Annotated in this window: 92 protein-coding genes, 3 tRNA genes and 1 rRNA gene (1 of these 96 cut by a window edge); 67 read left to right on the top strand and 29 right to left on the bottom strand. The window is 39.4% G+C overall.

Annotation, left to right across the window (positions count from 1 at the left end; translation table 11 throughout):
* The 7 genes from ileS to DR017_RS10655 form a co-directional block, all read right to left on the bottom strand.
* Positions 1-2,344: the 5' portion of an isoleucine--tRNA ligase gene (gene ileS, locus DR017_RS10685; RefSeq protein WP_002678536.1), read on the bottom strand. Its footprint begins 1,064 nt before the window's first position; the window shows 2,344 of its 3,408 coding nt (coding positions 1-2,344); the start codon lies at positions 2,342-2,344; its stop codon lies off the left edge, out of view.
* Positions 2,345-2,406: 62 nt separating this feature from the next.
* Positions 2,407-2,880 (bottom strand): PIN domain-containing protein, encoded by a 474-nt coding sequence (locus DR017_RS10680; protein WP_002678387.1) that lies wholly within the window; start codon positions 2,878-2,880, stop codon positions 2,407-2,409.
* Positions 2,881-2,896: 16 nt separating this feature from the next.
* Positions 2,897-3,160, bottom strand: a complete 264-nt coding sequence (locus DR017_RS10675) for a hypothetical protein (RefSeq protein WP_040360916.1) — start codon at positions 3,158-3,160, stop codon at positions 2,897-2,899.
* 150 nt (positions 3,161-3,310) lie between these two features.
* Positions 3,311-4,402, bottom strand: coding sequence for a hypothetical protein (locus DR017_RS10670; RefSeq protein WP_040360919.1), 1,092 nt, complete (start codon positions 4,400-4,402; stop codon positions 3,311-3,313).
* Positions 4,403-5,039: 637 nt separating this feature from the next.
* On the bottom strand, positions 5,040-5,666 hold the full coding sequence (locus tag DR017_RS10665) for a GNAT family N-acetyltransferase (RefSeq protein WP_002678483.1): 627 nt from the start codon (positions 5,664-5,666) through the stop codon (positions 5,040-5,042).
* Positions 5,667-5,685: 19 nt separating this feature from the next.
* The gene (locus tag DR017_RS10660; protein WP_002678482.1) at positions 5,686-6,264 is read right to left on the bottom strand and encodes a Crp/Fnr family transcriptional regulator; all 579 of its coding nucleotides are present in this window, start codon (positions 6,262-6,264) and stop codon (positions 5,686-5,688) included.
* 4 nt (positions 6,265-6,268) lie between these two features.
* On the bottom strand, positions 6,269-6,649 hold the full coding sequence (locus DR017_RS10655; protein ID WP_002678619.1) for a TraR/DksA family transcriptional regulator: 381 nt from the start codon (positions 6,647-6,649) through the stop codon (positions 6,269-6,271).
* A gap of 212 nt (positions 6,650-6,861) precedes the next feature.
* On the opposite strand from DR017_RS10655, the gene dusB reads away from it, so the two are divergent.
* A complete protein-coding gene (gene dusB, locus DR017_RS10650; RefSeq protein ID WP_002678425.1) occupies positions 6,862-7,842 on the top strand; it encodes a tRNA dihydrouridine synthase DusB in 981 nt (326 codons plus the stop codon).
* A 59-nt stretch (positions 7,843-7,901) separates the two neighbouring features.
* Here dusB and gldB read toward each other — a convergent pair whose 3' ends face one another.
* The 5 genes from gldB to DR017_RS10625 form a co-directional block, all read right to left on the bottom strand.
* Complete coding sequence (gldB, locus tag DR017_RS10645; protein WP_002678635.1) at positions 7,902-8,891, bottom strand: gliding motility lipoprotein GldB; 990 nt, start codon at positions 8,889-8,891, stop codon at positions 7,902-7,904.
* Positions 8,892-8,904: 13 nt separating this feature from the next.
* Positions 8,905-9,579, bottom strand: coding sequence for a hypothetical protein (locus DR017_RS10640; protein ID WP_002678533.1), 675 nt, complete (start codon positions 9,577-9,579; stop codon positions 8,905-8,907).
* Entirely contained in the window at positions 9,560-10,696 is a 1,137-nt protein-coding gene (locus DR017_RS10635; protein WP_002678308.1) for an AAA family ATPase, read from the bottom strand. Before DR017_RS10635 ends, DR017_RS10640 begins: the two co-directional genes overlap by 20 nt.
* A 311-nt stretch (positions 10,697-11,007) precedes the next feature.
* Positions 11,008-12,090: an OmpA family protein gene (locus tag DR017_RS10630; RefSeq protein ID WP_002678480.1), complete on the bottom strand. Its 1,083-nt coding sequence runs from the start codon at positions 12,088-12,090 to the stop codon at positions 11,008-11,010.
* A 134-nt stretch (positions 12,091-12,224) separates the two neighbouring features.
* Positions 12,225-13,604, bottom strand: coding sequence for a leucine-rich repeat protein (locus DR017_RS10625; RefSeq protein ID WP_002678323.1), 1,380 nt, complete (start codon positions 13,602-13,604; stop codon positions 12,225-12,227).
* A 428-nt stretch (positions 13,605-14,032) separates the two neighbouring features.
* Between DR017_RS10625 and DR017_RS10620 the strand changes: the two genes are divergently transcribed.
* The 10 genes from DR017_RS10620 (at position 14,033) to DR017_RS10570 (ending at position 28,326) form a co-directional block, all read left to right on the top strand.
* Positions 14,033-19,513, top strand: coding sequence for an alpha-2-macroglobulin family protein (locus DR017_RS10620; protein ID WP_002678364.1), 5,481 nt, complete (start codon positions 14,033-14,035; stop codon positions 19,511-19,513).
* Between the two features lie 197 nt (positions 19,514-19,710).
* Entirely contained in the window at positions 19,711-20,694 is a 984-nt protein-coding gene (locus tag DR017_RS10615; RefSeq protein ID WP_002678341.1) for a hypothetical protein, read from the top strand.
* A 278-nt stretch (positions 20,695-20,972) separates the two neighbouring features.
* Positions 20,973-21,905: a membrane lipoprotein lipid attachment site-containing protein gene (locus DR017_RS10610; protein WP_002678494.1), complete on the top strand. Its 933-nt coding sequence runs from the start codon at positions 20,973-20,975 to the stop codon at positions 21,903-21,905.
* Positions 21,906-22,232: 327 nt separating this feature from the next.
* A complete protein-coding gene (locus tag DR017_RS10605; protein WP_002678409.1) occupies positions 22,233-22,637 on the top strand; it encodes a DoxX family protein in 405 nt (134 codons plus the stop codon).
* Between the two features lie 3 nt (positions 22,638-22,640).
* On the top strand, positions 22,641-23,846 hold the full coding sequence (gene hflX / locus DR017_RS10600) for a GTPase HflX (protein WP_002678623.1): 1,206 nt from the start codon (positions 22,641-22,643) through the stop codon (positions 23,844-23,846).
* On the top strand, positions 23,827-24,531 hold the full coding sequence (locus DR017_RS10595) for a transporter (protein WP_002678523.1): 705 nt from the start codon (positions 23,827-23,829) through the stop codon (positions 24,529-24,531). Before hflX ends, DR017_RS10595 begins: the two co-directional genes overlap by 20 nt.
* Positions 24,532-24,750: 219 nt before the next feature.
* On the top strand, positions 24,751-26,214 hold the full coding sequence (locus DR017_RS10590; protein ID WP_002678370.1) for a bifunctional ADP-dependent NAD(P)H-hydrate dehydratase/NAD(P)H-hydrate epimerase: 1,464 nt from the start codon (positions 24,751-24,753) through the stop codon (positions 26,212-26,214).
* A gap of 85 nt (positions 26,215-26,299) precedes the next feature.
* Positions 26,300-26,962, top strand: coding sequence for a carbonic anhydrase (locus tag DR017_RS10585; protein WP_002678508.1), 663 nt, complete (start codon positions 26,300-26,302; stop codon positions 26,960-26,962).
* A gap of 69 nt (positions 26,963-27,031) precedes the next feature.
* Positions 27,032-27,943 (top strand): SPFH domain-containing protein, encoded by a 912-nt coding sequence (locus DR017_RS10580; protein ID WP_002678543.1) that lies wholly within the window; start codon positions 27,032-27,034, stop codon positions 27,941-27,943.
* Positions 27,944-28,252: 309 nt separating this feature from the next.
* Positions 28,253-28,326: transfer RNA gene (locus tag DR017_RS10570), tRNA-Ile, on the top strand.
* Positions 28,327-28,494: 168 nt separating this feature from the next.
* On the opposite strand, the gene DR017_RS10565 is transcribed toward DR017_RS10570, so the two are convergent.
* The gene (locus DR017_RS10565; protein WP_146741537.1) at positions 28,495-28,719 is read right to left on the bottom strand and encodes a hypothetical protein; all 225 of its coding nucleotides are present in this window, start codon (positions 28,717-28,719) and stop codon (positions 28,495-28,497) included.
* 320 nt (positions 28,720-29,039) lie between these two features.
* Here DR017_RS10565 and DR017_RS10560 point away from each other — a divergent pair, with 320 nt between their 5' ends.
* From DR017_RS10560 to DR017_RS10455, 22 genes are all read left to right on the top strand, one after another.
* Entirely contained in the window at positions 29,040-29,816 is a 777-nt protein-coding gene (locus DR017_RS10560; protein WP_002678371.1) for a type III pantothenate kinase, read from the top strand.
* Entirely contained in the window at positions 29,809-31,083 is a 1,275-nt protein-coding gene (gene bamG / locus DR017_RS10555) for a BamG family beta-barrel-assembly machinery protein (protein ID WP_002678443.1), read from the top strand. Before DR017_RS10560 ends, bamG begins: the two co-directional genes overlap by 8 nt.
* A gap of 12 nt (positions 31,084-31,095) precedes the next feature.
* A complete protein-coding gene (locus DR017_RS10550; protein ID WP_002678380.1) occupies positions 31,096-32,436 on the top strand; it encodes a hypothetical protein in 1,341 nt (446 codons plus the stop codon).
* A gap of 6 nt (positions 32,437-32,442) precedes the next feature.
* The gene (gene lptC, locus DR017_RS10545; protein ID WP_002678398.1) at positions 32,443-33,012 is read left to right on the top strand and encodes an LPS export ABC transporter periplasmic protein LptC; all 570 of its coding nucleotides are present in this window, start codon (positions 32,443-32,445) and stop codon (positions 33,010-33,012) included.
* Between the two features lie 2 nt (positions 33,013-33,014).
* Positions 33,015-33,200 carry a hypothetical protein gene (locus tag DR017_RS10540; RefSeq protein WP_002678359.1) on the top strand — a complete coding sequence of 62 codons (186 nt, stop codon included), beginning with the start codon at positions 33,015-33,017 and terminating at the stop codon, positions 33,198-33,200.
* A 5-nt stretch (positions 33,201-33,205) separates the two neighbouring features.
* Positions 33,206-33,424, top strand: coding sequence for a uroporphyrinogen decarboxylase (locus DR017_RS10535; RefSeq protein ID WP_081450860.1), 219 nt, complete (start codon positions 33,206-33,208; stop codon positions 33,422-33,424).
* A gap of 21 nt (positions 33,425-33,445) precedes the next feature.
* Positions 33,446-35,575, top strand: coding sequence for a S9 family peptidase (locus tag DR017_RS10530; protein WP_002678384.1), 2,130 nt, complete (start codon positions 33,446-33,448; stop codon positions 35,573-35,575).
* A gap of 11 nt (positions 35,576-35,586) precedes the next feature.
* Positions 35,587-36,153 (top strand): aminoacyl-tRNA hydrolase, encoded by a 567-nt coding sequence (gene pth, locus DR017_RS10525; protein ID WP_002678437.1) that lies wholly within the window; start codon positions 35,587-35,589, stop codon positions 36,151-36,153.
* Between the two features lie 78 nt (positions 36,154-36,231).
* The gene (locus DR017_RS10520; RefSeq protein WP_002678534.1) at positions 36,232-36,690 is read left to right on the top strand and encodes a CopD family protein; all 459 of its coding nucleotides are present in this window, start codon (positions 36,232-36,234) and stop codon (positions 36,688-36,690) included.
* A 16-nt stretch (positions 36,691-36,706) separates the two neighbouring features.
* Entirely contained in the window at positions 36,707-37,447 is a 741-nt protein-coding gene (locus DR017_RS10515) for a hypothetical protein (protein ID WP_111944746.1), read from the top strand.
* A 297-nt stretch (positions 37,448-37,744) separates the two neighbouring features.
* Positions 37,745-41,029 (top strand): SusC/RagA family TonB-linked outer membrane protein, encoded by a 3,285-nt coding sequence (locus tag DR017_RS10510; protein WP_002678360.1) that lies wholly within the window; start codon positions 37,745-37,747, stop codon positions 41,027-41,029.
* Between the two features lie 12 nt (positions 41,030-41,041).
* Entirely contained in the window at positions 41,042-42,790 is a 1,749-nt protein-coding gene (locus DR017_RS10505; protein WP_002678469.1) for a RagB/SusD family nutrient uptake outer membrane protein, read from the top strand.
* 24 nt (positions 42,791-42,814) lie between these two features.
* Entirely contained in the window at positions 42,815-45,568 is a 2,754-nt protein-coding gene (locus DR017_RS10500; RefSeq protein ID WP_002678600.1) for a SusC/RagA family TonB-linked outer membrane protein, read from the top strand.
* 4 nt (positions 45,569-45,572) lie between these two features.
* Entirely contained in the window at positions 45,573-47,273 is a 1,701-nt protein-coding gene (locus DR017_RS10495; protein ID WP_002678454.1) for a RagB/SusD family nutrient uptake outer membrane protein, read from the top strand.
* 138 nt (positions 47,274-47,411) lie between these two features.
* The gene (locus tag DR017_RS10490; RefSeq protein ID WP_002678331.1) at positions 47,412-48,968 is read left to right on the top strand and encodes a DUF1735 domain-containing protein; all 1,557 of its coding nucleotides are present in this window, start codon (positions 47,412-47,414) and stop codon (positions 48,966-48,968) included.
* Positions 48,969-49,098: 130 nt separating this feature from the next.
* A complete protein-coding gene (locus DR017_RS10485) occupies positions 49,099-49,884 on the top strand; it encodes a glycoside hydrolase family 16 protein (protein ID WP_002678502.1) in 786 nt (261 codons plus the stop codon).
* Positions 49,885-52,350, top strand: a complete 2,466-nt coding sequence (gene galA, locus DR017_RS10480; RefSeq protein WP_002678608.1) for a beta-galactosidase GalA — start codon at positions 49,885-49,887, stop codon at positions 52,348-52,350.
* Between the two features lie 233 nt (positions 52,351-52,583).
* A complete protein-coding gene (locus DR017_RS10475) occupies positions 52,584-53,984 on the top strand; it encodes a cellulase family glycosylhydrolase (protein WP_002678377.1) in 1,401 nt (466 codons plus the stop codon).
* Positions 53,985-54,008: 24 nt separating this feature from the next.
* Positions 54,009-57,065 (top strand): beta-galactosidase, LacZ type, encoded by a 3,057-nt coding sequence (lacZ, locus tag DR017_RS10470; protein ID WP_002678473.1) that lies wholly within the window; start codon positions 54,009-54,011, stop codon positions 57,063-57,065.
* Positions 57,066-57,086: 21 nt separating this feature from the next.
* On the top strand, positions 57,087-61,130 hold the full coding sequence (locus DR017_RS10465; protein ID WP_002678415.1) for a hybrid sensor histidine kinase/response regulator transcription factor: 4,044 nt from the start codon (positions 57,087-57,089) through the stop codon (positions 61,128-61,130).
* 43 nt (positions 61,131-61,173) lie between these two features.
* Positions 61,174-63,240, top strand: a complete 2,067-nt coding sequence (locus DR017_RS10460) for a beta-galactosidase (RefSeq protein WP_002678547.1) — start codon at positions 61,174-61,176, stop codon at positions 63,238-63,240.
* Between the two features lie 324 nt (positions 63,241-63,564).
* Positions 63,565-65,634, top strand: a complete 2,070-nt coding sequence (locus DR017_RS10455; RefSeq protein WP_002678445.1) for a GDSL-type esterase/lipase family protein — start codon at positions 63,565-63,567, stop codon at positions 65,632-65,634.
* On the opposite strand, the gene DR017_RS10450 is transcribed toward DR017_RS10455, so the two are convergent.
* Positions 65,618-66,769, bottom strand: a complete 1,152-nt coding sequence (locus DR017_RS10450; protein WP_002678351.1) for a glycosyltransferase family 4 protein — start codon at positions 66,767-66,769, stop codon at positions 65,618-65,620. The genes DR017_RS10455 and DR017_RS10450 overlap by 17 nt on opposite strands.
* Positions 66,770-67,328: 559 nt before the next feature.
* Here DR017_RS10450 and rimO point away from each other — a divergent pair.
* The 27 genes from rimO to DR017_RS10320 all read left to right on the top strand — a co-directional run bounded on the left by rimO (position 67,329) and on the right by DR017_RS10320 (position 95,419).
* Entirely contained in the window at positions 67,329-68,639 is a 1,311-nt protein-coding gene (gene rimO / locus DR017_RS10445) for a 30S ribosomal protein S12 methylthiotransferase RimO (RefSeq protein WP_002678510.1), read from the top strand.
* Positions 68,640-68,717: 78 nt separating this feature from the next.
* On the top strand, positions 68,718-70,037 hold the full coding sequence (locus DR017_RS10440) for a UDP-glucose dehydrogenase family protein (protein WP_002678394.1): 1,320 nt from the start codon (positions 68,718-68,720) through the stop codon (positions 70,035-70,037).
* Positions 70,038-70,220: 183 nt separating this feature from the next.
* Positions 70,221-71,075 (top strand): NAD-dependent epimerase/dehydratase family protein, encoded by an 855-nt coding sequence (locus DR017_RS10435; RefSeq protein WP_002678373.1) that lies wholly within the window; start codon positions 70,221-70,223, stop codon positions 71,073-71,075.
* 6 nt (positions 71,076-71,081) lie between these two features.
* Positions 71,082-72,071: a 2Fe-2S iron-sulfur cluster-binding protein gene (locus DR017_RS10430; RefSeq protein ID WP_002678611.1), complete on the top strand. Its 990-nt coding sequence runs from the start codon at positions 71,082-71,084 to the stop codon at positions 72,069-72,071.
* Positions 72,072-72,107: 36 nt separating this feature from the next.
* Positions 72,108-72,881: a glucose-1-phosphate cytidylyltransferase gene (rfbF, locus tag DR017_RS10425; RefSeq protein ID WP_002678539.1), complete on the top strand. Its 774-nt coding sequence runs from the start codon at positions 72,108-72,110 to the stop codon at positions 72,879-72,881.
* Positions 72,872-73,942, top strand: a complete 1,071-nt coding sequence (gene rfbG, locus DR017_RS10420) for a CDP-glucose 4,6-dehydratase (RefSeq protein WP_040360930.1) — start codon at positions 72,872-72,874, stop codon at positions 73,940-73,942. The genes rfbF and rfbG overlap by 10 nt, the downstream gene beginning before the upstream one ends.
* Before the next feature lie 45 nt (positions 73,943-73,987).
* Positions 73,988-75,301: a lipopolysaccharide biosynthesis protein RfbH gene (gene rfbH, locus DR017_RS10415; protein ID WP_002678521.1), complete on the top strand. Its 1,314-nt coding sequence runs from the start codon at positions 73,988-73,990 to the stop codon at positions 75,299-75,301.
* A 3-nt stretch (positions 75,302-75,304) separates the two neighbouring features.
* Positions 75,305-75,850: a dTDP-4-dehydrorhamnose 3,5-epimerase family protein gene (locus DR017_RS10410; protein ID WP_002678310.1), complete on the top strand. Its 546-nt coding sequence runs from the start codon at positions 75,305-75,307 to the stop codon at positions 75,848-75,850.
* A gap of 1 nt (position 75,851) precedes the next feature.
* On the top strand, positions 75,852-76,730 hold the full coding sequence (locus DR017_RS10405; protein ID WP_002678528.1) for an NAD-dependent epimerase/dehydratase family protein: 879 nt from the start codon (positions 75,852-75,854) through the stop codon (positions 76,728-76,730).
* The gene (gene wzx, locus DR017_RS10400; protein ID WP_002678344.1) at positions 76,727-78,136 is read left to right on the top strand and encodes an O-unit flippase-like protein; all 1,410 of its coding nucleotides are present in this window, start codon (positions 76,727-76,729) and stop codon (positions 78,134-78,136) included. The genes DR017_RS10405 and wzx overlap by 4 nt, the downstream gene beginning before the upstream one ends.
* Complete coding sequence (locus tag DR017_RS10395) at positions 78,136-79,146, top strand: glycosyltransferase family 2 protein (RefSeq protein ID WP_002678490.1); 1,011 nt, start codon at positions 78,136-78,138, stop codon at positions 79,144-79,146. Before wzx ends, DR017_RS10395 begins: the two co-directional genes overlap by 1 nt.
* Complete coding sequence (locus tag DR017_RS10390) at positions 79,146-80,396, top strand: glycosyltransferase family 4 protein (RefSeq protein ID WP_002678427.1); 1,251 nt, start codon at positions 79,146-79,148, stop codon at positions 80,394-80,396. Before DR017_RS10395 ends, DR017_RS10390 begins: the two co-directional genes overlap by 1 nt.
* On the top strand, positions 80,393-81,106 hold the full coding sequence (locus DR017_RS10385; RefSeq protein ID WP_002678514.1) for a glycosyltransferase family 2 protein: 714 nt from the start codon (positions 80,393-80,395) through the stop codon (positions 81,104-81,106). The genes DR017_RS10390 and DR017_RS10385 overlap by 4 nt, the downstream gene beginning before the upstream one ends.
* Complete coding sequence (wecB, locus tag DR017_RS10380; protein ID WP_002678433.1) at positions 81,106-82,233, top strand: non-hydrolyzing UDP-N-acetylglucosamine 2-epimerase; 1,128 nt, start codon at positions 81,106-81,108, stop codon at positions 82,231-82,233. Before DR017_RS10385 ends, wecB begins: the two co-directional genes overlap by 1 nt.
* On the top strand, positions 82,223-83,239 hold the full coding sequence (locus DR017_RS10375; RefSeq protein WP_002678407.1) for a glycosyltransferase family protein: 1,017 nt from the start codon (positions 82,223-82,225) through the stop codon (positions 83,237-83,239). The genes wecB and DR017_RS10375 overlap by 11 nt, the downstream gene beginning before the upstream one ends.
* Positions 83,236-84,048, top strand: coding sequence for a glycosyltransferase family 2 protein (locus tag DR017_RS10370; protein ID WP_002678345.1), 813 nt, complete (start codon positions 83,236-83,238; stop codon positions 84,046-84,048). The genes DR017_RS10375 and DR017_RS10370 overlap by 4 nt, the downstream gene beginning before the upstream one ends.
* The gene (locus DR017_RS10365) at positions 84,049-85,125 is read left to right on the top strand and encodes an EpsG family protein (RefSeq protein WP_002678531.1); all 1,077 of its coding nucleotides are present in this window, start codon (positions 84,049-84,051) and stop codon (positions 85,123-85,125) included. It abuts the gene before it with no gap.
* A 5-nt stretch (positions 85,126-85,130) separates the two neighbouring features.
* Positions 85,131-86,165 carry a glycosyltransferase family 4 protein gene (locus DR017_RS10360; protein WP_002678610.1) on the top strand — a complete coding sequence of 345 codons (1,035 nt, stop codon included), beginning with the start codon at positions 85,131-85,133 and terminating at the stop codon, positions 86,163-86,165.
* Positions 86,162-87,277 (top strand): glycosyltransferase, encoded by a 1,116-nt coding sequence (locus tag DR017_RS10355; protein ID WP_002678605.1) that lies wholly within the window; start codon positions 86,162-86,164, stop codon positions 87,275-87,277. The genes DR017_RS10360 and DR017_RS10355 overlap by 4 nt, the downstream gene beginning before the upstream one ends.
* Before the next feature lie 519 nt (positions 87,278-87,796).
* The gene (locus tag DR017_RS10350; RefSeq protein WP_002678527.1) at positions 87,797-88,360 is read left to right on the top strand and encodes a hypothetical protein; all 564 of its coding nucleotides are present in this window, start codon (positions 87,797-87,799) and stop codon (positions 88,358-88,360) included.
* A gap of 183 nt (positions 88,361-88,543) precedes the next feature.
* The gene (locus tag DR017_RS10345; protein WP_002678366.1) at positions 88,544-89,245 is read left to right on the top strand and encodes a glycosyltransferase; all 702 of its coding nucleotides are present in this window, start codon (positions 88,544-88,546) and stop codon (positions 89,243-89,245) included.
* Positions 89,242-90,348, top strand: coding sequence for a glycosyltransferase WbsX family protein (locus DR017_RS10340; RefSeq protein ID WP_002678471.1), 1,107 nt, complete (start codon positions 89,242-89,244; stop codon positions 90,346-90,348). Before DR017_RS10345 ends, DR017_RS10340 begins: the two co-directional genes overlap by 4 nt.
* Positions 90,345-91,178, top strand: a complete 834-nt coding sequence (locus tag DR017_RS10335; RefSeq protein WP_002678402.1) for a glycosyltransferase family 2 protein — start codon at positions 90,345-90,347, stop codon at positions 91,176-91,178. Before DR017_RS10340 ends, DR017_RS10335 begins: the two co-directional genes overlap by 4 nt.
* 11 nt (positions 91,179-91,189) lie before the next feature.
* Positions 91,190-92,773 (top strand): acyltransferase family protein, encoded by a 1,584-nt coding sequence (locus tag DR017_RS10330; protein WP_050772791.1) that lies wholly within the window; start codon positions 91,190-91,192, stop codon positions 92,771-92,773.
* Positions 92,754-93,071: an SGNH hydrolase domain-containing protein gene (locus DR017_RS14400; RefSeq protein WP_040360932.1), complete on the top strand. Its 318-nt coding sequence runs from the start codon at positions 92,754-92,756 to the stop codon at positions 93,069-93,071. The genes DR017_RS10330 and DR017_RS14400 overlap by 20 nt, the downstream gene beginning before the upstream one ends.
* A 114-nt stretch (positions 93,072-93,185) precedes the next feature.
* The gene (gmd, locus tag DR017_RS10325; RefSeq protein WP_002678503.1) at positions 93,186-94,343 is read left to right on the top strand and encodes a GDP-mannose 4,6-dehydratase; all 1,158 of its coding nucleotides are present in this window, start codon (positions 93,186-93,188) and stop codon (positions 94,341-94,343) included.
* Positions 94,344-94,345: 2 nt separating this feature from the next.
* Positions 94,346-95,419 carry a GDP-L-fucose synthase family protein gene (locus tag DR017_RS10320; RefSeq protein ID WP_002678602.1) on the top strand — a complete coding sequence of 358 codons (1,074 nt, stop codon included), beginning with the start codon at positions 94,346-94,348 and terminating at the stop codon, positions 95,417-95,419.
* 73 nt (positions 95,420-95,492) lie between these two features.
* Here DR017_RS10320 and DR017_RS10315 read toward each other — a convergent pair whose 3' ends face one another.
* The 6 genes from DR017_RS10315 to DR017_RS10290 all read right to left on the bottom strand — a co-directional run bounded on the left by DR017_RS10315 (position 95,493) and on the right by DR017_RS10290 (position 100,553).
* The gene (locus tag DR017_RS10315; RefSeq protein WP_050772792.1) at positions 95,493-96,203 is read right to left on the bottom strand and encodes a hypothetical protein; all 711 of its coding nucleotides are present in this window, start codon (positions 96,201-96,203) and stop codon (positions 95,493-95,495) included.
* A 27-nt stretch (positions 96,204-96,230) separates the two neighbouring features.
* On the bottom strand, positions 96,231-96,914 hold the full coding sequence (locus DR017_RS10310; RefSeq protein ID WP_232501547.1) for a hypothetical protein: 684 nt from the start codon (positions 96,912-96,914) through the stop codon (positions 96,231-96,233).
* Between the two features lie 499 nt (positions 96,915-97,413).
* A tRNA-His gene (locus DR017_RS10305) sits at positions 97,414-97,490 on the bottom strand.
* Between the two features lie 118 nt (positions 97,491-97,608).
* The gene (gene rfbC / locus DR017_RS10300) at positions 97,609-98,157 is read right to left on the bottom strand and encodes a dTDP-4-dehydrorhamnose 3,5-epimerase (protein ID WP_002678424.1); all 549 of its coding nucleotides are present in this window, start codon (positions 98,155-98,157) and stop codon (positions 97,609-97,611) included.
* Entirely contained in the window at positions 98,138-99,382 is a 1,245-nt protein-coding gene (locus tag DR017_RS10295) for an alpha/beta hydrolase-fold protein (protein ID WP_040360937.1), read from the bottom strand. Before DR017_RS10295 ends, rfbC begins: the two co-directional genes overlap by 20 nt.
* Positions 99,383-99,728: 346 nt before the next feature.
* Positions 99,729-100,553 carry a thymidylate synthase gene (locus DR017_RS10290; RefSeq protein ID WP_002678581.1) on the bottom strand — a complete coding sequence of 275 codons (825 nt, stop codon included), beginning with the start codon at positions 100,551-100,553 and terminating at the stop codon, positions 99,729-99,731.
* Positions 100,554-100,865: 312 nt separating this feature from the next.
* On the opposite strand from DR017_RS10290, the gene DR017_RS10285 reads away from it, so the two are divergent.
* A tRNA-Gln gene (locus DR017_RS10285) sits at positions 100,866-100,936 on the top strand.
* A 29-nt stretch (positions 100,937-100,965) separates the two neighbouring features.
* On the opposite strand, the gene DR017_RS10280 is transcribed toward DR017_RS10285, so the two are convergent.
* The 6 genes from DR017_RS10280 to DR017_RS10250 form a co-directional block, all read right to left on the bottom strand.
* A complete protein-coding gene (locus DR017_RS10280; protein WP_002678429.1) occupies positions 100,966-102,147 on the bottom strand; it encodes a toxin-antitoxin system YwqK family antitoxin in 1,182 nt (393 codons plus the stop codon).
* Between the two features lie 25 nt (positions 102,148-102,172).
* Positions 102,173-102,886, bottom strand: a complete 714-nt coding sequence (locus DR017_RS10275; protein ID WP_002678413.1) for a ZIP family metal transporter — start codon at positions 102,884-102,886, stop codon at positions 102,173-102,175.
* Positions 102,883-103,923: a threonine aldolase family protein gene (locus DR017_RS10270; protein WP_002678553.1), complete on the bottom strand. Its 1,041-nt coding sequence runs from the start codon at positions 103,921-103,923 to the stop codon at positions 102,883-102,885. The genes DR017_RS10275 and DR017_RS10270 overlap by 4 nt, the downstream gene beginning before the upstream one ends.
* A gap of 928 nt (positions 103,924-104,851) precedes the next feature.
* Positions 104,852-105,481, bottom strand: a complete 630-nt coding sequence (locus DR017_RS10260) for a hypothetical protein (RefSeq protein ID WP_002678372.1) — start codon at positions 105,479-105,481, stop codon at positions 104,852-104,854.
* 86 nt (positions 105,482-105,567) lie between these two features.
* Positions 105,568-106,206 (bottom strand): leucyl/phenylalanyl-tRNA--protein transferase, encoded by a 639-nt coding sequence (gene aat / locus DR017_RS10255; RefSeq protein ID WP_002678339.1) that lies wholly within the window; start codon positions 106,204-106,206, stop codon positions 105,568-105,570.
* A 2-nt stretch (positions 106,207-106,208) separates the two neighbouring features.
* The gene (locus DR017_RS10250) at positions 106,209-106,760 is read right to left on the bottom strand and encodes a DUF3127 domain-containing protein (protein ID WP_002678487.1); all 552 of its coding nucleotides are present in this window, start codon (positions 106,758-106,760) and stop codon (positions 106,209-106,211) included.
* Positions 106,761-107,136: 376 nt separating this feature from the next.
* Here DR017_RS10250 and DR017_RS10245 point away from each other — a divergent pair, with 376 nt between their 5' ends.
* From DR017_RS10245 to DR017_RS10230, 4 genes are all read left to right on the top strand, one after another.
* Positions 107,137-107,463: a YtxH domain-containing protein gene (locus tag DR017_RS10245; protein ID WP_002678349.1), complete on the top strand. Its 327-nt coding sequence runs from the start codon at positions 107,137-107,139 to the stop codon at positions 107,461-107,463.
* 4 nt (positions 107,464-107,467) lie between these two features.
* Positions 107,468-107,845 carry a hypothetical protein gene (locus DR017_RS10240; protein WP_002678524.1) on the top strand — a complete coding sequence of 126 codons (378 nt, stop codon included), beginning with the start codon at positions 107,468-107,470 and terminating at the stop codon, positions 107,843-107,845.
* Positions 107,835-108,083, top strand: coding sequence for a DUF6327 family protein (locus DR017_RS10235; protein WP_002678554.1), 249 nt, complete (start codon positions 107,835-107,837; stop codon positions 108,081-108,083). Before DR017_RS10240 ends, DR017_RS10235 begins: the two co-directional genes overlap by 11 nt.
* Before the next feature lie 117 nt (positions 108,084-108,200).
* Positions 108,201-108,578, top strand: a complete 378-nt coding sequence (locus DR017_RS10230; protein ID WP_002678420.1) for a hypothetical protein — start codon at positions 108,201-108,203, stop codon at positions 108,576-108,578.
* A gap of 72 nt (positions 108,579-108,650) precedes the next feature.
* Here DR017_RS10230 and DR017_RS10225 read toward each other — a convergent pair whose 3' ends face one another.
* Positions 108,651-108,902 (bottom strand): GlsB/YeaQ/YmgE family stress response membrane protein, encoded by a 252-nt coding sequence (locus DR017_RS10225; protein WP_002678556.1) that lies wholly within the window; start codon positions 108,900-108,902, stop codon positions 108,651-108,653.
* A gap of 104 nt (positions 108,903-109,006) precedes the next feature.
* Between DR017_RS10225 and DR017_RS14525 the strand changes: the two genes are divergently transcribed.
* Positions 109,007-109,549, top strand: coding sequence for a sulfatase-like hydrolase/transferase (locus DR017_RS14525; RefSeq protein WP_002678609.1), 543 nt, complete (start codon positions 109,007-109,009; stop codon positions 109,547-109,549).
* Positions 109,550-109,709: 160 nt separating this feature from the next.
* The gene (locus tag DR017_RS10215) at positions 109,710-110,147 is read left to right on the top strand and encodes a hypothetical protein (RefSeq protein WP_002678419.1); all 438 of its coding nucleotides are present in this window, start codon (positions 109,710-109,712) and stop codon (positions 110,145-110,147) included.
* A 414-nt stretch (positions 110,148-110,561) separates the two neighbouring features.
* On the opposite strand, the gene cas9 is transcribed toward DR017_RS10215, so the two are convergent.
* Together cas9 and rrf are read right to left on the bottom strand one after the other, a co-directional pair.
* Positions 110,562-114,842 (bottom strand): type II CRISPR RNA-guided endonuclease Cas9, encoded by a 4,281-nt coding sequence (gene cas9 / locus DR017_RS10210; RefSeq protein WP_002678519.1) that lies wholly within the window; start codon positions 114,840-114,842, stop codon positions 110,562-110,564.
* 338 nt (positions 114,843-115,180) lie between these two features.
* Positions 115,181-115,290 (bottom strand): 5S ribosomal RNA (gene rrf, locus DR017_RS10205).
* Positions 115,291-115,343 lie beyond the last annotated feature (53 nt).

Genomic DNA, 115,343 nt, shown 5'->3' with positions numbered 1-115,343 from the left:
TGATGAGGGTATTGAGTTCCGAAAGTATCCAGCGGTCTATTTCAGGGCGTTCAGCCAGTGGTATATCGGCTTCTGCATAAGTGAAGCTGTCGGTATTGGCATAGAGCGCAAAGAATGAATAGGTGTTGTAGAGCGTACCGAAGAATTTACGGCGCACTTCGGCTACCCCTTCCAAATCGAATTTGAGGTTATCCCAAGGGTTCGCGTTGGAAATCATATACCAGCGAGTAGCATCGGCACCATACTCGGCTATAGTAGTGAAGGGGTCCACCGCATTGCCCAAGCGTTTGGACATCTTTTGTCCGTTCTTGTCAAGCACTAGTCCGTTAGACACTACATTTTTGTATGCCACACTGTTGAATACCGAAGTAGCAATGGCGTGAAGTGTATAGAACCAACCGCGTGTTTGGTCTACCCCTTCTGCTATAAAGTCAGCAGGGTAAGCGGTATGATTTTCTATATAGTCCTTGTTTTCAAAAGGATAGTGCCATTGCGCATACGGCATAGACCCAGAGTCGAACCACACGTCAATAAGGTCGGTTTCGCGGTGCATTGGCTTGCCTGATGGCGATACGAGCACTATGTTATCTACGATATTTTTGTGTAAATCTACCTTGTCGTAATTGCTTTCGGAGTTGTCGCCCACTACAAAATCTTTATAAGGGTCGGCAGTCATTACGCCCGCTGCAATAGCTTTTTGTATTTCGGCTTTTAGTTCTTCTACCGAACCGATGCAGATTTCCTCTTGCTTATCGGATGTACGCCAAATAGGTAACGGGATACCCCAATAGCGCGAACGCGAAAGGTTCCAGTCGTTAGCATTTTTGAGCCAGTTGCCAAAACGCCCTTCACCGGTAGCCTTAGGTTTCCAGTTGATGGTTTCATTGAGGTCGAACATACGTTCTTTGAAATCAGTTACACGTACAAACCAAGAGTCGAGCGGGTAGTACAACACGGGTTTATCAGTACGCCAGCAGTGCGGATAGCTGTGTACGTATTTTTCTACTTTAAAGGCTTTGTTTTCTTCTTTGAGGAGAATTGCCAAGCTCACATCCCACGATTTTTCAGGCGCTTGCCCTGCATCGTAATACTCATTTTTGATGTATTTACCGGCAAAAGCCTCTGGAATATTGTGCCCTTCAATGAATTTTCCTTGCAAATCTACGAGCGGAATCAAATTGCCGTGTGCGTCTTTCACAAGCATTGGGGGGATACCATATTCTTTGGCTACACGGGCGTCGTCCGCACCAAAAGTAGGCGCAATATGTACGATACCTGTACCGTCATCGGTCGTAACAAAGTCACCTGCAATCACGCGGAAAGCCTCAGTAGGATTTTCGGCAGGAGTGCACCAAGGAATGAGTTGCTCGTAGGTAGTACCCACAAGGTCTGCACCTTTGCATTCTCCTATAATTTGATAAGGAATTGTCTTACTTTCAGGCGTATAAGCCGCCAAAGCAGCTGCATCGCCCTCTACGAACTTTTTGCCGAATTGTTTTGTCAAAAGCGGTTTGCCGATGATGATTGTTATCGGCTCAAAAGTATATTGATTGAATGTTTTTACGAGTACATACTCAATCTCTTTGCCCACGGCAAGTGCGGTGTTAGAAGGCAATGTCCAAGGGGTGGTTGTCCAAGCGAGGATATGGATAGGTGCTGTAGGGTTACCCAATGCTTTACTTGCCGCTGCTGCTAACGCTTTTACTTTGAACTGCGCCACAACCGTAGTATCGCTCACATCGCGATAGCACCCTGGTTGGTTCAGCTCGTGCGATGACAAGCCTGTACCTGCCTTAGGCGAGTATGGCTGAATGGTGTATCCTTTGTATAGCAACTGTTTATTGTAGAGTTGTTTCAAAAGCCACCACACGCTTTCCATATACTTAGGTTTATAGGTGATATAAGGGTCTTCCATATCCACCCAGTAGCCTATTTTCTCGGTAAGGTCATTCCAGATGTCAGTATAGCGCATCACGGCTTCTTTACAAGCCTTGTTATAGTCCTCTACGCTTATTTTTTTGCCTATATCTTCTTTGGTAATGCCGAGTTCTTTCTCTACTCCCAATTCTACAGGCAAGCCGTGGGTATCCCAACCTGCTTTGCGTTTTACTTGAAATCCTTTCTGAGTTTTATAGCGACAGAAAATATCCTTAATAGAGCGCGCCATCACGTGGTGAATACCAGGCACTCCATTGGCAGATGGCGGTCCTTCAAAAAACACGAACGGAATAGCACCCTCACGTGAGGTGATACTCTGCTCAAAGATGTTGGCGGCTTTCCAGAAAGCCAATATTTCTTCTGCTATCTTAGTAAGATCTAAGTGTTTGTACTCGTTGAATTTCATATATTGGTTATTATTAATCGTTAAGTGTGAGCCACAAGGGCAATGGTGGTTTGTTTGTTCTTTTAGATATTCTTTTTATATGTTTGTGCTATTACTTCTTTTGTTGAAATAAAGAAATGCGCGTAACCCTTTTGAGTAAGTCCCTCTTTCAGACGGTCATCAGAAGTCCATATTTTATGCTTTATCTCTAAGTGTAGTGCGATGAAAGGCAAATCATTCACATCTACATCATTAACTATTTCTAGAGCTTTTGCTACATTCTCTTTCCTAACTTCGCTATCCACATCTACTATTTTTACTCCTTTCAATAACTTTTCAAAATCATCTACTAATTTTTGTTTTATCTTCTTATATGAAAGATTACTTTTAGACTCAAGACGTTTTGCTAAATTTGGAATATGTTCGTTTACTTCTTTTATAAGATAATCAGGCACTACAAATTGCAGTCTCTTCCTTTCTGTTAAAATAGTGGAGATACCTCCTTTAGGAGCTAATAAGGCACTTATAAAAATATTACTATCTGCAATAATAATCATAATTTGATTGGCATTTTTAAATATTAAAATGTTTCCTCATTCGGTCAGTCATTTTCTTATTGATTTTCCTCGAGAGGTCTAAAATAAAATCTTTATGCTCTAAAGGAATACCATTCTCGTCCTCCTCCAATATTTCATCTGAAGCTACATACTGGGTAGGCGTTGCCAAGACCTTTGCTTTTTTGGGTTCTTTGAACGTTACAAAATCAAAAGCTCTCAACATCTCTATAATAGCATTGGCTTGCGGACTGGTTTGCTCTATGGTTACTGTTACTGACATAGTCGTAATTATTAGTCGTTAGACGTTTGTTTGGCGCAAAAGTAGAAAATAATCAGGAATTTAGCAAATTTGAAGGTTTAGAGCATAAAAAAACTTTGCCAAAGCTACGAAAAGTTTGGCAAAGTCTAATAGTTATTTACTACAAAGAAACTACTGAATAGGTTTGATTCCTGCTTCACGAGCTTTTCTAATACTTATAAAATTTTGTTTAGCATTAATTCCCTTATCTTTCATAATTTTAACCATATCACCTGTACTTATAAGAGTTGTTTCAACAAAGTTTAAATCATTTAAAGAAATTTCTGTTTTTCCTGTTGAACTATATGCTAAGTACATATGCCCTGGTTCTAACACGAGAAAACATCTTATACCAATTTTCTCCAAAATACTTGCTAATAGAACAGTACCATCAACACAATTAGCATTCTGCAAAAGCAAAGACTCATTAATAAATCGTACATTTTGACTATAGATCTTTGTAGCTGCATTACTTGTGTCTGTAATACTACTATATTGCATTCCAAGCTTATACAATTGGTAAATGATAGCTTCTACTTGAGTGTCAAGATAATCTTCGCCTGCTTGATAACCAGCCCAACCATAAGCCAAATTTAATAAAGGATCACTACCAAACTCTTCATTATTTCTTTTCAATGCTGCGCTAAGGAACATATCTATTAATTTGCTATCTTCATTTACATAAGATGCAAATAAAAAGCGAAGATCAACAATGCTACCATCTTCTTTTTTAGTAGCAAAAACACACTCATTAATGCTTCTATAAGATAATTGTACATTTTTAGTAGCAATTACCTTATTTGATTTATCCATTAACTCTACTTTGAAGTGAGTATATCCTGACGTTGTTATATTTACAAAGTCATCAAACTTCCATAAAACATTTAAAGGAATTACATTTTTACCAGCTTTAATAGTTTTATCAACTACTGTTTCTCTGATGAATTTGTCATTTGTAATTTTGATTCTTCCATCAAATTCTTTATCTGAATTGATAGTAACATCAAAATAAGTAAGTTTTTCTTGATTTAGTATTTTCAAGGAAGCAAAACTAAAAATTGTTGAAGGGTAAAGTGTTCCTTCAAAAGCATCGTCAAATTTGACATCTAAAGATACTTTAACATCCATATTAGTTGGATTAGGTGTATCATTATCACTTTTACTACACCCCACAATTGTGATAGCGAATGCTATCAAAATACCAAAAATTGCTTTGTAATTCATAAAAACTGAAAAATTATAGCCTTTCAGTCCCTAAAAGCGGTTAGTATACTCAATAAAAAAAGCGTGGGACTGCATAACTAATACTTATTTGTTTCGGGTATCTCCAAACACCCACCTCCTAATAAGTACAACAGAACCCACGCCGAAGCGTGAGCGTTTTACTTATTATCTTGTAGGAGGTCTGAAAATTTGGAGATTTTGAAACCAACAAAATAATAGCTAAACGCTAATATATTTTTATGTTATTTTCTTTTTATACTAATACATCTTATTTTAAATTCGCAACAAAATTACATCATTTTTTGGAATATACAATTTTTTCACACCTTTTTATAGGTAAAATCTACAAAATTATCAATTAAATTATTGATAATAAGAGACATTACATTTCTTTTAAAAGAAGAATTTCTACAAAATACCCTATAAATATGGTGTAAACAGATTACTTATGAGTCAATTCTAAGAGACTGTCTGAAAAGTTTTATTTATGTGGGCGTTTGCAAAACGCCCCTACAAAACATACTACAAAAGTTGTTGATAATCAAAGTGATCAACTTTTCCAAAGTCTGAAACTTTGGCAAAGTGTAGCGACGCAAAAGTGATTTTGAGACTTTTTGGACACCCTCTATGCGATTTTTCATTCTTCACTCTTCACCTCCGCCAGCATCGTCCAAACGTCTACACCTCCTATTTTGGTTTGGTGAATTTGCTCAAAACCGTGTTTTTGGTAGAAAAATACATTCATTGCGGTATTGGTGACCAAACTGAGTTGGCTACCTCCTTCACGTGCTACTAAAGGCAAAACGGCTTCGTCTAAAAACTTACCTCCTATGTGTTTGCCTTGCCACGCGGGACTCACTACAAAACTCTCTAAATACCATCTGTTTTCAGAAGTTTGTTTTTTGGCGTACTCGCTGCTCTTGTCTAAAAATGGCAGGAAGCATTGAGTAGGTTTGGCATAACGCCAAAGCGCAAAAGCTCCTGAGCGCAGGTAGTCCCAAAGGGTAATACGGGTGTGGCGCAGTGATTGCATCACGGCAACAGCTATAATTTCGCCATTTTCTTCGGCTATCAGGCAATACCCCTTGCGGATATTGCTCATCACTTGCACATAATGCAATTTGTTCAGATAGTCGATATACTTGCTATCGGTAGTGAAAAAAGAGTTGAGCACCGTGCGATACATATTGTAATTAGCAAAAGCATCGGTGAGCACAGTAGCTACTTTGCGGGCATCGGCGAGAGAGGCAAGACGGTAGGTCATAGGATTTTAGGGTTAGTGGTTAGGGAACAAGAGTTAGGAGGTTTGCTCTGATAACGCTGAGGGTTTGCTGGGTAATGCCTAACAACGAGGCAATATGCCCTAAGGGAGCGCGGAGGAGTATTTGGGGGTAGTTGTTTAGCAGCCATTGGTAACGCTCTTGGGCGGTTTGGAACTTTACAAGGTACAGCCGCTCGGTGAGTGATTTGATGGCTGAGACCAACAGCAGGCGCATCAGGCGTTCCAGTTCCTGATGTTCATTTACTACAAGTTCTACTTCCGAAAAGTTAGCCACCCACACCACACTATCCTCTAAGGCTTCTAAGCATAAAGGGGAAGATTGATTGAAATAGATGCTTTCTACTGGAAAATAAAACATCTTTTCAAGAAAAAAATTGTGGGTAATATCTTTCTTTTTATTGTAGTAATAACAGCGCAACAAACCTTCTTCCACATAAAACAACTCTTTTGAAGTAGTGCCTGCTTTGAGCAAAGTGCTATACTTCTTTACCTCCCTGCGCTCAAATAGGTGAGCCGTTAGGGAGGTAAGGGTTGTGATGGGAATTTGAGTTTCTTGGTGTAGATACTCGGTAAGTGTCATCAGGCTATTGCATATTTTTAGCCTCGATGCTAAGGGTAGCGTGAGGCACTGCCATCAATCTGCGTTTATCTATAAGTTTACCTGTTACGCGGCAGATGCCATAAGTTTTATTCTCAATGCGAATCAGTGCATTTTTAAGGTCGCGAATAAACTTCTCTTGGCGGATAGCCAAAGCAGTGTTTTCCTCTTTGCTGGTTACCTTAGAGCCCTCTTCAAAAGCCTTGAAGGTAGGGGCAGTGTCGTCGGTACCATTAGTGGCACTATTCATATAGGAACTTTTGATAAGTTCCAAATCGGCTTGAGCTTTTTTGATTTTTTCTTCTATAAGTGCCTTAAATTCTTCCAATTCCTTATCGGAATAGCGTACTCTGATATTTTCTTCCATAGTATAATAGGGTTTAGGGTTAGTAATTTGGAGGTAGGAGAAGGATTAAAACCTAAAACCTACAACTCCTCTCTAAATTTGGGGCGTAAAAATACAATTATTTTTTAAAGTAGCAAAAATTTTAAAGGTTTTTTTTATTTGCTAATCCCCAAATTTGCTAATTTGCTAATTACACACTACCTTTGCGCCTTTGAAAATAAATTTATTACAACGTGCCTACAATAGGAAATATAGACTTGGGAGAATTCCCGCTACTGCTCGCTCCTATGGAAGATGTGAGCGACCCTCCTTTTCGCCGATTGTGCAAAATGCACGGCGCTGATATGCTCTACAGCGAGTTTATCTCATCGGAAGGTTTGATACGCGACGCGATTAAAAGCCGACAAAAATTGGATATTTTTGACTATGAACGCCCCGTAGGAATACAGATTTTTGGAGGTGATGAGGAGGCTATGGCGCTCTCGGCTAAAATTGTAGCTACTGTAAACCCCGATTTGGTGGATATCAACTTTGGTTGTCCGGTGAAAAAAGTGGTGAGCAAAGGAGCTGGCGCTGGGGTACTCAAGGATATCGACCTGATGGTTCGCCTTACCAAAGCTGTGGTAAACAGTACCACCCTACCGGTAACAGTGAAAACGCGCTTAGGCTGGGACGAACAGAGTATCAACATAGAGGAAGTAGCTGAACGCCTGCAAGATGTGGGCATTAGCGCACTCACTATTCACGCGCGCACCCGCAGCCAGATGTACAAAGGGCATTCGGACTGGAGTTATATTGCCAAAGTGAAGAACAACCCGCGTATGCACATTCCTATTTTTGGCAATGGCGATATCGATAGCCCCGAAAAGGCTTTAGAATACCGCAATACTTACGGGATAGACGGCATTATGATAGGGCGCGCGGCTATTGGCTATCCGTGGATTTTCAATGAAATCAAACACTATTTTGCCACAGGTGAACTCCTCCCCTCGCCTACTATTGCCGACCGTGTGGAAGCGGCTAAAAACCACTTGTTATGGTCGGTAGAATGGAAAGGCGAACGCCAAGGGGTGGTGGAAATGCGCCGCCACTATGCTAATTATTTTAAAGGAATCCCTAATTTTAAGGAACACCGACACAAATTAGTAACCTTAGACGCTTCACAAGAGGTGGTGAAGGCTTTAGATAATGTTTTAGAGGTTTTAGGGAGGTAAGAGGTAAGAGGTAATTTTTATAGGGGCGTTTTGCAAACGCCCCTATAAAAATCTCATTATTACTTATTAGGTTTGTACTGTGATTGTTTGAAGAGAGTATCGGGGTTCATTGCCAAAATCTTTACTAATGGTTCTTCTTTGTGATTTTCGGCATACGCCTGAACGATGCGCAACCCTATAAATTTTGCTATTTGCCCTGGCGATTCATTATCTAATTCCAAATAGAATTTAGAGAAAGGCGCAGGATAAAGAAAACGCGTAAGGAGTTTCTTATCAGTTTGATAAAGGAGCTCTTTTTCTATAAAATAACGCCATATTTCGGGTTCATTGGCTTCTGCCCACGCGTACTGCTGGTCGGTATAACGCAACAAATCAGCAGCTGATTTTTTGGGGAGTAACAGTTGCTCTAAATAGAGTTTTTTGCCTTCGTAAATCATATTGTCCAAAAAGGTGAGATGCACCGCACGAGGCACTAATTTATCGGCAAAAGCATCGGCAACATCTACTGCTAAGTATTTTTTGTCTAACTCGGCAGCGATATACTGTTCCATATCTTGATAGAAAGGGTGTTTGGTTCCCAAATAGTTATCGGTGCCTATGAGCAAGAGGCTATCGGCATAGATCACACGCGACTCGTAGTCTACCCTACTGAGGAGGGTTACCACTTTAGGCGCTTGAAACTTAGGAAAATAGTATTTGATATGTTGGAACAAGCCGTTGAGTTCTTTCTTCTCGGCTGATAAATCTCCTAATTGTTTTTCTACTTCGCCATATAGCGTGTGGTAGTAGATATTTGCAAATTCTGGCAAATCGGGAAAAATAGGTTTATGCTTGATTTCCACCCACTCGCTATCGCTAATGCTGGGAGTGAAAAAATAAGGATACTGGTGGCGCAAGGCAGGGAATTGGGCATCGGGAGTTTTTACAAATAATGAATCTAATCGCACGGTCTCGAACGACATTGGTATGGCGGCAATTTCTTTTTCTTTTTTGTCACCACAAGCTACTATTAGCAGCAAAGAGGCGAAAAGGAGGAGTTTTTTTGTCATTTTCTTAGTATTATTAAATTTTAAATGGTATATAACCTATTCTTCTGTACTGAAATCCCAAAGATTCTATTTCTTTGTGAGCATATTGTATTCCTTTTTCATTTGAAATATTGTTTTCTATCATCAAAGCACGATTAAAAGCTACTTGTGCAGGAGGCATTGAAGTATGAATCTTATATGAACAAAGACAGATTTTTTCTTCAAAAGATAAAAGTAGTTTTGAAATTTCATCTGATAGATATAGGGTTTGTAATGAGTGAAGTAATTGTTGTTGCACTTTTTCAAATTTACCACCTGAAAATTCTACTTCATTTCCTTTTTTTATCTCTTTTTGAAGATTTTGAAAACTACTTCCTGAGGTAATTTCATTAAGTATACACACTGTTTGTGTAGTGTCAAAAATAAGATAATCACATTGTCGGGTTAGTTTGTTCTGTTGCAATACAGCACAATTATTAAGTTGTTTTTTGTAATCTTCAAAGTCTATAATGTACAATTCTTTTCTTTGAAGATTTGTATAAGTTGCTTTTCCAAGCCCTTTTTCTAAAACTATTTTTGTTTCTCTCTCATCATCTGTCAAATCAAAAGAAGTAGTTTGGGTAATTTCTTTTCTTATACGCACATTCCTTTGTAAATTTAAGGCTTGAGGCAAGGTTTGCTGTAACAGATTATCTATTGATAGCTTCATAATTATCGTATATTTCATTGATATCTTCAGAGAGATCCATTACATCAATAAAGCGGTTGTCTATAGCTTTGAGATCTTTCAACACACCTTCTTCAACTTTCCAGACCCCTATATTTTCATAAGAAAGTGCTGCTCCTTCCGTATAATGAGTGTTATGTTTGTCATAAGCATTGATAAGTAAGTTCAAATGATTGATAATGTAAGGACTATGGGTAGCAAAAGCCAAGTGAACAGTTGTGTTGTGTAATTTATTAAAAGAAAAACAATCATTGATAAGTTTATTTACCAATCGACGTTGCGCTGAAGGGTACAAGGAAAGTTCTGGTTCTTCTATAAAAATAGATAATTTTTTATTCCCGTTCCACTCTTTCACCTCAAAGCGCCCCATCCCTAATCTTTTGTACTGATTTTCTAACACTTCAGTAAAATCATAGTTTTTAGTGTGATATGCTACTATCAACTCTACAAAACTGGCTGTTTTGGTACCACTGGAGGCATTTTCAAATTTAAGTTTGTATTCCTTAGTATTCCTACCTTTACCTAATACAAAATACGGATTTCCTTCTAATACCTCATCTTCTAATAATGTTAGTTTTGTACTCTGAATTTCAAATCCTTTGCGATAAGCTCTCATCGCTTTACTAAAATTTGTATAGGTATCTTCTAAATAATAGGGTAAATCTACATCTCTATTGAAGTTTTTAGCAAAAATATCGGGTAAAACTCCTCTGTTCTCACTCAAAAACAAGACTTTATCTAACGAAAAAGGTTCTTTTAAGATAGGTTCTTTCAGTTGGTATCCTTTACCTTCATATTTATATTCTCCTATTGCGAAAGAGAAGAAAGTATTTTCATTAATAAATTCATTCAACCCACTGATTTCTAAAAGTTGTTGAAATGAAAGCGATTTTGCAAAATCTTGTGGAGAGGCAAGATTGTTTTTGATAAAATAAGAACGCAGATTATTGCGCTTGTGTACCCAACGCAATAAAGACATCAGTTTTAGAATAGCACTTTTGCCACTCCCCGATTCACCTATGAAAACCATCAAAGGTTTTATTGTAAGTTCAGCTTTGAGGATTGGTCCAAAATCTTCGATATATAATGTCTCTTCCATATTTTTTAATATACAATGTGCAAAAGTACAAATTATTAATTAATTAGCAAATAAAAGAAAGGCTCACGATTCCCATCGCGAGCCTTTTGGTTATTGTATAATTAAAATGAGATTCGTGGTGAATAAGCCACCTAATGAAAAAAACTTTTCTGTTAATTATCGATGTTAATAAAAAAAGCCCTCCCATAGTTCTCCAAAAAGCAAATATGATTACCTTATTAAAAACATTTATGATGATTGCATCGTGAAGAACCCTCTTATTTTAACAAGTATTCAAAAAAGAGAATATGGGAGGTACTTTTCACTACTAACTATTGTTGGTCTTTGATAACATTGATTTCTACACGGCGGTTGATTTCTTTACCGCGTTCAGTATCATTGCTCTCAATAGGTCGTGTTTGTCCGTAACCTTTAGCCTCGAGGCGTTTTTTGCTCACACCGTGGCGTGAAAGGTATTGCTTGATAGCATCAGCGCGATCTTGAGAGAGTTTGAGGTTGTGCTCAGGGGTACCAGTATTATCAGTATGTCCTTCTACCACGAAGTTGAAATCGGGGTTTTCATTCATAATGATAGCGATATTGTCCAAGATAAACTCAGCTTGTGGTTTCACTACCGATTTATCGGTATCAAACAAGATAGTTTTTGCATACAAGTTGATTTGTTTTACCACGCGTTGGGTACGTTCTTCGCGTTCTTCAGGAGTTTCTACACGAGTAATCGCTTTGTTTGCTGATACGCGTTTGCGGTCTTTTTTCTCTTTTACTTTAGGTTCTTTGGTGCGTTCTACGTGGTCTACGATAGGATTTTCACGAGCGGTAAGTGGCAATTTAAGCACTACACCAGCGCCCCATTGGTAGTAGTCGTGACCGGTGCCACCCCCTACATTGTAGGCAGTGTTCACATTGGCGCCCACTACATCTGTAAACCAGAAGTTTATACCAAGTCCTGCGATAAGTTTGAATTTGGTTTCACTATCTACTGAAGCAAAGCCTACCCCCACTTGTGGATAAGGGTCGAGCCAAGGAAGCGCATCCCACAAACGGTTGAGGTGATAACGACCACGTACATCAAACGCCCAGTAAGTTTTGGCATTTTCGAGTTTAGTTTCCTCTACATCAGGGAAGTAATTTTGGTCTTTCTTGATGCTTGCGTAGGCAAAACCCGCTTCGGCAGTAATACCTTTTTTGATGTAGCGAGCGGCGTTGAGGCGGAAGCCGATATTCATATCGGGGTAGCCAAACCAGTCTTTCATTACACTTCTTTCGGGCACCTTAAAGTCTACGGTGCTCACGCCCGCCCCTACGAGCCAAGGGCGATAGTTATCTTGTGCTGTTACAGCACTCGCGCTGAGCGCTGTAATGGCAGCAATGGTATATATTTTAATTTTGTTCATTTCTTGTGATTTTTTTTTGATTATTTTTTTCTCAGAGTTTCTCAGAGCCTTTCTGAGTTCCTCAGGGTTTCTCAGAGTTTTTCCAAGATTCTCAGAGTTTTTCTGAGATTCTCAGAGTTCCTTAAAAACAGCTATTAATAGCCTCTTACACCACCTGTAAATACAGTAGTAATCCAAGGGTGTACAGTTTTCCACTCAGCAAGTGATCTGTTAGGCACATACAAGGCAGCATTATTAACTTTTCCTATAGGTCCTTGAGGTACGGGGTTACCATAATAATTATGACCTTCTGGAGTATACTTAAAAGTATTTTTGTCTATTTGAGTAGGAGCCTCTACCCCTATACGCAATTCCGCCAATGAGTTTTCAGTACCATTGAAAGCATAGTATCCTATTTTTTTAATGTTTTTCCCTATGATTATAGAACGTATGGTAGCAGGGAAAATATTATAACGAACATCATAACTACCATAATTACCATTCAATTGACTAGAATGCTCTGTGTAAAGTTCTTCTAAAGCAGGTAATTCTATTTTAGCAAGTTTAGTGTTATAGAAAGCACCGTAATAAATCCTTTTTACTTTAGGAGCGATAACAGTCTCTAAATTAGCTGAATTAGAAAAAGCGTAAGAATGTACTGTTTCCACATTATTGAGGTCTATTCTGGTAATGATAGGGTTTCCATAGAGTGTAGTAGCATCTCCTGTACTAAAATTACCACTATTTACATAAGTTACACTATAAGGCACTTTAGGTACTCTTGGTGCATTGGTAAAGCTGTATTGGGTTACATAGTCCTTATTAGAAATACCATAAAGATAAGTACCACTGTAATTCCAGAACTTGGTCACGCGTTTTACTTTTACAGTAAGGGGTGTTTTTGAAGCATCGGTTTTGTGTTTGAGTTTGAACTCTAAAGGAGCAGAAGAATCATAGTGGTTCTTAGCGGTTACCCTTACAATATTACCTGCTTGTGAACTAACTGTAATACGAGTAGAAGCCTCAGAAGAAAGTGAAGAGCTATCGTACTGATAACCATCAGGGTATTCTACATCCACATAGTCGTTAGAGTTGGCTTCAGTTTTATCGCCATCAATATCTTCAATAGTGTATACACCATCTCTCCAACCAGTATCACGTGGAGCTACTTCTACAACAAGGGTAGCCTTGCGTTCAGCACCCTCTTTGGTATCGGCAATTACAATTTCGTAAGTACCTTGAGTATTAGCACGGATATTTAAGGTGGTTGACACAGTACCTTGTACAATAGTGAGACCTGTTCCTGCATTATCAGTGAAGGTAAAGTTATCCGAAACACCCTCTAAAAATACAACACGATCTTCTCGTTCTGTCATATGAATAGTGTGTTTAGCCCCATTTCTAAAATAGAAGCTGTCTTCAGTACTTGGGCGTGGTTTTTCACCTACCCCGTCATCGGCATCCGATTTACAGCCTACAACGCAGGCAAGACTTAAAGATACAAATGCCATTAAAGCAAAAATTCTTTTTCTCATATTATTTCTTTTTGTTTATATACGCACTATGGCGTGGGTTATTGATTGGGGCAAAATTACAAACTGAAAAATATAACTTCCAAATCAATTTAAGATATTATTAACTTTTTTACACCAATAACGTAGTTAAATAGTAGTGTTTTTAACATTTTTAACAATTAAAGAATAGGATTTAAGGGTGTTTTATACACTTTTTGCAGCTAATGAGGAAGATTAGAAATTTAACGTGTAAAAAGTAGTCAATTACACACTTCTGCAATTTGTTGTAAATCAGAAAGCTAAAAGGCATTGACGTAGTAATGACGTAGTGAAATTTCAAGTGGCAAACTGCCGAAAAAAGATAAAAAAACACGACTCTTTGCCGCAAATTTGTAAATTTGATAAGTATTCTCTATCTTTGTCGCTTGAAAATCAATTGTTATTGAACTATGAAAAAAATAGGCTTTGTACTCTTAGCATTATTATTAGCAGTTGCTTGTAAGAAAAACGCCAATTTCAACAGCGATCCACTGGCTTTTAAAGATTATATTTCGGGGTATACCTCTGGGGTGATTTCTGCCCATTCGGGGATTAAAATACTACTGAATGAACCGCTATCACAAGAAAAGATGGACAAAATAAACGACCTCCATCTGTTTGAAATTTCACCTAAAGTAGAAGGGAAAGTGGTGTGCCAAAGTCCGTCGCAAATCGCCTTTGTACCCAATAAACCTTTATCTCAAAACACTGAATATCAAATTTCTTTCAATGTAAAGAAACTTTATGACGTGCCTAAAAAAGAACTCGAACTCTTCAACTTTACTGTAAAGACTTTAGAACAGGCTTTTAGAGTAAAATCGGGCGACTTGCAGTCCTACAACAAAAATTTATACTTCCTCAATGCCGAGCTTTTGGCTAACGACCAAATTTCCTACGAAACGGTGAAAGATGTGCTCAAAGCCAACCTCAACGGCAAAAAAGTGGCTGTAAAATTCCAATCACAAGGTACTAACAATAAATTTGTGATTATTTTTGATAGTATCCCGCGCATCGATAAAGAGCAAACACTTGAAATTAAATGGGATACTAAGGATGTTCCTCAGGAAAACCTGATTCCATTCTCCTATACTATTCCACAAAAAGGAATCTTCAAAGCGCTAAACGCCCGTACCGATGGCGCTAATCAGTCGTTTAGTGTAAACTTCTCCGACCCCTTGGAAAAAGAACAAGATTTTACAGGACTCATAAGCCTCAGCAATACTGATACCGCACTGAAATACAGTGTAAATGGCAACGTGCTGAAAGTCTTCCGCGAGGAGCAAAAAGAGGGGGATTACAAGGTTTATGTTTCTAAAGGTATCAAGAATATCTATGGCGATCGCTTGGAAAGAGAAGCGACTTTCAACATCAAATTCTTGCAACAAAAACCCGATATTCGCTTCCTTAAAAGCGGTTCTATACTGCCAAGCTCCCAAAATTTGAAAATTAATTTCCAAACTATCAACTTGCGCGCAGTGAATGTAACTGTTTATCGCATTTTTGAGAACAATATCTTTCAATTTTTGCAAGACAACAATTTGGGTGGCGGCTCCTACATACAGCGTGTGGGGAAACCTATTGCACGCAAAGTGCTGAAGCTGAACGATGGAGCGCTCTATCCGCTGAACGAGTGGAATACTTATTCCTTAGATTTAGCATCGGTAATTACTCCCGAACCTGGTGCGATTTACCGCGTGGAATTAGGGATGACCAAAAACTATTCGCTCTACACTTGTGGCACTAAAAACGAAGAACCTCTCGACCTTTCATTTGAAGAAAAACCTCTGAATGACGACGATGTGAACTATACACAGTATTACTACGATTATGACGAGGAATTCTACTGGGAAGAAGAAGATGAGGATAGCCCTTGCAAAGATAATTATTACTACGGCAAAACAGTGGGTACCAATGTGCTCGCCAGTGATCTTGGGGTGATTGTAAAGAAAGGGCAAACTAATAGTTTTACCATTATAGTAAACGATCTCCTCACTACCAAACCAGTAGATGGCGCTGTGGTAGAGGTGTTTAACTACCAACAACAGAAAATTCAAGAAGACAAAACCGATAGCAAGGGGATGTTGCATCTAAACCTCAGCAATCGTGCTTATTTCGTTAAAGTGAAAAAAGATAAATTCACTACTTATGTGAAGTTAGACGATATTGCCCCTCAATCGGTGAGCAAGTACGATGTAGATGGTATGCGCTTGCAGAAAGGGCTCAACGGCTTTATTTATACCGAGCGCGGTGTATGGCGACCTGGTGATAGTATCTATGTAGGTTTCATTTTAAACGATTTTGCTCAGAAAAATCCTGAAAAACTGCCTATCAAACTCCGCTTTACCGACCCTTATGGCAAAGTGATTGCCGAGCGTATGCAAACCAGCAACCCTACCAATCAATACGTTTTTGGACTCAAAACCAATGCCGATGCCCCTACAGGCAACTGGAGTGTTGCTATTTCGGCAGGAGCTGCGAAATTTAGCAAACGCATCAAAATAGAAACTATCAAACCTAACCGACTCAAGATTGAGAACAGCCTCAGTGGCAAACTCATCAGCGGTAATGGCGAGAATGTGCGCTTGCAGGTGTTGTGGTTACACGGTAGTCCTGCGGGCAATACGGGGGTAAATGTAAAAGCAAAATTCTACCCCTTAGAAACCGCTTTTAAAGGCTATGAAAAATACGTGTTCAACAACCGCGCTTACCAGTTTGAAAGCGAAGAAATGAACGTGTACGAAGGACAAACCGATAGCAATGGGAATGCTAATTTCTACTTCAGAACGAACGACTTAGAAGCCCCCGGTATGCTAAAGGTGAACTTCCTCACCCAAGCTAACGAAAGCGGTGGCGACTTCAGCACCGATGTGAGTACCGCCTCTTTCTCTCCTTACAGTGAGTACGTAGGCTTGCGTTTGCCCGAAACTAACAAATACGACTACTACAACACCCAGCAAAACCATACTTTCGATGCGGTAGTGCTCAGTGAAAACGGACAGCCATTGGGCAACAGAACAGTAGCGGTTACTGTGTATAAAGTAGGTTGGAACTGGTGGTGGGACGCTTCTAACCAAAACATCTCTACCTACAACAGCAGTAGCAGCAATGCTATTTACAAAACCGACTATATCACCACCGATAGCAATGGAAAAGGACGCTTTACCCTCAATATCCCTGATGCCGACTGGGGTCGCTATTTTATTATGCTCAGCGATAACCAAAGCGGTCATAAGTGCGGTACTACGGTTTACTTTGATTGGGGTGACTGGACTGGCAAATCACGTGGCAGTGAAGGTAGTGAAGCGGTAATGCTCGCCTTGGGTACTAACAAAAAAGAATACAACGTAGGCGAAAAAGCCAAAATCACTTTCCCTTCCGATAAAGGCGGACGTGCGCTTATTTCGGTAGAAAATGGCAACGATGTACTCGAAACTTATTGGGTAGAAACTGCTAACAAAGAAACGACTTTTGAGGTACCTATCACCAATAAAATGTCGCCTAATGTGTATTTCTACGTTACCCTTTTGCAACCGCACAACAAAACGCTCAACGATGCGCCTATTCGCTTGTACGGAGTTGTTCCCGTGAAAGTGGTAGATAAAAATACAGTGCTCAACCCTGTAATCCAAATGCCCGACCGCTTGACGCCTAACCAAAAAGTGAGCATCAAGGTAAGTGAGAAATCGGGTAAACCAATGACCTATACCGTGGCAATTGTGGAGGACGGGCTGTTGAACCTCACCCGCTTCAAAACACCAAACCCTTGGAATACTTTCTTTAGCAAAACGGCTTTAGGAGTAAAAACTTGGGATGTGTATGACGATGTGATTGGCGCTTATGGCGGAACTATCAATCAGGCGTTTAGTATAGGGGGTGACGAGGATTTAGGCGGCGCCGATGCTCAAAAAGCAAACCGATTCAAACCTTTTGTTATCTTCCGCGGTCCGTTTGAACTCAAGAAAGGGGCTACTAATGCTCATACCGTGAAAATTCCTAATTATATGGGCTCTGCTCGTGTGATGGTAGTCGCCAGTGATGTAGCCGCCAATGCTTTTGGTAGTGCCGAGAAAAAAGATATACCTGTGGTAAGTCCGCTTTCAATTTTAGGTTCCTTGCCGCGCAAAGCCGTGCCTAACGAGAAAATCGTGTTGCCGGTAACTGTTTTTGCTATGGAAAAACAAGTGAAGAACGTGTCACTCCAAGTAGAAACTAATGGCTTGTTTAAAGTGGTAGGCGCACACAATCAGCAGTTACATTTTGAAAAAACAGGCGAACAAATGGCTTATTTTGAACTCGAAACCACTGCTCAAACAGGTATTGCCAAAGTGAAAATCACCGCTACTTCGGGTAAAGAAAAATCTACTTATGAGGTAGAAATGGATGTGTACAACCCTAACCCTGTAACCTACGTAGTACAAAATGCCGTATTGCAAGGCGGACAGTCACACAACCTCAATATCAATCTCTTTGGCGAAAAAGCCAAAACAGTGTTGGAAGTATCCAGCTTCCCAGGGGTAAACCTCACTCAGCGTTTGGGTTATCTTATCAGCTATCCACACGGCTGTGGCGAACAAGTTACTTCGGGGGCATTCCCTCAACTTTTCTTAGGTGATTTTGTAACCCTTTCTAAAGAAAAAGCCGATGAAGTGAACCGCAATGTGAGTGCAGCCATCAGCAAATTGCACGAGAACCAACTCTCCAATGGTGGTTTCACCTATTGGAAAGGCGGTAAATACGCCGATGATTGGGTAACTTCGTATATAGGTCAGTTTTTTGTAGAAGCCGAGAAAAAAGGCTATGTGTTGCCATCGGGTAGCAAACAGAGCTGGCTCAACTACCAAAATAGTGAAGCACGCCAATGGCGTTATGAGGGTAAATACCAAAACGACTTTGCCCAAGCCTATCGCCTCTATACTTTGGCACTCGCTGGAAATCCTAATATAGGGGCTATGAACCGCTTGCGTGAACTCAACGAGATCACCCCTAATGCCAAACGCACTTTGGCAGCTGCCTACGCCCTTGCCGGACAAAAACAAACTGCCGAAAAATTGTTCCAAACCACTGCTATCGACGATGATGCCTATAGCTATTACGGTTCTGTACTTCGCAACAAAGCAATGGCAATGGAAACCGCTTTGCTCATCGGCAGGAAAGAAGATGCAGGACGCTGGGCATTAGAGATAGCCGAAAAACTCTCTACTAACGATTGGCTCAGCACCCAAACCACGGCTTATGCCCTTTATGCAATGGCAAAATATGTAGCTGTGAATAAAAGCGGCAGGAGCATCAATGCCAGCTATACCCTTGGTGGTAAAACCGAAAACCTAAAAGCTACCGAGCCTATGCTACAGAAAACCCTTGCTGCTAAAGGCAATGAGAGCCTACAAGTGAAGAACAATGGTAACCAAACCCTTTATGTACGCCTCATCACCAGTGGCGTACTGCCAGTGGGCAAAGAACTCGCTATGCAAAACGGACTTTCGCTTAGCACCACTTTCCGCGATAGCAACGGACACACACTTGATGTAACCAATTTGCGCCAAAGCACTCAGTTTGTTGCCACTATTGAGATTACCAACCTCACTGGCGAGGCGGTAGAGAATGTAGCACTCACTCAAATCATCCCTTCAGGTTGGGAAATTGTAAATACCCGCTTTACCGATTACGATGAGGGCAGCAGCGATAGCAATGTAGACTACACCGATTTCCGCGACGACCGTGCGAATTTCTACTTGTCGCTCAAAGCCAAACAAACCAAGTATATCAAGCTCAAACTCAACGCCTCGTATGCAGGCAAGTACTATCTGCCAGGCACTTATGCCGAAGCTATGTACAGCAACCGCTACAACACCCGCACCAATGGCAAATGGGTAGAGGTAATGAGAAAATAAGGAGCGAGCCGCACAGGCAAAAAACTTTAAAATATTCTATAAACGTGATAATCAATCACTTTTAGTCACATTGTAGGGGCGTTTGCAAAACGCCCCTACAATATAGAATTTTTGGAACATTTTTTTTAATTGCCCGTCGTGCTACGACTTCGTAATTTTTTACTATCTTTGCCCCAAATTATAAATCTTATAGCATTATGAAGCATTTTTTATTCAGCCTTTTGGCAATCGCTACATTAGCCGCTTGTAGCAAAAACGATGATGATAACAACAATAACGGCAGTGGAAACAATGGTAATGGTGGTACTACCTCAACTACTGTAACAAGCACTACACAAACCCCTACAGTGAAAGTAGAACGAATGATTTCCTTTGGGCAAAATGGAAAACACACCTATGAAGTTATAGCTCACTATGAAAATGGAAAAATAACCTCTTTCTCTGAGAGAGAACTCATTAACGGAGTACAAACTGGCACTACCCAAATCTCTACTATTAAATATGACGCTCAAGGGCGTATCCAAGAAAGGAAAGAAGCCCAAGAAGATGGCTCTATTGACAGAGAGAATAAAACAGAAACTTTCTTCTATGACGGCAGTGGTAATTTAGAGCGAAAAGAAATTACCTACCCTATGAAACCAGAAAGAAACGGAACTATAGTATATGAGTATGAGAGTGGAAAACTGAAAAAAATCACTTATAGTGGAACATTAAGAGGAGTGCCTTTGCAAAAACGTTATGAAATAAAAACGTTTAACTACACCAATAACAGCATTACTGTAAATATAAAAGAGTATAACACCAATGCTCAAGAGGTTATAGAAGATAGTTCAGTAAGCACTTCTACAACCATCTATACCCTTTCTAACGGTAATGTTGTGAAAAAACAAGAAACTCGCAAACACGGGAAAACTGTAACTACATTTAAACACGACAATGCCAAAACACTTTTTTCTTTAAGACCTTTTTTCGCTTATCCTGAGTATTTTGATGAAAAAGATGTTAATAAGAATAATATTACATCTAAGGAGGTTATAAACACATATTCAGATAATGGACAGACTGACACTTATAAAAGCACTTATCGTTATGAATATGAATACACTCCTGAGGGCTATCCTAAAACTATAAAGGAATTTAGAAATGATACTTTAGAAGGCATCAAGGAATACGAATATTAATCCCCTTATAACCTCATACAAAACTGCCCCATCCCCGCGGGCAGTTTTTTTATCCCTACACTTTGCCAAAGGTGCGAGGTGCGAGCCGCACAGGCAAAAAACTTTGTCAAAGCCTATAAACGTGATAATCAATTACTTTTAGAGTATGTTATGTAGGGGCGTTTTGCAAACGCCCCCTCAATATAGAATTTTTGCCCCCTCCTCTTTTCGTCATTCGTAACTCGTAATTCGTATTTTTTTTACTATCTTTGCCCCAAAATTATAAATCTTATAGCATTATGAAGAAAATTTTATTCAGCTTTTTGGCAATTGCAGCTTTAGCAGCTTGTAACAAAAACGACGACAATGGCAGTGATTCAGCAAACCATCTGGTTAAGAAAATTACTACCAAGAACAAGGATGGAAACCTCGAAGAGGTAATAACACTTAGTTATGAGGGAGGACGTCCTATATCACACTCTTATACTAAATATGACAATGGCGTGCAGACAGGTACTACCCGAGTTTCTACCTTCCACTTTGATGGGAAATTTATCAAGCAGGCTAAACGAGAAAATGCAGGAATAGATAACTATGTGCAGAACTTTACGTATGAAAATGGGAAGCTTGTTACTAAAACAGAAAAGTATGAAAGTGACCACCGTAATTACACATATCAGTATTCTTATACAGGTAATCAACTTAAAAGTGTTTTGCGAAGTCATCCTACCACTATTTATGTAAATGGAGATACCCAAAGTGCTACTTATTACAGAGAAAAACAATTTACCTATAGTGGCAATACGGTAATTGAAGTAACAACCCAATATCAAAAAGACCTTAATGGTGCAGTGGTAACAAGCACTTTTTATGGCACTGATACTACAACTTATACTATTTCTGACGGGAATATAGTGAAAGTGGTAGAAGAAAGTGAATACTCTACCACTGTAAAAGAATATACTTATGATACTAAGCGTAATCCATTTCACTATATGACTGACTTTGTAGAGCCTAGTCCTACAAATTTTCTTGTCGCTGGTAATGGGAAGTACAATATCTTAACCTATAAGAATACTTATGAGCCTAAAACAGCTGGTACAAAAAGGGAAACGCTTCGCGCCTATGAGTACACTTATAATGCTGATGGTTACCCAACCGTAGTAAAACAATATAAGGAAAAAGGAAATGGTGCAAGAGAGTTTCAAGGCACTAAAGAATACGAATATTAATCCCCTTATAACCTCATACAAAACTGCCCCCATCCCCGCGGGCAGTTTTTTTATCCCTACACTTTGCCAAAGGTGCGAGGTGCGAACCGCACGGGCGGTTATGGGGTACGAGCCGCACAGGTAAGAAACTTTGAAATATTCTATAAACTTGATAATCAATCACTTTTAGTCACATTGTAGGGGCGTTTTGCAAACGCCCCTTTAATATAGAATTTTTGGAATCCCCTTTTTTAATTGCCCTTCGTGCTACGACTTCGTCATTCGTAATTCGTAACTCGTAATTTTTTACTATCTTTGCCCCCATAAACTTAAAAATACCTCCATTTTATGAAAAATAGAGATTTAGGACTACTCATTTTGCGCCTTACCATAGGCTTATTGATGATTCCTCACGGCATCAACAAACTATTGCACCCCGATGCTTTTGGTTATATCGAAAGTACTTTAGATGCTAAAAACCTCCCTACTTTCATAGCCTATGGCGTGTTCATTGGCGAAATTGTAGCGCCCCTACTCATCGTTTTAGGATTCCGCTCGCGTTTGGCAGCTCTGGTGATGTTCCTCAACGGACTGGCAACGCTCTACTTAGCCTATTCCGATAAACTCTCTGCCCTTACCCAACACGGAGGTTGGGCGCCCGAATTGCCCGCCTTGTTCTTCTTAGGCGCCTTAGCTTTATTCTTTACCGGAGGGGGCAAATACGCTCTTTCTACTCGCAATAAATGGGATTAACAAATGTTAGAACAAATCAATCTTACTTACGAGAAAGTTGTACTCGTAGGGATTATCAATCAATTACAAACAGAAGAAAAATCTAAAGAATACCTCGACGAACTCGAATTTCTTACCTATACCGCCGGCGGTGAAGTGCTCAAACGCTTCACCCAAAAGCTTGATGTGCCTAACCCTAAAACATTCATCGGCACTGGTAAAATGGAAGAAGTACAACAATTTGTTGAGGAAAATGAGGTAGGAACGGTTATCTTCGACGATGAGCTTACACCTGCCCAACAGAAAAACATCGAGCGCATTCTCAAAGCTAAAATATTAGACCGTACAGGACTCATTTTGGATATCTTTGCCCAGCGCGCCCAAACCAGCTACTCACGCACTCAGGTGGAACTCGCTCAGTACGAATACCTCTTGCCACGCCTTACAGGGCTATGGACGCACCTCGAACGCCAGCGTGGGGGTATCGGGATGCGCGGTCCTGGTGAAACCGAAATCGAAACCGACCGCCGTATTGTGCGCGACCGTATTGCCCTGCTCAAAAAGAAACTCTCCGCTATCGATAAACAAATGGCAACCCAGCGCAGCAACCGCGGAGCATTAGTGCGTGTGGCGCTTATCGGTTATACCAATGTGGGCAAATCTACCCTAATGAACGTGATTAGCAAAAGTGAAGTCTTTGCCGAAAACAAACTCTTTGCTACGCTCGACACCACTGTCCGCAAGGTCGTGATTGAGAACCTGCCTTTCTTGCTCAGCGATACCGTAGGGTTCATTCGCAAACTGCCTACCCAGCTTATCGAGTCGTTCAAAAGTACCCTCGACGAGGTACGCGAAGCCGATTTGCTCTTGCACGTAGTAGATATCTCGCACCCTAATTTTGAGGAACATATCCAATCAGTAAACCAAATATTAGCCGAAATTCACAGCGCCGATAAACCTACCATTATGGTATTCAATAAAATAGACGCTTATACAAACGAAGAAATTGCCGAAGACGATTTGGCTACCCAGCGCACCAAAAAACACTTCACCCTTGAAGAATGGAAACAAACTTGGATGCAGCGAATGGGGCGTGATGTCTTGTTTATTTCGGCTCTCAACAAAAACAATCTCGAAGAATTCCGTGAGGTAGTATACGAAAAAGTGAAGGAGATACACATCACCCGCTTCCCTTTTAATAATTTCCTATATGAAAAATTCGAAGAATAACCTTTTTTTACTCCTTTTGTGCTTGTTCTGCTCATCTTTGGCTATTGCCCAAAGCGATGAAACCATCAACACCGATCGCCCCGACCAAAGTGAAGGGGTGTACACTCTACCCAAAGGTCAGTTTCAAATAGAAAATGGATATGTTTTCAGCAAAGAAGATAGCAGTGCGAATCTAATGTTGCGCTACGGACTTATCACAAACACCGAAATCCGTTTAGAAGGCGATTTCGACCTCCGTACCCCCGATTTTAGCAGTACTACCTTCAGCGTAAAACAACGTTTATACGAATCCGAACAGCGTTTTATCCCCTCTGTAGGGCTCATTGGCTATGGGCAATACAGCAAAACAGATGCTAAAGCCTATACTTTCGATGCTTGCTTAGCGTTCGAGAGTTCCCTCACCGATGTGCTTTCATTAGCTTATGGCGCTAGTAGTTCTGGACAATTTGAAAATTTGGATGTTACCGCCCAAATCAATTATGTCCCTACTAACAATAAGTTTTGGACTTTTGTAGAATATTACGCCTCTTATAACGGCACACGTGCTCCTGAGCATAATATCAATGCAGGTTTTGCCTATCTCCTCACCCCTACCCTACAGTTAGACATCAGTAGCGGACGTACATTGTGGCAAGAAGAACCACTATATTTCATAGAAGCAGGTTTTGGACTTTTAATCAGGTAAAATCTAAGAGTATTCTCCACAAGAGATTACAAAAAAAGTCTCAAAATCACCTTTGCATCGCAAACTTTGTCAAAGTCCTAGTACTTTGACAAAGTTAACTAATTGATTGTTAAAATAATTATTTACAACCAACTCATATTAATTATCGTAGAAATTCTGATACTTCAGAGTCTTTCCTCTCAACAAAAACCGACAATAAAAACACCTCTTACCTAAAAAATGAAAATCCTTAGCTCTCAACAACTACGTGATGCCGATGCCCAAACCCTCACTGCCCAAAATATCTCCTCTTGGCAACTGATGGAACGCGCTGCTACAAAACTTTTTGATTGGATAAAACAACACTGCTCTAAAAAAGAAACTTTTACCATATTAGCCGGCACAGGTAACAATGGTGGCGACGGACTTGCCTTAGCGCGTATGCTCTCTGTTGATGGTTGGCACGTAACTACTTATTTATTGCGCTTTAGCGACCACCTCTCCCCCGATTGCCAGCAAAACAAAACACTCTTAGAAGAACAAGGTATTACCATAACCGAAATACAAGCCGAACAAGTCTCTCAAATCTCCTTTGCAAAGGTAGTAATTGATGCTGTTTTTGGCATCGGGCTCTCCCGCCCAGTCCCTATTTGGCTACAGCAAATTTTCCAACAACTCAACAATTCCAATAGCTATATTATAAGTGTAGATATGCCTTCAGGGCTCCCTACTGACCGCATTCCTTCACCCGAGGAAATTTGGGTACACCCTCACCAGCTGCTCACCTTCCAAACCTCTAAACTCCCCTTCTTGCTACCTTCCACAGGAAAGTATATCCCTCATTGGGAAGTGCTTGATATAGGTTTAGATACCCACTTCTTAAACACCCTGCAACCCGATTACTACTACCTCGAACCCGATATACTGCAATTGCAACGAAAACGACCAAAATTCTCACACAAAGGTACTTACGGTCACGCTTTGCTCGTAGGTGGTAGTTATGGCAAAATGGGCGCAGTAGTACTCAGTGGTACAGCTGCATTGCGCACAGGCGTAGGGTTACTCACTGTGGCTATCCCCGAGTGTGGCTATACAATATTACAAACTGCCCTGCCCGAGGCAATGGTGCTCACCTGCGACGAGGCAAAACATTACAAGGCTATGGAAATTCCTTTTGCACCCTCGGCTATAGGTGTAGGCGTAGGTTGGGGCACTCACCCCGATACGGCTAACGCACTGTTCAGTCTGTTGCAACAATACCCCGATACGCCTTTTGTCCTCGATGCCGATGCCCTAAACATTCTCGCTCAACACCCCGAAAAAGTAGCTTTATTGCCCAAAAATGCGATTCTCACCCCCCACCCTAAGGAATTAGAACGCCTCATAGGCAAATGGCACGACGATTTGCACAAACTTGCCAAAGCTAAAGATTTTGCCAAAGAGCACAAAGTAATCCTCCTTATCAAAGGAGCTCACACAATGATTACCAATGGCGAGCATTATTGGGTGAACAGCACCGGTAATGCAGGAATGGCAACAGCAGGCAGTGGCGATGTGCTCACCGGTATGATCATCAGCTTGCTCGCTCAGGGCTATAGCGCCATAGATGCCGCCTGTTTAGGAGTATACCTCCACGGACTACGAGGAGATGAAGCCGCTAAAAAACAAGGAATGTCACGCCTCATCGCAAGAGATTTATGCTAAATTTCTGATTGCTAAGCTAACTAATTAACAAATTATTCTTACCTTTGCCTCCACAACCTATAACCTGTAACCTGTCACCTAACTTATGCCTACATACAAAAAAATATTCGAAAACAACCGCGAATGGGTAAAACGCCGCAAAGAAGGCGACCCTCATTTCTTTGAAAAACTCGCTGAAGACCAAACCCCCGATTATCTCTACATCGGCTGCTCCGATAGCCGTGTAGCCACCGAAGAACTAATGGGCGTCGGTCCCGGCAAAGTATTCGTACACCGCAATATCGCCAATGTGGTAAACACCCTCGATATGAGTTCTACCGCTGTTATTCAATACGCCGTATCACACTTGCAGGTAAAACACATCATCGTATGCGGTCACTACGATTGTGGAGGCGTGAAAGCCGCTATGCAAGCTAAGGACTACGGCTTGCTAAACCCTTGGTTGCGAACCATCCGCGATGTATATCGCTTACATCACGCCGAACTCGATGCCATTACCGATATCGACCAGCGTCACCGCCGTTTGGTAGAACTCAACGTCGAAGAACAATGCCTTAATGTAACCAAAATGGCTGTCGTGCAAGAAAGTTATATAAAAAACAAATTCCCTGCTGTTCACGGTTGGGTATTCGATATAAAATCAGGTAATCTCATAGACCTCAATCTCGATTTCGAAGGATTCCTTCACAAAATCCAAAAAATCTACGACCTTACAGGTGAAGAATGGTACACCCTAATTAAAAAATAACAAATTTGCTAATTTGCTAATTAATTTATATCTTTGTGCCGTATAACAACCTAAAATATTTTTTTTATTATGTCTTACTTATTTTACATCCTAATCTTTTTTGCATTAGTATTTTTGCTCTCTACTTTCTTTACAGTGCGCCAACAAACCGCCGTATCAATAGAGCGTTTCGGTAAATTTGAAAGCATTCGCCATTCGGGTTTACAAATGAAAATACCTATTATCGATAAAGTAGCGGCGCGCATCAGCCTCAAAATCCAGCAGCTGGATGTGATTGTAGAAACCAAAACTTTAGACGATGTATTCGTAAAAATCAAAGTGTCGGTGCAATTCGTCGTTATCAAAGAAAAGGTATACGATGCCATCTATAAGCTCGAATACCCTCACGATCAGATTACCAGCTATGTGTTCGACGTGGTTCGTGCCGAAGTACCTAAAATGAAGTTGGACGATGTATTCGTGAAGAAAGACGACATCGCTATCGCCGTTAAACGCGAAGTTCAAGAGTCTATGGAAACTTATGGTTACGACATCATCAAAACTTTGGTTACCGATATCGACCCCGATGCTCAAGTAAAAGCAGCGATGAACCGCATCAACGCCGCCGAACGCGAAAAAGTAGCCGCTCAATATGAAGGTGATGCACAACGTATCCTCATCGTCGAAAAAGCTAAAGCTGAAGCCGAAAGCAAACGCCTCCAAGGTCAAGGTATCGCCGACCAGCGTCGTGAAATAGCACGCGGGTTGGTAGAAAGCGTTGATGTTCTCCAAAAAGTAGGCGTTAGCTCACAAGAAGCCTCTGCTCTTATTGTCGTTACACAACATTATGACACCCTCCAAGCTGTCGGTCAGCAAACTAAAAGCAACCTCATTTTGTTGCCTAACTCACCCGAAGCAGGTACTGAAATGCTCAACAATATGATTACTTCTTTCACCGCTTCAGCTCAAATAACCGAGAGTTTGAAGAAAAAATCTGAATAATCAAAAAAATTATATGCTTCATAAAAAGAAAAGTCCCTTTCTCATAAAGAAAAGGACTTTTCCTATTCAACACCATTTGCATCCCTATAGGCGCTGTCCAAAAAGTCTCAAAATCGCTTTTGCGTCACTACACTTTGCCAAAGTTTTTTGTCATACCCCCATCACTCCCACTACTCCCACTACTCCCACTACTCTCATCACTCCCACTACTCCCATCACCCCCACACCTCACACCTATAATTTTTCCTAAAAAAATTTGCACAATTCAAATATTAGTACTACTTTTGCCGCGTCTTGTAAAAAAGGACTGGTCTCATAGCTCAGTCGGTTAGAGCATCTGACTCATAATCAGAGGGTCGTTGGTTCGAGCCCAACTGGGACCACAAAAAAGCCTTGAAAGTGCAATCACTTCCAAGGCTTTTTCAATTAACATTTAATAATTGATTGTTTAACGTCAATTCAACACATAAGCCACTGAAATCCATAAACACTTATACTTTAAATATCTGTTTCTAAGAACGACGCAACTCCCAAAAAATCTATTAAAAATGTTAGTTTACTTTCCTTCCTTCTTTATGAGTTTTCTCCTTAGGCTCTTTAGCAAACAACTGCTCTAATACCAATATCCCTACAACTGAACCAAAGGCAATAGGAAGATTTTCAGAAATAGAATCCTCATTGAAATAAGTTTCCTTAGAATAGGAAAAAAATATATCCAACAAAAAATACATCACTATAGCAAGTGAAACAAGAATGGTTAGCGGACAAGTCTTCATAGTGTGAAAAATTAATAAAATGTTAATGTTTTTTGAATTTATCCTTTTAAAAATGTTATACTCCTCTTTATAAGTTTATTATCCTCTGATAACACTTGAGTAGTAAATTTCTTATATTTCGTTATTTTTCTAAATCACGCAGCAAAAGTACAAAATAATTAACAAAACGCAAACAATATTTAACATTTTTTTACCACGTTAAATGAAACCCTTTATTAAAAAGATTTAAAATAAGTATCTCACGTCTTTTGAAATAAAGCTTTTTCGCCAATTGGCACTTTTTTTGATATAAGTTTTCTTCAGTAAATAAAATCTTTTTTATGAACCTCATTATCGATCAGGGGAATACTGCTGTAAAAGTAGCGCTTTTCAAAAAGCAAGAACTTGTATTCTTTAATACTTACAGCACCGAAGATTTTCAGCAACAATTGCTGAAAGAAATCGATTTTAATGAGGTACAAGAAGTTATTATAGCCTCAGTGGTAACAGGTGCCGAATCTCGTTTCAGCTTTTTAAAAAAACATACTCCCCACGTGGTTTTCGCTTCAAGCACAATGCCTTTGCCTTTTCTAAATAAATATGCTACTCCTCAAACCTTAGGTGTTGACCGTTTGGCTTTAATCGCTGGAGCAATACGGCTTTTTCCTAATCGCAATACACTGGTAATCAGCGCAGGTACTTGCATCACTTTTGATGTGGTTACCCAAAGAAAAGAATACCTCGGCGGTGCTATTGCCCCAGGAATTGCTATGCGACTAAAAGCAATGCATCAATTCACCTCCAAACTACCACTGTTAGAACAACAAGATTTTGATACCGAACAGTTTATAGGCAATACTACCGAGAGTTGTATGCTTTCAGGGGTCTATAACAATGTGGTGCGAGAAATAGAAGGTGTCATATCACAATACGATGAAAAATTTGCCGATTTAGCGGTAATACTCACCGGAGGTAATCAAAAATATTTGCAAGAAAGAATAAAAAAACCGATATTTGCCAGCTCATTTGTGTTGCTCGAAGGGCTGAATAGTATTTTAGAATACCAAAAAGAAATGCAACACTCTATAAATGGACAGTTTAAACAATATGATGAATAGAAAGTTAATCACTCTTATTATCGCCTTATTTACAACTACTTACGTTGCTTTTTCACAAAAAACAACCGAGTCTCCCTATTCGTTTTACGGCGTAGGCGAACGCAATTTTGGTGGAATAGCCGAAGAAAGTGCAATGGGCGGTTTGGGTATTTATGCCGATAGTACTCGCGTGAATATTCAAAATCCTGCAGCTCTTTCGCAGTTAAAATTCACCGCTTTTTCCGCTGGCTTTACAATGCAACGCAAAAATATTGTTACAAATAACACAAAACTCAACACCCAATCTTCCTCTTTCAATTATTTTGCACTTGGTTTTCCCATAGTCGAAAAATTAGGAGTATCATTTGGGTTGGTGCCTTATTCTTCTGTAGGCTACAAAATCAAAAACACCAAAGCCAACCGCGTATATCAGTACGAAGGTAGCGGGAACGTGAATCAGTTCTTTTTATCAACTGGTTATCAAATCTATGGAGGGCTTAGTTTAGGTGCTTCTTTCCGCTATCATTTTGGAACAATTGATATGACCGACCTCTATCAGCAGAACAACATTGAGTTCTACACTCAGGAGTTCAGCAAATCACGCCTCTCTGGAGGAGCTTTCAATATTGGTTTGTATTACGAGGAAACGCTAAAACACCGTTTGCGCCTATACACTTCATTAGTATACACGCCACAAAGCACCCTTTCATCTGAAAATCAACGCAATATCTCTACCCTCAGCTATGTAGCCTCCTCACGAAGCGGAGCTCAGCTTACAGTTCGTGAAACCAGAACTCTTGATTTAGATGCTACCGGACTCAAAAATACCAAACTTACCTTGCCTTCACAAATAGAAGTTGGCATAGGTTTAGGTGAGCACCAAAAATGGTTCACAGGTTTAGAATATACCTATATTAATAATAGTAAATTTTCAAATCCCTTCCTCACCACTACCGATGTAAGTTACAAAGATAGCTACAAACTCGCAGTAGGAGGTTTTTGGATTCCTAACTATCATTCGTTCTCAAGTTACTGGCACAGAGTTACCTACCGAGCAGGTTTCCGCTACGAGAACACTGGAATTGTACTCAACGGACAAAACATCAATTATTTTGGCACGTCTTTTGGACTAAGTCTTCCCGTAAAAGGTTTTTCAAATATTACCCTCGTGGGTGAATATGGCAAACGTGGTACTACCACAGCCAATTTGATAAAAGAAAATGAGTTTAACCTAAGAATAGGATTCACTTTAAACGACAAGTGGTTCCAACGAACAAAGTATCAATAAAAACAAACAAGAATGAGAAGAAGAATTTTATTAGCCACAGTGGTTGCAGGTTTTTTCTTTGCAACTCAAGCCGAAGCTCAGAACTGTAATACTCCTGAGCTCACTCAGAAACTTTCGATATTTAGCGAGTATGCTAAAGCGAAAAACTACAAAGAAGCGTATCCTATTTGGAAAGAAGTATATACTCAATGTCCTACTCTACACTATGCTACCTTTGCTTATGGTGAACGCATCTTGCAGGACAAAATTAGAACTAGTAACGGTGCTGAAAAAACACAATTTGTAAAAGAATTGTTGCAAATGTACACTGATTACAACAAGTATTTCGCTTCGCGTTTCAACACCACCGAAATGCGCATCCGTCAGGCTCTTTTGATGTTCGACGAGAAAGCTGGCTCTGAACAAGAAATCTATGACCTCTTGCACAAAGCTTTCACTGAAGGCAAAAACGATTTCAAGAACGAAAAAGCCTTATACTTGTATTTCTCTGAATTGGTAGCCTTACACGAAAAAGGACAAAAAGAACTACAAGAAGTGTTTGATGCCTACGATAACATTTCAGATAAAATCCAAGATGAGAAAAACGAACTTTCTGAAGTTATCAACAAGTACTTAGCTCAAGAAGAAGCTGGAACTATCAGTGAGAAAGACAAAAAATTGCTCGAGGCTAACCGCAAACGCGTAGACAACTACGAAACTATTGCCGAAAGTATCGATGCTAAATTAGGTCAGCTTGCCGATTGTAACAACCTCATCCCTCTTTACACTAAGAACTATGAGGCTAACAAAACTAACGAAGAATGGTTGCGCCGTGCCGCTGGTAAAATGTCCGATAAAGATTGTACTAAAGACCCTCTTTTCGTGAAGATAGTAACTTCATTGCACCAAGTAAAACCATCAGCAAACTCTGCTTACTATTTAGGGGTAATGAATGACAAATCTGGTAACTCTGCTAAAGCTATGCAGTACTACAACGAGGCGGTAAATCTTGAGACCGACAACTTTAAGAAGTCTAAACTCCTTATCCGTATCGCTTCTAAACACAGCAAAGCAAGTGCCGTTGCCTATGCACAAAAAGCGCTTACTTACAACCCTTCAAACTCTGATGCTTATCGTATTATGGCTCACGCCTATGCAAGTTCAGCTAACGAATGCGGTAGCACTTCATTTGAAAAAAGAGCTGTATACTGGTTAGCTGCCAAAACTGCTCGCAAAGGTGGTTTGGAAAGTTTAGCAGCTCGTTACGATGCTTTAGCTCCGTCTAAAGTAGATGTGTTCGAATCTGGATTAGCAGGGAAAACCGTTACCCTCAAATGCTGGATAGGACAATCAGTAGTAGTGCCACGTTTGTAATGCTATATGAAAATAAGTTTTTTTAATATCGTAAAAAGTATTGCCGTACTATCAGGTATGGCAATGCTTTTTTCGTGTAACAACGATATGCGTAACCTGCAACAACTCAGCATCCAAAAAAAATTCCCCCAAGGTGAAGCCTATAACTTCAAACTCGTATATACCGATTCTACTAAGGTGGTAGCCGTTGTTACAAGCCCTCTCAACAAAGATTATACGAACCAACGAATGCCTTATTCTGAGTTCCCTGAAGGTGTGAAAGTAGAATTCTACGACCAAGCCCGACATAAAAATACTGTTGAAGCTCAATATGGAATCATCTACCCCTCTTCCGATATTGTAGAACTGCGCAACAATGTAGTACTTACTACCTACGACGGCAAACGTCTAAAAACCGAACAACTCTTTTGGGATCAAAAAGAAGATTGGATATTTACCGATAAAGAATTTAGTTTTACCGATGAAGCCAAAGGCACCATCACCAATGGTATAGGTATGGATTTCGATAAGAAATTCTCTACCGTTAAAGCTCATAAAACCACTGGTATTTTGGCTATCGAGGACAAAGATGAATAATTATGAACGCACGTATCTTTTTTGAATATGCCTATTTGGCTATCGCTTTTTATTGTGCCTACCAAGTGTATGCCTTATATAATACCCCCGATCGCACTCAGTGGTATATATACATTGCCTTTACACTCGGCGCATTGGCTATGTTTTGGTTCAGACGCAATACCCGACTTAAAAACCGCAAACGATAATGACTATAGTTAATATTATTGGATATGCTGCTTCACTCTTTATAGTGCTCAGCTTCCTTATTAAGGATAACCTTTTGTACATACGCCTTACCAACTTGGTGGGGTGTGCTCTTTTTGTAATTTATGGATACTTTATCCATAGTATTCCCGTAATTCTGCCCAACGCCTTTTTGGTAGTCGTGCAAATTGTTTTTATTTGGAGAGAATTAAACAAGAAAAAATAATTACATCACAAATCTTATTTTATGAAAAGAATAACACTTTTCCTTTTAGGAACCTTTTTTTCCCTTTCAGCTCTTGCTCAAAACCGCAAACTCTCAGTAGCCGAATCGGTGTTTTATGCCGTGCAAGATCCCTCTAATCCAATGGGATACCGCTATCTATTCCCCGAAACTCTCGAGAGCCTCCGTTGGTTCAAAGATAGTGATGTATATCTTTATGCCAAAGACGGAAACTACCTTATTTTCAACCCCAAAGGAGAGCAAGTAGGAAGTATAAACGCTGAACAACTAAACGGCGATATCTTGCTGATTGACAAAAATGAAATCGTAACCAAATCCGAAAATACCTTTTACCGCTATAACGGTGACGGTAAGCAGGTTTTGGCAAAGATTACTCTTCCTAAAGGTAGTGAAAATGCCGAATACGACCCTCAAGCGAAAGTAGTAGCTTATACACTCAATAACAATTTGTATTTCGCTAACAGCGAGAGTGATAAAAAAGCGATTACCTCTTTCACCGATGCAAATATCGTTGCCGGAAAAGCAATTCACCGCAATGAATTTGGTATCAACAAAGGAATTTTCTTCTCTCCTAAAGGCAACTATGTAGCTTTCTATCAAAAAGATGAAAGCAAAGTCGCCGATTATCCTTTAGTTGATATCACCACTACCCCCGCAACACTCAAATCTATAAAATACCCAATGGCAGGACAACCCAGTGAACAGGCTGCCGTAGGGATTTACGACTTCCAAAACCAAAAGGTGCTGTACTTAGATATCGATACCACCGATGAACACTTTCTCACAAACTTAGCTTGGAGTCCCGATGAGCGTTATATTTTGTTAGCCGAAGTTAATCGCGCTCAAAACCACTTCGCTCTCAACCGCTACGATGCGCGCACAGGTAAAAAAGTAAATACCATTTTTGAAGAGCGTAATGCTAAATGGGTTGAACCCGAAAAACCTGCCGTTTTCTTGCCTAACAAAGCCGATGAGTTCTTGTGGTTGAGCGAACGCAACGGATTTACCAATGTGTATCACTACAATACCAATGGCAAACTCATCAAGCAAATCACTAATTTTCAATGGGTAGTACAAGATATTTTAGGTTTCGATGCACAAGGCAAATATGTGTTTATCACAGGTACAGGTGCCGACCCGCGTGAGCAACACGCCTTCAAAATAGACCTCAAAAACCCTAAAAAAATAACTGCCCTTACTCCCGAGGCAGGCTCTCATAATGTACAGTTAAGCCATAGTGGTAACTATCTGTTAGATAGCTATAGCAGCATTACAATCCCTCAAAACACAGACCTCATCAGTACCGATAAAGGCAATAAGCAACGTTTGTTCACTGCTAAAAATCCATTGGAAGGTATAGCTGTAGGAACTACCGAGTTTGTTACTCTAAAAGCTGATGACGGCACGCCTCTTTACGGCAAGTTGCACAAACCTACTACTTTAGACCCTAACAAAAAATACCCCGTACTCATTTACGTATATGGAGGTCCTCACGCTCAACAAGTGAAAAACGAATGGTTAGCCGATACTTATTTGTGGTTACATTCATTCGTAGAGAACGAACAGTATATCGTTTTCACTTTGGACAATCGCGGCAGTGAAAACCGAGGATTTGCTTTCGAGAGTGTTATCCACCGCCATTTAGGAGAAACCGAAATAAAAGACCAACTCAAAGGGGTAGAATACCTCAAGAGTTTGCCTTATGTCGATGGAAATCGTATAGCTGTACACGGTTGGAGCTTCGGAGGATTTATGGCTTCGAGCCTGCTCACCCGCCACCCCGATGTGTTTACCACCGCTGTAGCTGGAGGAGCTGTAACCGATTGGAAATACTACGAGGTAATGTATGGCGAACGCTATATGGATACCCCAAAAGAAAACCCCGAAGGTTATGAGAACAGCCGAGTAGGTAAATACCTCGATAACCTCAATCGCCCATTGTTGTTCATTCACGGTAGTATAGACGATGTAGTTGTCCCTCAACACCTGATGACTATCACCCGCGATGCTATCAAGAAAAATAAATTTATAGATACTTTTATCTACCCAATGCACGCCCACGGAGTGAGAGGCAGTGACCACATTCACCTCACTCAACAAATCATAGATTACATCAAAACAAATAACTTGTAACTATCCGTTCTATGAAAAAATACTTAATCGCCTGTTTAGGCAATATAGGTGCTGAATATGCAAATACACGCCATAATATCGGTTTTATGGTGGCTGATACCTTAGCTAAAACACACAATGTTACCTTCAGCACTCAAAAATTAGGCGACCTGACAGAAATAAAAGTAAAAGGACGTACCTTTATACTGCTGAAACCTTCTACTTATATGAATCTCAGCGGCAAAGCGGTGCGCTATTGGATGGAAAAAGAGAATATTCCATTAGAAAACCTCTTGGTAATTACCGATGATTTGAATATTCCGTTTGGTACTATTCGTATCAAGGGCAAAGGAAGTGACGGTGGGCATAACGGACTTAAAGATATTCAAGCCCAACTCAATACCCAGCAATATGCGCGTTTGCGTTTTGGTATTAGCAGTAATTTTGAGTCAGGCAGGCAAATAGATTATGTACTGGGTGAGTGGGCTCCCGAAGAAAAAGTCCTCCTTCCCGAACGTTTAGAAAAATGCGCTGAAGCCGTAATTTCTTTTGGCTTAGCAGGTCTTAATATCACAATGAACACCTTTAATAATAAATAGGAATTAGAATTTAGGAAATAGAAAGCGTAACCCCTAACCCCTGAAACCTGACCCCTAACCCCTGAAACCTAAAAAACTATGTACACACATCACATTCTCCTCGTTCTGCACCTCATTGCTGCCACCATTTGGGTAGGCGGACACTTAGTATTGGCTATTGGCTATTTGCCAAAAGCCCTCAAGCATAAAGATTTCAGCTATATAGGCAATTTCGAAAAGACTTACGAGCCTATCGGTATGCCCTCATTAGCCGTGTTAATCATCACGGGGATCCTAATGGCTTACGACTACAACGCTGGTTTCAGCTCTTGGTTTTCATTCGCCACCCCTATTGAGCGCGTGGTATCACTGAAACTCATTTTCTTGCTCACCACTATATGCTTTGCTATTTCGGCACAAACAAGAGTATTGCCTAAACTGCGCAAAGGTCAGCTCAACAAGTTACCCGAAATGGCAGTGCATATCATCTGTGTAACCCTTATTGGGGTACTAATGGTAATACTCGGCAGCTTAGTAAGAATAGGGGGATTACAATAAGTAAATGTTCTTAGTTATGGGACTTATCTTTTGGTTTCTTTTTTTAATAGTAATAGCTTTTACAGTATTATTTGTAGTTCCTCCTATTTGGATTTTCAAAACTCCTACACAACGCTATTTTGACAAAAAGAAAGCTCCTAAAACGCTTATTAATCCTGAAAGAGAGGCTTATCGAGTAACTCTCAAATCTGTATTACCTAAACTCATTTTTTTAGGCACAAGAACTATTGGCATTATTTGGGGTATATTTTGGGTGATATTCCCCCTTCCTCATTTTGAGGACTTATTAGAACCTTACACTTTAATAGGATATGTTTTTATACTTCTCCCTCTTCCTATCTTTTTAGTTTATTATACTCTTTCATATCTTGCTCAACGTGATTTAAAATCTCGTACTATTTTATTAGATGAAATGAGCGATAGAGATTTCAAAACTTTACGTGCTACAGAACCTCTTTTAAAAGAAAAACAAAAGTATTTACCACCTTTTATCTTTTGTAAAAGGCGTATTTACTTGTTCTCTGGTATTCAAACATTCAGTGTTGCCATAAGTAATCTCAAAAGAATAAAGGTTTTTTACAACGCCAGAAATGATATATACGGATTATATATAAGATGTAGTATTACAGCAGTAGCTCTTACTAAAGAACAATTGATATTTCTGCTAAGAGAAATTAGATTGCGTTCACCTAAAGGTTTTGAGAGTATGACAATAGACAAATGGGGAAGTATTCTATCAAATATAACAATTTCGTGAGGCAACATCTTCTTATTCCTCTACCACACTTTCTCTCTTCTTTTTTTAAACCTGTACTTGCTTATTTGTATTAAAATATGTAATATTGTCTCTGCTAATTATATATAAAAATATTTTAACCAACTGAAAAACAGTCAATAATATCCACCTATATATTTCCTTTACTTTAAGATAATTTTATAACGTATAGATTTTGATAAATAAACGAAAAGAAATGATAACAACCTTATTGATATAACTTCCTACCTTTGCCCCATCGAAATTAAACATTTTCCATATAACTAAAATGCCAAAATTATGGATAGATTACATTCATACAAAACCAAACTACTGATGCTCGTATGGCTCTTGGGGCTTTGTGCAGGGATACAGTCGTTATCAGCACAAACAATCAGAGGAAAAGTAGTTGATGAAGACAATATGCCTCTAATGGGGGCTACTATCTTGGAAGTAGGTACCAAAAACGGGGTAAGCTCCGATTTCGATGGCAACTTCCAGCTGACCCTAAAAAACGGTGGTGCTACCTTAGATATATCCTATATAGGATATAAAAGTGCAAAAGTGCAGGTGCAAAACCGCAACAACATCACCGTAAAACTCTTGCCCGAAACCACCGAACTGAAAGAAGTAGTGGTGGTAGGGTATGGTACCCAAAAGAAGGAAACTGTAACGGGTGCTATTTCTTCTGTGAAAGGTAACAAACTCGTAGAAAATGCAGTTGCCAACGTCTCCAATGCGCTGGTTGGGCGTATGCCAGGGATTACCTCGACTCAGTCCAGCGGTGAGCCCGGTAGGAATGCTACCACTATTCGTATTCGCGGGGTGAGTACCTTCAATGCAAGTAGCCAAGAACCTTTGGTGGTAGTAGATGGTATCCAAAGCTCTATGAATGCCGTAAATGCGATGGACCCTTATGAAATTGAAAGTATCAACTTGCTGAAAGACGCTTCAGCTACAGCTGTCTACGGCGTGAAAGGTGCTAACGGGGTAGTGGTAGTAACTACCAAAAGAGGTCGCTCTGGCGCTCCTAAAGTGAGTCTTACTTATAACTTTGGTATGAGTCAGTTGGCTACTCAGTTAGATTTACTCAATTCTTATGATTATGCGCGCTTCCGCAACGAGGCTATTCGCAATGACAACGACCCAAGTAACTTCGATAAACTGTTCAGTGAAAGTGGTTTTCACAACGAGTTGTGGAAGTTCAAGAACAATCGCGACTATACACCTCAAGAGGTGGAAGCGATGAACCTCACTCCTGAACAAAAACAAGCCCTGCTAAATAGCCCTGCGCTATATTATACCAGTCATAACTATTTCAAAGAGGCTTTTGGCGGGGTTTCTCCTCAAACGCAATTCAACTTAAACGTATCAGGGGGAAGTGAGAAAACGCGTTACTTTACTTCTTTGGGTTATTTCTATCAAGGAGGTACTTTTAAAGAAACTAACTATCACAACGCCGATGTAAACTCTAAATACCAGCGTTATAACTTCCGCTCTAACTTCGATTTTGAACTTACCGATCGCACCAACCTCACCCTCGACCTTGCTGCTGTATCTTCAAAAGTAGGTGGTATTTTAGGTAGTGAGCAAGACGGCGATGTAAACAGCGAAACAGCCCGCAAAAAGTCGATGTTAGTACACATTTTGGCGAATACTCCTTTTGCAGGTCCTGGTATTGTAGATGGACGCTTAATCGATGGATATGTAGATGGTGTAAATCCTTTAGTAGGCAAAGGAGGTACAGGTTATTCAGTATTGTCCAGCTTGCTCTGGCGACCTTATCTCACTACTTATCAAACCGACTTGAACCTAAACTTAAAACTGAAACACAAACTCGATTATATCACTCAGGGGCTTTCTATTTCAGGTACTTTTTCTTACAACGATTTGTATAGAAAAGGGGTTAAAAGAGAACGTTCTATCCCTTCGTATAGCGTAACTCGCAACCCTAAAAACCCTGCTGAACTACTCTTCTTTGGCGGCAGACTCAAACACACTACCCTTACCGACCGCTTTAAATCAAGCAAGTGGCGTCGCCTTTATTTTGAAGTAGCTACTAACTACGACCGCTCTTTCGGAAAACACAATATCACTGCCTTACTTTTGGCTAACGGACAAAAAACGTATGACCCTGGTTTTGAGTTTAACGTGCCTGCTGGTATTATGGGGCTCGCAGGTAGGGTTACTTACGATTACGACCGCCGTTACCTTATTGAAGGTAATATGGGGTATAATGGTACCGAAAATTTCGCCCCTGGCAAACGCTTCGGGTTCTTCCCTGCCTTCTCATTGGGTTGGGTAGTTACTAACGAAAAGTTCTTCCCTAAAAACAATATTGTTACTTATTTAAAGCTCAGAGGTTCTTATGGCGAAGTAGGAAATGACCAAGTAGGTGGTCGCCGTTTTCTATACTTGCCCAGTACTTGGGGCTATGGCTATGAAGGCTACCGCAACGATGGCTATGGTGCAGGAGGTTACTATTTCGGCAGTAGTGATGGTACGACCAAAGACCCTTTCTATACCGGTGCTTGGGAAACTCGTGTAGGGAACCCCAATGTTACTTGGGAACGCGCCAAAAAAAGCAATGCAGGTATCGACCTGAATATGTTTAAAGATAGGCTTACCATCAATGCCGATGTATTCCAAGAAAAACGCGACAACATCTTGTGGAACAGAGGTACAGTACCTGGTATTGTAGGTTCCGACCTTCCTGCGAGCAATATAGGTAAAGTAACCAATAAAGGTTACGAAATACAAGTGCACTGGGGCGACAAGATAGGTGAATTTACTTATGGTATTGGGGGGAATGTATCCTACGCTAAAAATAAAATTGACTACCGCGATGAGCCTAACAACCCTCACTCTTGGATGAATGAAACGGGCTATGCTATCGGGCAGTATAGAGGTTATCTCACCAATGGTTTCTACAACACTTGGCAAGAAGTAATGCAACGCCCATATTCGCGTTTTGATGGCAATAAAGTACAACCTGGTGACCTCCGTTATGTAGATGTGAATGGCGATGGCGTTATCGACGAGAAAGACCGCGTGCCTATTGGTTATGCAAACTTTCCTCGTTATACCTTTGGGGCAAACCTCAATGTAGGTTACAAAGGATTTGAAATCTCAGTGCTGTTCACTGGTACGGCTCAAGGTTCTATGCCTTTGGATTTCTATACGCGCAACCCTTTCTATATGGGTACAGGAGCTGCTTTCCAACATCAGTACGACGGACGTTGGACTCCTGAGAAAGCTCAAAACGGCATTACTCCTACTTTCCCACGTGCTTCTATGCGCACCGGTGATAACATCAACGGATTGTTTAGTGACTTCTGGTTGCTCTCTACCGACCATATCAAGCTGAAAAACGTAGAAGTAAGTTATCTCTTGCAAAAGAAAATGTGGTTGGACAAAGCAGGCATCTCATCGGTGAAAGTATCGGTGAGCGGTAACAACCTTTATACGTGGTCTAAAATGCACGATGGTTACGACCCCGAACAACAAGATTCTAACGGCGCTGCCTCTGGATATCTCTACCCTATGACCCGCACTTATAGCGTAGGGCTCAACGTTCAATTTTAAAAAATACAACCAATGAAAAAGCTCATTTATACCACCTTAATCCTCGTCTTTTTCTCACAAGTATTTTCTTGTAAGTTAGAAGACCACTTCCTCGAAAAGAGTTTAGGAAGCGATGTGAATGTCGATTCTATCTTTTCGAGCAAACAGAAATCTCTCTCGGCTATTGCCCAAGCCTACGCGATGAGCCTGCAATCGGGTATTACCTTGCGTTACGACAATGGGCGCATTAGCGGACTGAAAGCAGGAACGCTCTCTCACCTATCGGGAGAAGTGAACGATGTGAAATTCAGTTGGGAAGACACCTATAAAATTCAACGTTCTGGAATGGTAGCCAGCGACTCCGATGGCAAAGCATTGAGTTCCGATGGTTTTGTGTTCAACTACCAATCTATCCGTCAGTGCTATTTGGTGATTGAGAATATCGATAAAGTCCCCGATCTTACTGAGGTACAAAAGAAAAGTATCAAAGCCGAAATGTACACCCTCATCGCCTACCGATATGAGGAGATGTTCAAACGTTATGGCGGGGTACCTATTATAGAAGGTACACTTTCAGTAGATTCCGACCTAAATATCCCTCGCGCTACTTTGCGTGCTACCTTAAACCATATCATTGCCCTTTGCAACAAAGCTATTCCCGACCTGCCCGATAGCTACAACGCTTCGGAAAAAGGACGTGTAACCAAAGGTATCCCAATGTGTATCAAAGCCGAAGCATTGATGTACGCCGCGCGTCCGCTGTTCAATAACAATACGCCTTATATGAGTTTGGGCGGCAATAACAACCTGATTTGTTTTGGTACACACGATGCTTCGTTGTGGCAACAAGCCATAGAGGCTAATGAGCAAGTGATACGCTGGGCAACTGCCAATGGTTATCAAATCATCAATACGGGAAACCCCTTAGCCGATTACGGTACAGCAGTAGCAACCCCTAATAACCGAGAAGTGCTCCTCGCCTTTAAATCACAAAGTTTTATAGAGGCTTACAATCCTCACAGCCAACCAGGAGGAGCAAATTCTATGAGTTACTTGCAGCTTACTCAATACTACAAAACCGATGGTACCGACCAAACGTGGACGGGTGAAAACTGGGAAAGCTACGCTACTTATGTGAACAAGTGCAACGAGTTAGAAGCCCGCTTTAAAGCCTCAGCAGAGATTGCAGGACAACAAGCGTGGAACAACCCTGGTTCGCATTATTGGTCAAGTGAGAGTTTGGCAAATGCCTCTACTTGGGAAAAAAGAGCGGGCAGTGAAGGCGCAGGACGCCGTGTAAAATTCTTCTATATGGCTGATACCCGCGATTGGTTTGAATTCCCTTTGTACCGTTTAGCTGAGTTCTATTTAAATCTCGCCGAAGCCTATAACGAAGCAGGCAATCCTGCTCAGGCTTTGCAAAACCTAAACGTTATCCGCTCGCGTGCAGGGCTTCCCAATGTTACTGAAACAGGGCAAGACGCTTTGCGCAAACTCGTACAAAGAGAATGGGCAGTAGAGTTCTACGAAGAGAATCACCGTTACTTTGATGTAAAACACTGGAAACTCACCGATATTGCCAATGGTATCATTGGAGGGGTAAAGAAAGGAGTAGTTTTTGAGTACGCCCCAGGAAAATCGGAAGGGTGGAATGCGTGGGATTACGCTTCTTATGCTGTGAAGCCTGTCTATACAGGGTATTGGGACAACAGTCAGTATTTAGAGCCTTTCCCTCAATCGGAAGTGAACAAAGGCTACTTGATACAAAACCCTGGGTACTAATAACCAATTAATAAAACAACTGAAATGAAATATAAACATAACATATTATTTTGTAGCCTTGTGGGCTGTATGCTTTGGGCAGGTGCTATGCAGGCACAAAGCCCTCTGAACGTACCCGAAGAATTGTCTACGCTTTCTACCTCATCAGTAAAAGGAGAACAACTCTTGAAAATGCCCACAACTAACTTTACCAACAGTTTGTTTGGGTTGCTACCTGGGCTCACTGTATTGCAAGGCGGAGGAATGGACAATGCCAGCCTAAATATCCGCGGGTTGGGTTCTTACAACTACCCTTCGGTTACCTATTTTATCGATGGTTACCAAAGTGATTTTATACTGCTATCGCCTTCCGAAATCGAGTCGATTACGGTTTTGAAAGATGCGGCTGCCTTAGCGCCATTTGGTATGAAAGGCGCGCACGGCATCATGTGGATTACCACCAAACGCGGTACAGAAGGCAAACCCGTGGTAGGGGTAGATTTCCAAACGGGCGTACAAATGCCTACAGTATTGAGCAAACCGCTATCAGCTACCGAGTATGCTCAGCTATACAACGAGGCTTATAGTAACGATGCAGGGGCTTGGACGAGCTTTTACAATATCCCTAACGATGTGAAATACAACACCGATTGGTATGACAAAGTGCTCAAAAAGTCGGCTTTGTTTGATAGACAAGATGTGAGCATACGCGGAGGCTCGGCTAACACCAAGTATTTTGTGTTATTAGGGCACGCTGGCAACAGTGGTTTGTACGCCTCTAAGAACGACGATTCGCATTCCAGCGGAAGATTCGACCAATATCTCGTAAAGGCAAATTTAGACTTCAGTATGCTCAAAATATTTGAAGGAAATGTAAATATCAACGGGCGTATAGAAGACCGTAAATCGCCTAATTACAACGAGTATAAGCTCTGGCAAAACTTGGCGAGCTACCCTAATATCATTTATCCAGCGCAAAACCCCAATGGCTCATTCCCTGGTACAGCCATCCACCCCGATAACCCTTACGCCTCTATCCGAGCCTTAGGCATCAAGCAACTACACGACCGCACTTTAGGGGCTAATTTCAACCTAAAAGAGAAATTAGACTTCATCACCCCTGGGTTGTACATACAACAAGGCGTATCACTCAGTTCGTGGACACGAGGCACACGCATTGTAAGCAGAGATTACTCTCGTATGTTCAATGGGGTAGCACAAACCACTCATCGCGATAGCAACTACAAAGTAAACGATGACTGGGGTACCAACCAATGGAACCGTTTGCAGTTTCTGTTGGGTGCAGGTTATGCCCGTGAGTTTGGACAAAACACTTTCCAAACAGTGGTAAACTACCTTCAATACGTTTATAATATAGACGACAATCTCAACGGAAAAGCGGGGTTGAACAACAACTACGCTTATCAGAACATCGGCGGACGTGTGTTCTACGATTGGAACAAACGCATATCGGCAGAATTCGGTTTTGCCTTCGGTGGCTCGGATAACTACAAGAAAGGCAATCGCTTTGGTTTTTATCACGCCCTTTCAGCAGCTTATCAGGTTTTCAATGAGCAACACCTTTCGGCGAATGCCAATATCAATCGGTTGAAATTGCGCGCTTCGGTAGGTACTACGGGTAACGATGTGTACAACGAAGGTCGCTACTTATACGAACGCTATTACGGCTCTTACGGAGGAGGTGGTTTTGCCACAGGAAACGACGACCCGTCCTGGCATAGTGCCATCGGACTAAAATACGTGCCTAATGAACGTATTTTTGCCGAAAAAGCCTATAAGTACAACGTAGGCGTGGAAGCTAAATTCTTCAACAAATGGGACGTGATGATAGAGGCTTTCCTCAACAAACACGAAGGTATTATCACCCCTGATTACAGTATTTCAAGTGTCTTTGGGGCTACCCCTCCCTATAAAAATATAGGAAAGGTAACTAACCGAGGTTTTGAAGTGAGTACGCTCTACAGCAATACAGCAGGAAAACTCACTTACAGTATAGGCGCTAATGCTTCGTATGCTAAAAACAAAATAGACTATATGGCTGAGTACGATGCTACTAACGAGAGTTCAGCTCAAACAGGCAGACCTATCGGCACGCGCTTTGGCTATGAAGCTGCTGGCTTTTACAACATAAACGATTTTGACAGCAATGGCAATCTGCTACCTTCACTCCCTAAACCTTCCTTTGGAAACGTTGCCCCTGGTGATGTGAAATACCGCGACTTAAATGGCGACAACCGTATAGACCCTGCCGATAAAACTGAAATAGGCAAAAGCTACCTCCCTACACTCACTTATGCTGGTACGCTCAACCTCGGTTATGAAGGATTTGACCTTGGCGTGCTTGTACAAGGAGTACAAGGCAGAGAGGTAAATTTATTAGACGATGCTCGCCAAAAAACGATTGCTTTCGAGAACAACGGCAATGTGTATGCTATCGCCAAAAACCGCTGGGCTTACTATCCTGCACAAGGCATCGATACCCGTAGCAGCGCCCAGTACCCACGTTTGTCGTTATTGAGCAACAACAATAACACCCAGCCTTCCACTTTGTGGATAAAGAAAGCTAATTACCTAAGAGTACGCTACATAGAGTTAGGTTACAGCGTTCCTAAACGAATGCTCGACGAGATAGGCGTTAGCAAATTGCGCATTTACGTAAATGCTGCCAATCCGTTTACTTTCTCATCATTGCTTACCGATTACGACTTAGACCCCGAAGTGCTTTCGGGTTACCCTGCCCTCAAATCGGTTACTATGGGTGTGTCTTTAAAGTTTTAAACAAATGAACTACCGAAAATATATCGCTATGTTAAAGAGTAATAAACCGAGCAGAACAATCTTTGCAGTGAGCTGCATTGCGCTGATGAGTACACTCATCGGGTGTAATGTGTTAGACACCAAAGAAGATATTTACGATACCGACGAGCAGATAAAAACCAATTACCAAGTGTTGTACGACTTTGGTTATGCTGCCTATACACGTTTGCAAAACCGCTTTGATGCCATCGATGGCAATCTGTTTGCGGCTGTGAGCGACGAGGCTGAATATACACTTTCGCCTTCAAACACTCAAGTTTTTAACGAAGGAAGCTGGAATAGCACCAACAACCCCGATAATTCGTATGCTTACAACTACGAAGGCATACAAGCAGCTACTTATTTCTTGGAAAAATTCCCTAACTATGCTTCTTTCTTAAAGCAGAACCGCAACCTTATCACTCAAAACGACATCAACAACTACAATCGCGATGTGAAGAGCATAAGGGCTTTGCGCTTTGAAAACCGCGTGTTGCGAGCTTATTTCTATTTCGAACTACTGAAACGCTACGGAGGGGTGCCTCTTGTAAAAACAACGCTTTCCGCCGATAGTAACACGCTTTTGCCTCGCAACACAGTGGACGAGGTAGTGAATTATATCGTGAGTGAAATCGATGCTTCCAAAGATAGCTTGATTACCAATTGGGGAAGAGATTTTGATATTGGCTTAGATGGGCGCATTACCAAAGGCGCTGCCTTAGCCCTTAAATCCAGAGTGTTGCTCTATGCGGCAAGTCCGTTGTACAACCCCACTAACGATATAAACAAATGGAAAGCAGCTGCCAGTGCTGCCAATGAGCTCCTCAGCTTAAATCTCTACAGCCTCGACAATAGCTACCGCGATTTGTTCCTCGGCGACAGAAGTGCCAAAAGCTCAGAAACCATTTTTGCGATTCGCCAAAGTGCCACCAATGACTTGGAAAGGAAAAACTACCCCATTGGCACGGCAGGAGGGAACAGCGGCATCACACCTTCACATAATTTGGTAAGTGCTTATGAGTACAAAGGCACCCCCGACCCTAATGATATATATGCCAATCGCGACCCCCGACTCGGCTATACGATAGTAACCAACAACAGTCAGTGGAACGGACGTACAATGGAAATATACACAGGTGGCGCCGACAACTACAACGCCAAAAACGCTTCACGCACAGGCTACTACCTCAAAAAGTTTTTGAACGACAACCTCGATTTAGTGCAAGACGAGAAGAGACTCCGCTCTTGGATAGTGTTCCGCTTGGCTGAAATTTACCTCAACTATGCCGAGGCGATGAACGAAGCCTACGGACCCGATGCTAACAACGGTTATGCACTCACTGCCAAAGAGGCTATCAATTTGGTGAGAGGCAGAACGGGTGTGGAAATGCCTGCGATTACTACAGCATCAAAAGAAGAGTTCAGAGAGAAAGTAAAACACGAACGCCGTATAGAACTCGCCTTTGAAGAACACCGCTATTGGGATTTGCGCCGCTGGAAAGAGGCTGCTACCGTGCTCAATGAGCCACTTACTGGAGTGCAAGCTACTAAAAACGGCAATCATTTTAGCTATCAAGTAAAAGAAGTAGAAAAACGCACTTTTACCCAAAAGATGTATTACTACCCTATTCCTCATAGCGAAATCAATAAATCCAACGGAATTGTAAAACAAAACCCTGGTTGGTAATGACGAGTGACGAATGACGAAATACGTCAAGTTAAAAAAATAATGGAATAACAAACCTCATCGCTTTTGCGGATTCTCTCCCCCCTCCCCTTGGGGGAGGGGGAGAAGGAGGGGGTGAGGACAGACAATCTCTTATATATGAAAACAAAAAACATTACATTATTGCTACTCCTATTCGTAGCCTTCATCGCTTGTAAAAAAGACGATGTTTTCGAAGACCCCGGCATTACTACCCTTTATATGCCGCAAGCCTCCTTAAACAACGGAGGTAATGAATACAATGTGCCTTTCGGCGGAAACTCCGAAAACTACACTTTCAACGAGACTACCAAGAAATTGAAAATAGTATTGGGTGTGAAAAATTCAGGTCTCTCTACCGAAGGCTTTGCTGTAAAAGTAAAAGTAGATGCACAAGCTACCAATGCTTATGTAGAAAAGTACAAAAACGACGAGAAAAAACCGGCTGTTGTGCTGCCCGAAGGTTCTTACACTCTGCCTGAAAGCGCTACCATCCCTTCTGGTAAGAATGAAGAATCTTTCTACTTAGAAGTAGATATGCAAAAAATCCTTACCGCACACCCCGATTACTACAAAAATCGTATCGCTTTGGCAGTTACTATCTATGGGAACGAGAAAATTCTCGCCTCTAAAGCAACTACCATAGTAGTGATTGATGGCGCAAAATTCTTGCCTACACCTCCTGAGCCTCCTAAACCTACCTTGGAAACTATGCTCAAAAAAGATGCTTGGAAGGTGCTAAAACAAGGTATCGATGGCAAAATCACTGCCGATGCTAAGATTAATATCGTTGAGGGTAATATACATTACTCTTCTGGCAAAGTGGGCGGTAAGTTCAACCACGTGATTTATCAACCGGTAAATGTGGAAAAAGGACAAACTTACACTTACGATATGCACGTGGAAATCAAAGGTCAAGCGTGGGGTTGGATACAAGCGTATGTGAGTGAACACGAACCTGAAGAAGGCAAAGACTTTGGCGATGGCAAGGTATTAGAACTCCAAAATAACATCACTTCTCCTATGAGTGGTTCGTTTGCGGAACTTTCAGCTATCCAAGACCAAAAAACCTATACCGCTGGTAAAACTGGTAAGATCTATTTTGTAATAAAAATAGGTAGCTGGGATAATAATTTCGAGGATTTAGCCCTCTCTGATATCGTATTCAAAAAAGATAACAGTCCTAAGCCTCCTAAACCTGCTGTAGAGACCCGCATCAAGAAAGACGCTTGGAAAATACTGTTGCAAGGCATCAATGGAGGTCTTTCAGAAAAAGCCGATATCACCTTTACCGACGGTAATATTCATTACACCTCAGGTACCGAAGGCAAGAAGTTCAACCACGTGATCTATCAACCTATTGAAGTAAGCGGAGGTGAAACTTATACTTACGATATGACACTCACCGCCAAAGGCAAAGCGTGGGGTTGGATACAAGTGTATATAAGTCAGTGGGAACCTGAAGAAGGTAAAGACTTCAACGATGGCAAAGTATTCGACCTATCGGGAGAAATCAAAACTCCTAAAAGCGGACTGATGTCGGAATTAGCTTCAGGTGAGAAGACTTATACAGCTACAAAAAGTGGTAAGTTATTCTTTGTGATAAAAATAGGTAGCTGGGATAACAATTACGAAGACTTAACTTTTTCAGATATTTTTATCAAAAAAGCACCTTAATAATCTTATATTCTTGGATTATTTCGATTATTTGGATTATGTTATGTAGGGGCGTTTTGCAAACGCCCCCATACAAATTCCCCATACAAACAACCTTTTGCAAACGTTTTTTTTAAATCAAATTAATAATATGAACATCCTGAAATTATTTAGTTTTCTCTCAATATTTTTATGTGGTATTACCGCCTGCAACAAGTCAGGCGGTGATACACCTATTGAGGAGAACCCTATGCCAGAAACCCCTGCTGAATGGGTTTTAGACTTTCAAGAAAATTTCGATGGCAATGCCTTAAACACCGATAATTGGGCAGTGTACGACAATGAATACCTCGAAAAAGAAGGCAAACTCAAACCCGAAAACACCCGCCGTACTTATGCTATTGAAGTAAAAGATGGTTTCCTTAACTGCCTTATCGACAAAGACCCTAAACGCAATGGCTGGTTTATGACAGGCGGTATTGCCCATAAAAAGAACTACAAATACGGCAAATTTGAGTTCAGAATCCGTATGGACGAAGACCCTCATAAGTCTTCCAGCGGGTTAGGACTTACTTGGCCTGAAAGTGAAAAATGGCCTGACGATGGCGAAAATGATATCTACGAAACCGCTCACGAGAACAATACTTGGAATACGAATATCCACTATGCAGTATCTGGTAAAGACCAAAAGTACCAACAAACTTTCCAATACAACAAAAGTGATTGGCACATCGTAGCAATGGAATGGGCGCCTGAGTACATCAAGATTTACATCGATAACAAATTAGTATGGGATCTCAAAGACCCTGTGGCAATAGCCAAAGCTCCTCATCACTTGTGCTTCCAAACCGAAAAAGACATTAACAAACCTTTTACCAAAGCCCTCAAACTCCAAGTAGACTGGGCTAAGGTATATAAATATGTACCTAAAAAATAAATGACTCATCTAAACAAATTGCTTTTCATCCTTATCTGTATGTCCCTATGGCTTGCCCTCCCCATCTATGGGCAAGCCACAAGGGAACATATTTTGTTGGATAACCATTGGAAATTTACCCTCGGACACGCTACCGACCCCTCCAAAGATTTGTACTACCGCGTGTATAACGACTTTTCCAAAACACTCTCCAAAGGTATTAACTTTTCAAGTATCGACTACGACGATAGCTCTTGGCAAATCGTCGACCTCCCTCACGATTGGGCTATAACGCTCCCTTTTAGTGAAAAAGGCGATTGGTCACACGGCTATAAAGCCTTAGGCAATGCCTTCCCCGAGCACAGTATCGGTTGGTATAGAAAAACCTTTGACCTCAGCAAAGCCGAAGCTGGCAAACGCATCGAACTGCAATTCGACGGTATTTTTAGAGACAGTAAGTGCTGGGTCAATGGCATTTATGTAGGGCAACACCTCAGCGGCTATACGGGTGTAAAGTACGATATTACCGATTTGGTGTATTTTGGCAAGCCTAATGTGATTACCGTAAGGGTAGACGCTACCCAAAACGAGGGTTGGTTTTACGAAGGGGCAGGTATCTATCGGCACGTGTGGCTGAACTCTTACAGCCCTGTTCACTCTTCCCCCGAAGAGGTTTTTATCTATACCAAAAGCATTGGCAAACAAGCCGAAATGCACGCCGAAGCCACTGTTTATAACCGAGATACAAGCTCACAAACATTTCAAGTGGAATGGACGGTACTCAACCGCGAAAAAAAAGTAATAGCCACTCACCAATCTGCAAATGCTACTTTTGCTCCTAACGAGAAACTAACGGTAAAGAGTAACTTCAATATTCCTAATGCACAACTCTGGGATACCGAACATCCTTATCTGTACACTCTAATAACAAAAATCACTGCTAACGGAAAAACTACCGACCTTATTCACACTCGTTTTGGGGTGCGTACTTTCAGTTATAAACCCGACGGCTTTTACCTCAATAACAAAAAAATGAAAATAAAAGGCGTGTGTGTACATCAAGACCACGCTGGTGTAGGTACCGCTCTATTAGATGAGTTGCAGTACTATCGCGTTGGGTTACTTAAAGCGATGGGCGCCAATGCCTACCGCACTGCCCATCACCCTCACAGCCCTGTCGTGCTTGAAGCCTGCGACAGTTTGGGTTTATTAGTAATGGACGAAACCCGACTCTTAAACAGCGGACGAGAATACCGCCAACAATTTGAAGACCTTATCAAGCGCGACCGCAATCACGCTAGCGTTTTTATGTGGTGCATCGGGAATGAAGAAGAAAAAATCCAAAGCACCGAAACTGGCGAGCGCATTGCGCGTACGTTGGTGAACTTACAACAGCATTTAGACCCGTCGCGCGTGAGCACTTATGGCGCCAACGTAGGTAATGAAAGTGAAGGTGTGAGTGCTGCCATACCCGTACGAGGCTTCAATTACAACCTCTATGGGCTTACCGATTATGAGAAAGCACACCCTAACCAACCTATCATCGGTACCGAAGTAGCCAGCACCGTGGGTACTCGAGGGGTATATTTGCCAGAAATCGTTCTCGACAAAGCAGGTGGTTACAGCGGTCATTTTGTAGCCGATACCCTCCGCGCTTACCTACTCGACCAAGACAAGAGTTATCCCAGTTGGGCATCACAAGCACAGCAATGGTACAGCACAACGGCTAACGACCCTCGTTTTATGGGCGGTTTTGTATGGACGGGCTTCGACTATCGCGGAGAGCCTACTCCCTTTGCGTGGCCTAATATCAGTTCGCATTTCGGGGTAATGGATGTGTGTGGTTTCCCTAAGAACGTGTATTACTACTACAAAGCCCAGTGGGGTGAAATGCCTGTATTGCACATAGCTCCTCATTGGAATCTCAACCTGCCCCAAGGCACTGTGGTAAAAGTGTGGGTCTATGGCAATACCGAAGAAGTAGAACTTTTCTTAAACGGAAAGTCGCTTGGTAAACAAAAAACACCTACTTTTGGGCATTTGAATTGGGATGTACCCTACGAAAAAGGTACGCTGAAAGCCGTAGGCACTAAGAATGGAAAGCGGGTTACTACCGAAGTTACTACTACCGAAAATCCTTTTGCGATTGTGCTCAGCCCTCATAAAACAAAGCTGAGAGCAGGCAGACAAGATGCCGTAGTGGTGAACGTGAGTGTTGTAGATAAAAAAGGGCGAGAAGTACCTGATGCTCACAACCTAATTCAGTTTGAACTCATAGGTGATGCCACCATAGCAGGCGTGGGCAATGGCGATCCCAGTTCGCACGAGAAAGACGCTTTTGCCAAAGGAGAACGTGTAGAGCGCAAACTTTTCAATGGCAAATGCCAAGTGATTATCCGCTCAGGTGAAAAAGGTGACAAACTGCAATTGCGCGCTACTGCCGAAGGTCTAAAAGAAGCACAAATAATAGTGAAAAGTGAAAAGTGAAAAGTCGCTACACTTTGCCAAAGTTTTAGACTTTGGTAAAGTTGATTACTCTGATAATCAATCACTTTTAGGGTATGTTGTGTAGGGGCGTTTTGCAAACGCCCAAAACAAACGCCCAAAACAAACGCCCTCGAAACAAACACCAGAAAATAAATTCTTAGAAGCTATTATTTTATATATCACAATTCGTATGATTTGTAGGAGATTTAAATAAATTCTTGATTTGTAAAAAAATGTTTAACATAAAACTATCTAAAATACTGCTTTGGCTACTTTGCTTGTGTGGAGCACTGGGCTTTTCGCAAGCAAATATAACAGTGAGCAAAACCCACCCGCGCTATTTTGAAAAAAACGGCGCGACGTGGATTCCTATTAGCACCAACTATCTGCCTATCCAAAACTTTGAAGAAGCTGAAAACTACTTTAAACACTTTGCCGAAAATAGCGGAAATGCGATGCGTATATGGGTAAGCACCGATTTTTTAGAGATAGAAGACCAAAAAGAAGGCAAGTACAACCCCGAGAAGTTAGCACGTATAGAACAATTGCTACAACTTGCAGAAAAATATCATATTTATATCAAATTTACCCTGCATCACTTGCGAACTATCTCCAAAAACATCTCACCTGAGGCTTCTTGGTGTAACAGTCAGGCGTTAGCGACCAAGTTCAAGAATGTAAGCGAATATGTAAGTACTAAAAAAGGCAAAAAGTCCTACTTAAAACGCCTTTCAACAATAGCCAAAAAATGTGCAAACCACCCATATTTCTACGGTTGGGAACTGTGGAATGAAATAGATGCAGTAGTCCCCGAAACAGAGTGGCTACCTTTCACCAAAGAGATGCTCGGCAAGGTGAAAAAGTTATGCCCTAATCAGTTGGTTACCCAAACCTTAGGCAGTATGCACGCCCCTTATATGGACGACTACTACAAAAAGTTAGCTGCCATCCCTAATAACGATTTTTTGAGTATTCACCGTTATTTAGACGAGGGCGACAAGTGGCAGCAATATCCTGTCGTAAAAGGAGCAATTGATTCATTAGTGAGCAATGCTGTAAATATCGGATTAGAATTTACGAAAGAAAACCCCAAGCCTATTGTCATTAATGAGATTGGCGCAGTACAGCCCAACCACGCAGGCCCCTCAACATTTTATCCCAAAGATACAGAAGGCATCTTATTACACGATTTTATTTTTGCGCCTTTCTTTTGTGGCAGTGCAGGTTCAGGCAATACTTGGCATTGGGATCATTATATCGAGCCTAACCAATTGTGGTATCACTTTGGGCGTTTCAAAAATGCTATTGAAGGCATTGACCCTATAAAGGAAGTAATGCAACCTTTTTCATTTCGCTCAATGAATGTGAATTGTTATGGCTTACAAGGAAAAACCAAAACAATTCTGTGGTGCAGAGACCTTGCTAATAATTGGAAAACAGAATTGCGCGATGGGCATCCTGCCGAAATAAAACGCAATTTTGAAATACCCCTCAGCCATATCAACAACAAATATACGCATTACAGTATATACAATCCTTGGACTGACAATTGGAAACGACATATACCTATTGAAAATAACAAGGCTTTGATTCCAGCTTTCAAACGTTCAATAGTAGTGATTTTAGAAGAATAACAAACCATAAAATAATAAACGATTATGAGAATACAACATACCCTATTCTTATTGATTTCTGCTTTGGCGAGTAGCCTCAGCACAGCACAAACCCACAATTGGGAAAACTTAGCGGTAAGCAGTATCAACACCGAAAAAAGCCATAGCCACTATGAGCCAGCTGGAAAAGTACTCCTCAATGGCAATTGGCAGTTTGCCTATTTCAAGCACCCTTCACAAGTGCCTGCCGATTTCTTTTTGGGCAAAGGCATTACCCAATGGGATGCTATAAAAGTGCCTTCAAATTGGCAACTGCAAAGCAACCGATATGACCCTCCTGTGTTTACCAATATCAAATATCCGTTTGAGATGAACCCTCCTTACACCCCTAAGGACTACAACCCTACGGGAGTGTATAGAACGCAATTCTCTTTGCCTAACAAGTGGAAAGGCGAGCAGGTGTTCATTCACTTTGCAGGAGTGCAATCGGCGATGGAGTTGTTCATCAATGGCAAGCAAGTGGGCTATCACGAAGATGCGATGCTACCTGCCGAGTTCAACATCACTTCTTACCTCAAAAAAGGAAAAAACGAGCTATATGTAAAAGTCTTAAACTGGTCGGACGGCAGTTATATAGAAGACCAAGATTTTTGGCGACTCAGCGGTATCTATCGTGATGTATACCTCTTTGCTACCCCCGAGTTGCGTATGCGTGACTTTTCGGTTTATCCTCAGCTTGATGCGCAATACCGCGATGCTACCTTGCAGGTGCAAGTAGAGGTACAGAATTTAGGCGAAAAAGTAAGCGATGCTCTTATGGTACAAACCACCCTTAAAGACAGCAAAGGCAATGTGATAGGTACCGAAAAAGCCTCTATTGCGGATATTGCTGCGGGAAAAGAAGCTACCGTTAGTACCCAAATAGCTGTAAAAAATCCGTTGAAATGGACTGCCGAAACTCCTAACCTCTACAAAGTGGAACTCAGTTTGCTCACCGCCAAAGGCAAGGTGTTACAATCGTTTACTCAAAATGTAGGATTTAGGAAAGTTGAACTAACAAACGGATTACTCCTCGTGAATGGCAAGCCTGTGAAGTTTAAAGGGGTAAACCGTCACGAGTTTGACCCTTATAACGGTCGTACTATCACCCGCCAATCGATGATTGACGATATTATCCTGATGAAAACGCACAACATCAATGCGGTGCGTACCTCACATTATCCCAATCTGCCTGAGTGGTATACCCTCTGCGACGAATATGGCTTATATGTGGTAGACGAAGCCAATATTGAGAGCCACGGATTGTGGGAGAGTGGTTACTACATAGGCGAACGCCCCGAATGGCAAAAAGATATTGTGGAGCGCAATGTGAATATGGTTGCTCGCGACAAGAACCACCCTTGTATCATCTATTGGTCAATGGGGAATGAATCGGGTTGGGGCAAAAACTTCGATGCAGCTTATGAGGCAATAAAAGCCCTCGACCCTCAAAAACGCCCTGTGCATTACGAATCTAAAAATCCTGCTTATGCGGGCGTGCTCTCGCATTACGATATCATATCTAATATGTACACCGAGCTCAACCACCTGAACAATCTCTTTACCGAAGACCGTAAACGCCCTGTGATTATCTGCGAATACGCCCATTCTATGGGTAACAGCTTGGGTAACTTCCGCAAGTATTGGGAGCTTTTTGCTACCAATGAGCGTTACCAAGGTGGTTTTACGTGGGATTGGAAAGACCAAGCGTTGCGTTGCAAAGATAAGAACGGCAAAGAGTATTGGAACATCATCAATCATATTGACAAAGCGAATGTGAACGACGGATTGGTAAATGCCACAGGCGTTCCTCAACCCGAAATGCACGAACTGAAAAAGGTATATCAGTATTTCAATGTAAAAGATATTGATATCAACACAGGTTTGGTACTCATCAGCAATAGCAACTACTTTGTAAATAGTGATGAAGTGTATTTGCAATGGGAACTTATCGAGAATGGCAAGCCTATCGCTAATGGGGTAATCAACGACTTAAACATTGCCCCTCAAAGCCAAAGAGCCCTACAAATACCTTTCGATACAAAATTAGTACAAAACGGCAAGGAATACTTTATGAATTTCCGTTTTAAGAATAAAAAAGCTACTGCTTGGGCTTCAAAAGATTTTGAAGTAGCCAAAGAACAACTCGCTTTTCCTAACTATTTTGTGAGAGAAATCGCTAAACCTTCGGATAAAAAACTAACATTTACTGATGAAGCGACAAACTTCACCGTAAAAGGCGACAATTTTACAGCTGTATTCAGCAAAAAAACAGGCGGTTTAAGTCAATTTACGCATAAAGGGAAAAACCTACTTTCGGAAGCGATGGTGCCCTCTTTTTGGCGTGTCCCTACCGATAACGATGAAGGTGGTTTTGAACACTCCTATGCCTCAGCTTGGCGTAAAGCGGGGCTAAAAGAAGCTGCGCTAACAGCTACCGAAATGAAAGCTACGCAAATAGGGGAAACCCAAGTGAAGATAGTAGCACACAACCGCATTGAAACCAAAGCGGGCAATGTCAACCAACAAGTAACTTACCTCATCAATGGCGACGGACGTATAGATATCAGCACAAATGTGGAAGTACCTGCCTCTGTGCCTCCTTTGGCAAGAGTGGGAATGCTCCTAACGCTCGACAAGAGTTTTAACAAAGTGGAATGGTACGGCAAAGGTCCTTATGAAACTTATGCCGATAGAAAAGAATCGGCTTTTGTGGGTATTCACAGCGGTGCAGTAAAGGATATGCACTTCCCTTATGTGATGCCTTCTGAAAATGGCAACCATACCGATACCCGTTGGCTCAAACTCCTTTCGGGTACTACCGAACTGTATATCAGTGCTCCTAAGCTCTTTAATTTCAACGTACAAGACTATTCGGATGACGCGCTGAACCAATCCAAAGAAACCCAAGAACTGCGCCGTGGAGACCACACTTATTTGCACATCGATGAGGCTCAAATGGGTGTAGGAGGAGACGACAGCTGGTCGCCACGCGTACATAAAGAATTTTTACTCAACCAACCCTATTATCATTACGAATTTAGTATTCAGGTAAGAAATTAGAAAATTAGCAGATTTGAAAAAATGAGAAAACTCCTCTACATAATATGGGCGTTACTTCCTGCGTTGCTCTCAGCGCAGGACTGGGCGTATCTATCCAAAATCACCACTCACAACGGATTGGTAAGCAATGAGGTAACCAGTATGTTGCAGGACTCAAAAGGCTTTATATGGATAGGCACTGATGACGGATTGCACAAGTTCGACGGTTATGATATCACTGTGTATAAGCACAATAGCACCCAGAAAAACAGTCTGGCAGGGAACTCTATCAGGTGTTTGTTTGAAGACAGTCAGCACAACCTTTGGATTGGCTTAAAAGGCGAAGGACTCAGCAAACTGAACCTGCGCACGGGTATCTTCACCACCTACAAACATCAAAAAGGGAGTAATAGCCTTAGCTATAACGATGTAGCGGGCATAGTAGAGGACGAGGCGGGTATGATTTGGATAGCCGTAGACCGCGGCGGACTGGATATGCTCAACCCCAAAACAGGAGTTTTTACTCATTATGACGTTCGAGAAAAAGGCACTTCCCAACCCCTGAACAACGCCCTTACGGGTATGGTAGCGACCAATGGCACGCTCATCCTCAGTTCGTGGGGTGGCGGGGTGTATAGCTTTAACCGCAAGGAAAAACAATTTGAACTACACCCTTATTGGTATACAAACGACACTGATGAGAAGGTATGCAAGCACATTTTCAACCTCTACAAAGACCCAGAAGGCACGGTTTGGGTATCATCGGCTCACGGTGGTTTGTATAGCTTAAATGAAAAAACAAAAAACTACCAACGTTATGCGGTGTGTGGTGCGACCCATTGCACACACAATATGAATGTGCTTTCGGTTGCCGATGACGGTCAGCACAACATTTGGATAGAGACTAACGAGGGTATCAAACTCCTCAACAAAAACACTCACACCATTACCGACTTGCAAAACTTGCAACTCGCTAATGAAAGTGTGAATCACATCTACCGAGATAAAAGCCAACTGATGTGGGTGAGTACCGCCTCAGGGATTTATTATTTTAGCCCTACCCCTGCCCAATTCAAATGGGTGAGATACAAGAATTTTCTTTCGGAAAAACAAGTGCGCGCTATCTTTAAGGACAGCAAAGGCAACCTCTGGATAGGTGGCTTAAACCATATTGATAAACTCAACCCTGATAGAAAGACACTCACCGCTTTTAGCAACCAATCCTACAACCCCAATACTCAGCTCTATCAGGCTTTTTGTGAAGATGCCGAAGGCAATATTTGGATAGGCAACTACGCCAATTACCTCATTAAGTACAACCCTTCGTCCAACAGTTTTAGTCAAGTGCCCATTCCCGTGCCTAACGGTACGAACTACACCTACCGCAACATCTATCAAATTACCAAAGATTGGGATCATTCCTTTTGGCTTGCTACCGAGTTGGGGGCAATCAACTACCAGCCCGCTACGGGCGTTTTTACCCCGCTATTCGAAAGTAAAAACATTATCTACCCCGAAGATAAAACCCACGTAATTCACCGCGACCAAGACCTGCTTTTGTGGGTAGGCACCGAAAAAGGCTTGCGTTGTTACACCCGCGACCTAAAACTCAAACACACCTATACAGCCCTAAAAAACAACACACACTCCCTGAGCAACGACTTTATTACGGCTATTCACGAGAGCAAAGACGGCACCTTGTGGATAGGCACCAAAGGAGGGCTACACAAGTTCGACAAGAAAACCGAACGCTTTGAACTCATTCGCCGTAAAGGCACCGACTATGGCGACCCTATTTTCGGTTTGGCAGAAGACAACAGTGGCAATCTGTGGATGAGTACCCCTTCTGAAATACTGAAATACACCCCAAAAAGCCAACAGTTTCAAGTATTCAACGAGTACGACGGCTTGCAAAATTCGGGCTTTCAATTAGGAGCTTTTGCACAAGCCAAAGACGGCGAGTTGCTCATTGGAGGAAAAGACGGTTTTAATACTTTCTATCCTCAACAGCTTACCCTTAACCAAACCCAACCCAAAGTAGTAATTTCCGATTTTCAAATATTCAACAAATCGGTACGACCAGAAGAAGGCGGGGTGCTCAGCGAGGTGATAGATGAGACTCAAAGCATTCACCTCAAACATTGGCAATCGGTAATATCGTTCCGTTTTTCGGCATTGAACTACCGCGCTTCTTTCAAAAACCAATACGCCTATATGCTCGAAGGTTTCGACAGCGATTGGATTTACGACACTTCCGAGCGTATCGCTACCTATACAAACCTCAACCCAGGCACTTACATTTTCAAAGTAAAAGCCACTAACAACGATGGGGTGTGGAGCGAAAAACCCTCTACAATTAAGATAGTAGTAGCACCTCCGCTTTGGCGAACAACTTGGGCTTATATCCTCTATGCCCTGCTGGGGGTGGGCTTGCTCGTGCTTATCGTGAAGTATTACACCATCAAGGAAAGAGACAAGCAGAACCTGCGCATCTCGCAATTGGAAGCCCAGCGTATGTACGAAATCAACGAGATGAAAACCAATTTTTTCTCTAACATCTCTCACGAGTTCAAAACACCGCTTTCGCTCATTGTAGGTCCGCTAAACCAAATGGTAGATGATGAGAATTCTCCTAAACAGCACAAAGAGATATATACAATGATGTTGCGCAACGCCCAAAAACTGATGCGCCTCATCAACCAATTACTCGATTTTAGAAAGTTAGAAAAGAACAAATTAGAGCTGAATTTACAGTACGACGATGTAGTGAAATTTGTGAAAGGGGTGAGTGAAACCTTTGCTTATCTGGCTTTAGAAAAACAAATACAATACACTATCAAAAGTACAATGCCCAGCTTGTGGATGCCTTTTGATGCCGATAAATTAGACAAAATTCTCTACAATCTCATCGGGAATGCGTTCCAATACACCCCCGAAAAAGGTGCTATCACGGTGCTTATTGCCACTGTGATGCAAAACCAGCAGAAGTTTTTGCAAATAAAGATAGCCGATACAGGCATTGGCATCTCCAAAGAAGAACAAAAACAGCTCTTTACCGCTTTCTTGCAAGGCAAACGCCAAAAAGAAATCCACAACGAGGGCGCTGGCTTAGGGCTCGCTTTTACCAAAGACCTCGTCGACCTACACCAAGGGCATATAGAGGTGGAAAGTGAAGAAAAACAAGGGGCTACCTTCACGGTATTGTTGCCTATTTTAGATGTGCCACAACTCCACGACGAGGCTTCTATCACCTTGCAACAGATAGACACTACCCAAGCGGTGAAAGAAATAACGCCGCAAGAAAATGCAACTGACAAGGAAGAGACTATTTTGGTGGTGGAAGACAACGACGATATGCGCGATTATATACAGCACATCCTCAGCGAACATTTCCACGTACTCTTGGCACGCGACGGCGAAGAAGGCTTAGAGTTGGCAATCGCCCACATCCCCGACCTTATCGTATCGGATATTATGATGCCCAAACGCGATGGCATTTCAATGGTAAAAGAACTGCGCGCCAACGAAAAAACAAACCATATCCCTATCATTCTGCTCACTGCCTTAGACAAGGAATCGCAAGTGGTAGAGGGGTACAGTTTGGGAGTGGAAGACTATATCACCAAACCTTTTTCGGCTAAAATCCTCAGCAAGCGCATCGAAAATATACTGCTTTCGCGCAAGAAGCTGTGGGAACAGTACAGTTCCTCCCCTAACCTGAATGTGTACCGCGAAAAACTCATTGGGCAACCTTGGAAAAAAGAGTTTGTAGATAAAGTGAACAACATTGTAATGGAACACCTCAGCGACCCCGAGTTTGGTATCAATGCTCTCGCCGATGCCCTAAATATGAGCACTAACCAGCTCTTCAAAAAGGTAAAAGCCATTATGAACACCACCCCTTACAACGTGATTGTACAAATACGTATGACCGCTGCTGCCCAACTGATGAAGCAAGGTAATTTGAACATCTCGGAAGTAGCCTATAAGGTCGGATACCAAGAGTTATCGAATTTCAGTCGCTCGTTTAAGAAGTTCTACAATGCCTCACCGAGAGAGTATTTGAAAGGAGAAAGTGAAAAGTGAAGTGTATAAGCTAATTTGATAAGTTTTATAAAAGAAAAGATAAGTGGATAAATGCTTTATCGCCTTACCTTTGCACCACAAAATGTACCACCAAAAAAGTATTTGTATGTTTTTAAAAAATTGTATATACCTTTTATGCCTTGGGATTGCCTCCATCACTACCACTGTGAAAGCGCAACCCTATGTATCACCCATTGGTGCACAGGTGTTCATAGAGCCTGGTCAAACCGATGAGGAGATAAATACTTGGTTCAAACTCCTCAGCGAGCACCAAATGAACTGTTGCCGCATTCGTATGTTTGAGAACTATATGAAGCACCCCGATGGTACTTGGGATTTCTCGCTGTTCGACAAGGCTTTTAAAGCCGCTGAGCGGTACAATGTAAAGATTGTAGGCACGCTCTTTCCCGCTGCCCCCGACAATTCATTAGGTGGCTTTAAACACCCTTATTCGCAGTCACATCTACAAGAAATTGCTACCTATATCAAGCAAGTAGTAACCCATTTCAAAACCTCACCTGCCCTCTATGGTTGGGTGTTGATGAACGAACCTGGCACTGGGGGTTGGGTGCCTAATGATGCTTTTGCCAATGCTCAAAAAAGTGAATGGCTCAAAACACTACAACCTACTGCCTACAACAGCAAAGGCTACCCACAAATAGTAGATTTTACCCCTCAACAATTCTTGTTGCACTACAACACTTGGTACCTGCAATGGATTGCCAACGAGGTGAAAAAGTACGACCCTAATGCCTATTTGCACGTCAATTCTCACCAAATATTCAGCAATATTGCCGAATACAACTTCCCAGCTTGGCGCAACTTCCTCAGTTCGTTAGGCGCTTCAGCTCACCCCAGTTGGCATTACACTATGCTTCACAGGAATCAGTACGCTACAGCTTTGGGGGCGAATTGCGCTATCATACGTTCGGGAGCAGGTGAATTGCCTTTTTGGGTAACCGAATTGCAAGGGGGTAACAACACTTATAGTGGTTATAAAGCCTTCTGCCCTACCAAGGAAGAAATCACCCAATGGCTGTGGACGAGCATTGGCAATGGTGCTGAACACATCTTGTTTTGGTGCTTGAACCCCCGTGCTGTGGGTGATGAAGCAGGTGAATGGGCGCTTGTAGATTTCCAAAACCAACCTACCGACCGACTCACTGCTGCCTCCGAAGTTGCCAAAACACTCCAGAAAATCAACAGTAGCAAATTTAAACCCGTAGTAGCCAACATTCATATCCTCTATACCCGCGAAACGCTTTGGGTAGAAAAGAAAGCGCAACTAAATGATAATACCAACAATGATTACGAGGGCAGAAATACCGGAGGTGCTATGAAATCGGCGTTTGCAATGTACGAAACCCTACTTGAAAACGGTATCAATAGTCAGTTTCAGTGCTTTGATGAGTTCAACTGGAACAAGCCCTCTTACAAAGGCGAAACCATTATTTTATCAGGACAAATAAGCCTCCCATCGCGTTATTGGGAACCCCTGCGCAACTTTGTACGCAATGGTGGCAAACTGATTATGGAAGGACTCAGTGCTTTTTACGACGAAAATATGTTTGCCCTACATCACACGGGCTTTCCACTACAAGATGTATTGGGGGGCGCACTGAAAGAAGTAAAATGCCTCCCTACCGATTTCAGTGTAAATTACCAAAACGCACCTCTGCCCGCCCATCTTTGGAAAGGCAGCATCTACAATACTCAAGGACAAATAGTTGCCCAAGAGGGAAATAATGTATTGGCAACGCGACATCACTTTGTAAAGGGGGAGACCTTTTGGTTGCCATCGCTATTGGGGTTGGGCGCTTTGCGAAGTGGCAAAGGGGAAGCGCTTTCGCGTTTGCTACTCGCCGAAGTACAACCCACTGTGCCTTTTCAGTTTGAAACTTACCAAAAAGGAGTGCAAATGTATACAATGCAAAAAGGCAATCAATATCTTACTATCCTCATCAACAAACGCCCACAAGCTACCACAGTAGCATTGCGCTGCCCCAAAGGAGTAAATCCTTCAGTTGTTTTTGCCGATAAGGGAGGAAGTGCAACAGCTAACACCGCCCGCCTATCCTCCGAAGAGACCTTAGTAATTCTTTGGAAATAAAATTTTCTAATTAATATTTGCAATTTTTGCATCGCTACACTTTGCCAAAGTCTAAACCCTTAGGCAGCTTTTCTATAACAATCCCCCCTCCGAGATTTTCCTAGTTTCTCCGAGATTTTCCTAGTTTCTCCGAGACACTCCCCCCTTATCACAACATCACCGTCAGGTGAATATTCGTGAGACAATAAAAAAATAACGACTTTTATGAGAGAACAAAACTTAGACCTTTAAAACACAAGCTCTAATGATTCTTTAGAAATAAAATTTTCCAATTCATTAATTATTTGTACTTTTGTAATTGAATAGCATTCAATTTACAACCAAATGAAAAAACAACTCCTCTTTATCAGTGCCTTAGTGCTTGGCTCTTTAGGTTGGGGACAGCAAAAAACTATCAAAGTAGCTTGCGTAGGCAATAGTATTACCTATGGCTATGGCATCGAAAATCGCGAACAAAATAGTTACCCTTCAGTGTTACAACGCTTGTTGGGTAAAGGTTATAAGGTAGGCAATTTCGGTCATTCAGGAGCGACTTTGCTCAGCAAGGGACATCGCCCTTATATTCAGCAAGAGGAATACCAAAAAGCCCTTGCTTTTGCAGGCGATATCGTTGTGATTCACTTGGGCATCAACGATACCGACCCACGTAACTGGCCTAACCACCGCAACGATTTTGTAAAAGATTATCTCACTCTTATCTCTTCTTTAAAAAAAGCAAACCCTAAAGCACGCATCGTCATCGCACGTATGAGTCCGCTATCGCATCGCCACCACCGTTTTGAATCGGGAACACGCGATTGGCACGCCGAAATACAACAAGCCATTGCACTCGTTGCTCAGCAAACAAACGCTCAGCTCATTGATTTTCACGAGCCGCTCTACCACTTCCCACAAATGCTCCCCGATGCTGTACACCCTAATGCACAAGGGGCAGCTATCTTGGCGCAAGTAGTCTTTGGTGCTATTACAGGCAACTATGGAGGCTTGCAACTCCCTGAAATCTATTCCGATAATATGGTATTGCAACACGGGCAGTCGCTGCCTTTGCACGGTATTGCTAATGCAGGCACTAAAATCACTGTAACAATAGGCAAACAGCAACTCAACACCACTGCCGATAGCAATGGCAAATGGCAAGTAACCTTAGCGCCGCTTGCTGCCAAAGAAACTTACACTTTGCAAATTACTGCCGGTAAGGAAAAACGCGTTTTTAAGAATGTAGTAGCTGGTGAAGTATGGCTTTGTTCAGGACAATCGAATATGGAGTTTGAAATGTTCCAAGCCTCAACGGGCGAAAGAGATATCCCTCAAGCCGAAAATCCTAACATCCGCTTGTTCGATATGGAAGCCCGTTGGCGCACTGATAATGCTAACGCTTGGGAGCTTTCTGCCTTGGATTCTATCAATGTGTTGCAGTACTATAAACCCGCTCAATGGGAAGTCTGTACCCCCAAAACCGTACGTGCTTTTTCGGCAGTAGCCTATTACTTTGGACGTACCCTTCAAAAAGATTTGGATATGCCTATAGGGCTCATCTGCAATGCCGTAGGTGGCTCACCTACCGAATCGTGGATAGACCGCCGTACATTGGAATACGACTTTCCGCGTATCCTCAACAATTGGCGTGAAAACGATTTTATAATGGATTGGGTGCGCCAGCGTGCAGGCGAGAATATCGCTAAAGCTACCGATAAATTACAGCGACACCCCTATGAGCCTGCGTATCTATTTGAAGCAGGCATATTGCCCTTAGCGAAGTATCCTATCAAAGGAGTGATTTGGTATCAAGGAGAATCCAATGCGCATAACAAAGATGCACATAGCAAGTTGTTTCCACTGTTAGTAAAAAGTTGGCGCACTGAGTTTAACAATCCCCAACTGCCTTTCTATTACGTGCAGCTATCGAGTATCAACCGTCCGTCGTGGGGTTGGTTTAGAGAAAGTCAGCGCCGATTGATGAAGGTAGTGCCTCACAGTGGAATGGCAGTATCCTACGATTATGGTCACCCCACCGATGTACACCCCAAAAACAAACAACCCATTGGCGAGCGTTTAGCACAATGGGCGTTAGCCGACACGTATGGCAGAAAAGTACTCCCTTCAGGACCTTTGTTTCGTTCAGCAACTTTCAATGGAAAAGTCGCTACGGTTACTTTTGATTATGCCCAAGGAATGCACTCCGCCGATGGTAAAACCTTGCGCGGTTTTGAACTTTCTGATGATAATGGGATTTTCTATCCAGCAACAGCCGAAGTTATAGGCGAAGAAGTGAAAGTAACGAGTGAGGAAGTAAGTACTCCCAAAATGGTGCGCTATGGCTTTAGCCCCGTGACCGACGGCAATTTAGTAAACGAAGCCAACTTACCAGCCAGTACCTTCACAAGCGAACCCTAACACCTGAGACCTGAGACCTATCCCCTAACACCTGATCATAAACTTTCATCAACTCTTGAAATACAGCCTCATCAGTAAAGCGTTGTGCATAGTGGTAGCCCTCGGTAATCATCGTCGTACGCAACGCTTCATCGGTAATGATGTTCACTATAGCCTCGCGTATTTCGGTAGCCGCTCGGTCTAAATTCACATAGATAGAATGACCCCCTCCTGCTTCGGGAAAACAACTGCCCTTGGAAGTGATAACGGGCGTTTTAGAAAATAAGGCTTCTATGATAGGAATGCCAAAACCCTCAAACACTGAGGGATAACAGAACACCGTTGCCAACTGGTAGATAATTGCCAAATCTTCCATTGATACGCCGCTGAGCAACTGCACACGTTCACTGAGGTTATGCAACTCACTATACCTCTTTATCTCCTCGTAGTATTGAGTGGGCTTGCCTACCAATACAAGCGACATATCTTCAAGAGGTTCAATCGCTTTCACTATTTCAAGAGCATTTTTGCGAGACTCAATAGCCCCCACATTCAGCACAAAACGATCAGGAAGTTGGTATTTTTCGCGTATAGCCGCTTTTTCTGTTGAAGTATAAGTGTTTTTAAACGCCTTGTGACAACCCTGATATACTACCGTAATTTTTTCTTCGGGAACACCCAAATAAGTGATGATATCGCGTTTCGTCTGTTCGCTAATAGCAATGATATGCTGGGCGTTTTGGGCAGCATAAAGAAACTTTTTATAGTGAATTTTTCTATCGAAATACGAATACCATTGGGGGTAGCGCATAAAAATAAGGTCGTGAATAGTTACTACCGTCGGCAAATGCTGAGCAATACCTTTGGGAATTTCTCCCGAAAGTCCGTGATAGATATCTATAGGGAGTTTTTTAGCTATATCAGTGATTTTCAAGCTGCGCCAAAGACTTTTGAATCTGCGCCAGAAGAAAGATTGAGGAGTGATTTCAGTAGTATTTTCATCAATTTTCACTCCTAAAAATTTGCGTTTTTGAGGGTTGAATAGGTACAAATGACCAACCTTATGCTCTTGGAGCATACGAATCAAGTCGCGACTGTAGTTACCCAAACCGCGAAAGTTATGAAAAGCTCGTTTGGCATCAAAAGCTATGTTCATCTGTTAAAAAAATATCATATTGTTTTATACAATCTATGTAAATCCAGCAGCGCCAGCTGCCAATTCGTGAGATAATATTCTAAATAATATAAAGAATTTTATATAATCTCAAATTCGTGAAAATTCGTGAGATTCGTGGGAGAGTATTTACTTTATTTTTCCTATGAAATTCAAAAACCGTGTATTCCAAATTGGTGTAGGTTACAAATTCCAAAACTAAACCTCACAAGTAATAATTACCAAAAGCTGTCTAAACCCTTAGGCAGCCTTTTCTATAACAATCCCCCTCCGAGATTCTCCTAGTTTCTCCAAGACACTCCCCCCTTATCACAACATCACCGTCAGGTGAAAATTCGCGCAATTCACGGGAGACTTTCTAAACATCAGCGTTTCTCAGATACCCTCAGAGCACCCCAAAAACTCATTCCCCTGACACCTGTCCCCTGACACCTGTCCCCTGACCCCTATCACCTAAACCTCGCCGCAAAGATACAAATAATCAGCAAATTGGCAAATTGACAAATTATCCGTACTTTTGCGCCCTGAAACAAACTGAAGAATGCGAACAAGATCAATAAAAAAGAATACTATCAATGTGGTAACCCTTGGTTGCTCTAAAAACGTGTATGACAGCGAAGTGCTAATGGGACAGTTAAAGGCTGGTGGCAAGGAAGTAGTACACGAAAAAGAAGGTAACATAGTGGTTATCAACACTTGCGGGTTTATCAACAACGCCAAAGAAGAGAGCATCAACACCATATTAGACTATGTGCAGCAAAAAGAAGCAGGATTAGTGGATAAAGTCTTTGTAATGGGCTGCCTTTCCGAACGCTATAAACCAGATTTAGAAAAAGAAATCCCCGATGTTGATCAATATTTTGGCACTAGCGAATTACCTGCTCTACTCAAAGTTCTCGGCGCCGACTATAAACACGAACTCATAGGCGAACGACTCACTACTACACCTAAAAATTACGCCTATCTTAAAATATCCGAAGGATGCGACCGCCCTTGTAGTTTTTGTGCTATTCCACTAATGCGTGGCGCTCATATCTCTACCTCCATTAAGGATTTGGTAACCGAAGCCGAAAAACTCGCTGCCAAAGGTGTAAAAGAACTCATTCTCATCGCTCAGGATATCACCTATTACGGCTTAGACCTATACAAAAAACGCGCTCTTGCCGACCTATTGCGCGCCTTGGTAAAAGTTGAAGGGATTGAGTGGATACGCATTCACTACGCCTTCCCCACAGGTTTCCCAATGGACGTGCTTGAAGTGATGAAAGCCGAACCTAAGATATGTAATTATTTAGATATCCCACTACAGCATATTTCCGATAAGATTCTCACCAGTATGAAACGCGGCACCACCCAAGAGAAGACCACCAAGCTCCTCAAAAAATTCCGCGAGGCAGTCCCCGAAATGGCAATACGCACCACATTGATTGTAGGTTACCCTGGCGAAACCGAAGAAGATTTTCAGGCACTTAAAGAATTTGTTAAAGCAATGCGTTTTGATCGCCTCGGTTGTTTTACCTATAGCCACGAAGAGAATACTACAGCCTATGAGTTAGCCGACGATGTACCTGAAGAAGTAAAGCTACAACGTGCCAATGAAATTATGGAATTGCAATCGCAAATATCGTGGGAATTGAACCAAGCGAAAGTAGGAAAAGTCTTTCGTTGCCTCATCGACCGCAAAGAAGGCAATTACTTTGTAGGGCGCACCGAATATGATTCCCCCGATGTAGACAACGAGGTACTCATCGACGCTAAAAAACACTATGTGAAAATAGGCGATTTTACTGATGTTAAAATTATAGAGGCTGCAGATTACGATTTGTATGGAGAACCCATTACAAATTGTTAAAATTTACTAATTCACAAATTTGCTAATTGACAAATTATTCGTATTTTTGCACCCAAATCGTAATACAGAAATTCATATATGAAGATAGCAGTTATAGGCACAGGTTATGTAGGCTTAGTATCAGGCACTTGCTTTGCCGAAATGGGTAATAAAGTAACCTGTGTAGATGTCAATACTGAAAAGATAAACAAACTCAAACAAGGGATTATCCCCATCTACGAACCTGGATTGGAAGAGATGGTACTGAGCAATGTAGCTCATCAAACCTTGTTTTTTACAACTGATATAGCCGAAGCTATCAAAGATGCCGAGGTTGCTTTCATTGCTGTGGGAACGCCTATGGGCGATGATGGGTCTGCCGATTTGCAATATGTACTTTCAGTAGCCCAAGCAATAGGCGAAACGATGCAAGGAGAACTCATAGTAGTCGATAAATCTACCGTTCCTGTAGGTACAGCCGACAAAGTGCGTGCTACTGTACAAACTGCCTTAGATAAACGCGGAGTGAATTACAAATTTCACGTAGTATCCAATCCCGAGTTTTTAAAAGAAGGTAAAGCTATTGAAGACTTTATGAAGCCTGATCGCGTGGTAATTGGAGCCGATAACGAACATGCTTTCAAGAAGATGAAAGAACTCTACAGCCCGTTTTATATGCAAAACGAACGGATGATCATAATGGACATTCGCTCAGCTGAAATGACCAAATATGCTGCTAACACTATGCTCGCTACTAAAATATCGTTTATGAACGAGATCGCCAATATCTGTGAGCGTGTAGGGGCTGATGTAAACAAAGTGCGTATCGGGATAGGATCTGATAGCCGTATAGGCTATAGTTTTATTTACCCCGGTTGTGGGTATGGAGGTTCCTGCTTCCCAAAAGATGTATTGGCATTAAAAAAATTAGCCGAAGAGGTTGATTACAAGGCAGAACTCATTGAGTCCGTTGATAAGGTGAACAACCGACAAAAATATGTGATTGCCCAAAAAGTGGTTGCCAAATATGGAGAAGACCTCAGTGGTAAAACCTTTGCTGTATGGGGGCTCTCATTTAAGCCCGAAACTGATGATATGCGCGAAGCACCTGCAATTTACGTCATTAAGGAATTGGTGAAACGCGGTGCTAAAGTACAAGCCTACGATCCCAAAGCAGTTCACGAGGCAAAAGTATGTTACCTAAAAGATGTAGAGGTTACTTATGTAGAGAGCAAATACGAAGCTCTAAAAGGAGCTGATGCCCTCATTTTACTTACCGAATGGAAAGAATTTCGCGTCCCCGATTTCGATGAAATAGCCAAATTACTAAACGAAAAAGTAATCTTTGACGGTCGTAACCAATACAATGCCTTTGAGTTACCCCAAAAAGGCTGGGAATATATACAAATAGGAGTTTAGTAGTTAGGTGAGAGTTCCCACAATTCCCATAGCTCTCACAGCTCTCACAGCTCCCATATAGCTCAAGCTTTGTCAAACTCTAATAAACTGATATTCTGTTTTATAAAATTGCCCAATCATCTAAATTTCTCAGAGTCTCTCTGAGCCCACTGATAAATCTCATTTTAATTCTGCATTTGCACAATGAAAATATTAGTAACAGGAGGAGCTGGCTTTGTAGGCTCAAACCTTTGTGAAGCCCTAGCTAAAGACCCTCAAAACGATGTCTATTCATTAGACAATTACTTTACCGGAAGCCGAGACAACCACGTGCCAGGAGTAACCTACATAGAAGGTAGTACCGAACACATTTTTGAGTTGATCAATTTCATCCCCGATTTAATTTACCATTTAGGGGAATATTCTCGTGTAGAACAGAGTTTCGACGATATAGACAAAGTTCTATTGTTCAACAAAATAGGTACGCTGAAAGTATTAGAGTTTTGCCGTAAACGCGGGTGTAAACTCGTCTATGCAGGCAGTAGCACTAAATTTGGTGATGGTGGTATAGGCAAAGATCAAAGCCCCTATGCGTGGAGCAAATCCTCTAATACCGAATTAGTTAAGAACTATGGTAATTGGTATGGATTAGAATATGCCATTGTATATTTTTACAATGTCTATGGCAAACGAGAAATACGCACCGGTAAATACGCTACCCTCATAGCTCTTTTTACTGAAAAAATGAAGAAAGGAGAGCCCCTAACGGTAGTGAGTCCTGGTACCCAACAGCGCAATTTCACCCACATAGACGATATTGTAGATGGACTACTCATCGTAGGTGAGAAGGGCAAGGGTGATGGCTATGGCATTGGTAGTCCTGAGACTTATACAGTATTAGAAATTGCACAGTTATTTGGTGGAGAGATACAAATGTTGCCTGAACGCAAAGGCAACCGTATGACTGCTGAAGTGGTTACTAAAAAAACAGAAGAACTTGGCTGGAAAGCTAAGAGGCATATAAAAGAGTTTATAGAAGAGGAAAAACATTGTCTATAATATATTTTGAACCAGTATACTATATATTTAAAAAATAATAAGTCTTATACTTGTGAAGAGAACACCTCTTTGCTACAAGCCGCTTTGGATAGTGGTATTGCTTTGGAATACTCTTGCCTCAACGCCCGTTGCAGCAGTTGCCGTGTAAAAATACTTGAGGGTGAGGTAGAGAATTTGCAAGATGAACAAGTCCTTACAGCAGAAGAAAAAGCAGCAGGCTATGTACTCTCCTGCAATGTAGTTCCTAGATCAGAAGTAGTATTAGACGTAGAAGACTTGGCAGTAACATTGCCTAAACCACAAGTAACACCTTGTAAAATCAATAGCATTACAGCACTAACCCCACATATAGTAGAAGTAGTGTTGCGTTTGCCTCCTAAGGTAGATTTTCAGTTTTTAGCGGGGCAATATGTAGATATTATCAGAAATGGACATAAGCGCAGCTATTCTATTAGTCATAGTCAGTATGAAGGTAACCACCTGAAACTCTTTATTCGCAATTATGAAAGGGGACTGTTTAGCAACTATTGGTTTAATGAGGCTAAGCCTAATGATTTGCTTAGAGTAGAGGGACCTTTGGGCACTTTCTTTTACCGACATAATGAAGTATGCACCGATATTGTATTATTAGCTACAGGTACTGGTATTGCACCTATAAAAGCCATTTTAGAACAGCTGCAAGCCAGTCCGGAATTATTAGTTAATAAAAAAGTGTGGCTTTTGTGGGGAGGAAGAAAAAAAGAAGACTTATTTTGGAAGCCTGATTTTACTTTTGGTCATTTTGAGTATATACCCGTATTGACTCGTGAGGACGATTGGCAAGGAGCAAAAGGGTATGTGCAAGAGATAGCTTCAGCGCAGGCTATCAGTTGGCCTACAGCGCAAGTGTATGCTTGTGGTAGCGAGGCAATGATACAAAGCGCTCAGGAACTTCTCACTAAACAAGGATTGAAAGAAGAAAATTTTTTCGCTGATGCATTTGTTGCAGGCAAATAAGTGATTAATTTTCAAGCAATAAGTAGATTAATTTTTATGAAAGCAGTAATATTAGCAGGCGGTCTCGGTACACGCCTCAGTGAAGAAACCGCCATACGTCCCAAACCAATGGTAGAAATAGGAGGAATGCCCATCTTGTGGCATATCCTCAAAATCTATTCACACTATGGTATCAACGAGTTCATCATCTGTTGTGGATACAAAGGATATATCATCAAAGAGTACTTCGCCAATTACTTTATGCACCAATCGGATATCACTTTCGATATGGCAAACAACGAGATGCACGTACACCAAAAACGCGCCGAACCTTGGAAAGTTACCCTTATTGATACAGGGGAACATTCAATGACGGGAGGTCGCCTCAAACGTGTTTTGCAATACATTGAAAACGATGAAGCTTTCTGTTTTACTTATGGCGATGGGGTAGCTGATATAGATATCGCTAAATTAGTGGCATTCCATGAAGCACACGGCAAGCAAGCCACCCTCACAGCTGTCTATCCCCCAGGGCGCTTTGGAGCTTTAGATATAATAGACAATCAGATTATGAAGTTTCAAGAAAAACCCAAAGGCGATGGTGCTCTCATAAACGGAGGTTTCTTTGTGCTTTCTCCCAAAGTGATAGAGCGCATCAAAGACGATAATACAATTTGGGAACAAGAACCTCTCAAAGGATTAGCTGCCGACGGACAGCTGATGAGCTACAAACACGAAGGTTTCTGGCAACCAATGGATACCCTCCGCGATAAAATGCTCTTAGAAGAATTATGGCAAAACGATAAAGCTCCTTGGAAAGTATGGCAATAGGAAAAGTAAACCCACAATTTTGGAAAGGCAAACGCGTATTTGTTACAGGGCACACGGGCTTCAAAGGTTCGTGGCTATCACTATGGCTACAACTGATGGGAGCCGAAGTAAAAGGATTTTCATTAACCCCTCCTACCCAGCCCGCCCTCTTTGAAGTAGCTAAAGTAGGTGACAATATGCAAACTGAAATAGGCGACATTCGCAACCTCCAGCAGCTATCACAAAGCATACGTGCTTTCAATCCCGATGTGCTGTTACACTTAGCTGCCCAACCTTTAGTCCGACTTTCCTACAAAGAACCTGTAGACACTTATAGTACCAATGTAATGGGTACGGTAAACGTTTTAGAAGCAGCTCGTTATGCCTCTAACCTAAAATCAGTGGTAATCATCACTACCGATAAGTGTTATGAGAACCGCGAATGGGAATGGGGCTATCGTGAAAACGAACCTATGGGCGGACACGACCCTTATAGCAATAGCAAAGGCTGTGCTGAGTTAGTAGTCTCTGCCTATCGCCGTTCGTTTTTTTATACTAACGATACCGCAGCAGTAGCCTCAGCCCGTGCAGGTAATGTGATAGGAGGTGGCGATTGGGCTGACGATAGATTAATACCCGATATCTTGCGCGCTTTCGAAAAACAACAACCTGTAATCATCCGCAACCCACTATCCACCCGTCCGTGGCAACACGTTTTGGAACCCCTTTCAGGCTATTTAGTATTAGCTGAACGATTATATAATGAAGGCAATGCCTTTGCCGAAGGTTGGAATTTTGGACCTAAGGACGACGATTGCCAATCAGTACAATGGATATTAGAGAAAATGGTACAATTTTGGGGCGAAGGAGCTCGTTATGAATGGGACAAGAGCGAACAGCCTCACGAAGCTAATTTCTTGAAACTCGACTGTTCTAAAGCTGCCACCCGACTTAAATGGCATCCTCAATGGCGACTTGCCGATACTTTAGAGAAAATCGTACACTGGCATCGCTCTTGGTTACAAGGAGCAGATATGCAAACCCGATGCTTATATGAAATCAAAGGATATATGGAATCCTAACCCCATCAGCGCAAGCTGAAAACTTTTATAATCAAAAAAGAAAATATGTCATTAGAAACAATTAGAGAAGAAATAGCAAAATTAGTAACCCAATATGCTGAAGAGGCTTACAAACCCAAACCCTTTGAAGCAGGAAAAACAGTAATCCCTCCTTCAGGAAAAGTAATCGGTGAGCAGGAACTCCAAAATATGGTCGCTGCCTCACTCGACGCTTGGCTCACCACAGGACGCTTTAATGCTGCATTTGAACAGAAGTTAGCCGCCTTCCTAGGGGTGAAATACTGCATTACAGTAAATTCAGGTTCTTCAGCTAACTTAGTAGCCTTCAATACCCTCACTTCGCCTAAATTAGGTGATCGTGCTATCAAAAAAGGTGATGAAGTAATAGGCGTAGCAGCAGGATTCCCTACTACAGTGAACCCTATTATACAGTTCGGGGCTGTACCAGTATTTGTAGATGTAGACCTACATACTCACAATGTAAACGCCGACCTTATAGAACAAGCTATCACCCCTAAAACCAAGGCGATTATGCTCGCTCATACTTTAGGGAATCCTTTCAACTTAGAGAAAATAAAAGCCCTTTGTGAGAAATATAACCTTTGGCTCGTAGAAGACTGTTGCGATGCACTCGGCGCTACTTACAACGGACAAAAAGTAGGAACTTTTGGCGATATTGCCACACTTAGTTTCTATCCAGCTCACCATATCACTATGGGCGAGGGAGGTGCTGTTTTCACTAATAATGCAGAGCTAAAAACCATAGCCGAGTCTTTCCGCGACTGGGGTCGTGATTGCTATTGCGCACCAGGGAAAGACAACACTTGCAATTGTAGATTTTCACAACAGCACGGCGATTTGCCTTTTGGTTACGACCATAAATACGTGTATTCACATATAGGTTACAACCTAAAAATCAGCGACATGCAAGCCGCTTGTGGCTTAGCACAGTTAGACCACGTAGAGGAGTTTATAGAAAAACGCCGTAAAAATTTCGCCTACCTCAAAGAGCGACTCCAAACGCTTACTGACTTTTTATATCTGCCAGAGGCAACCCCCAATAGCGACCCTTCGTGGTTTGGTTTTACTATCACCCTTAAAGAAGATGCAGGCACTGCACGGGTAGATTTGCTCCGCTTCTTAGACCAGCACAAGATAGGTACACGTTTGCTGTTTGCGGGTAACCTCACTAAGCAGCCTTATTTCCAAGGAGTGGAATACCGTGTAGTAGGAGACCTTACTAATACCGATATCACAATGAATCAAACCTTTTGGGTAGGTATTTATCCAGCTTTAGGTGAAGAACAATTAGACTATATCGCAGAAAAATTAGAAGAATATTTTGGAGTAAATTTCTAAGAAATGAAAACAATTATACCAACTTCTATTGAGGGGGTTTACATAATAGAAAATTTTAATGCTTTTGATGATAGAGGATTATTTGTAAAAACATTTAACACAGATTTTTTAAATCAAAAAGGTATTGATTTTCAAATAAATGAAAGTTATTACTCAATTTCTAACAAAAATGTGATAAGAGGGATGCACTTTCAGTTGCCTCCTGATGACCATCAGAAATTAGTATATGTAATATCAGGGAGTGTTATAGATGTAGTGCTCGATTTACGAAAAGAATCCAAAACTTACAAACAATACATCTCTATTGAGTTGAGCGATAAAAACCATAAAAGTGTCTATATCCCTAAAGGATTAGCACACGGTTTTAAATCATTAGAAAACAATACTATAATGATGTATAATGTAGGTACAACTTATAATCCTACTAGTGATGCAGGGATACATTACAATAGCTTTGGATTTAATTGGGATTTAGAAAAACCCATACTTTCCACAAGAGATTTATCTTTCCCTACTTTAGATGATTTTTCAACTATAAACCCTTTTTAAAATGAAAAAGCGAGTAGTAGTAACAGGTGCTACAGGATTCGTAGGATCTCATTTAGTAAATGCTCTATTAGAAAAGGGCTATGAAGTATTTGTAATCATCCGATTGGAATCAGATTTTTCCTCTCTAAAAAAAATAGATGAAACCCATATTTTCAGATATTCAGGAGATATAATGCAAATGGTTTCTTTTTTTAAGAAAATACAGCCCATAGGAGTATTTCATTTAGCTTCTAAATTTATTGCAGAGCATAAAACAGAAGAAGTAGATACATTGATAAATAGCAATATATTATTTTCTACACAACTTTTGGAAGCTATGAAAGAGGCTAATGTAAAAAACTTAATAAATACAGGCACCTCTTGGCAATACTACAATAATGATGATTATAACCCTGTATGTCTATATGCTGCTACTAAACAAGCTTTTGAGGCTATAATAGAGTATTACATACAAGCAGGAGATTTTAAAGTAATAACTTTAGTGTTGTTTGATACTTATGGTGAAAACGACACACGACCCAAACTGATGAATCTACTTAAAAAAGTTGCTACAGAAGGTACTGCTTTAGATATGTCAGCAGGTGAACAACAGTTAAGTTTAGTACACATCTCCGATGTTTGTAAAGCCTTTATATTAGCTTTTGAGATGTTAGAAACACAGCAAATAAATAAGCATAAACATTATGCCGTAGTTTCAGATGAGATCTATACATTAAAAGAAATAGTTCAGATTTTTGAACGACAAACGAATAAAAAATTAAATATTACTTTTGGTAAACGACCTTATAGAAAAAGAGAGGTTATGAAAGTGTGGGATAAGGGAGAAAAACTACCTAATTGGAAAGCAGAAATTTCGCTAGTTGAAGGAATAAATGTATGATAAAGATAACTAAAACAGATGTACTTTGGAATTATATAGCGCAGTTCTTTAGTTTAGCTTCTGGGCTCATTACCCTACCTCTTATTTTAAAAATACTAACTGTAGAAGAAATTGCACTCAACTATATTTTTCTAACAGTTTCATCTTTAGTACTCCTTTTCGACTTTGGCTTTTCACCTCAATTTAGTCGTAATGTAAGCTATGTATACGGAGGTGCTCAAACACTAAAAAAAGAAGGAATAGAAGATGCCCCCTTTGGAGAAGTAGCTATCAACTACCGATTAATAGCTACTCTCGTAAAAGTAGGTCAGTATGTCTATCTCCGTTTAGCATTGTTAGTGCTACTGATAATGCTAACTGTTGGAAGTTTGTATATTTACAAGGTTACAGATGGCTTTCATTCAGTAGCCCACTCATTGCCTATTTGGATACTTTTTTCGCTTTCTACAGCTTTTACTATTTATTATGAATATTACAATTTCCTACTGACGGGAAAAGGGGCTATCAAAGAAACTAAAATAGCTTTACTCGCCTCTCGGATTGTTTATATAGGGCTTACTTTTTTGTTTTTGTATATAGGATGGGGATTAATGGGAGTTGTATTAGCAAATTTTATAGCTCCTTTTGTAAATAGAATGTTGTGTTATCGATTCCTTTTTACAGAAGACTTTAGAACCCAGTTGAAACCTTACAATATTAGCAAGGAAGAAATCAGTGCCACTTTTGATATTATATGGTATAACGCTAAAAAATTAGGTTTAGTATTTGTAGGAGCTTATGCCATTACAAAATTTAGTATGTTCTTAGCAGGTTTGTACTTATCTAATGAAGAAATAGCTTCTTATGGCTTGATGATGCAATTAGTAAATATACTCTCGGCAGTAGCCACTACTTTTTTCATTACTTTCCAACCCAAATTTGCAGCCTTACGTGTAGAAGGTGACCAACAAGGTTTTGTAAGATTGTTCTCTTTTAGTATGGTCATCTTCTATATTTTATTTGTTTTAGGAGGATGTATTTTGCTCTTTGGAGGCAATACAGTTTTAGGTTACATACACTCAAATGCTTTTCTGCCTAATAAATTGATTCTTTGTCTTTATATAATAGTTGTACTTTTAGAAAACAATCACTCACATTTTGCAACAGCTATTATCAGCAAGAATAATATTCCTTTTGTCAAACCTGCTCTTTTAGCAGGAATTGGGATCGCAATAGGAAGTTTTATAGTATTAAAATATACCTCTTGGGGAATTTTAGGCTTAGTCCTTGTACAAGGATTTTGCCAAGTGGTGTACAACAATTGGAAATGGCCTCTAGTTATTCTTAGAGAATTTAAACTCACAATGTTCCAATTCGTACATATAGGTGTACGAGAAACTTATTACAAACTAAAAACTATTTTTTAATGAGATATACAGCTGTAAACCAAATACCCTCTATAGCTATAAAGCAAGGAGTTGTTCCTGAAGGAGCACAGATTACAATAGCAATCCCCACCTACAAGCGAGCTCACTTGCTTAGAGAGACCCTTGAGAGTTGCTTAGCACAGCAAACAAACTTCCCTTTTGCTATAATGGTAGTAGACAATAACCCTGAGCGAGAGTGCGAAACAGAACAATTGTTACAAGAATATGAAGCTATTCCTCATCTATTTTATTATAAAAACACTGAGAATGTAGGGATGACAGGCAATTGGAACAAACTTTTTGAACTCGCTCAAACGAACTTTGTGGTAATGCTTCACGATGATGATTTGCTGTATAATGATTACGTAGAAACCTTAGGTCTAATTTTAAAAAAAATTGACTATAAAGTAGATAGTATATATTTAGAAAAGCAAACTTTTGATATAAAGGAACACATTCCTATAAAAAAAGTTAATAATGTAAAGACTTTCCGTTTAAAACCTTATGACTTTCAATTTGATAACATTGCCAATATAACAGGAGCTTTATTTAAGAAAGAAACTCTAATAGCTCTAGATGGATTTGATGACGCTTATTATCCCTGCTCTGATTATGAATTATATGTGCGATTGGCATCTAAAGGAATTTCGCATAAAATTTTAGGATATTCTACTCTATATAGGATATCAGAAAATGAAAGTATAAAATTCAGCACAGCTCTACAGATGATAGAGTCAAACAAAAAAATTATAAAAGGTATTACAAAAAATTATCTCTTTATATACCAATGGTTTTTGAAGCACTTTTTTAAAGCTTATGATTGTTTTTATATAAAAGGATATAAAAGTTATTTCAAAGTAAATGACCCTCAAGTAGATACCTATATAGAGGAAAAGGAAACAAAAATACAATTCATAGACCGTTTAGCTTTCAAATTAGGAATGCTTATGGCTTATAAAATCTTTCCCCTATTAAAAAGAAAAAAGATAATAGAATTAAATAATTTGTGATGAAAGTATTACATATCAATATAAGTGATGTAGAAGGAGGAGCTACACGAGCTGCCTATCGCATACATAAAGCTCTATTAAAAGAAGGCATAGATAGCCAAATGTTGGTACATTCTAAAGGAGGTGATGATTATACTGTACAATCTGTATGGAAAACAAAATTAGGAGTGATTTTTAAATTCTTACGCCCTTATTTGGATGTGCTCCCTATCAAAAAATATAAAAATAGAACCAAAACTCCTTTTTCAGCTGCTTGGGTACCTTTTAGTAAAGTAGTCGATAGAATTAATGAAATTAATCCTGATATCGTACACTTACATTGGATATGTGGAGGAATGCTTCGTATAGAAGATCTTGCTAAAATAAAACAGCCTATCGTATGGACATTACACGATATGTGGGCATTTACAGGAGGAGAGCACTATGATGAAGGACAAGCGCATTACACTGAAAAATGTGGTAATTCAAAAGTACTCAACTCTCATAAAGAAAATGATTTGAGTAGAAAAGGATGGGAACGAAAAAACAAAACTTATCAAAGAATAAAATCTTTGAATATTATCGCTCCAAGCAGATGGTTATACAACGAATCTAAAAAAAGTTCATTATTAAAAGATAAACCTCATTACCTTTTGCCTTATGTACTCGATACCGATATTTTTAAACCTGTGGATAAAAATGTAGCTCGAGATTTATGGCATCTACCAAAAGACAAAAAGTTAATACTTTTTGGAGCGATGAATGCTACTGGTGATAAAAGAAAAGGGTATGATCTCCTTTTAGCCGCACTTAAACAATTGAAAAGAGAAGATGTAGAAATTATTGTCTTCGGCAGTTCAGCTCCTAAGGAAAAAAGTGATCTACCTTTTAAAATTCACTATACTGGGCGTTTATATGATGACATAAGTTTAGTTACTCTCTATAGTTGCGCTGATGTGATGATAGTACCAAGCCGACAAGACAACTTAGTCCAAACCGCCTTGGAATCTATTTGTTGTGGAACTCCTGTTGTAGCTTTTAACACTACAGGACAACCTGATATCATAGACCATAAAATCAATGGATATTTAGCTCAACCTTTTGATAGTGAAGATTTAAAAAATGGAATTGAGTGGGTTTTAGATAATGAAAATTATGAGTCCCTTTCAAAAAATGCTCGAGAAAAAGCTCTAACACATTTTACAGAAGGAGTTAATACCCCTAAACAAATAGAAATATATAAAGAGGTTTTAAATTTATATCAAAAATGATTTCTTTACCTAATATTACCATCATTACAGTTTCTTACAATGCTGTTAAAACTATTGAAGATACAATTTTGTCTGTAATCAACCAGACCTACCCTAATATAGAGTATATCATCATAGATGGAGGCAGTACCGATGGTACATTAGATATTATCAAAAAATATCAAGATAAAATTACCTATTGGGTAAGTGAACCCGATAAAGGCATTTATGATGCAATGAATAAGGGAACTCTAAAAGCTACAGGGGTGTGGCTCAACTTTATGAATGCAGGAGATACTTTTTATGATCACCAAGTATTAGAAAAAGTATTTAAGGATAAAGATTGGAGTAATACTGATGTAATCTATGGAGATGTAGTATATGTATATCCTAATAAAGAGGAAATACGGAAAACAACTTCTTTAAAAAGAATAAAAGTAGGTATTCCTTTTTGTCATCAATGTGTATTTGTGAAAACTAAACTTCAACAGCAGTATCTATTTAATACAAATTATAAAATTTGTGCTGATTATGATTTTTTTCACACACTATATAAAAAAGGATATTCTTTTAAATATAAAGAACTGATAATTGCAAAATATTTGGCTGGAGGTCTTTCTTCCGATGTTATTTCTCTATATTTGGAAGAATGGCGTGTTTCAGGATGGAAAAATAGTTTTTATTTTATTAGTAGAATAGCTTGGTACAAAATAAAGAAAATATTTAGATAATGACTCAAAAACTCCTTTTTATATTTGGCACACGCCCCGAGGCTATTAAAATGGCTCCGCTTATAAAGGCTTTTCAAAAAGAAACAACTTTTGATACAAAAGTGTGTGTAACAGCACAACATCGTGAGATGTTGGATCAAGTGTTAGATTTCTTTGAGATAAAAGCGGATTACGACCTTAATGTGATGAAGCCTAATCAAAATTTGTATACACTTACCGCTACAATTATTACAGAACTAAAAACTGTTTTAGAGCATTGTAGCCCTAACTATATATTCGTGCACGGCGATACTACTACCACTATGGCGGCGAGTATTGCAGGCTTTTATGCAGGAGCTAAAGTGTGCCATATAGAAGCAGGACTTAGGACTTTTAATAAATATGCACCTTTCCCTGAGGAGATTAACCGAAAAGTAACAGGAGCTATAGCCGATTTTCATTTTGCCCCTACCCAGCAAGCAAAGCAAAACTTATTAAGAGAAGGGGTAGATGAAAAAAGTATTTTGGTAACGGGCAATACAGTGATAGATGCTCTTTTAGAAAGTACTAAAAAAGTAGAAAAATTACAAGACGAAGAGATTGATGCTTTAAAAAAGGCAGTAGATAGCACTAAAAAGCTAATCTTAGTGACAGGACACCGTCGTGAAAACCAAGGCGAAGGCTTTATACATATCTGTCAAGCACTGAAAAAAATTGCTCTACAAAATCCTGAGGTACAGATAGTCTATCCAGTGCATTTAAACCCTAATGTAAAAGAACCTATTTATCGCATATTATCAGGTATTGAGAATGTAAAATTGATTGCTCCCTTAGCCTATCCTGCTTTTGTATGGCTGATGAATCAATCCTATCTTATTATTACCGATAGTGGTGGTGTACAAGAGGAAGCTCCTAGTTTAGGTAAACCTGTATTGGTAATGCGTGACACTACCGAACGTCCTGAAGCGGTAAGTGCAGGGACTGTTATCTTGGTAGGTACTGATGAACAAAAAATAGTAGATGAATGTGAACAACTACTTAACGACCAAGAAAGATACTCAAAAATGAGTGCTTTACACAACCCTTATGGAGATGGTAAGGCTTGCAAGCGAATTGTAGAATTTTTTAAGAAAAGAAATGAAATATAAAATATTTTTTGAGCAGGGAGACAGACACGATGCTACTATTCACTATGTAAATATTATTAAAAAGACTTTGGAAAGAGAGTCTGGAGAAGATGTCCTTATAGTAGATAATATTAAACAAATAGAAAAAACAGAAATAGTAGTTGTTGTCAATGCTAAAGCCCATCTAAAACTCCTCTTAAAAAATAGAAAACAGAAAGTAATATGTTGGTATCAAGGCATTATGCCTGAGGAAATATTAGTAAATTATACAAAAAAAGATAAATGGCTAAAATATATTCTTTGGCGATGTTTTGAATATATATCACTAAAATTAGTTTCTTTTGCGTTATTTGTTTCCAATAGAATGAAATATCACTATGAGAATAAATATAAAATCAAATTTAAGGATAATTTTTATGTAATGCCTTGTTTCAATCAGAAATTGATAGAGGAAAGTTTTTTTGTGAAAGGAAAATATGAAACTCCTTCATTTGTATATGCAGGAACTATGTCTAAATGGCAATGTATTGATGAAATGTTACAGATATATAAAGAAATTAAGACTAAAATACCAAATGCAACGCTTACTCTATACACTTCTGAAAAAAAAGAAGCTCAAGATTATTTAAAAAAATATAACTTAGAAAATGTCCTAATAGATCACTTGCCTTATAACCAGTTGTTTGAAGCATTACAACATTATAAATATGGATTTATTATCCGTAAAGATATTGAAATGAATAGAGTTGCTACTCCTACAAAAATGAATACTTACTTAGCTAATGGAGTCATACCAATATACAGTAACTATATTTTTGCTTTTAAAGAAGGATTAAAAAATACACAATATCAAATTGAAATATCAAATAATGATGAAGTTTTAGAAGAGATTGTCTCTTTTGAGAAAAAAAATATTGAGGCTATTAATGTGTTAGAAAATTACAAATCAACAGTATTCAGCCATTTCTATTCTGAAGATTTTCATATAAATAACCTTATTGAGAAAATAAAGAAAATTAACCTATGAAAATATCATTAGTAACTGCTACTTTGGGGCGTGTAGATGAAATTAACATACTATTAGACTCTCTTGTAAAACAAACATATAAAAACTTTGAACTCATTATTGTAGATCAGAATGAACACTATAAAGTTCAGAATATTGTTGATAGATATACTAATATTTTAAGCATTAAATACATTAGAAGTAGTACAAAAGGGCTTTCTTATAACAGAAATGTTGGTATTAAAGAATGTTCTGGAGATATTATAGGCTTTCCTGATGATGATTGTTATTATAGTGAAAATCTCTTAGAAGAAATTGTATATACTTTCAAAGAGAAAAAAAATAAAATTACATTAGTAGAGGCTTATGATAGTATTACTAAAAATATTTTTATCTCTAAAACAGATGTTGTAAGTCGTAAATCTCTATTTAAATACGCTATTTCTTTTAACTTGTTTGTAATCTTTGATAAGAAGAAATTATTTGATGAGCGTCTTGGAGTTGGAACTTTCTTCTCTTCAGGTGAGGAAACTGATTATATATGGCAACTATTAGATAAAAAAGACATAGCTATTTTTGCAAAAAATGCTAAAGTATTTCATCCTCAAAACGCTGCTTCTAACAACTATCAAAGAGCTTATTCCTATGGGCTCGGCTTTGGAGCACTATTTAAAAAAGAAATTTTAGGAAGAATGCACTATACTTATTTTATAATGTACCTCAAATATCTTATCCGTAGCATAGGGGGAATTGTATTATCCTCTAATAAAAAGTTCTATTGGGGAAGCTTAAAGGGGAGAATTAAAGGTTTTTTATTATTTAAATTATAAATGTACTTTTTAGTACCCATATATTCGTTTTTAGCTTTTACAGCTCGCTTCTTCTTTACAGAGAAACTCTCTAAAGAAGTCAAAACCTATATATATGTATTCAGTTATATCCCTATTATTTTCGCGCTTCTATACATCGCAGGATTAAGAGATATAACAGTAGGTACAGATACTGCTCATTATCGAGATATTTTTAATAACCCCGACGATATTGAAATAGGGTTTCAGTGGTTCGCTGAATTTATAAAATATATAGGAGGTAATTTTCACCTTTTTCTCTTCTTATTTTTCTTTATTTCATTATCCCTAAAGGTATACGCTTTTAAAAAAGTCTCTTTATATCCCTTACTTTCTATTTGTATTTATTCAAGCTTTTGGTTTTTAGTATATGAAATGAATGGTATTCGGCAAGGGCTTGCTTTAGGTTTTATAGCACTGAGTTACTATTTTCTCTCCGTAAATAAAAATTGGTATTTCTATTTGTCGCTTTTAGGAGCTATTTTATTTCATTACTCAGCACTCGTTTTTCTACCAATTATCTTTATTATAAAAAAGAAATGCACAAATCTCATCTTCTGGATAGTATTAGGGATTATAGTCCCCTCTGCTTATTTAGGAGTAACCTCTTTTATATTAGAAGGATTAGGTACTATTATAGGGGTTGATTTGCGCCTAATAGAAAGAATTATATCCTATCGAAATGATGAGTCTTATAATGCTAATATTCTCTATTCATTCAGTACATTTGTGAGATTTGTAATATTATTTATTACTTTTTTCTTTATCAATAGAGTTCACCTTTCTGAAAGAACAAAAAATATATTCTTATGGTGTGCTCTCTTAAATATTAGTGTTTATCTTTTGTTTAGTGAGGTAGAGATTATCGCTACAAGGCTCTCTTTGTATTACCGTTTTTATGAATGTTTCTTTTTAGCTTGTTTGCCTAATGCTTTTAAAGGAAAAGTAACCAAAATTTTGATAGGATTCCTTTTGTGTTTATATGCTCTTTCTCAAATAATAAAAACATTAGCCATCCCAAATAATGCTTTAGTGCCTTATAAATCTATATTGTTCTAATAAATATGAAAATAGCTATCGATTGTAGAATGTATAATAGTTCAGGTATTGGAACTTATTTACAAGGTATTCTTCCTTATCTATTGGCTGAGCAGAAGAATAATTACTTATTGTTAGGAAATTTCAATATACTATCTAAATATAAAGCAAAGAATGTAGAAATTCAAGAAGTAAATATACCTATATTTTCAGTAAAAGAATTATTTTGCTTCCCTTGTGCAAAAATCAACTCTTACAACGTATTTTTAACCCCTAATTTTAATATCCCAATAGGAATAAAAATACCTATTTATGCTTTTATCCACGATGTTGTTTTCTTAGACATCAAAGAACTTACTTCAAAAATAGGTTACTATATAAGGAAATTTTATTTAAATAGGGCTGTTAAAATAGCTAAAAAAATATTTACTGTTTCAGAATTCTCTAAAAAAAGAATTTCATTCCATTTCAAAAAAGCAAAAGATATTGTTGTAGCTCCTTGTGCTATTAAAAACGAGCTCATAAATTATTTCCCACAAAAAGTTTCTAATTCCAAAGAATTTATTATCTTTGTAGGCAATATCAAACCTCACAAGGGGTTAGAAACCTTAGTGAAAGGCTGGAGATACGCAAGAAAAAAAGGATTTGATAAACAATTGGTAATAGTAGGAGAAAAAGAAGGATTTAAAACAAAACTTTCTAATGAAGATTTCCTTAAAGATAAAGATATTATTTTTACAGGTAGGATATCTGATGAGGAACTTTATGATTATATGAATAATGCATCTATCTTAGTGCAACCATCAATTTATGAAGGTTTTGGGCTTCCTCCCTTAGAAGCTCTTTATTTAGGAACAACTTGTTTGTTGTCTGACATTGAGGTTTTTAAAGAACTTTATGCCGATTTCCAAAATTGCTATTTTTTTAATAAAGAAAGTGCAGAAGATTTAGCAAAAAAATTATTGTTATTATCTCCTCAAAAAATAGAACAAAAAAAAATTATAACTAATCAATTTGATTTTAAACAAACTACCAAGATTATTTTAGAAAATATAGTATGAAAATATTGCATTTAGGAAAGTTTTATCCTCCTTCTTTTGGGGGTATTGAAAAAGTTAATTATGACATTGTAGAAGGTTTGAATGCAGGAGGTTTTCAAACAGATGTGTTGTGCTCTAATCATACTAAAGGAAATGTATTTACTAACAATATTTACAAAATATATCGAGTTCATACTTTAAAAGTTGTAGCGTCCACTCCTCTTAGTTATTCTTTCATCAATACTTTAAAGAAAATACAAAATGAATACGATATTATACATATTCACCTTCCTAACCCTATGGCTAATTTAGCCGTTTTCCTCACACGCCCTAAAGCTAAAATTATATTACATTGGCATAGTGATATTATCAAACAACGCAAATTAATGATTCTCTACAAGCCTCTGTTAGATTGGTTACTAAGAAAGGCTACCTCTATTGTTGTTACCTCTCCTACTTATGTAGAAGGATCTTCTACCCTAAAAAAATATAAAGATAAAATAACTTGTATTCCTATTGGAGTTGATGGTAATGAATTAACTATAAAAAGAAGTGTATTTGATAATCTCAAGGAAATATATAAAGACAAAAAAATAATATTTACCTTAGGTCGATTAGTTTATTATAAAGGCTTTGAATACCTTATTGAAGCTTCAAAATCCTTACCCAATGATACGATTGTTTTAATAGCAGGTATAGGGGAACTAAAAGACAAACTACAAGAACAGATACATTCCTATAATTTGGAAGACAAAGTAAAACTCTTAGGAAAAATCCCTTTTGAAGAGTTAGGTGCTTATTATCAAATTTGTGATATATTTTGTCTCCCATCTACCGAGCGCTCAGAAGCTTTTGGAGTAGTACAAATCGAAGCTATGGCTTTTGGAAAACCTGTCATCTCTACAAGTATCAAGGGTTCAGGGGTAGATTGGGTCAACCTTAATAATATATCAGGCATTGTAGTTCCTCCTAAAGATGCTAACAAATTAGCAGAAGCTATTATAGAATTACTCACTGATGAAAAGAAGTATCAACAGTTATCAATAGGGTCTCGAAAAAGATATGAAGAAGTTTTTACAAAAGGGAAAATGGTAGCAGAATTTGAAAAACTGTATTTAGAGATACTAAAATAATTATTCTTAAAAATCCGTTCTCTGCCGTGTTCTTATAGCTTGTGCTTTGGTAAATCTATAGCGATTTTTTCGAGATCCTCCAAGAATTCTAAAGTTCAGTTAGATTCCACATTTGTAGGAGTTCCCCTATTAAAGTAATCTCTTACATCACAATTCATGTAATCTGTGGGAGACCTAAAAAACAGTGAAGCTGTTTATTTATTTGATTAGTAAATAATTAACCATATTTCCTTACACTAAACTCTCGCTAAATATTACAAACTCTTGATAGCAACATCAAGCCTTTCTCTCTCAGTTCATTGACATAATACCCCTGTTACAAACCTATTACCCCTCGTTACAACTTTTTGCACACACACAAAATTCGCCGCAATTTTGCACTGTAAAAGTTAGGAAATAAAGTTCAGAAATGAAATAGGAAATAGAATAGTGGTCAGCCCCTCTGGACAGGCTGACGTGTCCAGCACTTTTCACTATCCCCTAACCCCTAATTATGAACAACTTTAAAATCAAACAAAAATGGCAAAAAGTATTAACAACATCGTAACAGAAGGCCTTTCAGGTCGAATTGGTAAACAAATCGTTTTCAGCCAACGCAATGGCGAAACCATCGTTTCTAAATTCCCAGTGCGCACCAAAAAGCCTACCGCTAAACAGATAGCACAGCAAACAAAATTCTCAAATGCTATCACCTACGGCAAAAACGCTTTGCAAGACAATGCTCTTAAAGAAGCCTACACCACCGAAGCCCTCAAACGCAAAGGTGTAACAGCCTACAACCTCGCTGTCGCCGATTTCCTCAAAGCTCCCGTGATAGAAACCGTAGACGTTTCAGCCTACAAAGGTCTTGCAAGTGGAGAAAAAATAGCGATTGCAGTAACCGATAATTTTAAAGTAACCAGCGTGAAAGTAGCTATCGTAGGTAGCGACGAAAGTACTGTAGAACAAGGCGAGGCAACCCTCAAAGAAGGCAAATGGATTTATAGCACCACCGCTACCAATACCTCTCTCTCAGGTGATAAAGTAGTAGTAACCGCTACCGACCGCCCTGGTAACCAAACCATTAAAGAGATAACTCTCTAAAAACTACTCGTTACTATAGCAACGGTTAGAAAAACAATAGGCTCATCCATTTATGTCAAAGATGAGTCTATTGTTTTTGTACATCTAAAAAATATTGAAAAAAGATAACGAAGTTTGCAATATTTTTTGTAACTTCGCAATTTAAATTTTTAATCTTAAATAGAATACGCCTTATATATCTTAATGCTACTCTCTATTATCATCCCCACATATAACTCGGCTTCACACATAGCCCATTGTCTTTCTCTTATACAACAACAATTAGGGGAAAATCAGCTCTATGAAGTGGTTATCGTAGATGGTAAGTCTACCGATGAAACCCTAACTATTGTAGAGAGTTTTACCCAAAAAATTCCTCAATTAAGGTGGATTTCTGAAAAAGACAAAGGAATTTACGATGCTATGAACAAGGGTATTGCTCTCGCTCACGGAAAATTTCTCTATTTCTTAGGTGCTGATGACGAAATTACTTTCTCTATAAACCAAATAACTCAAGTATTGCAAAACAACAACACTATCTATTACGGCAATGTACTTTTAAAAAACACACAAACACTATACGATGGAGTTTTCACAACCGCCAAACTCATAGAACAAAATATATGTCACCAAGCAATTTTCTACCCTAAGAAAATAGTAGAACAACACCCGTACAACCTGAAATACAAGCTGCTAGCCGATTATGAATTAAACCTAAAACTTTGGAAAAAATACAAATTTGAATACGTAGATCTCACCATAGCTGTATATAGCAACGATGGAATTTCTACCCAAGTGAAAGACAAACAATTTAAAAGTGATTTCCTTTCCATACTCTATAAGTATTTAGGAATAAAATATGTAATAATAAAAATATACAACAAACTTAAAAGAACACTACAATGAAATATATAGCTTTCTATTTTCCTCAGTTTCACTCCATAGAAGAAAACAACCGATGGTGGGGACACCAGTTCACCGATTGGGAGTTGGTACAAGCCGCCCAAAAATATACTGAAGAACAACGACAACCCCGAATCCCTTTGAACAACAACTACTACGACCTTACTGAAGCTGAGGTAATTGCTTGGCAAACCCAATTAGCAAAAAAATACGGATTAGGAGGCTTCAATTTCTATCACTATTGGTTTGATGGCAAGCTATTGTTAGGCAAGCCTATGGAATTGTTTTTAGCAAATCCTAACAACGACCTCAACTTCTGTATCACTTGGGCAAACGAAACTTGGACAAAACAGTGGATCGGTAGCTCCGAAATACTGATGGAACAAAAACATTTAAATGATAAAGATCTTTGGCAACAACATTTTGATTATTTGTTACCTTTTTTCAAAGACCCTCGCTATATTACCATAGACCAAAAACCTGTATTTTGCATCTATCGGCCCGAACTCAATAAACATCAAACCCAATGGATGAATTTCTTCAACCAAAAAGCTCGTGAAAATGGTTTTGAAGGCATCTATTTTATCGGAATGAAATCCTATGACCTCGATAGAGAAGACGAAGTGTATAGCAGCTTCCAAGCCAAAATGCTCTTTCAACCTCGCTATCTGTTCAACAAAAAATTCTTCCAACGCAAATCGTGGGTGTCAGCAATAGAAAAAAAACTGAGACGATTGCCTGAAAAAATGCAATTCTGGATAGGCCGACTCAAATTTAAAATGGAAAAAAGCCAAAAAGTAGACTATGTAGCTTTTGGTGAAGCGCTCTTAACTTTGGCACAACAAACTCAAGACAAAACCTATCAATCAATTATTGTAGATTGGGATAACACTCCCCGATACAAAAATCGCTCTAAATTCTTTGTAAACGCTACTCCTGCCAATTTTGAACACTTTTTAAAAGAACTCTCCCTTATCGAAGCTGCTAAAGGAAACGAATTTGTATTCATCAATGCTTGGAATGAATGGTCGGAAGGCGCTTATTTAGAACCTGATACTACTTATGAATACCAATATTTAGACGTCGTTAAAAAATTATCGGAATGAAACTCTCAGCCTCCATAGTGTTATACCAAACCAACCTCACACCTCTCAAAAAGGTCATCGATAGCTACTTCGCTTGCAAAAGTGAGGCACTACAGTTGTTCCTTGTCGACAACTCGCCCACCGATGTGCTCAAAAGCGTACTAACAATGTACCCCGATAAGGAAATACACTATATTTTCAACAACGAGAATATGGGGTATGGCAAAGCACATAATATTGCTATCAAAAAATCTATGGAGCAAGGGCTACCCTATCACATAGTCTTAAATCCTGATATTGTAATACAAGAAGGTGCCTTAGAAAAACTCACTCATTATATGAATGAGCACCCCGAGGTAGGCAATATAATGCCAAAAATCATCTATCCAGATGGTCAATTGCAATACCTTTGCAAACTCCTCCCCTCCCCTATCGACCTCATTTTTAGGCGTTTTATCCCTTTTAAAAAATGGAGAGATAAAAGCAATAAACATTTTGAGTTACACAACTTTAGCTATAACCAAACGATGAACATCCCCATACTCTCAGGTTGCTTTATGTTCTTGCGCACCGAAGCCCTTGAGAAAGTAGGATTATTTGATGAACACTTTTTTATGTATATGGAAGATTTCGACCTCAACCGTCGCATCCATCGTGCCTACAAAACCATCTTCTTCCCCGAAGCCGTTGTTGTACACGAATATCAAAAAGCATCCTATAAAAATATCAAACTATTAAAAGCCCATATCAAATCAGCTATTTATTACTTCAATAAGTACGGTTGGTTTTTTGATAAGGAAAGAAAGAAAATCAATCAAAAAACCTTAAAACAAATTTTAGAGAAGGACTAAAAACGCTTATTATGCTGAAAAAGAATACTTATCGCCCCGACATCGATGGACTTCGCGCTTTAGCGGTTTTAGCCGTTGTATTATTTCATTTAAGCCCAACGCTCTTGCCCAATGGCTTTTTGGGGGTAGATATCTTTTTCGTTATTTCAGGCTTTCTCATTACCACTATTCTCTATCGTGAGATGGAGCAAAACAACTTTTCGTTTGCCAATTTCTATAATAGGCGCATCAGGCGAATTCTTCCTGTTTGTTTTGTGGTGATAGTTGTAGGGTTATTGCTCACACGATGGCTCTTCTTAACCAAAGATTATTACAGTGTTGCCAACAGTGCAGTAGCTTCTGTTTTCTTTCTGTCTAACATCTATTTTGCAAGAGTGGGAGGCTATTTTGATATATCTACCGAAGAACGACCTTTCAATCATATATGGTCACTATCTGTAGAAGAACAGTTCTATTTCATTTTTCCCCTATTGTTATGGGTGATATTTAAAAGTAAGTTCCTCAGAAAACATATCATAGCTGTATTACTCTCAACAATGTTTTTCTTGCTATGCCTCTCCTTCTTACCATTAGAGAAAATAAGCATATACTTAGATGTCTACTATCTCCCTCACTTGCGAATGATAGAGTTGCTCACAGGCTCATTGCTAGCTGTAATCTTGTGCTTGAAAGGCAATCATTTGTCTCCAAAAGCATCTAATATATTAGGCATCAGCACTTTTATAATAATTATAGCTTGCTTGTGTATCAAAGGCATTTTTGTTCCTCCTTATTTCCCAGGGGTAACTTCATTCTTGTTGTGTGTCCCTACAGCGCTACTAATTGTAGCCAATGAAAAAGGAAACTACGTGAAAAAACTATTCTCAATACCACTTATAGTGTGGATAGGAAAACTCTCGTACTCTTTATACTTATGGCACTGGGTTATATTAGCAATGTGTAGGTATTTTTTAGGTGGAGGCGACTTACCTTTAGGGGTTGCTTTAGGAGCTTTTATACTAATGTTCTTACTTTCAATCATCACCTATTATTTCGTAGAACAACCTTTTAGAAAGAAAAAATACACTTTCAAGAAGAGCTTTTTGTATTTATACCTATTGCCTCTTACAGTAGTGATAGCTATTAGTTACAGCCTATATCAAGCAAAAATTCCCGAGCTTCAAAAAACTTCATCACACTTTCCACCAGTAACGTGTGAAAAATGTAGTACCTCAAAAGATACTTTGCAAACATTAGGCAATACACAAAGTCTTTATTCTAAAAAAATCCTTTTTGTAGGCGATAGCCACACCTCTCATTTATCTCCTTTCATAGATATAGTGGGGAAAAAGGAAGGTTGGAAAGCCGATGTCTTATCTGCTGGGGCTTGTCCATCGTTATTAGATACTCAAGGGTGGAAACCTTCTCCCGAATGCAAAAAGGCGCTCGATTACTTGCAAGAACACTACCTACAGTACAATGTTATCTTTTTAGTAAACTCATATACTACCGATAGAGAAAATATCCCTGCATATACAGAAAAGTTTATCGCTACTTACTATACGCACCTTGTTAGCTGCTGGGAAAGACGTTTATGTGCTAAACTCCTCAGCTAATTTTGATTATGATGTTCAAAGAAATCAAAAGCTCAAAGAGCAAGTAGGAATCCAATATTTCACCTCTCTTAGAGGAGAAAAATACAAGAAAAATTACGAACGTTGGGAAAGATTTATCGCTACTCTAAAAACCGAATTTCCTACTCTCCATATAATAGATCTCTCTCATTACATCCCTAATGATGGTTGTATAGCAGGGAAACCAATAATGTACGACACCAATCATTTCAATACCTACGGAGCTCAACAAATAGCAACTCTTTTCATAGCGAATGGTGAGAAACTCCTCATTCCTTAATATGAACTTGAAGTTAGGGGTTAAATCAAAAAATATCACCAAAACAACCCCATTTCCAATATTTTTCGTAACTTCGCCCCTTGAACAATCACCTTTATTACACCAAATAATAAAATGACAAAAAAAGCACTCATTACAGGTATCACAGGGCAAGATGGTGCCTATCTCGCTGAGTACCTGCTTAAAAAAGGATATGAGGTACACGGTATGAAACGCCGCTCCTCTCTCTTCAATACCGACCGTATTGACCATCTCTACCAAGACCCCCATTTAGAACACCGCAACCTCATCTTACACTACGGCGACCTCACCGATAGTATGAATATCACTCGCCTTATCCAAGAGGTACAACCCGATGAAATCTACAACCTCGCTGCGATGAGCCACGTGCACGTGAGTTTCCAAACCCCTGAATACGTAGGTAACGCCGATGGTCTCGGCACCTTACGCATCCTCGAAGCTGTACGCCTCTTAGGGCTTACCGAAAAAACGCGTATCTATCAAGCTTCTACCTCCGAACTCTATGGATTAGTGCAAGAAGTACCCCAAAGTGAGCGCACTCCTTTCTATCCGCGTTCACCTTATGCAGTAGCTAAATTATATGCCTATTGGATTACCGTAAACTACCGTGAAGCCTATAATATGCATGCCTCTAATGGTATCCTCTTCAACCACGAATCTCCTATACGTGGGGAGACTTTCGTAACCCGCAAGGTAACCCGTGCGCTCAGCAGGGTAGCGTTGGGTATGCAGGATAAGTTCTATATGGGTAACCTCAGCTCTCAACGCGATTGGGGGCACGCCAAAGACTATATCAAGGCGATGTACCTCATCTTGCAACAGCCTGCCCCCAGTGATTATGTAATCGCTACAGGCATTACTACCGCCATCCGCGATTTTATCACAATGTCTGCCAGAGAAATAGGTCTCACTATCGAATTTAAAGGTAAAGGCGTAGACGAAAAAGGCTATATCACTGCAGTAGACGCTTCTGTTTTCAGCGAAAAAGTAGGCGAAAAGTACCTCAGTGCTATACGCGAACGTATTACCAATAACCCAGAAGTGGTGAATGTAGACCCTCAATATTTCCGCCCTACTGAGGTGGATTTACTCATTGGCGACCCTACCAAATCGCAAACTGTTTTAGGTTGGAAACCTGAGTATGACCTCAAAGGATTAATCGAAGATATGATGCGCTCGGATATCAAACTCTTCAAACGCGATGCTTACCTCAAAGAAGGTGGCTTCACTGTAATGAATTACTTTGAATAACAATGGATAAAAACGCTAAAATATATATTGCAGGACACAAAGGGTTAGTGGGTTCTGCTATTTGGAAGAATCTTTCTCAAAAAGGATATACTAATTTAATTGGCAGAACCAGTGCCGAACTCGACCTACGTGATGCACAAGCTGTCGCTCAATTCTTTAAAGATGAAAAACCCGAGTATGTCTTCTTGGCAGCAGCCAAAGTAGGGGGCATTATGGCTAACAACATCTATCGCGCTGATTTTATCTACGAAAACCTGATGATTCAAAACAATGTGATTCATTCGGCTTACGAAAATAAGGTGAAAAAACTGTTATTTTTAGGGAGTACTTGCATCTACCCTAAGGAAGCGCCTCAGCCTATGAAAGAAGAATGTTTGCTCACCTCTCCGTTAGAATATACTAATGAACCTTATGCCATTGCTAAGATTGCCGGCATCAAGCTATGCGAGAGCTACAACCTGCAATACGGCACTAATTATATTGCTGTAATGCCTACCAACCTCTATGGACCTAACGATAATTTTCACCTCGAAAACTCACACGTATTGCCTGCAATGGTACGCAAAATCCATTTGGCAAAAGCCTTGCTCAACAACGATTGGCAAGCTGTAAAAACAGACCTCAACAAGCGTCCTGTAGAAAGTATTACGGGTGAAAGTAGCAAGGAATTCATACAAACCATTTTAGCTAAATATGGCATCACCGATAAAAAAGTAACTTTATGGGGTACTGGCACACCTTTGCGCGAGTTCTTGTGGAGTGAAGATATGGCAGATGCTTGTGTGTTTCTAATGGAACGTATCAATTTTAAAGATACTTACCCCACCAATACCAAAGAGGTGCGCAATACGCACATCAACATTGGTACGGGCAAAGAGATTTCTATCAAAGAGCTTGCTTATATGATAAAAGAGACCATTGGCTATCAAGGAGAAATAATATTCGATAGTACCAAACCCGATGGTACAATGCGTAAACTCACCGACCCCAGCAAGCTACACCAACTCGGTTGGCAACACACCATCGAACTCCAAGAAGGCGTAAAACTGATGTATGAACATTATTGCAATTCTTAATAATTAACGTGAGTTCGATATAACAGAACATCGAACTCACGTTATTTCTCAATTTTTGTTGTATTCTTAGGAACTAATACCTAAACTCCTCCCAACCATATTGCCAATATTGGGGTTTAGGGATAAAATCACCTACTCCTCCATCAAAATCACCTGAGCAAGGAATACGATATTCTCCCCAAGAGGCTATAGAGGCTTTTTTAGTTTTATAACTCGTCCAAGTACCAAAAAATTGGTAATTTCTTTCTCCATCAGTATAAAAGAATATATTAGAATATATGGGGTTTTTATTTATTCTCTTATACCAAAGAACAAGCATTTCTCCTTTAAAAATACCTGTTGCGGAAAGTTTTTCTTCTTCTGCTAATTGGTATGAAAAAGTAGAAAAACCCTCAATATCTCCATTTTTAAGAGGTTCTTCAAAAGTAGGTTCGGTAAATTTGTAATGAGAAAGTAAAGTAAACATTCCTTTGAAAGTCCGTTTGTTTTTGTTCATCACAGTACTAAAGCCCTCTACTTCATATAGATCTTTATTTTCTTCACTCTTTTTTATAGAGGTAAAAGTGATGCGCAACCGTTTGCGATTTACCCCTATAAATCCTAAAAAGTTATCTTTTTTACCATTTAAAACTTGCAACATATCAAGATGAATGTTGTATTTTTCATAAGGTACATTATGTGTTGTTCTCTCTATGACATCTTTGAATGTACAAGGTTGTGCATACATCGCGCTACATAGCAGCACTAATGTATAACAAAACCATCTGTTTAATAATTTCTTCATATTTTTCAGCTGCTTTTTTATTTGAAATTATTCCCGAAATCGATACTCTTCTACTAAACTATCGATATATCTATCCTGTAACCTATTGATTTCTTGTTCTATTTCATCTGTAACAGTATATGTTTTTCTTATTGACCATTTGCCATTTTCTAAAACATAAGCATCTTCTTTATAAGGATATTTAGGATTATAAGAAGTCTCTAAATCTGGTGTATATTCCAAATATTTTTTATCTATGATAAAAATAACAGCATTGAAATGTTGGTTGAGTTCTTCTATTGATAATGACATTATTTCTTTTCTTATTTTATCTTTACACACTTCTTCACCATTGCATTTAGATGCAATGATAAAAGTATCAAATCGATTTGTCTTAGGAATTAGAATAACATTCGCATTTCCTAATTTATTTCCTTTGTATGGACATCCATAATATGGAATTTGATAATACCCCTCTCTTTCGGAAAATTCATCATATTTAAAGATTTTATATAACTCTTTTCTATTTATATTGGTTGTATCATTTTTATTTTCTATAAATGCTTGGTAATCGTCATTTACTTTTTGAGCTTGCTCAGTAGGAATTTCATCTGGATTTTGTTTTCTCCTCTCCTTAAACATTTGTTGATTGGGTATGGTGTATAGAGAAAATTCACAAACAAAGCTTGTTAAATAAAGAATTAGCAATATTACAAGCCTTTTCCAACCCATTTTCATAAAGAACAAAGAAAACAGATAAACAAGAGGATAGACCAAGATTATCCAAAAAAAACAAGCGAACAATATTGTCATTATAGCTGAAAATAGATAATCAAAACAGAAACAAGAATTTTCATACCATATCCTATTGAAAAAGCGATGCGCCTGTGGATAATTGTAATATACAGTAGCTAAAAATATAAATACCAGAAATAAGACTACTTGTACCTTGTATATATTGTGACTGTATTTTCTTAAAAACATAAATAAAGTTTGATGTGAGAAATATATAGTTAAACATTCATTAATCTCATAAACAGTTTCGCTATTTATTTAAGCCTCGTACTGATTACACGGATAAATCTGTATTATTGCACGGAGTAGCAGCTGGTGCAGCTAGATTGCACGGATTGTGGTGTAAATATGGTTGCAAGTTAATGTTTTGTTATGCCTTTAAAGTATAGACATAAAAAAATACGCTCTAAGGCGTATTTTTATTAGGGTTTCCCTTTGGGGTGGAATATGGGGCTCGAACCCACGACCTTCGGAACCACAATCCGACGCTCTAACCAACTGAGCTAAGACCACCATCTTTATTTTTCGGGGGCAAAAGTAATACCTTTTTTTGAAACCACCAAACTTTTTACCAAACTTTTTTAGATATGAAGTAAGAGATAAGAGGTAAAAAAATGTATCCCCTTAATTATCAATCATTAATTGTTAATTGTGATAAAAGTGGAGCTTTTTCATCTTTTGCCGATAGGATAATATCTTTTTCTGGCAGCTGCCAATCTATCGCTATAGTAGGGTCGTTCCAGCGCACACTTCCCTCGCTCTGAGGGGCGTAGTAGTTGTCGCATTTGTACTGAAAAATAGCTTCTTCACTCAGTACTGCAAAACCGTGTGCAAAGCCTTGTGGAATAAAAAACTGTCGTTTGTTTTCCTCGCTAAGCACTACCGATTCGTATTGCCCAAAGGTGGGTGAGCCTTTGCGCAAATCTACTGCTACATCCAATACCTTGCCCTTCACGACTCGTACTAATTTGGATTGTGCAAAAGGGGGCTTTTGGAAGTGCAAGCCACGCAATACACCATAACTGGATTTTGATTCGTTGTCCTGTACAAATGTGATGGGGGCTACTTGCTCATTGAAACGCTGCTGTGAAAACGACTCAAAAAAATAACCTCTGTCGTCAAAAAATACTTGTGGCTCTATAATCACCACGCCTTCTAATTTAGTTTTGATTACTTTCATCAGTGGGGGTTTGTTCGTCTATGGGTTCTGAAACTTCCTCTGTAATTTTCTTAGATTTCTTAGAGGTTTTTCCTAAATTTCTATTGGTTTTAAGTGCATTGATACGCTCGTTGATAAGGTCGGCGGTGATGAAATCTATACTGGGCTCAGTATACGATTTTTGATAGGTTTTCAATGCTTTTTTATAGTCTTCAGTCTTTTCGTAGTATTCGGCTAAGAAGAAGTTAGGCATAGCGGTTTTTACATAACCATTGCTTTCTACATATTTTGCTAACTTCCTAAGTGACTCCCAATCGGCAGCAGATTTGATAGCGGTGTAGGTTGCCATTATATCGTTGAGCAATGGTTTCTTTTTGAGTCCGATATACTGTTCGATAGTGTTGTACTTGTTCTCTAAATATTCAAAAATATTGTTGCTAAGGGTTTCCATTTGGGTTTTGTATTCCTTGCCTCCTATAGGTTTGTAGATATCGAAACACTCGTCGAACGCTTGTGCGATTCCTTGTAATTTGGCGGAGTTGATAGAGCTTCCCTTCATATCGGCAAAGCGGTAGACTACTGATTGGTGGATAGGCATAGAGCGCAAACCTTTTTCAAAATTAATAGCTTTGTCGTAGTTGAGTTTGTTCTCTACATCGGCGGTTGCCATATAGTAGTACAAGCGGTGTTGATTTTTTGAGGGTCCTGCAGCCAGAGCGGTGGCAAATTCGGGTGCCATACGTGGGATTACTGTAGGGTTTAGGCTCACGTACATACTAAAGGGAGATTTTGGGCTAAGCAGGTAGTAGTTGATTAGAAATCCAGCTTCCTCTGAAGCTACAATTCCTTTGAAGTTGGCGATAGGGTATTTGCCTTGTATATAGGGTACTAATTCATTGGAAATAAACTCGAAATAGCGCGCCGACTCATTCATAGGGCGTCCTACCTCATCGATGACAGCTACATCTTCTAACTTTTCATCGAATACGCCTACTACTATACATTTGGGCATTTCTTGGAATTGTTCGTAATAACGCACAGCGGTTACCACGGGTTCCATTAGGGTGTTGGCATTGAGCACTACTATGAGTGGGTAGGTTTGTTTATCGGTGTAACCTGCGGGCTTGTAGATGCCTAATTTTTGGCGATTGCCTGTTGTGCCCGAAGTGAAAGTTTCGTTGCTAATTTGAGCAAAAATACTTTGTGCCATTAGTATGGCCATAAGGAGTGTACATAATTTCTTCATCTGCATAGATTTTTTTGTTTGAGCGTACAAAATAACTAAAAAAGGCTTATATAAAAAAGTTATCCACTGCTTTTTAACGAAACTTTAACGGTGGAAAAAGTTATTAATGTGAGTTCGACGTAATTAATTGTTTAACAATCAGCAAAATATTTTAAATCTCCCACTAATTTCACGAATTTTCACAAATTTGGGACTTTATAAAACTCTTTACTTTACATTATCTCACAAATTTTCACCTGACGGTGAATTATTCTGTAAATATATTATGATACAAATCTGTAAATCAATATTCTGTTATATCGAACTGAGATTAATTAGCAATTTTGCTAATTAGAAAATTTGCTCATTATACTGATACTTGCGCTTTGATGGCGGGATAGGGGTCATAGCCTTCTAAGCGGAAATCCTCGTAGTCGAAAGCAAAAAGGTCTTTTACAGCTGGATTGAGGTGCATAGTAGGCAATTCACGCGGGATACGGCTGAGCTGTAAAGCTACTTGTTCGCGGTGGTTGTTGTAGATGTGTACATCGCCGAAAGTATGCACAAAATCACCTACTTGCAAATCGCATACTTGGGCGAGCATCATTGTGAGCAAAGCGTACGAGGCTATGTTGAAAGGTACGCCTAAAAACACATCGGCGCTGCGTTGATACAACTGACAGGATAGCTTGCCATCGGCTACATAGAACTGAAATAAGGCGTGGCAAGGGGGTAAGGCAGCTTTGCCATTGGCTACATTCTCGGCAAACGATTTTCCGGTATCGGGTAATACCGAAGGATTCCAAGCCGATACAATGATGCGGCGGCTTTCAGGATTGTGTTTGAGGGTTTCTATCACCATTTTTATCTGGTCGATAGCCTCCCCGTTCCAATTGCGCCATTGTGCGCCATACACAGGACCAAGGTCGCCGTTTTCATCAGCCCACTCGTTCCAAATGCGTACGCCGTGATCGGTGAGGTATTTGATATTGGTATCGCCTTTTAAGAACCACAAGAGTTCATAAATCACTGATTTTAGATGTATTTTTTTAGTAGTCACCAAAGGGAACCCCTTGCTGAGGTCGAAACGCATTTGGTAACCGAACACGCTGGTTGTACCGGTACCAGTGCGGTCGTCTTTAGAATAGCCATTTTCAAGGATATGGCGCAAAAGGTCGTGATATACTTTCATTTGTCGATTGAATAGCCTCACCCCCGTTCCCCTTCTCCCAAGGAGAGGGGGCAAGCTGCAAAAGTGAGTGTTTATAAGATAAAATATTTTATAATTTGCTGATTATTAGATTAGCTGATTAGCAGGGCGCAAAGGTACGGATAATTTGTTGATTTGAAGCGAGTCGCACGGGTTTATTTTTGGCAACTTGTTAATTCCTTTGATTTTCAGTAGTTAAAAAAGTTTTTTATCAATTTATTCAAAAAAATCTTCTAAAAAATTTGCAGATTACAAAAATAGCAGTACCTTTGCACCGCAAAAATGCAAAATCGCTGGTCTATGGTGTAATGGTAACACAGCAGATTTTGGTTCTGTTATTCTAGGTTCGAGTCCTAGTAGACCAACGAAAAAGGCTTCCTTATGGAAGCCTTTTTTATTTATTAGTATAATTGGTAACTTGTACTGAGTTGCCGTTTTGGTATTTTACTTCTCTGGAAACCTGACCTTGCTCATTGTAGTATTTCCAAATGCCTTCTCTCTGTCCGCGAGTGTATTGTCCTTCTATAGAAACCATTCCTGAGGGGTAATACTCTTTGTAAACGCCTTCTTCTCTACCTTTGTCATAGTGAGATTCTTTAGTTAAAATCCCTTCAGAGTTGTATGATTTCCAATGTCCATCAGGGTAGCCTTTTAGGTAAGCTCCTTCTACTAATAGACGTCCGCGTTCGTCGTAAGAAGCGTATTTGCCGTGTTGTTCGTTATTTTGGTAATAACTTTCAGTTTTTAGTTTTCCGTTAGGGTAATATGTTTTTTTCATTGTAGGGAAATCGTTGTCGTAAGTACCTTCTTCAATGAGGATGCCATCGCTGTTGTAGAGTTGGTAATCACCTTGGTATTTCTCCCCTTTGTAATGCACCATTTTGCTAAGCCTACCGGTATCGTAATATTCTTTGCGTACTGAAGTGCCATTGGCTTTGTACTCTCTTTCTTCACGCAATGTGCCGTCGCTCAATTTAGAGACCCATTTGCCTGTAGGTTCACCATTTTTGTAGTATTCTACATCAGTTTGTACAAGTCCGCTACGGCGGCGAGTGACAGCCGACCACTGTTTACCGTCCTTTTTGCCCATTTTGTAGTGTTCTTCTTTGGTGAGTTTGCCGTTCTCATCGTATTCTTTCCAATCGCCGTCGGGTTTGCCGTCCTTGTAGTTTCTATCAGCTACTACTTTGCCATCAGAATATTCGCGGAATTTGCCGTCGAGTTCGCCGTTCTTGTAGTTGTATTCACGGCGCATTTCGCCTGAGTAAGGGGCGTATTCTCTATAAGGACCGTGGAAGATGCCTTTTTCAAAAGTAGCTTCGGTTTTAAGTTTGCCATAACGGTTGTAGAATTTCACCAATCCGTTAGCAATTCCATCAACGAAGGTAACCTCGTAGTATTCTCCTTGGTTGTTGCCTATTTTGTAGGCGCCATTCAAGCGGGTGTTGTTGCTTTTGAGAAAATGGATACTCTCATTGCCGAATTTTTTTTCGTCTATCTCACTCTCGGTGAGGAGTTGCTGTGCGTACTGCTGTAATGAAAGCAGTGATAGGACTGTAAAAATTAAATGCTTCATATTGTTAATTGTTAATTATCAATTGTTAATTGAATAGAAATGCCATTGCAAAACCTATAACAATCACGCCTAATTTCCTGTAATTGAATTGGTGATTTTCGGAGGTTTCAAACAGTATTACTGACGAGATATGCAAGAATATCCCTACGACTACAGCACTCATCAGGTTGTGATAGGGCAATAAGGCGGGGACATAGTTTGCTAAAAAAGCACCCAGCGGGGTCATTAGCGAAAAGACAAACAGAAAAGCGAGCGTGCGTTTGAGTCCGATGCCAGAATCTAAGAAAAAGATTGTCAGCACCATAGCAATGGGCAAATGGTGGATGAAAATGCCGTACACCATATTGCTGTGCTCGTGTAGCGGAAAGCCTTCAAGCAACGAGTGGATACTCAAACTGATGAACAACCCCCAAGGGAAATGCGTTTGTAATCCTTTGGCAGGTGAATGAAAATGACCGTGTTCAGCACCGTGAGAAAAGAACTCTAAAACGATTTGCAAGAGTATGCCTACAACAATCCATACGCCTATGGCTTTATCGCCAAAATCACTGTTTTCCTCGTGAGTGTGCAATGCTTCGTGATATACTTCGGGGAGGAGGTGAAAAATGGTCATCCCCATCAAAAAAGCACCACTAAAAGCCAATAACAACTTAATCCTACTCTTCTGTGTGGGTTTGAGCCACAACACAAGGCAAGCCCCTATAACGATAGAGAGAAAAGGAAGAAGATAATTTTTCATTTTGCAACTGATAATAATTGAATTGCTTGGATAAGCGTATCTACTTGTGCATCGGTAGTAGCCCACGAACTAATCAACCGAATGGCGGTGTGGGTTTCATCTACTTTTTGCCACTGGTAGAAATCAAACTGCTCTGCCAATGCGGCAATTTGCGTGTGAGTGAGTATCGGGAATAACTGATTTGTACAAGTATTTGAAAGCAAGGTATAACCATTGGCTACAAACGCTTCTTTGATGCGCTTCATCTGCTTGTTAGCGTGCAATGCCAAAGCATCGTACAATCCGTTTTCAAACAAGGTGAGAAATTGCAAGCCGAGCAAACGACCTTTGGCAAGCAATGCGCCTTGTTGTTTGAGATAATACTCAAAACCATCGGCTAGGGCTGGTTTGTTGAACACAATGGCTTCACCTAACAATCCGCCATTTTTGGTAGCTCCTATATAAAAAACATCGGTATAACGCGCTAAATCTTTCCATTGTATATCGTTGTCTTCAGCATTCAATGCCGACCCTAATCGCGCACCATCCATAAATAGCAGGAGGTTGTGCGCTTGGCAACACTTGTAAATCGCTTTGAGTTCTGCCAAAGTATAGATGGTTCCTATCTCGGTGGCGTTCGTAATATACACGAGTCGTGGTTGAACTTGGTGTGGATAATTTGTATAGCGGGTGGCAAAATCGGTGATGCTCTCAGGGGTAATTTTACCGTTTGTTGCTGGAGCTAAGTGTATTTTGTGACCTACGGCTTCTATGGTTCCGGTTTCATTGTCGGCGATATGTCCTGTTTCGGGGGCTATCACACTTTGGTAGGTGCGCAACAAAGTGCCTATTACCAGCATATTAGCTTGTGTACCTCCACTTACAAAAAATATTTGCGCCTCAGGGTTTTCTATCTTGTTTTTGATGAGTTCTTTGGCAGCTGCCGAATAGCTATCGTTCCCATAACCAGCTTGTTGCACTGCATTCGTATACATAAGCGCCTCTAATATCATTGGATGAGCTCCCTCGGCATAATCGTTTTTAAATGATATTTTCATTTTTAGTATTAGTTAGAATGAGGGGGCAAAGATACGAATAATTTTAATTTGGTGCGAGTTGTATGGGCAAGTGCGAGCCGCACGGGCGATTTGTGCAAGCCGTACGGACGATTTGTGCGAGCCGCACGGGCGATTTGCTAATGGGCGTTTGCAAAACGCCCGTACATAACATAATACAAAAAATAATTGATAATCAGAGTAATCACTCTACTTTTCTGACAGATTTTAATATAATATCTAATGGTTTATTCATATCAATTGTATTTTAACGATGTAGAAAAACGCGTACAAAGTCAGTGAGCTAGCGCTGCTGGATTGCAAGGATTGTGGAGCTAAATAAGTTAAAAGCCCACGAATTGCACGGATTTTCACGAATTTTTCACCTGAGGGTGAATTATTAGAATTATTGTACCCATAAAAAAGGATTTATACAAAATTCCAAAAGTTCTTTGGCACTAACATATTCATTAAATGTTAGGAAAATAACAATCATTATCATAGGAAAATAATAATACCATAGAAATATTACTATAGGAAAAACATAGTAACTATAGCTACTAATATTGCATTTTTTTAATATATACTTGATTATTTTGAAAATAATAAAATGCAAACAAAAAACCCAAATAAGTAAAAAAGATAGTTTTACTAAGTAGTGAATAGAAAATCTATTTATAAATTTTACAATATCAGGTTTGATAGAGAATAGGTATGATAAAAATTCAGTGCTGAAAAAGCTACTACTTTCTATATAAGCAAAGAATATTTTTATCATTAAAAGAGTGAGTACTATTATGTACAAAAAGTCACTCATTATTTTTTTGGGGGGATAAAACATATATTTCATTATAATACACTATCTACAATTTCTTTTTTCTTCAAACTAATCTATTATATTATCCATAAATAGTTTTGTTTTTTTTAATTTCTAAAGAGAATGCACTTCTTCAATATCGGCTATAAAACCTTTAAAAATTTCATTATATATGCTATTTTTTTCATTATTTTTTGCTGAATAAACGCATTCTTTGATAAAAGGATCTCTTTTAAAACATAAAATAATATACAAAAGCGTTTCAAGTTCTTCTACAGAAGATATATCATTCAGCAATTTTAGATAAACACTTTTGTTAGCTTCCATATAGGTTATAATTGAGGGTAAAAGAGGGGCTTCCCTCCCTACTGAAGTAGGAATAAAATGCTCAAAAGACTCTATTTCAGCATTGTATTTAATTATTATATGCTCGCCTTGTGCATTTCTGTCGTTACCATTGAATATTTCAAAAATGATATTTAAAAGTTCGAGTCTGTTGTTTGTAATAGTTACCAATTCATTAAGAAATGGCAGTATATAAAAACAGCTTTCGGATAGACCTCCTTGTATAACAATCTGGTTGTCTAATTGCCAATAAGCGATATTTCTTTTGTGTGGATCATCATCAATAAGGTTGTTCAATATATCAGCTATATTGTAATCTATAAAGCCTAAACAATCCTTTAGCGTTCTCCACTCTACTTTCCTGACAGATTTTAATATAATATCTAATGGTTCATTCATATCAATTGTGTTTTAACGATGTAGAAAAACGCGTACAAAGTCAGTGAGCTGGTGCAGCTGGGTATGTGAAATGCGAATCTGTACTTTTAACGATTGATGGTTAATAATTTTAAAAATGTTGCTCTTGGGATTTCTTCGGCACCTAAACTTTCTAAATATTCACTGTGAATTTGGCAATCTACTAGGGCGATATGAGGGTGAGCTTGCAGGAAAGTGATAAAACCGTACTGCGAGGCGTTAGGCTGCTTGCTAAACATACTTTCTCCACAGAAAATTTTACCGATTTGAAGTCCGTATAAGCCGCCTACAAGAGTTTCGTCTTGCCACACCTCTACCGAGTGTGCAATTCCTTGCTGATGGAGGGTTGTGTAGGCTTCTATGAGTTCGGGGTGAATCCAAGTGCCGTGTTGGTCTTTGCGGGGCACTGTGGCGCATTGCTGCATCACTTGGGTAAAACAACGGTTGTAGGTAACGCGATAAGGTGCTTTGCTGAGGAGTTTGCGCATATTTTTGCTGATATGCAGTTTTTCGGGGAAAAGTACAAAGCGAGGGTCGGGACACCACCATAACACGGGTTCTCCTTCGTTATACCAAGGGAAAATGCCTTGGGAGTAAGCCTCTACGAGTCGGGCGGGGTTGAGATTGCCTCCAAAAGCAACAATTCCTTCCTCCGAAGCGGTTTCGGGGGAAGGAAAAGGTGTTTCGTCGTTTATTAAGTATATCATTCTTAGAATGGTAGATCATCTTCGGGTTCAGCAGGAGCTACGGGAGCATTTTGTACTGGAGGAGTGCCAAAAGCCTGTTGTGGAGTAGGCTGAAACTGCTGTTGTGGCATTTGAGGTGGGTATTGAGGAGGCACTTGTTGTTGGTACTGAGGCGCTGCTTGCTGATATTGAGGGGGCGCTTGTTGGTATTGTGGTTGTGCGTATCCTTGTTGAGGGTAAGCGGGTTGCCCATAACCTTGTGGGTAAGGTTGCCCTTGTGGAGGATAGTTTGGTGCTATTTCGGCATTTTCGATGCGCCAACCTTGCAAGTTTACAATGTATTTGGTCTCTCCTTGAGGGTTTACCCACTCACGACCACGAATATTAAAGCTGATACGCACTGTTTGTCCTTCTTGAAAGTTATCGAGGAGTACGCATTTTTCTTGAACAAAGTCGAATGGGATGTACTGAGGGTATTGTTCCTCGGTCATAATCACCACATCGCGGCGTTGGAAGCCATTTTGCCCTACAGTTTGTGTAGGGTTAATTTTTATAATTCGTCCTTGAATTTCCATATTGGTATTTTATTTATTGGTTATTCGTAAATAATGATTTGTAAGGGCAAAGGTAGTATAATTTTGGTTATTAACAATAGATTGGTAGAAAATATTTTATTTAGTTCTGGTTTTGATAGCTTGCACTGCTAGGAGGAAGTTGAAGGACATTGTAGATTTTTGTAGTGAATAGGACAAGCCGCACGAGCAGGAAAAACGAACTCAAAAGAAATAGAAAAATGATTAAAAAGGAATATAAATCAAAACTAAAAATAAATTTTTTCGATACATTATAGTTAAAAAGTATTATTGAAAATTAGGCTTTATGGAAAGTTATTCGTATCTTTGCCCCATATTTCACTTTATAACTAATTTAATAACATTAATTTTGAACACTATGTCAAAAACAGCAAATGCCGTATTAGGCTTAGCAGTAGGTACTGCTATCGGAGTAGGTTTGGGCATTCTTTTTGCGCCAGACGAAGGTAAAAACACACGTAAAAAAATTAAAGACACACTTAGAGACAAGTCTGATGATTTGAAAGAACAATTAGATAATCTTACAGAAAGTGTACGTGAAAAATCTTTGGAACTAAAAGGTTCTTTAGAAGAAAAAGTAGATAGACTTTTTTCAAAAGCAAGCAATAAATCTGAAGATATAATTAGTCTTCTAGAAAAGAAATTAGCTTCATTGAAAGAAGAAGCCGCTAAAATTAAGAAATAATTTTATGGCGATTTATTCTATTAAAGAAACGTTTGTAGAAGTTCCTACAAAAGCAAACTCAGCCTTTAATTCGCAGTTTGCTTACTATAAACTTGTAGTTTTTAGGTTTATAGCTAAATCTTCGTATGGGCTAATAACTTTTTTTGTTTATGCCTTTGCAAGTTTATTAATATTATTTTTCCTATCACTTGCTGGAGCTTATGCCATTGGTGAGGCTTTAGGTAGTAATGGTTTGGGATTTGCTATTGTAGGAGCTTTCTATATATTGTTATCATTAGTAGTTTTATTGTTTCGCAAGAAACTAATTGAGAGGTCACTATTGCGAAAACTATCCGAAATTTATTTTAAAACTGACCCCGAAGAAGAAGAAAATGAACAATAAGACTTATTCATCATTTGAAGAAATTGATAATGAAATTAGACTGCTGCGATTAGAAAAAGAGATTGACAGGCTATCTCTCACGCAACAAGTATCTGCTTCAGCAGAAAGTTTGAGTCCAAAGAATTTATTAGCTAATACTTGGGTCTCTCTTCTGTTTAACAACAAACGATGGATAAATATCGCTTTGGAATATGGTATGCAACTTTTAGCTAAAAGATATTTAAACAAAAACAGATAAAATATCTTCTATAGTTTAACCAAAATATCACGATTAATATATCAAAATTTGCATAAAGCGTTCTAAGGTATAATTATTGCATCAAACTTTAATATTAATTTTTAAATTTAATCAACTATGAAAAAAATTATTGCATTAGTATCAGTGATTTGTTTATCACTAGTAGCTTTTTCTTGCAGCAAGAATGATGACCCTGCAGACAATGACCTTTTTGTAGGAACCTACAAAGGTAGCATCTCTTACTTAAATGGTCAAGAGAAAAAAGCTTTTGATAATGGTTCAGTAACTGTTGTAAAAACAGGGAATGATTATTATTTCCGTTTTTCAGATGGTATTGAAGACCTAAAAGGTGTTAGCTTCAAAAAAGAAGGTGATAACACTTTAATAAATGTTGATTTGCAAGATGGTTTAAAAGTAATCAGAATTAACGCCTCTTCATTGTACATTCTGTATACTACAGACGGAAAAACCTGGACTGCCAACGCAAAAAGGTAATTTTAAAACATTCACTAAAAACCCCCGAAAATATTGGATATTTTCGGGGGTTTTTGATTTTTAATTCTGCTATTACTTCTTTTTAAATACCAGATTTATCAAGAATAAGATAACGATAGCACCAATAGCTCCTGTTAGGATAGCGCCAATCCACCCTTCTCCAAGTGAGATGTGGAACACATTGCCTAAAAGCCAATACCCAACGCCACTTCCTAGAATACCAATAATGATATTGCCAATAAGTCCTAACCCACTACCTTTGTAGATAGTGCCTCCTAACCATCCTGCGATGGCTCCAATAATAAGTGTTGCAATAATACCCATAATTTTAAAATTTAAATTAGGGTACAAAGGTAAGAATTATTATTTAAAAAACAAATAAAAATCATAATGTTATATTGTGAATTGCTTTCAAATTTCGTAGTTTTGTGATTGATAACAACGATGCCTTTGCGCTCATCCCTGCGAGGCATCAGACGGTGGCTACTATTTTTAAGAAGGCGGGCTACGCTACGGCTGCCATCGGCAAGTGGCACTTAGGCTTAGGCGATAGGGGCGGTATCGATTGGAATAAGCCGATCCTTCATACGCCTAATGATATTGGCTTTGACGAGAGCTTTATTATGCCAGCGACCTCTGACCGCGTGCCTTATGAGGTAGCACCTGCACGCGACACGCAGCCGCATTGGGCTTCGTGGGTAGGTAAGGACAAGAAGGGTCGTACTTATGCGGTGCAGGAAGGGCTGCGCAATGTGCTGGTAGTGCTGAAAGGCAAATACAAGTATATCGATCCTACCGCCCAAACTATGAAACGGGCTTGGGAGACGGGCATCGAAACAGGCTTTGAGGGCGCTCCTCAGCTCTACGACCTGAGCGTAGACCCTGCTGAGAGACACAATATCGCTGGGCAGCAGCCTGCATTAGTTAAGGAGTTTGAGGCAGTGATCAGAGGAGAGAGAGGAAGGCATTAGCATTTTATTCTTAAAGGTTGTTATTTAGAATTTATTAAAAACAATACAAAGTCTACAATTAAAAGTTAAAACAATCTTAAACTTTATTAACTTACTTGACAAAGAAGAGAATATCTTATAACTTTGTCGCAAAATTCTAAAATCTTTAATCATTTTTATTATGAAAAAATCAGTACAAATCTTTTTAGAACTTATCTCAGCTATTGTACTTTACTTGTTTATAAATTCAATAGCCTATGGAGATCATTTGGTAACCCTACCTCTATACTTAACAGGGGTAGTGATTATGAGTTATCTCTTTGTAAGAGAGAGACCCCAAGAATGCCTACAAAGTGCCTTACGCATTGTTCTTCCGTTTACGGGGTTAATGCTTATTGCAGGGAGTCTGCCTGATGCACATTTCAGTTTAGCTCTGATTTATATTGTGAGCACAGGGGCAGCTTTTTTATTAGGAATGCTCATTGCCACCGTGAGCAAGACGTACCAGAAGATAGGCTTATCGGCATTGACTTTTCTACTGGTAGTTGCCGTACGGTTGTCGTTTTCAGCGGAGTTTCAATATTTGATAGGCGTACATTGGTATACCTTAGGAAGTTAATCATCTAATAGAATATAGAAAGAGGTTGCTCAGAAGTCTGGGCAACCTTTTTTATGCTTTGTTACTTATAAAATATTTTTTTTGTATCTTTGCGCTTTATTGTTGAACTATTTGATAAATTAAACATTTATGTTGTGAATTGCTTTCAAATTTTGTAGTTTTGCGATTGATAACAACCTCTACTCTACTTAACATAGTTTAATTTGTGTTGTGAATTGCTTTCAAATTTTGTAGTTTTGTGATTGATAACAACATAACGACCTTGATACAGGCGAACGCATTTGTTGTGAATTGCTTTCAAATTTCGTAGTTTTGTGATTGATAACAACTTAATGACTCATATAACTTCAAATGGGCAGGATTGCCTAGTATAACATAGTTTAAAAAGTGTTTTATTGGTTTTTAAAAAGAGTTTTAATATTCGCCTATGCTTACAATATCGCCTAAGTGATTAATACGGACTTTTACGATATCTTTTAACCCTGACAAGCCTTCTCTTTTCCAAGTTGTATTTTTTAGAACATTATCTGTCTCTACATTAGTTTCTAAATGATGTCTAAAAAAATAATCTTTAGTAGCTATTTTTTGTACTCTAAACAAGTTAGGACTTATCAATTTTTTGTTCTTAGGATCTAACAAGTCTATTTCAGCGGGATTAAAACCTGTTGTTGCATTGGGAAATACGAACATTTCATTCTGTTTCATAGTGAACAGAAATTGCCAACCTTCTTCTTGTTTATAAGTTTTATCAATAATAGGAAGCCCTTGCTGAGTACGTACTACCGCTTCAAAGAATGAAACTATTTGTTCCTGCAAATTACCTTCTTTATCTCGATAAATAGCCACGTGATGATTATTGCCAGTACTTACATAATCTACAGGAATTTCATTTCCTTCTTTATTCAATGTAGTTTTTCCTAAATGGTCTTTCCCTATGTGCAAAGGTTGAGCGTTGCTCACGCCACTTATAGTAACGCGTTTGATCGCAATTCCTTTTTCTTTATTGAGCCAAATAGGGTTCTTTTCTAAGTCTACAAAGGCTTTCTTAGGATCATTATCGTAGTCTTGGAGTCGCTTGATAAGAATACGTTTTACTCCTTGGTCAATTACTTTTTCAATAGATTTCAAATCTTTGAAATTGTCAGGAGAAATATCCTTGCGAATAGAAAAGTCTTCTTCCAAGTAGGTGAGATTTACTTTTTCTGGCAAAGTTTTAGTTTTTGTTTCATCTAAATAAATAGGGTTTTTAGATAGTGCATTCTTCCCTGTAAAGGCTTTTTTAGGGTCGTTGTCATTAGCTTGCAATCTTTTTAACAATGCTTCGCGATAAAGAGGATTAGAGACTTTTGTGATAGTTCTTTCATCAAACTTTACACCTACCTTTTCTTCTTTATTGACATAATATTGGTATTTGCCATATATAGTTTCTTTGTGTAGCTGACCTCGTGGCGTGAGTGTGATTTGTTGTTTATCAGTACCAGCAGGTTTATTTACATTTTTGGTAACTACTTTATTCTTTGCTTTGTGCGAAATGAATATTTCTTCGAGGTGTTTTTTTGCTACTTGTCTAAAGTTAGGTATAGGTTCTATAAAAACTCTCTTATTCTTACCATTATTAGTTGGGACTTTAATTGTTTCTTTTTCCTCGATAGCTAAAATAACCGAATAATTTTTGTTGTTTTCGTCTTTTCGAGCGTTGAGATGATTGAGGTACTGTATGTAAGAAGGTTTGGTGAAAGCTACCGTAAGGGCATCCATTGCGTGGTGACGGTGGTCGTTACGCTTTGTCCAGTTCTTAATTACAGTTACTTTGTTACCTTCTTTGCGTTCCTCTACTTCGGTAAGTCCTAACGACTGATATTTAGGCATATTTAGCTCTTTCATCACATCTACCAAGCCCCAGTCTTCGCGCAATCTATCGGTGATACTTCCTGAGGTAGACAGCACATTTTTAGTTACTTGGAAAAGTATTTCTTTAGCTTTTTTGGCTATGTACTGAGTATCTCTCAGGTCTCTATTGATAAATCCATCGCCTATTTCAGAGGCTTTTTTGAGTAAATTCTTGTATTTAGTAAGTGATATGCTTTTTGTTTTATAAGCATTCTCTACTCTGGTGAGATACTGATTGAGTTCTTCTTCACTATTTAAAGAGGTGATATAATCAAAAGCCGTGTACTCTCCTTTGTTACTATTAATTCTATGGAAAGTCAATGTTTTATTAGAAAAACTATCATCGAACACTCGTGCCTTAGGGACAATGTGTTCTATCTCAATATTTTTACTAAACAACATATCTCGAGCTATAGGGGCATTCGTATACAGTTCTTTATAGCCATTGTGTTCCAATTCTTGATACAAGCGATAACGGATGATATCGGATTTGGTAGGATTCTTGATGCCAAATTTTTTCTGAAGTATTTCGCTAATTTTTTGGTGTTCTAATTTAGCTTTATTGATGTTTTGGGTCATTTCATACCTTTTTTGGGCATTTTTCTTTAACTCACGAGCTAATTCAATGCGAATTTCATCGAAATGGAAGTATTTTGTAATTTTCCCTTCAGCATCTCGTTCGCTGTTTTTCTCAATCAAAGCGTTCACTACATTGATCATCTGATTGAGAATCTTCTCAACTACAGGATTTCTCAAAGCGTTCTTTTTAAGTAGTGGAATGATATTTTTCAGTTCACGAGCCTCTAATTCTTCTGTGGTTAAAGATAGTTTAGAGTGCTTATAACCTGCCAATTCACACGCTTTGCTATACTGATTTTCTTTTATATTAGGGTATATCTTGCGGATAGCTTTAGTAGATAGGCTACCGTAGTCATCTTGCAAGGCTACATTGGCGAGTATTCTAGCGTGTTCTCTCTTAAAAGCGTATTTCTTTTCTAAGATTCGGTAAAGAGTTTCATTTCCAGAAGTAGAATCATCACTTTCATAGGAATAAAGCAAATGCCACAACTGATAGGAATCCTGCTTTTCAAACTCTTTTACAGGCAAAAGAGGGTCAAAATAAAGGATTTTAGTACATATTCCTAATGCTTGGAAGATATCCTTTACCTTTTCTTTGATTTCGGAAGCTGAAAGAGGAGATTCGTCTAAAGACCAATCGTCTTTTGCAGATTTTATCTGTAAAATATCTTTCACATCGTGAGCTTCCATTTCGACAATCTTCAAATAGGCTTCATAGAGTGCTTTTTGAGTGCGATTTCCTTCTAATTGATTGTAGTTGATTTCCCATTCTTGAGGAGAATAGCCTAATAATTTCAGTACTTTATCCGATTTTAGGTCTCCTTTTAGATTCAGTTCGTCAAAAAGGAGTTGTTTACACTCCATATCTAAACTAAAAATTGTTTGAGAGGGTTCATTGAATAGGTCTAATTCAGTAGATTTAGCAGATGATTTCTTTTTTCTAATTCCTTTTCTCTTGCAGGTAACGTTATTGAGTATTTGCCAAATCTTAAATTCTTGAAATAGAGGAGAGGATTTAGGAACAACACGAGCTCCTATGGTTTTAGTTATAGTTTTTCCGTCTTTTTCAATCTCAATTTCTTTGCTCTCAAACTCACAAAATGATATCAATCCTTTTTGAGATTTAAGTTTACGTTGATAGAAAATTACCACATCACGGATTTGCTTTTTAAGTTCATCTGTCAATTCTTTGTGAAATGAAGCTTGAGTTTCCCAAATACGCTCAAACTCATCTAAGTAATCCTGACGGTAAAACACTTTATTTTTAAGGCTATTATGCCTATTTTCCTGAAGCTGTGCATACAAGTATTGCCCTACTGTCTGACGATTGAAATAGAGTTCTTTACTTCTATCGGAAATAGCGCCTAAATAGCCACTTGCATTGTTCAAATTGTTATTGATTTCGGTTAAGACATAAGCTACTTCTTCTTTTGAAAGTTGTTTAGATATAGCCTCCGCACGCCACTGATAGGCTTGCAAACGAACAGATTCTTTAGAACCTTTGTTCTCTGCTGTGTCAAAATGATATCTTTTAGAAAAGGCTTTTGAAGTAGCATCCTTACCTTTCCCTTGTAATTCTTTGTAAAAACTATCTGTTAGGATATCAGGGTAAAACTGTTTTTGAAAATTCCAAACGAGGTCAAATTCTCTTTGTAAATCTGAACGATAAAAATCTGGGAGGAGTTTTTTATTTTGTTGAAGTAATTGTAGCGATAACTGTCCTGGAGTTAGGTTTTCATCATAGAGGCGTTTTGCTATAGCCATTCCATCTATTGCTTGTCCTTCGTCTTCAGTTTTTGCTTTTCTACTGCTTTTGTAGCCTCGTTTTTTATTAATAGCCAGTAGTACCCTAGCGAACTCTTCTTTCTCAATACGTTCGGTAACAGCTTTAGCTCTCAATTGCCAAGTAGAATGTGTGGTATTTTTGCCATTTTCAGCTAAAATAGAGGAGGAAGTAATTAGGTTTGCTTTCTGCAATAAATCTATGAGATATTTTCGCCTTTGTTGATAGCGATCAAGATTTAGTCTTGCTCCGTGTTTAAGGGTTCTATTAGCATTAGTAGTTATTGATTTTCCTTTTTCAAAGTCGGATTGTTCATCTGTGGTTAAAGAAACAATACGCACTCCCAACTCTTTAATCTCTGATTTTTCTTTGTTTTCATCTTCTACAATATGGGCAAAACTTATTGAAGTGATGCCCAAATCTAATCCAAGTATATTTTTCATTGTTTTGTAATTTGGTGAGGCAAAGATAACGAAAAGAAGTGAGAAGTAAAAAATAAATTAAGAAATATTGCACATTAAAAATATTATACCTAGTTTTGTCGCAGAATTTGAAAGCAATTCACAATAAGGATTATTCCGTTGTGAAAACATTTAAAGGAGCCCTATCCTAGTGATAGGGTTCTTTTTTTTTGGAAAATTGAGAATCTAGGAGAGCCTCGGAGAGATTAGGACGAGGAAGACAAGGCAGACAAGGCTGATTGGGGAGGAACTGTGAGAGATTTTATGAAATGATGATATAATAAAAAAAGAGCAACTCTTTATCAGAATTGCTCTTTATAAGAAGGCGGCGACATACTCTCCCACGTGACCGTAGTACCATCTGCGCTAAAAGGTTTAACTGCTCTGTTCGGAATGGTAAGAGGTGAGACCTTTGACTATAACCACCTTAAACTTTTTAGGTGTTAGGGGTTAGGGATTAGGTTTCAGGGGAATCCCTGATGC

Source organism: Capnocytophaga sputigena, from assembly GCF_900446695.1.
Lineage (GTDB): Bacteria > Bacteroidota > Bacteroidia > Flavobacteriales > Flavobacteriaceae > Capnocytophaga > Capnocytophaga sputigena.
Note: the sequence above shows the minus strand (reverse complement) of the source record. Positions and strands in the feature narration are given on the sequence as shown.

What these genes read in the sequence shown, in the direction of transcription:
- DR017_RS10680 (WP_002678387.1), bottom strand. Translation starts at nt 2,880, where the DNA reads ATGATTATTATTGCAGATAGTAATATTTTTATAAGTGCCTTATTAGCT.
- DR017_RS10675 (WP_040360916.1), bottom strand. Translation starts at nt 3,160, where the DNA reads ATGTCAGTAACAGTAACCATAGAGCAAACCAGTCCGCAAGCCAATGCT.
- DR017_RS10670 (WP_040360919.1), bottom strand. Translation starts at nt 4,402, where the DNA reads ATGAATTACAAAGCAATTTTTGGTATTTTGATAGCATTCGCTATCACA.
- DR017_RS10665 (WP_002678483.1), bottom strand. Translation starts at nt 5,666, where the DNA reads ATGACCTACCGTCTTGCCTCTCTCGCCGATGCCCGCAAAGTAGCTACT.
- DR017_RS10660 (WP_002678482.1), bottom strand. Translation starts at nt 6,264, where the DNA reads ATGACACTTACCGAGTATCTACACCAAGAAACTCAAATTCCCATCACA.
- DR017_RS10655 (WP_002678619.1), bottom strand. Translation starts at nt 6,649, where the DNA reads ATGGAAGAAAATATCAGAGTACGCTATTCCGATAAGGAATTGGAAGAA.
- gldB (WP_002678635.1), bottom strand. Translation starts at nt 8,891, where the DNA reads ATGACAAAAAAACTCCTCCTTTTCGCCTCTTTGCTGCTAATAGTAGCT.
- DR017_RS10640 (WP_002678533.1), bottom strand. Translation starts at nt 9,579, where the DNA reads ATGAAGCTATCAATAGATAATCTGTTACAGCAAACCTTGCCTCAAGCC.
- DR017_RS10635 (WP_002678308.1), bottom strand. Translation starts at nt 10,696, where the DNA reads ATGGAAGAGACATTATATATCGAAGATTTTGGACCAATCCTCAAAGCT.
- DR017_RS10630 (WP_002678480.1), bottom strand. Translation starts at nt 12,090, where the DNA reads ATGAACAAAATTAAAATATATACCATTGCTGCCATTACAGCGCTCAGC.
- DR017_RS10625 (WP_002678323.1), bottom strand. Translation starts at nt 13,604, where the DNA reads ATGAGAAAAAGAATTTTTGCTTTAATGGCATTTGTATCTTTAAGTCTT.
- DR017_RS10620 (WP_002678364.1), top strand. Translation starts at nt 14,033, where the DNA reads ATGAAAAAAATAGGCTTTGTACTCTTAGCATTATTATTAGCAGTTGCT.
- DR017_RS10615 (WP_002678341.1), top strand. Translation starts at nt 19,711, where the DNA reads ATGAAGCATTTTTTATTCAGCCTTTTGGCAATCGCTACATTAGCCGCT.
- DR017_RS10610 (WP_002678494.1), top strand. Translation starts at nt 20,973, where the DNA reads ATGAAGAAAATTTTATTCAGCTTTTTGGCAATTGCAGCTTTAGCAGCT.
- DR017_RS10605 (WP_002678409.1), top strand. Translation starts at nt 22,233, where the DNA reads ATGAAAAATAGAGATTTAGGACTACTCATTTTGCGCCTTACCATAGGC.
- hflX (WP_002678623.1), top strand. Translation starts at nt 22,641, where the DNA reads ATGTTAGAACAAATCAATCTTACTTACGAGAAAGTTGTACTCGTAGGG.
- DR017_RS10595 (WP_002678523.1), top strand. Translation starts at nt 23,827, where the DNA reads ATGAAAAATTCGAAGAATAACCTTTTTTTACTCCTTTTGTGCTTGTTC.
- DR017_RS10590 (WP_002678370.1), top strand. Translation starts at nt 24,751, where the DNA reads ATGAAAATCCTTAGCTCTCAACAACTACGTGATGCCGATGCCCAAACC.
- DR017_RS10585 (WP_002678508.1), top strand. Translation starts at nt 26,300, where the DNA reads ATGCCTACATACAAAAAAATATTCGAAAACAACCGCGAATGGGTAAAA.
- DR017_RS10580 (WP_002678543.1), top strand. Translation starts at nt 27,032, where the DNA reads ATGTCTTACTTATTTTACATCCTAATCTTTTTTGCATTAGTATTTTTG.
- DR017_RS10565 (WP_146741537.1), bottom strand. Translation starts at nt 28,719, where the DNA reads ATGAAGACTTGTCCGCTAACCATTCTTGTTTCACTTGCTATAGTGATG.
- DR017_RS10560 (WP_002678371.1), top strand. Translation starts at nt 29,040, where the DNA reads ATGAACCTCATTATCGATCAGGGGAATACTGCTGTAAAAGTAGCGCTT.
- bamG (WP_002678443.1), top strand. Translation starts at nt 29,809, where the DNA reads ATGAATAGAAAGTTAATCACTCTTATTATCGCCTTATTTACAACTACT.
- DR017_RS10550 (WP_002678380.1), top strand. Translation starts at nt 31,096, where the DNA reads ATGAGAAGAAGAATTTTATTAGCCACAGTGGTTGCAGGTTTTTTCTTT.
- lptC (WP_002678398.1), top strand. Translation starts at nt 32,443, where the DNA reads ATGAAAATAAGTTTTTTTAATATCGTAAAAAGTATTGCCGTACTATCA.
- DR017_RS10540 (WP_002678359.1), top strand. Translation starts at nt 33,015, where the DNA reads ATGAACGCACGTATCTTTTTTGAATATGCCTATTTGGCTATCGCTTTT.
- DR017_RS10530 (WP_002678384.1), top strand. Translation starts at nt 33,446, where the DNA reads ATGAAAAGAATAACACTTTTCCTTTTAGGAACCTTTTTTTCCCTTTCA.
- pth (WP_002678437.1), top strand. Translation starts at nt 35,587, where the DNA reads ATGAAAAAATACTTAATCGCCTGTTTAGGCAATATAGGTGCTGAATAT.
- DR017_RS10520 (WP_002678534.1), top strand. Translation starts at nt 36,232, where the DNA reads ATGTACACACATCACATTCTCCTCGTTCTGCACCTCATTGCTGCCACC.
- DR017_RS10515 (WP_111944746.1), top strand. Translation starts at nt 36,707, where the DNA reads ATGGGACTTATCTTTTGGTTTCTTTTTTTAATAGTAATAGCTTTTACA.
- DR017_RS10510 (WP_002678360.1), top strand. Translation starts at nt 37,745, where the DNA reads ATGGATAGATTACATTCATACAAAACCAAACTACTGATGCTCGTATGG.
- DR017_RS10505 (WP_002678469.1), top strand. Translation starts at nt 41,042, where the DNA reads ATGAAAAAGCTCATTTATACCACCTTAATCCTCGTCTTTTTCTCACAA.
- DR017_RS10500 (WP_002678600.1), top strand. Translation starts at nt 42,815, where the DNA reads ATGAAATATAAACATAACATATTATTTTGTAGCCTTGTGGGCTGTATG.
- DR017_RS10495 (WP_002678454.1), top strand. Translation starts at nt 45,573, where the DNA reads ATGAACTACCGAAAATATATCGCTATGTTAAAGAGTAATAAACCGAGC.
- DR017_RS10490 (WP_002678331.1), top strand. Translation starts at nt 47,412, where the DNA reads ATGAAAACAAAAAACATTACATTATTGCTACTCCTATTCGTAGCCTTC.
- DR017_RS10485 (WP_002678502.1), top strand. Translation starts at nt 49,099, where the DNA reads ATGAACATCCTGAAATTATTTAGTTTTCTCTCAATATTTTTATGTGGT.
- galA (WP_002678608.1), top strand. Translation starts at nt 49,885, where the DNA reads ATGACTCATCTAAACAAATTGCTTTTCATCCTTATCTGTATGTCCCTA.
- DR017_RS10475 (WP_002678377.1), top strand. Translation starts at nt 52,584, where the DNA reads ATGTTTAACATAAAACTATCTAAAATACTGCTTTGGCTACTTTGCTTG.
- lacZ (WP_002678473.1), top strand. Translation starts at nt 54,009, where the DNA reads ATGAGAATACAACATACCCTATTCTTATTGATTTCTGCTTTGGCGAGT.
- DR017_RS10465 (WP_002678415.1), top strand. Translation starts at nt 57,087, where the DNA reads ATGAGAAAACTCCTCTACATAATATGGGCGTTACTTCCTGCGTTGCTC.
- DR017_RS10455 (WP_002678445.1), top strand. Translation starts at nt 63,565, where the DNA reads ATGAAAAAACAACTCCTCTTTATCAGTGCCTTAGTGCTTGGCTCTTTA.
- DR017_RS10450 (WP_002678351.1), bottom strand. Translation starts at nt 66,769, where the DNA reads ATGAACATAGCTTTTGATGCCAAACGAGCTTTTCATAACTTTCGCGGT.
- rimO (WP_002678510.1), top strand. Translation starts at nt 67,329, where the DNA reads ATGCGAACAAGATCAATAAAAAAGAATACTATCAATGTGGTAACCCTT.
- DR017_RS10440 (WP_002678394.1), top strand. Translation starts at nt 68,718, where the DNA reads ATGAAGATAGCAGTTATAGGCACAGGTTATGTAGGCTTAGTATCAGGC.
- DR017_RS10435 (WP_002678373.1), top strand. Translation starts at nt 70,221, where the DNA reads ATGAAAATATTAGTAACAGGAGGAGCTGGCTTTGTAGGCTCAAACCTT.
- rfbF (WP_002678539.1), top strand. Translation starts at nt 72,108, where the DNA reads ATGAAAGCAGTAATATTAGCAGGCGGTCTCGGTACACGCCTCAGTGAA.
- rfbG (WP_040360930.1), top strand. Translation starts at nt 72,872, where the DNA reads ATGGCAATAGGAAAAGTAAACCCACAATTTTGGAAAGGCAAACGCGTA.
- rfbH (WP_002678521.1), top strand. Translation starts at nt 73,988, where the DNA reads ATGTCATTAGAAACAATTAGAGAAGAAATAGCAAAATTAGTAACCCAA.
- DR017_RS10410 (WP_002678310.1), top strand. Translation starts at nt 75,305, where the DNA reads ATGAAAACAATTATACCAACTTCTATTGAGGGGGTTTACATAATAGAA.
- DR017_RS10405 (WP_002678528.1), top strand. Translation starts at nt 75,852, where the DNA reads ATGAAAAAGCGAGTAGTAGTAACAGGTGCTACAGGATTCGTAGGATCT.
- wzx (WP_002678344.1), top strand. Translation starts at nt 76,727, where the DNA reads ATGATAAAGATAACTAAAACAGATGTACTTTGGAATTATATAGCGCAG.
- DR017_RS10395 (WP_002678490.1), top strand. Translation starts at nt 78,136, where the DNA reads ATGAGATATACAGCTGTAAACCAAATACCCTCTATAGCTATAAAGCAA.
- DR017_RS10390 (WP_002678427.1), top strand. Translation starts at nt 79,146, where the DNA reads ATGAAAGTATTACATATCAATATAAGTGATGTAGAAGGAGGAGCTACA.
- DR017_RS10385 (WP_002678514.1), top strand. Translation starts at nt 80,393, where the DNA reads ATGATTTCTTTACCTAATATTACCATCATTACAGTTTCTTACAATGCT.
- wecB (WP_002678433.1), top strand. Translation starts at nt 81,106, where the DNA reads ATGACTCAAAAACTCCTTTTTATATTTGGCACACGCCCCGAGGCTATT.
- DR017_RS10375 (WP_002678407.1), top strand. Translation starts at nt 82,223, where the DNA reads ATGAAATATAAAATATTTTTTGAGCAGGGAGACAGACACGATGCTACT.
- DR017_RS10370 (WP_002678345.1), top strand. Translation starts at nt 83,236, where the DNA reads ATGAAAATATCATTAGTAACTGCTACTTTGGGGCGTGTAGATGAAATT.
- DR017_RS10365 (WP_002678531.1), top strand. Translation starts at nt 84,049, where the DNA reads ATGTACTTTTTAGTACCCATATATTCGTTTTTAGCTTTTACAGCTCGC.
- DR017_RS10360 (WP_002678610.1), top strand. Translation starts at nt 85,131, where the DNA reads ATGAAAATAGCTATCGATTGTAGAATGTATAATAGTTCAGGTATTGGA.
- DR017_RS10355 (WP_002678605.1), top strand. Translation starts at nt 86,162, where the DNA reads ATGAAAATATTGCATTTAGGAAAGTTTTATCCTCCTTCTTTTGGGGGT.
- DR017_RS10350 (WP_002678527.1), top strand. Translation starts at nt 87,797, where the DNA reads ATGGCAAAAAGTATTAACAACATCGTAACAGAAGGCCTTTCAGGTCGA.
- DR017_RS10345 (WP_002678366.1), top strand. Translation starts at nt 88,544, where the DNA reads ATGCTACTCTCTATTATCATCCCCACATATAACTCGGCTTCACACATA.
- DR017_RS10340 (WP_002678471.1), top strand. Translation starts at nt 89,242, where the DNA reads ATGAAATATATAGCTTTCTATTTTCCTCAGTTTCACTCCATAGAAGAA.
- DR017_RS10335 (WP_002678402.1), top strand. Translation starts at nt 90,345, where the DNA reads ATGAAACTCTCAGCCTCCATAGTGTTATACCAAACCAACCTCACACCT.
- DR017_RS10330 (WP_050772791.1), top strand. Translation starts at nt 91,190, where the DNA reads ATGCTGAAAAAGAATACTTATCGCCCCGACATCGATGGACTTCGCGCT.
- gmd (WP_002678503.1), top strand. Translation starts at nt 93,186, where the DNA reads ATGACAAAAAAAGCACTCATTACAGGTATCACAGGGCAAGATGGTGCC.
- DR017_RS10320 (WP_002678602.1), top strand. Translation starts at nt 94,346, where the DNA reads ATGGATAAAAACGCTAAAATATATATTGCAGGACACAAAGGGTTAGTG.
- DR017_RS10315 (WP_050772792.1), bottom strand. Translation starts at nt 96,203, where the DNA reads ATGAAGAAATTATTAAACAGATGGTTTTGTTATACATTAGTGCTGCTA.
- DR017_RS10310 (WP_232501547.1), bottom strand. Translation starts at nt 96,914, where the DNA reads ATGGGTTGGAAAAGGCTTGTAATATTGCTAATTCTTTATTTAACAAGC.
- rfbC (WP_002678424.1), bottom strand. Translation starts at nt 98,157, where the DNA reads ATGAAAGTAATCAAAACTAAATTAGAAGGCGTGGTGATTATAGAGCCA.
- DR017_RS10295 (WP_040360937.1), bottom strand. Translation starts at nt 99,382, where the DNA reads ATGAAGAAATTATGTACACTCCTTATGGCCATACTAATGGCACAAAGT.
- DR017_RS10290 (WP_002678581.1), bottom strand. Translation starts at nt 100,553, where the DNA reads ATGAAAGTATATCACGACCTTTTGCGCCATATCCTTGAAAATGGCTAT.
- DR017_RS10280 (WP_002678429.1), bottom strand. Translation starts at nt 102,147, where the DNA reads ATGAAGCATTTAATTTTTACAGTCCTATCACTGCTTTCATTACAGCAG.
- DR017_RS10275 (WP_002678413.1), bottom strand. Translation starts at nt 102,886, where the DNA reads ATGAAAAATTATCTTCTTCCTTTTCTCTCTATCGTTATAGGGGCTTGC.
- DR017_RS10270 (WP_002678553.1), bottom strand. Translation starts at nt 103,923, where the DNA reads ATGAAAATATCATTTAAAAACGATTATGCCGAGGGAGCTCATCCAATG.
- DR017_RS10260 (WP_002678372.1), bottom strand. Translation starts at nt 105,481, where the DNA reads ATGAATGAACCATTAGATATTATATTAAAATCTGTCAGGAAAGTAGAG.
- aat (WP_002678339.1), bottom strand. Translation starts at nt 106,206, where the DNA reads ATGATATACTTAATAAACGACGAAACACCTTTTCCTTCCCCCGAAACC.
- DR017_RS10250 (WP_002678487.1), bottom strand. Translation starts at nt 106,760, where the DNA reads ATGGAAATTCAAGGACGAATTATAAAAATTAACCCTACACAAACTGTA.
- DR017_RS10245 (WP_002678349.1), top strand. Translation starts at nt 107,137, where the DNA reads ATGTCAAAAACAGCAAATGCCGTATTAGGCTTAGCAGTAGGTACTGCT.
- DR017_RS10240 (WP_002678524.1), top strand. Translation starts at nt 107,468, where the DNA reads ATGGCGATTTATTCTATTAAAGAAACGTTTGTAGAAGTTCCTACAAAA.
- DR017_RS10235 (WP_002678554.1), top strand. Translation starts at nt 107,835, where the DNA reads ATGAACAATAAGACTTATTCATCATTTGAAGAAATTGATAATGAAATT.
- DR017_RS10230 (WP_002678420.1), top strand. Translation starts at nt 108,201, where the DNA reads ATGAAAAAAATTATTGCATTAGTATCAGTGATTTGTTTATCACTAGTA.
- DR017_RS10225 (WP_002678556.1), bottom strand. Translation starts at nt 108,902, where the DNA reads ATGGGTATTATTGCAACACTTATTATTGGAGCCATCGCAGGATGGTTA.
- DR017_RS10215 (WP_002678419.1), top strand. Translation starts at nt 109,710, where the DNA reads ATGAAAAAATCAGTACAAATCTTTTTAGAACTTATCTCAGCTATTGTA.
- cas9 (WP_002678519.1), bottom strand. Translation starts at nt 114,842, where the DNA reads ATGAAAAATATACTTGGATTAGATTTGGGCATCACTTCAATAAGTTTT.